The following is a 114,887-nucleotide window of genomic DNA, read 5'->3' as shown; positions in this document are numbered from 1 at the left end:
GCGCGCCAAGGTCGGAGTCCTTCAGTATCTTTCCACCGGCTGTCCCACCAGCCGCACCGCCGATGATCTGGGCCAATATCGAAGCAAGATCCATGTCATCCTCCTCACCTGTTTTCCCGACCATTCGGAAAAACAAAGCCTCCTAATCACGTCTGTGCGGGCTGGATGGAGCCGGCATGGCCGACCTTCTCTTCCTCACCGAAAATTTTCCAGATTACAGCGCCAATCGCCCCACCGACGATCGGGGCAAGCCAGAACAGCCATAGCTGCTGCAGAGCCCATCCACCGACAAACAGGGCCTGCCCCGTGGAGCGGGCCGGGTTGACCGACGTGTTGGTGACCGGAATGGAGATCAGATGAATGAGAGTAAGCGCAAGACCGATGGCGATCGGCGCGAAACCCACCGGCACCCTGCCATGCGTTGACCCCAGAATGATGATCAGGAAAAACGCCGTCAGAATAACCTCGATCAGCAACGCCGACAGGAGCGAATATCCCCCCGGCGAATGCTCCCCATAGCCATTGGCAGCAAAACCGCCAATGTCCGCCCCCGCCTTGCCGGTGACGATCACGTAAAGAGCCGCCGCGGCAACGACCGCCCCCAAGACCTGCGCAACGATATAGGGCAGTAGGTTTGCTGCCGGAAATTTACCGGCAACGGACAGGCCGACCGAAACAGCTGGATTGAAATGCCCACCGGAAACACCGCCAACCGCGTAGGCCATGGTCAGAACCGTCAGACCGAAGGCGAACGCGACACCCAGGAAGCCAATGCCGAGTTCAGGAAAAGCGACAGCAAAAACCGCGCTGCCACAGCCACCAAAGACCAGCCAGAAGGTTCCCAAAAATTCAGAAAGAAGTTTTCGACTCATAACACTTCCCCATCATGTTACGACCTGATCAACTATTACGTGCAATTTAATCGTAGTCAAGCAAAATTACATAGTCCCGCGGCCACCGACGTAGCAGCAGACAGGGGCCGATATTTTTTGGCGAGGAGATCAAGGGGAGACTGGAGCGGGTGAAGGGAATCGAACCCTCGTATTCAGCTTGGGAAGCTGCTGCTCTACCATTGAGCTACACCCGCACCCACAAACAAGACATCGGATAGTTCGCGGCGGGTGTCAAGCGCCCGCCGGGGTTCATTATGCGGCGCGAAAGTGCTTGGAGAGTTTAAGCCCCTGCGCCTGATAGTTGGAGCCGAGACCGGTGCCATAAAGGCCTTCCGGTTTCTGCAGCATGTGCTCATAAACCAAGCGGCCGACGATCTGGCCATGCTCGAGAATAAAGGGCACCTCATGGCTGCGCACTTCCAGCACGGCGCGGCTGCCGGTGCCCCCCGCCTGCGCGTGGCCGAAGCCGGGGTCAAAGAAACCGGCATAGTGGACACGGAATTCGCCCACCAGCGGATCGAAGGGCGTCATTTCGGCCGCATAAAGCGGCGGCACGTGGACGGCTTCGCGCGAAACGAGAATATAGAATTCGTCCGGGTCGAGGATCAGTTCGGCGCGGCCGCGCGCATAGAGCGGTTCCCAGAAATCGAGAACATCGTGCTGGGCCTTCTTGTCGACATCCACCACCGCCGTATGGTGTTTGCCGCGATAACCGATCAGCCCGTTTTCGCCAAATCCCTTAAGGTCGATCGAGAGTGCGATACCACCGCCCGTCACGTTCGGGCTTTCGCTGGCGACCAGCGTTTCCGTCTCGTGCAGTTTCAGAAGCTCGCTTTCATTCAGCAGCGAATGGCCAATGCGGAAACGGATCTGCGACAGGCGCGAGCCACGGCGAACCACCACGGGGAAGGTGCGCGGGCTGATTTCCAGATAGAGCGGACCTGTGTATCCCGCCGGTATCTTGTCGAATTCCTGCGCATTGTCGGTCATGACGCGGGTGAAGATATCGAGGCGACCGGTCGAACTCTTAGGATTGGCCGAGGCCGACATGTCCGCCGGCAGCGCAAGGCTTTCCATCAGCGGAACGATATAGACACAGCCGGTTTCCAGCACCGCGCCCTGACTGAGATCCACCTCGTGCAGGCTGAGACGATTGAGCTTGTCGATGACCTTGGTTCCGGGGCCGGGCATAAAACTTGCACGAACACGATAGGCCCTGGAGCCAAGCCTGAGGTCGAGGCTGGCGGGCTGCACCTGATCGACATCGAGATCGGCCTCGCTTTTCAGCTTGCCGCCTGCAAACAGCGCGCGGATTGCGCCATCCGCCAAAATGCCCGTGGTTCTCATCATGGTCGTCATTCCTTTTTACGGCGACAAAACCAAAAGGAAAGCATTGACGCAAGCCGGTAACGGCAGTATGGCAAGCTTATCCCGTGGTGATTTGGCCGGTCGGCTTGCAGCCACGTTAAACAAGTGGCTAAAAAGACCGGGTGCTAGGAACCGGTCTGCTTTTGCGGCCGGTTTTTTTGTTTTGAAGGTGATCACATGAGCAATAAATGGCGCCCGGCAACCCAGCTCGTTCACGGCGGTACGCTACGCTCCCCTTACGGTGAAACGTCGGAAGCGATTTATCTGACCCAGGGTTTCGTCTACGAAAACTCTGAAGCAGCCGAAGCGCGCTTCAAGGGTGAAACCGACGGCTTTATTTACGCCCGCTACGCCAGCCCGACCAATGACATGTTCGAAAAGCGCATGTGCCTGCTGGAAGGCGCTGAAGACGCCCGCGCACTTGCTTCGGGCATGGCCGCCGTCACCGCCGCCATCATGTGTCAGCTGCGCGCCGGCGACCATATCGTTGCCGCCCGTGCGCTCTTCGGCTCCTGCCGCTGGGTGGTTGAAACGCTCGCGCCGAAATATGGCATCGAATGCACGCTGATCGACGGACGTGATCTCGGCAACTGGGAAAAGGCAATCCAGCCAAACACCAAGCTGTTTTTCCTCGAAAGCCCGACCAATCCGACACTCGAAGTGGTGGATATCGCCGGCGTGGCGAAGCTTGCCAACCAGATCGGTGCGAAAGTGGTCGTTGACAATGTCTTCGCCACACCGCTTTTCCAGAAACCGCTCGAACTCGGCGCCCATATCGTCGTTTATTCGGCCACCAAACATATTGACGGCCAGGGTCGCTGCCTCGGCGGCGTGATCCTTTCCGACAAGAAATGGATTGAGGAAGAGCTGCAGGATTATTTCCGCCACACCGGCCCGGCCATGTCGCCGTTCAATGCCTGGACGCTTCTGAAGGGCATCGAGACGCTGCCGCTGCGCGTGAAGCAGCAGACGGCCAATGCCTCGAAGATCGCGGACTTCCTTGCCGATAGCGCTAAGGTCGCCAAGGTCATCTATCCCGGCCGCGCCGATCACCCGCAGGCCGACATCATTGCACGGCAGATGTCCGGTGGTTCGACGCTGGTGGCTTTCGAATTGAAGGGCGGCAAGGAAGCGGCCTTCAAGCTGCAGAACGCGCTTGAGATCGTGAAGATTTCCAACAATCTGGGCGACGCCAAGAGCCTCATCACCCATCCCGGCACCACGACGCACAAGAACCTCACAGACGAGGCACGGGCGGAACTCGGTATCTCCGGCGGCACTTTGCGCCTTTCCTGCGGCATCGAGGATACGGACGATCTGCTGGAAGATCTGGCAAAGGGTCTGGCAGCCGTTTCGGCCTGACATTCGTTCAATAATCGACATGGCCCGGCCGGAACGCCGGGCCATGTCGCGTTTGATGGCCTCGAAAGCCAGTATCAGGCAACCATTATTTACCTTTTCCGTTATCCCTAACGGTAAAAAACAGCGCAACGGGAGACAGCTCCTGCCCCTCAAGTCATTCATTTTCTTGACGATAGCCAGAGCCTATAGTGTAGGATAAGCGGGCAGGGAAAATATCGAGGTGTGGCGCGTATGTATCGTGCTCTGACAAGGGATATCGAGGTGACGGTTGATCCGTATTATCTCGAAGAACAATCCGACCCGGATGACGACCGCTACGTCTGGGGCTACAAGGTCGTGATCGCGAATAACTCGGATGTTCCCGTTACTCTCGTCAATCGCTATTGGCATATCACTGACCAGAACGGTCAGGTGGACGAAGTCTACGGACCGGGTGTCGTGGGAGAACAACCGCATCTCAAGCCCGGCGACACCTACGAATATTCCTCCGGCTGCCCGTTGGACACGCCGTCCGGCCTTATGTTCGGACATTACGAGATGGAAACGGAAAGCGGAGAAGTGTTCAACGTCACCATACCCGCTTTTTCGCTGGATTCTCCGGGGCTGATGCGGGTCTTGAACTGACCCGCAGGCCATGAAAAACCGCGCCTTTACAGGCGCGGCCCTTATTCAGGCGTTTTCAAATTCGCTGACATCGTAGCGATAAGTGGTCGAGCAGAACTCACAGGTCACGGCAATCGCGCCGTCTTCCTCGCTTGCCTTGATCTCTTCGGCGGTAAAGCCCGAGAGCACGCCCTTGATCTTATCCCGCGAGCAGCTGCAGCGATCGAAAATGGACTGCGGATCATAGATGCGCACGCCGCTTTCATGGAACAGCCTGAAGAGGAGTCGTTCCACCGGCACCTGCGGATCCGTCAGTTCGTCCGTATCCACGGTGTTCAAAAGCGTCACGGCTTCCGTCCAGGCATCGTCCTCCTGCACATCGTGACCGCCTTCATCGCCATCGCCGCCGTGCAGGTCACGCATACGCAGCCGCTCCGGCGCCTGCGGCAGGAACTGGGCGATAACGCCGCCCGCACGCCAGCCATGACGCGGCTTGCCTTCCCCGTCGCGATCGAAGAATTCGGCCACACCGAGGCGCACACGGGTTGGAAGCTGCTCCGACTGACGGAAATAAACCCCGGCAATGTCTTCCAGCGACGAGCCATCGAGTGGCACGATGCCCTGATAGGGCTGCATGCCCGCGCCCTGATCGATCGTGAAGGCCAGAATACCGTTGCCCAACAATTGTTCCGGCGAAGTCGCCCCTGCCGCAAGCGCCTCTGCCAGCCGCTCCTCATCAAAACGGGCATAAGCGCGCATGCTTTCCGGCGCGGTGAAATCCGCCACCAGCAGGTCCACCGGACCGTCGCCCTTGGTCTGTACCGTCAGCTTGCCGGAAAACTTGAGCGATGTGCCGATCAACGCCGTCAGAACGGTCGCTTCCGCCAGCAGGCGAGCGACCGCAGCCGGGTAATCGTGGCGCTCGAGAATGGCATTCAGCAGCGGACCCACCTGCAAGGCGCGGCCGCGCACATCCAGACCTTCGACCTGAAAGGGCACGACCTTGTCGTCGCCAGCAAAATCGAGATCGTCCAGTTCAACCGTTACATCTGCCATGTCATACTCCCTGGCGCAGCCGTGGCGCCGCTACCGTCCAAAAGTCCGGCTTTCGAAATGTGCTTTTTCCGCTTGTCGCACAGAGACCCGGGAAGAGAAACCGCTTCCGGGGAAAAACGTGCAAATCGTGACGAGGGCCCGCCAGAAAACCGACGAGCCTCTTCGAAGTCCAACAGATGGTAATCGCTGCCGAGAAGTTCAAGCACCCGCCCGACGTTGATCAAACGGGTGATATTTTCAGATGACGCCCATGCACCAGGCGATGATGGATTTCTGCGCGTGGAGGCGGTTTTCCGCCTCGTCGAAGACCACCGATTGCGGGCCGTCGATCACCGCATCCGTCACCTCTTCGCCGCGGTGAGCCGGGAGGCAATGCATGAACAGCGCGTCTTTTTCCGCCTTGGCCATCAGGGCTTCATTGACCTGATAGGGCTGGAAGATGTTGTGGCCGCGCGCCTTGTGTTCCTGATTCATGGAGACCCAGGTATCGGTGACGACGCAATCGGCGCCCGCCACCGCCTTGTCGGCATCGTGGCACAACATTATCTCGCCGCCATTGTTGCGGGCCCAGTTCAGGAACTTGTCATGCGGTTCGGAACCCATCGGCACTGCCATCGTCATGCGGTAGCCGAAACGGGCCGAGCCCTCCACGAAAGAATGCAGGACATTATTGCCGTCCCCTGTCCACGCAATCGTCTTGCCTTTGACCGGACCGCGATGTTCTTCGAAAGTCATGATGTCAGCCATGATCTGGCATGGATGCGTGTCATCCGTCAGGGCGTTGATGACAGGCACTGTCGCATGTTCGGCAAGCTCGAGCAGGCGAGAATGATCTGTCGTGCGGATCATGATGGCGTCAACGTAACGCGACAGCACCTTTGCCGTATCACCGATCGTTTCTGCGCGGCCGAGCTGCATTTCCGTACCAGAGAGGAAAAGCGTCTCGCCGCCAAGCTGACGCATCCCCACATCGAAGGAGACGCGGGTTCGCGTGGATGGCTTTTCGAAGATCATGGCCAGCATCTTGCCGGCAAGCGGTTTTTCCGCCGTTCCGGCCTTGGTGGCCGCCTTGCGTTCGCGGGCATCGTCGAGAATTACCCGCAGGTCCTGCGAGCTGACGGCCGACAGGTCGAGAAAATGTTTAGGTGAAGCCATTTCAAACTGTCCCATGCTTGCGAGCCCCAGGAAAAAGGCCCGCCCTTCAGTGTTTCCTCAGGCGATTTTTGCCTGTTTCGCTGTGAGAGAAGCGGCGGCCGCTTCCACGCGTGCCAGCCCCTCCCGGGCTTCTTCCGCCGTGGTGACGAGCGGCGGCAGGAGACGAATGACATTATCGCCCGCTGGTACGCCCAGCAGATGCTCGGCGCGCATGGCCTGCAAGAGCTCGCCCGACGGCACCTTGGCCTTGATGCCGAGAAGCAGGCCTTCGCCACGGATTTCCTCGATAACGTCAGGATAACGGTCCTTCAGCGAAGCAAGGCCCTGGCGGAAAACCAGCGCGACATCACGAACCTTTTCCAGAAAGCCGTCAGAGAGGACGACATCAAGCACGGCATTACCGACTGCCATGGCCAGCGGATTGCCGCCATAGGTGGTGCCATGCACGCCCGCCGTCATGCCGGAAGCGGCATCAGCCGTCGCGAGGCATGCGCCCAGCGGAAAACCACCGCCAATGCCCTTGGCAACCGCCATGATATCGGGGGCGACACCAGTGTGTTCATAGGCAAAGAGCTTACACGTGCGGCCAACGCCCGTCTGCACCTCATCGAAAATCAGCAGCAGACCGTGTTCGTCGCAAAGCGACCGCAGTAACTGCAGGAATTCCTTGCTGGGTGCGCGAATACCGCCCTCACCCTGAATGGGCTCGATCAGAAGCGCTGCCGTCTCGGCCGTGATGGCGGCTTTCAGCGCATCGACATCACCGAAAGGTACCTGGTCAAAGCCTTCGACCTTGGGACCGAAACCTTCGAGATATTTCTGCTGGCCGCCGGCTGCGATCGTTGCAAGCGTACGACCATGGAAGGCGCCTTCGAAGGTGATAATCCGGAACTTTTCCGGGTGGCCCTTGGAATAATGATAACGACGCGCGGTCTTGATTGCACATTCCAGTGCTTCCGCGCCGGAGTTGGTGAAGAAGACCTTGTCTGCGAACGTTTCTTCCGTCAGGCGCTTGGCAAGCTTTTCCTGGCCCGGAACTTCATAAAGGTTCGAGACATGCCAGACCTTTTCGGCCTGCGTCTTGATCGCGTCGACAAGATGCGGGTGGGCATGGCCCAGCGAATTGACGGCAACGCCGGCCGCAAAATCGAGATATCGCTCGCCGCTTTCCGTGTACAGCCAGACGCCCTCGCCTCGCTCGAAGCGGAGGGGGGCTCTTGCAAATGTATCGAACAATGGCGCGGCGGCTTCGGCCATGGCTGTATCACTCCTTGCGCGGATGCGCTGTCAGACGGTTGTCAATAGGCTTCGAGGGTTATCCCTCGCCTGAAAATCAAAAATGCCGCCTCGCGGCGGCAGGGGCACTATTGTCACTTCGCTTGCCGATGTCAACAAAAGTCCGTATTTCCTAGGCTTCTCAAGCCCTAGTAGGTGGCAGGTCGCAAGGCCCAAGGTGTTGCCTTTCTGACTCAACTCGCCAGCAAGTTGGGGAAAACCGGAAAATCGATTCGAGATGATTCCCGCGACTCTTGCCACGGAGTCTGCGTGGCACTAGGTTAATCGCTAATTACTAGACTGCATTGCGGCGGAACTAGTCACCAAAAATCAGGCAGAAACCACGCTCGCGGCATGCCCGCGAGACGGAGAAGGATTCTGTCGAAATACACGCGAAAAGCGGAGAAGCGGCATGAACTGGACAGACGAGCGGGTCGAGAAACTCAAGAAATTGTGGGCCGAAGGACTGAGCGCCAGCCAGATAGCAGCTCAGCTGGGCGGCGTCAGCCGCAATGCCGTGATCGGCAAGGTCCATCGTCTTAATCTGCCCGGACGCGTCAAGGCTGGCGGCCCGGTGACGTCGGCGCGTTCTGCGCCCAAGCGGACTGCTGCACCTGCCCCGCGCACGGCGAATTTCGCTGGCCGCGTCAACGCTGCACCTGCTCGGATCCTGACCCGCTCCAACGCGGCGACCGCTCTTCAGGAAGAGGTCGGCATCGAAACTGCGGAAATTCTCGATTACGTTCCTTCCAGAAACGTCGTTACTCCGATCTCCCGCCGGCTGACGCTGACGGAACTGACGGAGCGCACCTGCAAGTGGCCGGTCGGCGACCCCCTGAAAGATGATTTCCATTTCTGCGGCTGTGAAGCGCTGGAATCTTCGCCTTATTGCAAATTCCATGCGAAACTCGCCTACCAACCGGTCAGCGAGCGCCGCAAGGCTTGAGTGTTGCGGCACACATTTGACACTCAAAAACTACGGGCCTTCGGGCCCGTTTTTTTGTGACAAAATACCGCGCTTCCCGGACAGCGACAGCAGAACACCAAGGCTTATTCATCGTCGTCGGGTTTCGCCCTTCAATCCGAATTTCGGTAGACCTTCAACCGCTCGTCAAAGAGATGAAAGTATCGTGCTTGCGGAAGGTTCAAAATGAAAAGGCCCGACACCATTCCGGTTTCGGGCCTTTCGATTCTGGCGGAACGTCATGCTGAGGGGAACCCTCAGTTCGGTTTCGATCAGGCTTCCATCGAATATCCGGCACCGCGCACGGTGCGGATGACATCCTGCATATGGGAAAAGTTGAGCGCCTTGCGCAGACGTCCGACATGCACGTCAACCGTCCGCTCATCCACATAGATATCGTGACCCCAGACGCCGTCCAGCAATTGCGAACGGGAGAACACGCGGCCCGGAGAGGTCATCAGGAATTCCAGCAGGCGGAACTCCGTCGGACCGAGACGCACCTCGCGGCTTTTGCGGTGAACGCGATGCGTCTCGCGATCCAGCTCGATATCGCCGCACTTCAGCACCGAAGACAGAACCTCCGGACGGGCCCGGCGCAGCATGGCCTTGACGCGGGCCATCAGTTCCGGCGTTGAAAACGGCTTGACCACATAATCGTCCGCGCCGGTGGCGAGGCCGCGAACCCGTTCGCTTTCCTCGCCGCGCGCCGTCAGCATGATGATAGGAAGGCGCTCGGTTTCCGGCCGCATCCTGAGCCTACGGCACAGTTCGATACCGGAAACGCCGGGAAGCATCCAATCCAGGATGAGCAGATCCGGAATACGTTCCTGCAGCCTGATCTCTGCCTCGTCTCCACGGGGTATGGTGTCGACGTCATATCCCTCAGCCTCGAGATTGTAACGAAGCAGGACGCTCAGCGCTTCCTCATCTTCCACAACTGCAATCTTGGGCACCATATGCTAACTCCGCAAGCCGCTGCTTGTCTGTTACTCGGTCACCGAACCGAGCGTGTTGGAACTGTCGTCCTTCGGACGCTCGCCCTCCGGCTGGCTGCCGGTGGTCATGTAATAGATCGTCTCGGCGATGTTGGTGGCATGGTCACCGATGCGCTCGATATTCTTGGCGCAGAACAGAAGATGCGTGCAGGTGGTGATGTTACGCGGATCTTCCATCATGTAGGTCAGAAGCTCGCGGAAGAGCGAGGTATACATGGCGTCGATTTCCTCGTCGCGCTCGCGAATGGCATTGGCCTTTTCGGCGGAACGTGTCGAATAGACGTCAAGAACTTCCTTGAGCTGTACCAGCGCCAGCTCCGACAGGTGCTCTATGCCGCGGGCGAGTTTGCGCGGCACGCCCGTTCCGGCGACCGCGATGACGCGTTTTGCGGTGTTCTTGCCGAGGTCGCCAACGCGTTCGAGGTCGGCGGCGATCCGCAGGGTGCCGATGATTTCGCGAAGGTCTGCCGCCATCGGCTGGCGCTTGGCGATGGTGACGATGGCCTTGTCGCCGATCTCTCGCTCGGAATGATCGAGGATAGCGTCATCGGAAATGACCTTCTGGGCAAGCGCGGCGTCGGAATTGACGAGCGCACGCACGGCGTCGGCACACATCTGCTCGGCGAGACCGCCCATCTCGGCGATGCGTCGCGTCAGGAACTTCAGTTCGTCATCATAAGCAGACAGAATATGCGAATGGGTCGTTGTCTGGTTCACGGTCTATTCCTCCGGCTTGGCCTTGCATGCGACCGCCCGAAGCGGGCCGCAGCGGCACCAGTCTTGTTGGGTTGCGATAAAGCGCCGGCCGCGATCAGCCGAAGCGGCCCATGATGTAATCCTGCGTGCGCTGGTCATCCGGATTGGTGAACATCTTGTCGGTTTCATTTTCCTCGACAAGGTGACCGAGATGGAACATGGCCGTACGCTGGGAAACACGTGCCGCCTGCTGCATGGAGTGCGTGACGATAACAATCGTGTAATTGGTGCGCAGTTCGTGGATCAGTTCCTCGACCTTGGCAGTGGCGATCGGATCCAGCGCCGAGCAGGGTTCGTCCATCAGGATCACTTCCGGGCTGACGGCAACGGCGCGTGCAATGCACAGGCGCTGCTGCTGACCGCCGGAAAGACCGGTGCCGGATTCGTGCAGGCGATCCTTAACCTCGTTCCAGAGACCCGCCTTCTGAAGGCTCTGCTCAACGATCTGGTCCATATCCGCCTTGTTGCGGGCGAGACCGTGAATGCGTGGACCGTAGGAAATGTTTTCGTAGATCGACTTCGGAAAAGGGTTTGGCTTCTGGAACACCATGCCGACGCGGGCGCGCAACTCCACGACGTCAATCGCCTGATCATAGATATCGTCGGTGTCGAGCGTGATCTTGCCCGTGACCCGGCAACCGTCGATCGTGTCGTTCATACGGTTCAGGGTACGCAGGAAGGTGGATTTACCGCAGCCGGACGGGCCGATAAGCGCGGTCACCGTATTTTCGCGAACGTTGAGGTTCACGTCGTAAAGCGCGCGCTTTTCGCCGTAATAAACCGAAACGTCCTTGCCGATCATCTTGTATGAGACTTCATTCATTTTCTTGTCCAGCGCCTTTTCAACTGCTGCTTCCGACAACATGTTCATTGCTCAATCTCCCTTTACCAGCGCCGTTCGAAGCGGCGACGCAACAGGATTGCGCCAACATTCATGACGATGAGGAACAAAAGCAGGATGATGATAGCGCCTGAAGTCCTTTCGACAAAGGCGCGCTCCGCTTCATTCGCCCACATGTAAATCTGCACCGGCAGGGCCGTGGACGGGTCCATCGGCGTTGTCGGGTAATTTGCTACGAATGCCACCATGCCGATCAGCAGCAGCGGCGCAGTTTCGCCCAGCGCGTGGGCGAGGCCGATGATGGTGCCGGTGAGGATGCCGGGCATGGCGAGCGGCAGCACGTGGTGGAAGATCGTCTGCATCTTGGAAGCGCCGAGGCCCAGGGCGGCGGCGCGGATTGACGGCGGCACGGCTTTCAGGGCAGCGCGGGTCGCGATGATGATCGTCGGCAGGGTCATCAGCGTCAGGACGAGGCCGCCGACCAGCGAGGCCGAGCGCGGAAAGCCCATGAAGTTGATGAAGACGGAGAGGCCGAGCAGACCATAAACGATCGAGGGAACAGCCGCGAGATTGTTGATGTTCACCTCAATCAGATCAGTCAGACGGTTCTTCGGAGCAAACTCCTCAAGGTAGATCGAAGCTGCAACACCGATCGGCAGCGACAGCACCAGCACGATCAGCATCATGTAGAAGGAGCCGATCAGCGCCACGCCGACACCTGCCGCCTCCGGACGGCTCGAGGCGCCGTTGATGAAGATGCCGGTATTGAAATGCTTGCCAAGCTGCCCGCTTTCGGCGAGCTGGTTCATCCAGCCGAGCTGCTGGTTCGAGATACGGCGATTGGCTTCATCCGCCGTCAGATCGACCTGGCCCTTGAAGGCGCTGTCGACGTCACCCGAGGCCAGAAGCGTCACCGTGCGGGTGGTGCCGATAACGGCGGGGTCGGCAACGACGATATCGCGAAGCTGCGTACGCACGCTATCGGAGATCAGAAGGTTGACGGCGCGAAGACCGGCGCGGTCCGTTGGCGCGACACCCAGAACCTTGGCAACCGCATCACGGGCAAGAACGGGATAATTGGCCGTCATAAGCTTGGCCGGATTGGTGGCACGCTCGTTCTTGGGATCGATGATCTGTTCGGAGAACTCAACCGGAACGGTAATCATCGTCTGCTGGAACGCGGTGTAACCCTTGGAGACAACCGAGAAAAGCAGAAGGAAGAGAAAGATGAGGCCGAAGGAAATCGCTGCCATGCCATAAGCACGGAAACGGCGTTCGGCGGCATAACGGCGCTTGATGCCGATATCACGACGCGTCGCCTTGACGGCGTTCGCACCAGCTGCGGGAGAGGCGATGTCGGTCATTCATATTGCTCCCGGTATTTGCGCACGATGTAAAGCGCGTAGATATTCAGGCAAAGCGTGATGGCGAAAAGCGTGATGCCAAGCGCAAAGGCAACCAGCGTCTGCGGCGAGGTGAATTCAAGGTCGCCCGTCAACTGGCTGACGATCTTGACCGTCACCGTGGTCATGGGCTCGAAGGGATTAAGCTGCAGTCGGGCAGCGACACCTGCCGCCAGAACCACGATCATGGTTTCGCCGATGGCGCGCGAGGCCGTCATCAGCACGGCGCCGACGATGCCGGGAAGAGCAGCCGGAAGAATGACCCTCTTGATGGTTTCGGAGCGCGTGGCGCCAAGTCCGAGCGAACCATCGCGCAGCGAACGCGGCACGGCGGTAATGATGTCATCCGACAGCGACGACACATAGGGGATCAGCATGATACCCATGACGAAGCCGGCGGTGATGACACTCTGCGCCTGGATGAAGTTCGCATAGTTACCCGTCGCCAGCCCGTTGATCTGCGCAGAAATGTCTCTGAGGAAAGGACCGACCGTCGTCAGCGCGAAAAAGCCGTAGACGATGGTTGGGATGCCGGCGAGCACCTCGAGCAGCGGTTTTGCCACCGAGCGCAGGCGGGGTGAAGCATATTCCGACATATAGATCGCCGAAAACAGTCCGACGGGCACGGCAACCAGCATGGCGACGAAGCCGATATAAAGTGTGCCGGCAAGCAGCGGGATCAGGCCGAACTGTCCCGATGAATCGGTCGCACCGGCAGCCGCAAAACGCGGATCCCACACCGTGCCGAAGAAGAACTGGTGAGCCGGAACCATGTTGAAGAACTGGATCGCTTCCGTCAGCATCGACAGAACGATGCCGATCGTTGTCAGGATAGCGATGGAAGACGCGACAAGAAGAGCGCCGAGAATGACCTTTTCGACCTTGTTGCGTGCCCGGAAGCGCGGTGCAATCGCCCGCAGCGCATAGGTGGCGCCGCCAAGCGCGGCCAGCAGCACGACAGCGATCATCGCAAGACGGCTCGTGGCGGTCATGGTGTTCAGCGTTTGGGCGGCGTCAACCATGAAGCGTTCCGGATCACCGGCAATCGCCACGCCTTTGGATGCAAGCAGCGGCCTCACCGCGCTTGTGTCCGCATCGACCTGCGCCGTTTCTTCCGGTGTCAGCCGCTGAAGGCCGCGGGCGATGGAGGTTACCATGCCGTAGGTCAGGCTCTGCTGCGCCTCGGATTGCGCCCGGATGTCTTCCGGGAAATCGCCGCGGACCGCTGACGTCACGATGAGCGGGCTGATAATCAGCCAGACGCTGAGAATAAACGCCGCGGGCAGTACCGCCCAGACGACCGCGTATGAACCGTGATAACCGGCTCGGGAATGCATGCTGGAAGGACGCCCGCCAGACAGGGCAACGGCACGGCGGCTGCCGAGCAGATAACTGCCGATGCCGATCAGCGCCAGTATCAGCAAAAGGATCGATGTGTTCATTAGAGTTCCCTCGGCGTGCCGCAGGAGCACGGTGCGATATAGGGCAAATCAAAAAGTCATCAAAACGAGACCGCTGGACCATCCCGGAATGCCTGCCAAGTGACTGTATCAAAGTCCGGCAAGCGTCAAGGTTGATACATCCTATCCATCTGTAATCCATAGACAATCATGTGGACGACGATGAATAGGAACTGTCAACCGGAGACATTCGCCCAAGCGGAGAGGCACCGGATGGTATGAGGGGCGCGGGAAGCCGCACCCCTCCTTCTTCATTACATCGTGGAACCGGCCGAGAACTTGGCACGGATTTCTTCGCGCTCTGCGTCCGGAGCGGCAACCAGGCCGTAATTTGCGAGCGGGGAATCCGGGCCGATCATTTCGTCGGAAACGAAGAACTCGACATATTCCTTAAGGCCCGGGATAACGCCCAGGTGAGCCTTCTTCACGTAGAAGAACAGCGGGCGGGAAACCGGGTACTTGCCGCTGGCAACGGTTTCAGTGGACGGAACGACGCCCGAAACGGTTGCGACCTTCAGGCGGTCGGCGTTGTTTTCATAGAAAGCGAGGCCGAAGACGCCGAGGCCGGTCTTGTTGGCGTCGATGCGAGCGAGCGTCTCGGTGTAGTCGCCGTCGATGTCGACTGCAGCGCCGTCCTTACGGACTGCTACGCACTTGGCAGCAGCCTGCTTGGCGTCGGTGATCAGCGTCTTGATGACGTCGGTCGCTTTGGCTTCCTTGCAGCCGTCAGCCATGATCTTCTCTTCGAAGACTTCGCGGGTGCCGTGCTTGGAACCCGGGATGTAAGCGGCGATCGCTACATCCGGCAGTTCCTTGTTGATTTCCGACCACTTCTTATAGGGGTTGGCAACGAGCTTGCCGTCCTTGACGATTTCAGCGGCGAGAGCGAGGTAAAGGTCCTTCGGCTCAAGCTTGATGTCCTTGTTGGAAGAATCCATTGCGAAGACGATACCGTCGTAACCGATCTTCACTTCCTGAACGTCGGTAACGCCAGCAGCCTTACAGGCGGCCAGTTCGTCGCTCTTGATCTTGCGCGATGCGTTGGCGACGTCGATGGTGCCTTCGCCCACGCCCGAGCAGAACGCCTTCAGACCACCACCCGTGCCGCCCGACTCGACGACCGGAGCCTTGAAGTTCGGGAAGGTTTCGGCAAAAGTCTCGGCAACGATCTTGGCATAAGGCAGAACCGTGGAGGAACCGGCAACCTGGATCTGGTCGCGAGCAGCGGCGGCGCCAGCGAAGGCGACAGAAGCCACCAGAGCTGCTGCGGAAAATTTAACGAAGTTCATTTGTCTCTCCCGTCGTGGGCTTGTTTGTGGACGCAGCCGATAGCGGCACTCGCTCTTAGCATGCGCTCGGCGACCTCTTCTTAACCACCGTAGCCCCATCCTTTTATGTCACTTCAATGAAAGATTTGTGACAAGCTAAATAATTGATTTAAAATGCAAATTTACGTGATATTTTGTATGTACGGGTATTTATGTCAGAATCTGACGGTAAAATCCGTGCCGCTGCCCAGTTCAGATTTAATGATGAGCCGAGCGCGGTGGCGGGTGAGAATGTGCTTGACGATGGCAAGACCAAGCCCCGTTCCCTTTTTGGAGCGGCTGTCGGCGACGCTGACGCGATAAAACCGTTCCGTCAGCCGCGGCACATGTTCGGCCGGTATGCCCGGCCCCCGGTCGACGACGCTCACCTCTACCGGCTTGCCGGGCTCAGCCCGCAGCCAGACATCAACAATCTTGCCTTCCTGGCCGTATTTGCATGCATTTTCCACGAGGTTCTGGAATACCTGCACCAGTTCGTCGCGATCTCCCTGCACCTCCGCAGGACCATCCGGCAGATGCAGGGTGATATCGACATCGAGTTCGTTGGCAAGCGGCAGAAGCGTATCGCGCACATGACCTATGACGGGAACGAGATCGACCTTCTGATCCGGCGCGATATTGGCGCGCAGCTCCAGCCTCGAAAGGGACATGAGGTCATCCACGAGCCTGCTCATGCGGGTTGCCTGATCGAGCATGATGGCGAGGAAACGCTCCTGCGCCTTGGGATCGTTGCGTGCCGGCCCCTGCATGGTTTCGATGAAACCGCGCAGGGAAGCCAGCGGAGTGCGCAGTTCATGGCTGGCATTGGCGACGAAATCGCTGCGCATGCGGTCGATGCGGCGAAGTTCCGAGACATCGCGGAATGACAGGATGTAGAAATGCGGGCCCGCCCCCTTGCCCATATCCGCACGGGCGATACGGACGATGAAGACCCGTTCCGAGGGGAAACGCTCGGAATGTTCGACCTGATTGGGCTCACCGGTGGTTATGGTTTCGCGAATGACATCCAGCAGGCCCGGCGAGCGCAGCCTTGCGGAAATATGCGCCCCGGCGGGAAGCTGACCAAACGCCCGTTCGGCCGCGCCGTTCTGAAACAGCACGCTGGCATTCTTATCGAGAATGAAAACGGGCGTATCCAGCACGGCAAGGCCCGCCCTGACGCCGGAAATGACACTTTCAGCCGGAACATCAGGCTCATCCACCTGTCCGGCCGCATTTTTGGCCTTTTCGGAAAAGGCCGGTTTTTCGCGAACGGCCAGAATGGCGATGACCGCGCAGAGCCAGAGGACGGCCGGCATATAGGGCGTGTGCAACTCGGAAACTGCCACGATGGCGAGCATGCTGACGACGAGCACAGGCAGCCAGTTCCGGCCAAGCTTCTTTGCCAAAAGCCTTAATCCACTATCGCCTTCCATGACTGCCATTTCAGCCTGCTTTCCACTCTCGCTCGACAGCGCATCGAAATCTCATAGGCCAGCTTCATGACAGAGATTCATCACCGCATATTTTCCACAGCGTATATGTGCAAATTCCACGCTGCAATCGTCACACCGCCACAGCTTCCTCAAGCAATCCTCTTTCGCTTGAATTCTGCCGGGCGATGTGAACTCATTGGCGGCGAGTTGCCTTTACACAACAACAGCCGGAGGAAACCATGGCCGATGAAACGAAGAAGCGGACAGTCGAGATCACCGTTGGCGGAAAGCTGCGCAGCTTTGACATCGACGATCCGGTTCTTCCCGACTGGGTGGAGGAAAACAAGCTCTCGGCCGGCAATTTTCCCTATGACAAGAAAATGAAGCGCGAGGAATACGACGCCGCGCTGGAGGCGCTGCAGATCGAGCTCGTGAAGGTCCAGTTTTGGCTCCAGGCCACAGGCAAGCGGGTCATGGCAGTTTTCGAGGGCCGCGATGCGGCCGGCAAGGGCGGCGCCATCTTCGCGATCCGCTCTTATCTCAACCCACGCTATGCCCGCGTCGTGGCGCTGACCAAGCCGACGGAAACCGAGCGTGGGCAATGGTATTTCCAGCGCTATATCTCGCATTTTCCCACGGCAGGCGAACTGGTTCTGTTCGATCGCTCCTGGTACAATCGGGCCGGAGTGGAACCGGTGATGGGTTTCTGCACCCCCGAGGAACATAAACGCTTCCTCAAGGAAACGCCGCGCCTGGAAAAGATGCTCGCCCATGAGGACATCCACTTTTTCAAGTTCTGGCTCGATATCGGACGGGAAACGCAGATCGACCGTTTCCACGATCGCCGCCATAGCCCGCTGAAGTGCTGGAAACTTTCGGACATGGACATAGCCGCGCTGACGAAGTGGGACGACTACACGCAAAAGCGCGACGAGATGCTGGAAAAGACCCATACCGATGTCGCGCCCTGGACGGTGGTACGCGCCAATGACAAGCGCCGGGCCCGGGTCAATCTCATCCGCCACATACTCAATTCGCTGGACTATGAAGGCAAGGACAGGAAGGCGATCGGCGAGATCGACAATAAGATATTGGGGGCGGGCCCGAATTTTCTCGGAAAAGCCGAAGAGAAATAAGGAGAGCCGCCTTTGGCGGCTGCTCGTACCCTTTTACTGACCCGGCAGGATGCGCACGGAATAAAGGTTGACCGGGCGGCCGCTGCCATCGATATCGCTGTTGATGAAAATCCTGCCCGGCGCGTTGGGGGCCAGCGAACGCTCGAATGTCGCGTTCAGCAGCATGTCGGCGCGCTCGGCCGTGGCCGTAAAGCGGTGGCGCGAACAATCGCCCAAGGTAGCGAAATCGCATGCGACGGACACCTGTGTCTGCCGGTCACTGGAAGATTGCAGGGTAATGGATATGGTCGAGGATTTACCGGCCATGTCCCGCATCACTTCGACTGGAACCTCGATGCTGACGGCGCCATCCTGCGCCACGCTTCTCGACGTCACCCGAATTGCCTTGCCGGCGGGCGTTGCGATGTTTTCGACATTGGCGCGTGGGCCTGCCGAAACTCCGGAATTACCGCGCTCGGCATTAAAAACCTCGACCCAGTCGTCGGAAAAGCCACGTCCGGCCGATAGGCTCGGGGCGGGCTCGGTGCCATTAAAGTCCTCCGCCTGCACCTGCGCCGGCGGATTGGGCACGCTGGTATCCCGCTGTTCCGGGGAGAGCAGGACGCCCGAGGAATAGGCCCACCAGGCGCCGAAACCGACAAAGGCCAGAAGCGTGACATAGATGAAAAGCCGGGCAAAAAGCCCGCGGCGCTTGCGGCGACCAACAGCACCTTCGGGGCGGAAGGCAAGCGATGCGTCAGCCGCGCTGGAACCTCTCCTCGATGGTTTTCCGCCGCGCCGGCCTGGCCGAGGGGATTCCGGAGCCGTGGCGGCGCCGGGTCGCGCATCGCGCGTTTCACCGCGCAGTTCCGGCTCGACGGCCACTTCATCCCGATGGGGCGGCTGCGAAACGGGATCGACGGAATCATCATCCTGCGCCGCGCTTTCCTGCACGGGCGGCCGCAATTGCTGCTCCACCCTGTCCAGAAGCCGGTTGCGTTCCTCGTTCTCGATGAGGTGGATCAGGCTTTCAAGCCGCTGGCGCTGCTGGGCAACAATCTGCGGGTCGTCGATGCCCTGCTTGCGCAGGCCCGCTTCCAGCGCCTGACGGGACGATTGATAAATACGTGCACGAACTTCGGCGTTCGATCTGTCCGATTTTTCCAGAGCATTTCTGATTGCCGTTTCCAGTCCGCTCACGACCGATCCTTGTTCTAATGCGCTTTGCAAAATATGCGGCGCTGCGCCATGGGTTCACGATTCGGTAACGGCTATGCCGCCCCTCCGCAAGCATCGTTTGTGATAAAGACTGGATTGTCTTGGGGAAAATCGATCTATTGTGGCGCTACGAACGCAGGTTCGGCGACGCCTCGCGGTACTGTTTTCGCTTCCAATCCAACACCGAACACGATAATGACTTACGTGCGCGTAAACGTAATCTGGGGGAGGAGCCATGCTACCGTCCGTGCTGAAAGACAATCTGCGTCTTCCGGTCATAGCGTCACCATTATTTATCATTTCGCACCCGCAACTGACGCTGGCGCAATGCAAGGCGGGCGTCATCGGCGCTTTCCCGGCGCTGAATGCGCGGCCGGAAAGCCAGCTCGATGAGTGGCTGTCGATGATCACCGAAGAGCTTGACGCGCACAACCGCGCCAACCCGGATCGTCCGGCCGCGCCTTTCGCGGTCAATCAGATCGTGCATATGTCCAACCGGCGACTGGAACATGATCTCGGCCTTTGCGTGAAATATAAGGTCCCGGTGGTTATTTCCTCGCTCGGTGCCGTGCCGGAAGTCAATGCGGCCGTGCATTCCTATGGCGGCATCGTCCTGCACGATGTCATCAACGATCGCCATGCAAGGTCGGCCATCCGCAAGGGCGCGGATGGGCTGATCGCCGTCGCGACGGGCGCCGGCGGCCATGCGGGCACACTTTCTCCCTTCGCCCTCGTGCAGGAAATCCGCGAGTGGTTCGATGGCCCGCTGCTGCTTGCGGGCGCCATTGCCAATGGCGGCTCCATCCTCGCGGCACAGGCGATGGGCGCGGACATGGCCTATATCGGCTCCCCCTTCATCGCCACTCAGGAGGCCCGCGCCTCAGAAGCCTACAAGCAGGCAATCGTCGATGCGCATGCCAAAGACATCGTCTATTCGAACTATTTCACCGGTGTTCACGGCAATTATCTGAAAAGTTCGATCGTCGCCTCCGGCCTCGACCCCGACAAGCTGCCGGAAGCGGATCCCTCAAAGATGGATTTCGAATCGGCTTCCGGCGGCGCAAAAGCCTGGAAGGACATATGGGGCGCGGGCCAGGGTATTGGCGCGGTCAAGGCGGTGGAGCCGGTAGCGGCTCTGGTTGATCGGCTGGTCCAGGAATACGAGGTTGCGAGGGGCCGCATCTGCGCCTTAGCCTGATACGCCCCTTAAACATTGGGCAGGCAAAGCTTTTTGCGGAAATTTCAAAAGCCACGCATTCAAGGCTTGAAATCCGTCAGCATTGCCTGTATCAGCCCGCCATGAAGCTGATCCGTGACAGACGGATCACAACCGGGCCGCTTTAGCTCAGTCGGTAGAGCACATCATTCGTAATGATGGGGTCACGTGTTCGAGTCACGTAAGCGGCACCATTTTCAAACAAAAATCCATCTCAAAAAGCACGTCCGTGCTTAAGTGAAACCAAACCGCCCCACACGCGTTCTCCGGCTGGTCAACAGTCAACCGGAAGGCCTGTCATCGTGGACGTCATTCGTATTCTCATCGCCATCATCCTGCCGCCGGTTGGTGTATTTCTCCAGGTCGGACTGGGGCTGCACTTCTGGCTCAACATTCTTCTGACACTGTGCGGTTATGTGCCCGGCATCATCCACGCGATCTGGGTGATCGTGCGGAGGTGACGTTCCGCATCGCGTGACGATGGAATGTCCGCAATTTTTTAGCACGTGATTAAATTATCATGTGCTTCTGGAACCGCATCTTCTCCTTCACGTTATGGTGATGACATAGACAAGGAGAAAATCATGAACCAGATCATCTACATCGTCGGCCTCGTCGTTATCGTCCTGGCGATCCTTTCGTTTTTCGGCTTCCGCTGATCACCGTTGTCAATTCCATTGCTTGCGCTTATCCTAGGCGGCAGTGACACAGGACAGCGTTCATGGGTTGCTCCGCTGTCGGGTTTGTTTCGGGATCGCGTTGCTCTGGGAGGTGCACGATGAAGAACGAGAGATGGACAGAGCCTGTTGAGGTCAATCTGGATGCGAACGGCAAGAGTGTCGTCGCCGGCCCATTCGAAGCACTGACATTGTTGACCGAAGGCTGGCCAAATCGGCGCGGATTGAGTTTCGTGAGAGCCAGAAGTGCCTGCCGCGCTGCACTTGACGGGCGAAAATCGCCGGAGGAAGCGCGTAAGTGCTTCACAGATGCGGTTTCCGACATGCAGAAGAACCCACATTAATGCAGAAAAAACGGCTCCTTCAGGAGCCGTTTTTGTCAGGCGTTTCCGGCTGAAAATCAGCTGAAAACGCCACAATGCCCGTTGGCAAGATTATTCGCCTTACATCCAGTAAGGGGCGACGCCGTAATAGTCGTAGACCTTACGATCCCTTGCGTTGAGCAATTCGTCATCGTCGAGATTGGCGAAATGCGGGGCATTTTCGATCTGTTCCTTTGTCAGGTCGATGCGGTAGCCGTCGAGCTCTTCGTCGTAATGCAGTTTTTCCCACGGCAATGGATAATAATCGTCGCCAATGCCGAGAAAACCGCCGAAGCTCAACACCGCATAGGCCACACGGCCGCCGCGCTTCTCAAGAATGATGCGCTGGATCGAGCCGATATGCTTGCCGTCGGCGCCGTAAACGCGGGTGCCTTCCACCTTGTCGCTGGCGATGAGGCTGGGCGTGTCCTTCACATAGGGGTCCTGGCCGGCGCGGGGTTCCTGATGCAACATGATAGTTTCCTCCTTGATTTCCTCAATGGGTCACGTCTGTAAACCCGTCGCCGGAGAAATCGTTCCGGTGCGTTTCGGATGCCGTCAGGGAATTTTTTGGAGAAAGAACGGAACAAAAGGCAGCTACTGGCGGCTCTTCTGCCAGACCGAGGGGGACACCCCGACCATCTTTCGAAAGACGCGGGAGAAGTGCGCCTGATCGGAAAATCCGGCTGCGATGGCAATGTCGGTAAGCGCCATCTCGGTTCGCATCATCAGATCCTTGACCCGATCAATACGCGCCTGCATCTGCCACTGGTGCGGCGGGACGCCGGTGGAGGCCTTGAAGGCATGGCTGAAATGGGATTGCGACAGATTTGTAAGTTCCGCAAGTTCCTCAAGCCGGATCGACCGAAGGCAATGTTCGCGAATATAATCCGTCGCCGCCCTCAATTGCCAGGCGGCGAGCTTGCTGCGCTTTTTGACCGGCTCCCGCCTCACTTTCAGAAAATCCGTCAGCAGCGCCAGCACGAGGCTCTCGCCATAGAGATCGTGCAGCGGATCGGGATTGTCGCATTCGGCTGCGATCAACCGCGCCAGCGCCAGCAGGCGCTCATCCTCGAACATCAGATGCGGGTCGAGCAAACCGTGCGGATCGAAACCCTGCACCAACCGAGCCCCCAGCAGTCCAGCGTCGAAGTGCAGATCGAGGTGGCGGAGGAAGGAAACGTTGCTCAACTCCGCATGCACATCCAGATCGGCAGGCACGAAGGAAATACGGTTCACCTCGGAGGCGGTATACTTGTCGCGGTGGCAGCCGTTCATTACGAACCTGCCATCATCCTTTCCATCCATCTCCAGCAGAAAAACAAACCGCGGGTCCTTGCCGACATAACGTCCACCTGCTTTCGGTGCACAACGCACGTCCCAGAGATCGGCAACGATGCCGTTCCAGACCCTTGAGCGCGGGCCGCCTATAACGGCAAAACCGTCGATCTCATTTTCCATCCGCACGCGGAAAGCCATGGCTTCTCGATCCCGCATGGCGCGCCATGGCGCCACTATAACATGATAAGTTTATTCATGTTTATAGTGGCAAACCAATTTTCCCGCAACTGCGGCCTTTGACCAGGCCTTACCACTTCTTGGAAAGCTTGAAGGTGATGGTGCGGCTGTCGCCCCAGCCGCAGACGGAGATACCGGCGCAGCCCTTGACGTATTCCTTGTCAAAGACATTGGCGACGTTGATGGATGCGGTCCAGTCGTCCTTCTGGTAACGGACCGCGGCATCGAAAACAGCGGCGTCAGGAACGCGCAATGTATTCGCCGCATCCGCCCAGGACTTGCCCTGATAGCGCACACCGCCGCCGATGCTCAGTCCGTCAAGTGTATCCGGGGTGAAAGCATAGTCCAGCCACAGCGAAGCGGTATGGGCGGGCACGATCCATGGCGATTTGCCAATGAGATTTGGATTGGCATCGCGGGTAATGTCGATATCGGTGTAGGAATAGGAGGCAAGTGCCTTCCAGTTTTCATTGAGATTGGCTTTGGCCTCCAGCTCGAAGCCGGTGGATTCGACCTGTCCGAACTGGCCGCTGGTGGTCACCCCACCCGCCGTATAGGACACGATAGCATTATCCTTGACCAGCTTGAAGACCGAGGCGGTGATGCTGCCATCGAAGAACGTCGGCTCGTATTTGATGCCGGCTTCGAACTGGTGGCCTTCTTCCGGCACGGCGGGTGTGCCGTCTGCAAGCGTATCGATAAGCGGATTAAAGAAGGTGGCGGCGGAGACGTAGGGCGTCAGGCCATTGTCGAATTCGTAGGCAAGGCCGGCGCGGCCGCTCAGCGCGTCGTCACTGGAGCGGCGGGACAGGCCCGTCGGCAATCTGTTGTTCAGCTCCGTATCGACATAGTCGTAACGGCCATTCAGCGTCACAAGCCAGCCATCTCCGAACCGCAGCTGGTCCTGCGCATAAATGCCGATCTGCTGTTGGGTCACGATGTTATCGGCATAAACGAAATTCGTTCCCTGCGCCGAACCGTAAACCGGATTGAGCGCGCCGATCGCATTCGACCCGCAGCAGGCCTGCACCTGATCCAGCCGGTAATATTTATAGTCCAGACCAAAGAGCAGTGAATGGCTGACAGCGCCGGTATCGAACTGGCCTTCCACTCGGTTATCCACACCGAAGCTATCGCCCTTCGACACGCCGTCGTAACCGAAGCGGGTCAGCATATAGTCCCTGGTGATCGGATCGAGTCTCGGCTGGCCGTTGGCATCGGCATTTGCCCAGCCGCCGGGATAGGGCCCGGTCTCGTGCTTGTACAGATGCCCATAGCGGGCGTTCTGACTGATCTTCCAGCCATTGTCGAATTCATGGCTGACCTCGTAGCCCACCATCGATTGATAGACGCGGCCGTTATCAAGGTCCGGCTCACCATAAAAGGCTTCACGGTTGAGCTTGCCGAAGGGCGCGTCGGCCACGGTGCCGACATAAGGCAGGAAACCGTTGCCCACATGCACCTGGTCAAGCGCCGAAAAATACCCATAGAGCGTGGCGCTTGTCTGCGCATCCGGCTCGAAAGTGACTTGCGGCATGATGAAGCCGCGCAAATCCTCGGAGTAATTCGTATAGTTGTCGCCGCCCGAGACCTTGCCGGTGACGCGGTATTTCCATACGCCCTCATCATCCACCTTGTCGCCGAGATCGAAACCGAAGAAAGCGTTGCCGAAATTATTGATGCCGATTTCCGTTTCGCGAACGGGTTCCTCCTGGGTGCGCTTGCGGATCATCTCAACGATGCCACCGGGATTGGCGCCGCCGTAGAGCACCGACGCAGGCCCCTTCAGGACTTCAACCCGCTCCAGACCATAGGCATCCATCTGGAAACCGCCGAAACCGTAACTGAACAGGTTCAGCCCATCCAAAAACACCCCAGTCTGGGTGGCCTGAAAACCGCGAATGTAAAACCAGTCCGTATCCGGATCCGTGCCAAAGGGCTCCGCCGTCACGCCTGGAGTATACCGCAGCACCTCGTCGATCTTCGTCACCGCACCGCGATCGTTCATTTCCTGGCGGCCGACGACCGATACGGATTGCGGAATATCTCTGGTTTCCGTGTCGGTTTTTGAACCCGTCGCGCTTTTCTTCGCGACGTAGCCCCGGACGGGACCGGTTGCGTTTTCTGCGCCCTGCCCGTCAACGGTAATCTGCTGAAGGACGGTTGTGTCCTGCGCATGCACCATCGCGGGCGCCAGCAAAACTACGGCAGCCGTTCCCAAAGCCAGATGGCGCAAAAACATCCCATGCAAATTTTTCAAGATATGCCCCGAAAACATCGCGACCGTATTGATATCCCAAGGGTCGCAGCACCTCAATTAAGCTGAGTATTTACATCAGGATTAAGGCCCGATGCTTGTCGTTTTCTGGGTGGATTTGAAGCTTATTGGCCTCTCGCACAATTTTGCGCCCGCAATTTATCCGGCGGAGCTTCGATGTCAGCTCTTGCGCCGGCCGATCCTTGCAAGTTGCATGACCGGAAGCATGCCGATGACGACGATTGCCAGCGCTGCGATGGCCGCCTCCTCGTAGGTGCCACGCGCCGCTTCGCCATAAAGATGGGTAGCAAAGGTTTCGAAATTGAGCGGCCGCAACAGGAGCGTAGCGGGAAGCTCCTTGACGCAATCCACGAAGATCAGCAGTGCCGCAGCCGCAAGTGAGGCCTTGGAAAGCGGAAGATGGACGTGTCGGAATGTCTGCGTCGCGGATCGCCCGAGCGTTCGCGAGGCGTGATCGAAGGACTGCGGGATGCGGCTGAGGCCAGCATCCACCCCACCAGCGGCAATGGTAAGGAAACGTGCGGAATAGGCGTAGATCAGCGCGGCGCCACTGCCGATGAAGATGAGGCCTGTCGATAGGCCGAACCAGTCGCGCATGGTCTCGTCGACAAAGCGGTCAAAGCCGCCGAGCGCGATCAGGACGCCGATGGCGATGACCGTTCCGGGGGCAGCATATCCCACCGTCGAAAGACGATAGGACCAGAGCGACAGGCGGCCCGGCGCAAGGCGCATGGCGTAAGCGACGACAAGGCCGAGGATGAGGGTGATCACCGTCGCCACCCCGGCAAAGACGATGGTGTTCAGGGCCTCATCGGCAAAACGGGGGGACAAACCGTTGAAACGAAACCGTTTCCATGCCTCGGTGACGAGATAGCTGGCTGGCGCCATAAAACCGATCAGGACCGGCAAGCTGCCCAACAAGAAAGCGGCCCAACCCTTCAGGCCATTGAGCCGCAGCGGCTCCAGTTGCCTGCTTTTCTGCGCAGAGACCGCGTAGCGCTGCTTGCGTCGCGCCCAGCGCTCAAGCGCCACGAGGGCGACAACGATGAACAGCATGGAAAGCGCAATCTGCGCCGCACCCGGCAGGTCGGATTTCGTGACCCAGGTGGTGTAGACGGAGACGGTGAGTGTGCGGACGCCAAGAAATTCGGACGCGCCGATATCGTTCAGCGCTTCCATCAAGGCAAGGCTGACGCCGACCGCAATCGCCGGGCGCGCCAGCGGCACCGCTACCTTGAAGAAAGCCGCACGTCTGGAGACTCCGAGCGTGCGCGCCGCTTCCAGCAGGTTGCCTGCCTGCGTGAGGAACATGGCGCGCACGGGAATATAGACATAGGGAAACAGCACGAAGCCGAGAAGGACGATGCATCCGGTCATGGACCTTATGTCCGGAAGACGGAATTCACGCGGGCTGGAATAGCCGAGCAGCCAGCGGATCGCGCCCTGCACAGGCCCGATGGGATGCAGAATATCCAGATAGGCGTAAGCGACGATATAGGTGGGCATGGCCAGCGGCAGCAGCAGCGCCCATTCCAATATTTTGCGGCCGGGAAAATCATAGGCGGTGACCAGCCAGGCGGCACAGGTTCCGACGATACCTGCCAGCAGCCCGACACCGGCAAGAAGGATCGCCGTATCCGGAAGCGCCGTCCAGAGCACGGTTGAGCCCAGATGCGACCAAAGGCCATCAGAACCCTGCAACGCCTGCGAGACAAGCGCCATAACCGGAACCATGGCGCTGCAAACCGCCAGCACTGAAAGGCACAGCCACCAGAAGGAGGATGAAAATCTGGCTCGGGCACGAGGTGACAATGGCTGGGTGGCGTCTGGGTTCATGTGCTTCTGGAAAATACGCGGAAAGGCGCCCGCAATTGCGAACGCCTTTCACATGTTATCGCTGATTGGCCTTTACTTGTCGAAACCGACCTTGTCGACCAGCTCGCTCGCCTGCTTGCGATGCGATACGATTTCCGTCAGCGGCTTGTTATCGATCTTCAGCGTGCCGAACGAAGCGACGATCTCGTTGAGAGCCGCGCCCTGCTTGACCGGATATTCGTAGTTGGCCTCGGCATAGATCTTCTGAGCTTCGTCGGAAACGAGATATTCCAGAAGCTTGACGGCTTCCGCCTTGTTCGGCGCATTCTTCGCCACGGCTGCGCCGCTGATATTGACCTGCGTGCCGCCATTCTTGAAGGTCGGCAGAACCACCTTGATGGCGTCGCCCCACTTCACCTGCTCCTCGCCGCCCTTGCCCGAGCGCATCAGGCCGACATAATAGGAGTTGGCGATACCGATATCGCAAATGCCGCCGAGGATGTCCTTGGCGACATCGCGGTCACCGCCGCCTGCCTTGCGGGCGAGGTTTTCCTTGACGCCGGCAAGCCACTTCTCGGTGTCTTCAGCGCCATAATGGGCGATGTAGTCGGCAAACAGCGCCGTATTATAGGGATGCTGGCCGGCGCGAATGCAGACCTTGCCCTTCCACTTCGCATCAGCGAGATCTTCATAATTGAAGGAAGCGAGATCGAGGTCCTTGGCTGCATACAGAACGCGGGCTCGCATGGAAAGCGCGAACCAGTGACCCTTGGCATCGCGCAGTTCAGCGGGGATGGCCTTGCTCAGGGTCTCGGATTCGACCGCCTGCGTTACGCCCTTTTCAGCGAGATCGACAAGATTGCCGGCGTCCACCGTCATCAGAACGTCAGCCGGCGAACTCGCGCCTTCGCTCAGCACACGCTCCGCAAGGCCGTCCTTCAAAAACACGGTATTGACCTTCACGCCGCTCGAAGCGGTGAAGGAGTCCAGGAGGGGCTGAATGAGGCCGGGCTCGCGGGTGGTATAGATATTGAGTTCAGCAGCATTGGCTGCGCCGGCTGCAAAGGCAACCGTGCTGGCAAGCAGGGCGAACCCGGTAAATTTCTTCATGTTTTGTCTCCCTCTCCGATAACGGCAATAGGGGGAGCAGACATCATACATGATGATACAAATCAAGTTTTATTTCGCCATTTTCCGCCGCCTTTTGATCACCAACAGTTGAAAACGGGGAGAAAATGAACATGCAAATGAGCTCATTCAACTTCAGGTAAATATCAGCACGCCCTTCGGATCAATTCCGAAGCGTATCGCCCGCGTCTTGGCGGCTGTACGCTGCATTGTTCTGACGCGAAGATCAGCTGGTAATCCGGGCACGGCGATGCCGAGCTGTTCGATCTCCCCCAGGAAGACCCGGCTCGATATTTCGCCAGCGATACCTTCTTTCGCGGTGTCTTCGATAATCGAAATCGCATTGGGCCGAACATAGGCAACCGCCGCGAGGCCATCGGGCAGATCGGAGGCATCCCCCAGCAGGCCAAGCGGCGTTTCCACACGACCCTGCCTTACCCGTCCTTCAATCTTGTTGAAGGCGCAGAAAAAATCAGCGGCATAGCGGGTCTTGGGATGGTCGTGGATTTCGTAACCCGTGCCGCTTTGCACGATCCGTCCGCGCTGCATCAGAACCACGCGATCGCCCGCCGAAAGCGCTTCTTCGGGATCGTGAGTAACCATGATTGCCGTCGTACCCAGCTGGCGTAGAAGACCGAGCGTCTCTTCGCGCACATCGTCACGCAATCCCCTGTCCAGATTGGAAAAAGGCTCGTCCATCAGCAGAAGGCCAGGCTGCGGGGCGAGTGCACGGGCAAGCGCGACGCGCTGCTGCTCACCGCCCGACAGCGTATGCGGATAACGTTTCGCAAGTTCCTTGAGATGCACATGTTCGATCATCTCCGCAGTGCGCGCCCGGGCCTGCGCTTTCGGCAGCGAGCGGAGGCCGAACATGACGTTCTGCTCGACGGTAAGGTGCGGGAAGAGCGCATAATCCTGAAATACGAAACCGATATTGCGCTTTTCGGGCTCGATGAAAGCTCCAGACCCGGCCACCACAGCGCCGTTCAGGGAAACGCTGCCCTTATCGGGTGTCTCCACGCCCGCGATGATACGCAGCAAGGTTGATTTTCCGCAGCCGGAGCGCCCTACAAGACAAATGATCTCACCGCTTTCGACGGACAGATCGATGTCGGACAATACATCCGTATCACCGAATTTCTTGCCCACCGATTTCAGTTCTAGCGCTGCGCTGCCTGCCATTTCCAATCCTGCCCTGCTTTGCGAATTATGTTGATCGCTCAAATCAGGATTAAAGTCAAAAAAGACCGGGAAAATGCATTTTCCATCACGAGTTGGCGAGATGTGCGGCAGCAATATTGACGTTTACGTTAGAGTTAAATAGGTTTCGCCGATAAGATGGACGTCAAGGGATTACGCGTCTATCATTCGTCACCGGGGAGCGGGAGGAGCAGTCGATCCGGTGACGTCACAAGTGGTTCCCTCACGCCGGCAGATGCCGGCAGGTGCGGGAGCCTCGTGAACATCAGGCAGCTGAAAGCGCTGTTCACGCGTTCCACAGAATGCGCGGCGCGAAGAGACTCTGGGAGGAGCAGCATGAGTGAATTGTCCCTGGGACACCCGCAGAACGCCGTCATTGGGAAGCGCTGGCTGTCTTCCTATCCGCCGGGCGTTCCTTCCGAAATTCCCGTATCGACCAATGCCTCCCTCGTCGATCTTCTCCAAAAGAGCTGTGTGCAGTTTGCCGACCGGAAGGCCTTTTCCAGCATGGGAAAGTCGCTGACCTACCGGGAACTGGACGCTGAAACCCGAGCCGTCGCCGCCTGGCTGCAGTCCAGAGGACTGGAAAAGGGCGACCGGGTTGCCGTGATGATGCCGAACATCCTCCAAAATCCGGTTGCGGTTTATGGAATCCTGCGGGCAGGCATGGTGGTGGTCAATGTCAATCCGCTTTACACACCGCGCGAGCTGGAACATCAGCTGAAGGATTCCGGCGCGAAGGCGCTTTTCGTGCTGGAGAACTTTGCACATGTGGCGCAGCAGGCGGTGCCGAAAACCGCGGTGCGGCACGTGGTCGTCGCGGCGATGGGCGATCTTCTCGGCCTCAAGGGACATATCGTCAACCTGGTGGTCCGCAAGGTCAAGAAACTGGTGCCCGCCTATACCATTCCCGGCTCCATCAGCTTCAAGGCGATGCTGAAGGAAGGTCAGGGATTTTCGCTGAAGCCGGTCAGCCTCACGGCGCAGGACATTGCTTTCCTGCAATATACCGGGGGCACGACTGGTGTATCCAAGGGTGCGGTTCTCACGCATGCCAACCTTCTGGCCAACAAGCTTCAGATCAGCCTGTGGCTGGACGCCGCCTTCAACGGCCAAAAGGATCGCCCGGAAGTCCTCAACTTCATCTGCGCGCTGCCGCTCTGCCACATCTTCGCCTTGACGGTGAATTCGCTGATGGGCATTGCGCTTGGCGGCCACAATCTGCTGATTGCCAATCCGCGCGATATTCCCGGTTTTGTGAAAGAATTGTCGCATTATCAGCCGCATATCTTCCCCGGCATCAATACGCTTTTCAACGCGCTGATGAACAACGAGGATTTCCGCAAGCTCGATCTGTCGTCGCTCATTCTGGTTCTCGGCGGCGGCATGGCGGTGCAAAGGCCTGTCGCGGAACGCTGGCTTTCCATCGTCGGCTGCCCCATTGCGGAGGGTTACGGCCTCTCCGAGACATCGCCGGTTGCCACCGTCAACCGCCTCGATTCCACGGAGTTCAGCGGAACCATCGGCCTGCCGATCTCTTCCACCGAAATCGATATTCGCGACGAGGACGGCAACAGCCTCCCCACCGGAGAGGTCGGAGAAATCTGCATCCGTGGGCCGCAGGTGATGGCGGGTTATTGGCAGCGGCCGGACGAGACGGCAAAGGCGATGACATCAGACGGCTTCTTCCGTTCCGGCGACATGGGCTTCATGGATGAACGCGGTTATACCAAAATCGTCGACCGCAAGAAGGACATGATCCTCGTCTCCGGTTTCAACGTCTATCCGAACGAGGTGGAGGAAGTGGCCGCCAGCCATCCAGGCGTCCTGGAATGCGCCGCCATCGGCGTTCCGGACGAGCACTCCGGCGAAACCGTCAAGCTTTTTGTGGTCAAGAAGGACCAGTCGCTCACGGAAGCGGAACTCAAGGCTTTCTGCGCCAAGAACCTGACAAACTACAAGCGGCCGAAGATCATCGAGTTCCGTACCGAGCTGCCGAAATCGAATGTCGGCAAGATCCTGCGGCGCGAATTGCGCAATCTGAACTGAACGAAATCGAGCCGGGTGACCGGCTCTTTTCTTTTATCGAAGCCGCCTTGATTTGGCCGCCTGAAAAAGAATAGTTTCCTCATCCTTCCACGGAAGCCGAGGAGCACGAGATGCAGGCCACCATCGAAAAACTGAAAGCAACGGCGAGCAGCACAGCCGCAACCGATCTTCGCGCCGCCTTTGCGGCCGATGACAAGAGATTCAGCCGTTTCAGCGCCAAGTTCGATGACCTGCTGATGGATTATTCCAAGTGCGCCGTGAATGAAGAGATCGTCACGCTTCTCGAACAGCTTGCACAAGAAGGCGGCGTCGAGGCCAAGCGCGAGGAGATGTTCTCCGGCAAGGCGATCAATTTCACCGAAGACCGTGCCGTCCTGCATACCGCGTTGCGCAATCGCGCCAACACGCCGGTTCTCGTTGACGGCAAGGACGTGATGCCCGATGTGAACGCGGTTCTGTCTGCCATGGGCAAGTTTGCCGATGCCATCCGTTCCGGTTCGCTGAAGGGCGCGACCGGTAAAAAGATTACCGATGTCATCAATATCGGCATTGGCGGTTCCGACCTCGGCCCGGTCATGGCAACGCTGGCGCTGGCACCTTTCCATGACGGCCCGCGGGCGCATTTCGTCTCGAACATTGATGGCGCGCATATCGCCGATACGCTGAAGCTCATCGACCCCGAGACGTCGCTCTTCATCGTGGCGTCGAAGACCTTCACCACCATCGAGACGATGACGAACGCCGCCACGGCGCGCCGCTTCATCGCCGAAAAGCTGGGCGAAGACGCCGTCAAGCATCACTTTGCCGCGGTTTCCACAGCGCTGGACAAGGTTACCGCCTTCGGCATCGAAAGCGACCGCATCTTCGGTTTCTGGGACTGGGTTGGCGGCCGTTACTCGATCTGGTCTGCCATCGGGCTGCCGCTGATGATCGCCATCGGTCCGGATAATTTCGGCAAGTTCCTGGATGGCGCCCACGCCATGGATCGCCACTTCCGCGAGGCGCCGGTCCGTGAAAATCTGCCGATGTTGCTCGGCCTGCTCGGTTTTTATCACCGCAACGTGCTGAATTACCCGACGCGGGCGATCCTGCCCTATGACCAGCGGTTGTCGCGTTTCCCGGCTTATCTGCAGCAGCTGGACATGGAATCGAACGGCAAGGGTGTGACCATCGACGGCACGCCGGTCGAAGGCCAGTCCGGCCCGGTTGTCTGGGGCGAGCCCGGCACGAATGGTCAGCACGCCTTCTATCAGCTGATCCACCAGGGCACGAGCGTCATCCCGGCGGAATTCATGATCGCAGCCAACGGTTTCGAGCCCGAACTGCGCCACCAGCACCAGCTTCTCATCGCCAATTGCCTGGCGCAGTCGGAAGCGCTGATGAAGGGACGGACGCTGGCTGAGGCAAAAGCCCAGCTCACCTCCAAGGGCGTGGATGACAGACATGCGGATTTCATTGCGCCGCACCGTGTCTTCACCGGCAATCGTCCGTCCATCACCTTCGTCTACGACAAGCTGACGCCATTCGCGCTTGGCCGCCTGATCGCGCTTTACGAACATCGCGTCTTCGTCGAAGGCGTGCTGTTCCGCATCAACTCCTTCGACCAATGGGGCGTGGAGCTTGGCAAGGAACTGGCGACCGGCCTGCTTCCGGTCGTCGAAGGCAAGGAAAGCGCCGCTGGCCATGACAGCTCTACGCAGGGCCTGGTGAAGGCGCTGGCGGGTCTGGCGGGGTAAATCCAGGCACTGCAATTTACGAAAGCCGGAGGGCGACTTCCGGCTTTTTTCAATGCAGCGTTGATCGAATGTCACTTGGAGGTGCATATGTCGTTCCGGCCGGGCAGAGACTTTCTGGAGTTTCACAACCTGAGTGCGGACGCGATCTTCTCGATCATCGACCGCGCGTGCGCTCTGGCCGAGGACTGGTTACAGGGCACGATGCCACAGACGCTCAAGGGAAAACGTGTCGGGCTGATCGTTGACGACACTGGCTGGCGCAATACCGCCGCCTTTGATCTCGGTATCCAGGCGATGGGCGGCACCTGCGTTACCGTTCCGATCAACTTTAACGGCCGAGAAGAGATTGCCGATCTGGCTGGTTATCTCGACAATTGGTTCGATCTTTTGATTATCCGCACGAAGGAACTCTCGACACTCCGGGCACTTGCAGCCGACATGCGCGCACCTGTCATCAACGCGCGGACAAAATTCAATCATCCATGTGAAACGCTTGGTGATTTAGCCTATGTGAAAAGCCTGAGGGGCCAGAAAGCCGGCCTCAAAATCGTCGGTGTAGCACCGGACGCCAATATTTTACGCTCTTGGGTCGAAGCCTCGATTTCCCTGCCCATTCAGGTCACGCAGGTTTACCCGGATCAATGGCACGTCACAGATGCCGCGCTCATCAATCCGAACTTCCGGGCAAGCACGGACATGGACGAGCTACTGGATGCGGATGTGGTCATTACCGATTCCTGGCCGTCCGACGCCAATCATCATCTGGCCGATTATCGCATATCCGCCTCCCTTCTCGACAGGATGCGGCCTGATGTGATTTTTTTGCCCTGTCCGCCAGTCTCGCGTGGCCAAGAGGTGACCGCGGACGCAATGGCCCATCCGGCCTGTCAGAGCCGGTCGGCAAAAGCTTTTCTTCTACATGCCCAGAATGCCCTGATGGAATTTCTTCTCGCCTGAGGCACGGGCTCCAGCCTCAAATATAAAGCGCCGCCATCTTGCGCCACGCACCCGCCCGATGCGCGCGGCCTTCCCAGACATGCATCTGGTGCCCCACCTGCTTGCCTGAAAGCACGCGGCTTAAGTGGTGATTGTTGTCCAGAAAGGGGTCAGCGTCGCCAATGGTGAAGACCATGTCGATGCGGCGCAGGTGATCGAGCCGCCATGGGCAGTTTAACCCGGGAAGAAAGTGGCTCGGCATGTGGAAATAGACGTCATCGTCATAATAGCCGTCGAATAGATCACCGAAAGACTCCACCTCCATCGTCAGGTCATAGCGGCCGGAAAAGGCGACGAGCTTGGTGAAGAGATGCGGGTGACGGAACACGAGGCTGGCGGCCTGAAAGGCACCGAGGCTGCAGCCCTGCACGATGGTGCTGCCGTGCGGATTTTTCTCTGACATCAGCGGCAGCACTTCGCCCAGAATATAGGCCTCGAGTGCGGCGTGACGTCGGAGACGGTCAGCGGGGTGGTTGTGGCCCGCGTAGAAACTTTCCCGTGCCAGACCCTCGATACAATAAAGCTGGAGGTGGCCGGCCTCCAGCTTGTGGGAAAGACTTTCGACGACGCCCAACTCCTCATATTCGAAGAAGCGCCCGTCGCGTGTCGGGAACATCAGCACCTTCGCGCCGGCATGACCGAATATCAGGAGCTCCATGTCGCGATGGAGCCTGTGACTATACCAGCGGAGATATTCGCGTTTCATGGCACCTTGAAAAACCGTCTGACCTTGTCCTTATGGACCGCATCTTGCGATGCGCTGTCAGGGTAATCGAAATGCCCGGCGTCGAGGATGAAGATTTCATTAAATTTTGACGGCGGCAAAGCGTTGGCCACCGCGAACTGGCAGGGCGGCGCCACGGCTGGATCAAAAAGCGCAGGCGCAATCAGCATGGGCACGCTTATGCGGGCGGCCGCGCAGGCCGCATCGAAGAGGCGCAACGTTTCAAGCACATGGGCGTGCGTCTTCGCATAGGTCTGGACGGCGTCCGCGCTGCCGACCGTTGGCAGCGTCAGCCAGAACGGTCGGTGGCCGAAGGTCGGCACGACGAGATGGCCGCGGTCGATACGCTTATCATAAGGGATAGCAAGAGCGCCGATACCACCCCCAAAGCTGATGCCGCTATAACCCACCTGCCCTTCCAGCCAGGGATAAAGGCTGAGAAGCGTCGAGACCGCGATCCAGAGGTCATCGACACAGCCGCCGATAATATAATCGTCTTTCCGCTCGATATTATAGAGAACGTGAAGGGCCGGATCGGATGAAATCGGCGGACAGGCACTCAGCGACAGTCCACGAAAGCAGGGAAACAGCACGGCTGTCTCTTCCACCGGCACATCGAAATCAGGCTCGCCGCGCCCGCCATAACCGTGGCCGACGACCAGGCCGCGGCGGACCTGTCCTTCGCGCGGCAACAGCAGCCATCCACCGATACGGAAACCGTCGGTGGAGGTGTAGGTCAGATCGAGGACCTGCCAACGGGGATCGCTCAGCTTGCTCCGGCGCAGCACCGGGCGCGGATCAGTGGCGAGCGCGCGGCGATAGCGCTTCTCCCAGAAGTCATCGAAACCGGGTGGCGCTTCCGGGGGCGTGATGGCAAGCAACTGCTCGCGTTGCATGCCGTAGGTCGGGTCGAAATCAAAGGGATGGGCTGTTGAAACACTCATGCGACGCTTGTTTCTCGAAAAAACAGCAGACACAAGCTTGATAATACCGAAATAACGGTTTTTCACGATTTTGGCGGCGTGATGCGTGTTGAACCATCTTTTCAAAATGGTTCAACCCTAACCCATCACAAGCCGATTTCGCGCGCAAAAGGCGGATTGGCGCCAGCGCGCGAAACGGTGACTGCCGCCGCCTTTGCACCGAGCGCAAGCGCCTTTCTGATCTGCTCTTCCGTCAGTGACGCCACCTGCGCCTTGGTCAGCAGGCCCTGCATTTTCAGCGACGCAAGAATGCCGGCATCAAAGGTGTCGCCCGCACCGACGGTGTCCACCACCTCCACGCGTTCAGAAGCAACTTCGACCTTCAGGCCGGTCGTATAGCCAACGGCACCTTTCGCACCGCGGGTGACGACGACCAGCTTTGCGCCATGGTGGAGCCAGTGGCGGGCAAGCGTGTCCTCATCCCCTTCAAGACCGAACCAGGCAAGGTCCTCATCCGAGAACTTGACGATATCGGACATGGCGGCCATGCGGCGGATGCGGGCCATATGCGACTGCTTGTCCTTGATGAAGCCGGGGCGGATATTGGGATCGAGCGAGATGACACGGCTTTCTTGCTCACGCGTCATCAGCGCTTCATAGGTGCTGCCGCAGGGTTCGGGGATGAGGCTGATGGCTCCGAAATGCAGCGCTTCGCAATCGGCGCCCAGCGCCGGAAGCTCGGCTTCGGTAATCATCCGGCCGGCGGTGTTCTCGTCATAGAAGGCATAGGTCGCGTGGCCGTCGACCAGCTTTACGAAGGCGATGGTGGTGGGGCGCGAAAGAGTGGCGCAATAGCTGAAATCCACGTTGCTGGCGCGCAGGGTTTCCCGCAGGATATCGCCCATCATGTCATCTGAAAGACCAGTGAAAAAGGCGGAGGGAACGCCGAGACGTCCCAGCGCGATGGCCGTGTTGAAGACCGCACCGCCTGCATAAGGGGCAAAACCCGCCTCTCCCAGCGTTGTCTGCCGGGGCAGCATGTCGATCAGGGCTTCACCACAACACAGGATCATTACGGTCCTCCTCAAAACAGCAAATCAAATGGACTTAAATCGATTTAGACGAAGATGGATCGGAAGGCCAGCCACAAGCTGGCCACCCGCATCCGAAATCAAGATTGCGGCAATTCGCTGACACCGCCGCGCTTTGCCGACCAGGGCAGCGGGTTATCGAGGAAGGCTTCAACCTCGGAGAGGGTCTTTTCATCAAACAGTTTTTCAGCCCGGGCAACGGACAGAACATCGCGCCAGGTCGTCAGGTAATGCAGCTTAACATTGCCGTTGGCAAAGCGTGCTTCCGCCTCCTGGAAGATGCCGTAATAGAAGAGTGCGATGCCGTGATCGACGATGCCGCCCGCCGCACGAATGGCGTCGATAAAGGTAAACATCGAGCCACCTGCGGTCGTCAGATCCTCGATGACGAGAACGCGGGCACCCTCGGGCATATGTCCTTCGATCTGGGCATTGCGGCCATGGCCTTTCGGCTTCTTTCGGCAATAGATCATCGGCAGGCCGAGGCGCTCGGCAAGGAAAGCGGCGAAGGGAATGCCCGCAGTTTCGCCGCCGGCCACACAGTCAAACTTCTCGAAACCGGCCTCGCGCAGGACAGCCGCCGCCGCAAAATCCATGGCTGCGGAGCGAATGCGCGGGAAGGAGATGAGCTTGCGCATGTCGATATAGACAGGGCTCTTCATGCCTGACGCGAAGGTGTATGGGCTTTCGGAATTAAAATGGACCGCCTTGATTTCCCACAACATTTTCGCAACCAGTTCGGCAACGACGGCGCGATCGGTGAATGTGAAGTGGTTCATAGGCGTTCTCCTTTTAGGCCTTGGTTTCTCGCTCCGAAAACCCGGATCGGTGTTCGGAAAGCACGCGTCTTTGTTCGGTATTTCGTGCGCCAGCCGAGGTGCCGGCGGACCATAACAAAACCGCCGGCAGTGCCGGCGGTCATAAAATCAATTTACATCCCAATGAAGCGGGAACATCGGATCGAATACGGTCACCGGCCCGGCGCCCGTTTCGATCTTGGCGGGGAATGACACTGGCTCGTCGCGCTTGACCAGCGTGATCGTCTCCTCATTCGGCGCCAGACCATACCAGGCCGGGCCGTTGAGCGAAGCGAAAGCTTCCAGCTTGTCGAGAGCGTTTTCGTCCTCGAAGACATGGGCAAGGCAGCTCATCGTATTGATGGACGTGTAAATGCCCGCGCAACCGCAGGCGCATTCCTTCAGCGGGTCCACGTGCGGAGCGGAATCCGTGCCAAGGAAAAAGCGCGCATCGCCAGAGGTCGCGGCAGCCCGCAGCGCCAGCCTGTGCTCCTCGCGCTTGGCGACGGGCAGACAGTAATAATGTGGCTTGATGCCGCCAACCAGAATGGCGTTGCGGTTGATGATGAGATGATGCGTGGTGATCGAGCCGGCCAGATTGGCCTTGGAAGACTTGATATAGTCAACGCCATCGCGGGTGGTGATGTGCTCCATCGTCACCTTCAGCTCCGGCAGGCGCTGGCGCAGCGGTTCCAGAACCGTCCCGATGAAGACCTTCTCGCGGTCAAAAATATCAACTTCCAGCGTTGTTACTTCTCCATGCACGCAGAGGGGCAGGCCGATCTTCGCCATGCGCTCCAGAACAGGCATGGCCTTGTTAAAATCGCGCACACCGCCGTGGGAATTGGTTGTGGCACCGGCGGGATAAAGCTTTACGGCGGTAATCAGGCCGCTTTTCTTGCCCTCTTCCACGTCGTCGGCCTGCGTGTCCTCGGTCAGATAGAGCGTCATCAAGGGCTCAAAGCTGTCGCCCGCGGGAATGGCCTTGACGATGCGATCGCGATAGGCGCGGGCATCTGCGGTGGTGACAACCGGCGGCACCAGGTTCGGCATGATGATGGCGCGGGCGAAATGCCGACTCGTATCCCCGATCACCCCTTCCAGCATGGCGCCATCACGAAGATGCAGGTGCCAGTCATCAGGGCGGCGCAGGGTGAGCGACTTCATCGGGATACCTCGGAGCATGATGGAATTGCGCCCGCTTAGCATCTTTTGTCGCGGGAAAACAGCCGCCCGACACGATCAGGCAGCCGTAAATGTCATTTTTTTGAAGCGCGCTTCAGATGTTGCCCGCTTCCGGACCCCAAACGTCGGTCATGGCAAAACCATCGGCCAATGGGTCGAAAGGATCGAGGCCGACCTGATGCAGACCGAAGGTAAAGCCGCGCCCGGCAATCGTGGGAATGACAGCCGGACGGCCCGCAACTTCGGTGACGGCGGAAAGGCCGACATCAAATTCCGAACCGATGATCGAGCGGGATTTATACTCGTCGCCCACCTTCACCTTGCCGCGCGCATAAAGCGTGGCGAGATTGGCGGAATTGCCCGTGCCGCAGGGCGAACGATCCGCCCGGCCGGGCCACATGGTGGTGCAGGTGCGGATGGAGCCATCGGAGTCCACATCGCGGAACATCACATAGGCCACGCCCGATATGGCGGGGATTTCGGGATGCACAACGGTCATTTCGCGGTTGACCAGATCCTTAAGGATCATGCCCGCAGAGACCAGCTTCGCGGCATTGGCTTTTTCGATCGTTAGACCAATCTGACGCACATCCACCAGCGCATAAAAAATGCCGCCATAGGAGATGTCCATCGTCACCTTGCCCCATTGGGGTGTGTCGATGCTGACATCAAGCGCATGCACGAAAGACGGCACCATGGTCAGCTTGACCTTTTCACAGCGCCCGTCACGGCAGGTGGCCGTTGCCTTCACCAGACCAGCCGCCGTTTCCAGAATGATGACGGTTTCCGGTTCGTGCATCTCCACCATGCCGCTTTCCAGAAGTGCAGTCGTCGCGCATATGGAATTCGATCCGGAGCTGGCATGCGCCTGGTCCGGCTGAAGGATGACGAAGGCGGCGTGCGCATCCGGATGCTTCGGCGGCAGAAGCAGATTGACCGAGCCCATGGGCGTGCCGCGCGGCTCCAGCGTCAGGAAGCGACGAAGCGCCTGTCCCTTTGGGTCGGTATTCATCCAGTGAAGCTGTTCAGCCACCGTATTGCCGGGGATTTTCGGCGCGCCGCCGGTGACGACACGGCCGATTTCGCCTTCGCAATGAACATCGAGAAGCTGAAGGGTGCGTTTCCAACGCATGGGGTCTTACTCCGAAAAGGGTTGTCGACCGACCATACAGATAAAAATACAAGCTGTATACAAATCTGCGACGCTCTGTGACAAAAAGCGCCTAGCGCTCCCGCTGCCCCTAACGCATCGCAGTTTAGCGATTGCGGCATTCCGCCCGGTTTCGATTGGCAGCGGCATCGCAGTTGATCCTTGACGACTGAAGCGCCTGATCGTCCACCACGGAGCCGGCCGTATCACCCACCGATCCGACGGTATTTTCCACCGAGCGGCCAAGCCGCTCCACCTGCCTGCCGTAGTTTTCCCGCGTGCGGGGATCGAACACAGCAATTGGCGCGCTGACCACAACGCTCGCTGCTGTTCCAACCGTCTGCGCGGCACCGATGCTGACGGCGCCCAAGGCTTCGCCCAGGCCGACATCAGAATCCGTCACGGTCTGGCCCGCGATGAGGCGGTCGCCGATCAGACGCACGACCTCCGGGCTTTCGGCAAACTTGCCGTGGTTCAGGCGGTCACCCGATTGCAGCTTCGTCAAATCGAGAACCGTGATACCGGCCTTTTCCAGCTGGCTGCTGTAGGGCTCAACGGAAGGATCGATCTGGCCAAGACGGTCAACATTGCCGGAAATGCGGCGCGACAGGCTGAGCGCGCGGTCATCCTGCGAAACGAAGAGCGTGAATTTCGGTGGTGTCTTGCCGAGGCTTGCGAACTGGCGGCTGAAGACATCCACGTCGAGATCAGGTGCTGCCAGAATAACGTTGCCGATCTTCGGATCGACGCGGCCATTGCGGATAGCCATCTGCCGCAACGCCTCCACCGCAAGCCAGGTGCCCATGGAGTGCGCCATGACCGTGACTTCACGGATGGATTTGTCTTTCGCCAGCCGCGTCAGCATCTCTTCCAGCGCGTCACGGGAATAGTTGGTGCTTTCCTTGTCGTAATTATAGTCGAAGATGCTGGCGCGTGACGGCCAGGTGAAGACGACGGGCACGACATCAGTTCTGGAATCATGGACGATCTGGGCAAATCGATAGACGGATTCCTCGTAGCGGTTGTTGAAACCATGCACGAAGACCAGCACGCGGCGGTCCTTTTCAATATGCCGGCCGATCCAGCTTCGCGTCTCGGCTTCGGAGCGGATGGGCTCGACCGCAACGGTAGTGAAATCCTTCAGCGGATTGGGCGGCAGCTTCTTCGGCCACTGCACCTGCCCGACCTTGCGGTTGGCATCCGGGGGTATCGAGACGGTGACCGCATCGACCTTCAGCCCCGTTCCCCGCTCGCCGCCGAAAAGAACCGCGGGATTGTCAGACGGCGCGCGTGTCGTCGCGACAAGGAGGTTCACCGGCGTCGTACCGGCCACTGTTTGTCCCGTTGGCGTCATCACTCCGATCGGCCGCCCACCGCAACCGGCAAGCACGGCAACAATCGCGATCAAGGCGACGAAGCGAATGGGCATCACATCACTCTCCTGCAACCCTGAGGCAGCCGGGTCGCTGCCGAGAGAGAGGATTTTCTACCGGAGGCGGAACTGACGCGCCAGCAACCACAGCGAAGTGGCGGATGATTTCCATCCCGGTGTGTCCAAACGGACCCAATTTCGCGTGGGCGCGTCCGATGCCTCAGGCTGGTTTCCTGGTCCGCCGCTATTTCTGCGGCAGCATGGTGCCCCTTTCGCGCAGGGCGCCATGCCACGACAGCGCTTCTTCGATGAGATGCGGCGTGTGCCCTCCCCGCGAGACTGCCCGCTGGAAATAGTCCGTTAGCGCATCACGATAGGCCGGATGCACGCAGTTCTCGATGACGACCGCCGCGCGCTCACGAGGCGCAAGGCCACGAAGGTCGGCAAGGCCCGTCTCGGTCACGAGGATATCGACATCATGTTCAGTGTGATCGACATGGCTGACCATGGGAACGACGCTCGATATGGCGCCGCCTTTGGCGATAGACTTGGTGACAAAGATGGACATATAGGCATTCCGGGCAAAATCCCCCGAGCCGCCGATGCCGTTCATCATATGCGTTCCCCCGACATGGGTCGAATTGACGTTTCCGTAAATATCGAATTCCAACGCCGTGTTGATGCCGATGATACCGAGGCGACGGATAACTTCGGGATGGTTGCTGACCTCCTGCGGGCGCAGAATGAGCCTGCTTTTATATTCGGCCAGACGCGGCATGACCCGCTCGTTCATGGCGGAGGATAAGGTGATCGACGAACCCGACGCGAAAGTCAGCTTGCCCGCATCGAAAAGTTCGAATGTGGAGTCCTGCAGGACCTCCGAATACATTTTGAGATCGTGAAACGGCGTATCAATGAAACCGTGCATCACAGCATTGGCGATCGTGCCGATGCCGGCCTGAAGCGGCTGAAGTTCGTGGGTCATGCGGCCATGACGCACCTCGTTCAACAGGAATTCAGTGAGGTGGCCGGCAATGGCCTTCGTCTCGTCATCCGGCGGCAGCACTGTCGAGAAGCTGTCGCTCTTGTCACTCAGGACAATAGCGGCGATTTTTTCCGGCGGCACCGGAATGAAGGGCAGTCCGACACGGCTATCCGTCGCCACCACCGGGATGGGCATGCGGGTCGGACGTTTTGCGGGAATGAAGATGTCGTGCAGCCCCTCCAGCACCTCGGGCTGGGACAGGTTGATCTCGACGATCACCTTATCGGCCAGGATGGCGAAGCTCGCGGAATTGCCAACGGAGGTGGTGGGCACGATACCACCGTCAGCCGTGATCGCCACGGCTTCAACGATGGCGATATCGACGCCGTGAATCTGACCGCCGCGCAATTGCTCGACGGTCTCGGAGAGATGCTGGTCAATGAACATGACCTTGCCGTCATTGATCGCCTTGCGCAAAGCCGGATCGGACTGGAACGGCATGCGACGCGCCAGCATGCCCGCCTCGACCATGGTCTTGTCGAGATCATTGCCCAGCGATGCCCCCGTCATCAGGGTAATTTTCATGGGATGCAGCTTGGCACGCTCCGCCAGCGCCAGCGGCACCGCCTTGGCCTCGCCGGCACGCGTGAAGCCGCTCATGCCCACAGTCATGCCATCCTGAATGAGACTGGCGGCCTCTTCGGCACTGACGATCCGGTTCAAAAGGGACGCGTTGCGAATACGCTTTTCAAGCATGCACTTCTCCATGATCTGCAATCACGATGGCACGGCATTCGGTCGCCCATCTCGCAGCGACTATGGCGTGCAGTTTCATCGATGAAACTGACATAGATCAAGGGCAAGAAGGGAACCATCACTTCTGCGTATCAAATCCCGTTCAGCGACAGTAAGTGACGCATCGGCGCGACAGGCTGGCAGGCCCTCACACCATGCCGGCCCTGCGATCGGCAGGAGACTTCCGTTACGCCGTGATCGGCGAGGAGTGACGAGCCCCACTTCGCGTCATCGCAGTGCGGAAAAAGCAACTCGTCAGGGGCCTTCGCAGACAGGCGCCCGCCCAAGCACGACCTGCCCCACTTCCACATCATAGGCACGCAGGCCGAACGCGCCGAGGCTTATGACCCGGTAACAGGGATTGCCGCCCGTCCACAGGGGATCGACAACGTCGATATCGGTGATGAAGCGGTGCGCGCAGGCCTGACCGGAACTATAAGCGATGCCTTCGGCCGTCGTGCCTGCCATCGGCACATGGATATGGCCAAAAATGATGTGACGCACGCCGGCCGGGTGAGCGGCGAGCCTGCGCATGACAGCCCCGTCATCATGCATGCCGATATGTTCAAAATGGCGGATGCCACAATCCATCGGCGGGTGGTGAATGAAAACCGTCACGGGCAACTCGCCCGCGCTTTCCAGCGCGCTCTCCAGCCATGCCAGACGATCCTCACCATACATGCCGCCTATGACATCGGCTTCATGGCTGTCCAGAAACAGCAAACGACCAAAATCGGTGTCGATGAAGGACTGGATGTAACCGTTATCGTCGCGCGGCTGTTCGGGAAAGGCGGCAACGAATTCCGGGCGGCGATCGTGATTGCCGAGCATCAGCCGCACCGGCATGGAGACCGGCGCAAGGATATCCCGCAGCAGCTCATAGGCCTCGGGCTCACCGTAATTACAAAGATCGCCCGTCATGACGAGAAGATCGGCGTCGGCGTGTTTTTCAATGATATCGGCGATTGCCGCGCGCAGCTGCTTTTCCGGGTCGACGCCATTTATGGCGACGCCGGGCAGCAGAAGATGGGTATCGGTGATCTGGATAATCTTCATTTGGGGCTTCCTGCGCAAAATGGCTGCGGGAAGGGATTTCCCGCAGCCTCTCGATGGTGCTGATTATTTCAGCAGGGCGTTGGTCTGCTCGACGATCTGCTTGAGGCCGGCTTCCGGCGTCACCTCACCGCGCATGACGGTGCCGATGATATCGCGCTGGGTGCGCCAGATGCGGACGGAATCGCCGCCGGGGTAACCGGCCCAGGGCAGAGAACGGTCAGCCTGAAGCGAAGCGGTTTTCACATTCGGGTTCTCGACGTAATAAGGAGCGAGGAAGTCCGGGCCGGTTGCCAGCTTGTTGGTCGGCAGGTAACCGGTGATGCGAACGATGGTGTTCTGCGCTTCCGGACCGGTGATCCACTTCAGGTATTTCCAGGCAGCATCCTGCTTGGCCTTGTCCTGCGTCAGGATAACGGCAGAGTTACCGCCGGTCGGAACGCCGCCCTTTTCCTTGTTGTCCAGCGGGAAGGTCGCCGTCTTCAGCTTGAAGCGATCGCCAACCAGGCCCTGGATCGTCTGAACGTGAGCGGGCGTCGAGAAGATGAAGCCGGTGAGGCCTGCACCGAACTGCTGGCGGGACTGGTCCCAATCGAGCAGGTTCTGGCCACCTTCGGTGACGAACTGGCGGGTCATCTTCAGGGCGTTGAGGCCGATCTCGTTGTCGAAGGCAACGGTCTTGGTCTTCTCGTCAACGAGCTTGCCGCCCTGTTCGACGATGAGCGCCTGCCACAGCCAGTCATCCGGCCAGCCGTTGATATCGTAGCTCATGCCAGCAAACTTGGGGTCGAGAGCCTTGATCTTCTTGGCAAGAGCGATGAGCTCCGCAAAGGTCGTCGGCATCTTGTCCGGGTCGCCGCCGGCCTTGGTGACGAGGTCCGAGTTGATGTAGATGATCGGCGAGGAAGCGTTGACCGGCAGACCATACTGCTTGCCGTCGATCTGGCCGAGTGCCGCCATCTTCGGGCTGTAGTTCTTGTCGAGGAAAGCCTGACCGCCTTCAGCCTGAATGAACGGGCCGAGATCGGTGATCTGGTTGCGCGGTGCGAGCGTGTGCACCAGTTCCGCCGTCAGGTTGTAGCCCGAGAAATAAACGTCGGGCAGATTACCGGTAACGGCAGAGCGCAGAACCTGCTGCTGGCCTTCGTTATAACCGGCGGCCGGAGCGAGGAAGTTTATCTTCACGTCCGGGTTCTTCTTCATGAATTCATCGGCCAGCGGCTGATGGAATTTCGTGAAGCCCGGCAGGTTGTAGAGAACATTGAGCGTGATTTCGTTGGCGAAAACCGGCTGAGCGAGGCCCGCAAAAGCCATGCCAAGGGCCAGACCGCCCATCACAGCGCGTCGGTTTAGTTTCATGTCAGTCTCCAGAGAGGTTGGGAGGAGGAAGTCTGAACGGCGTCACTTGACGCCGGTCATGGTAATACCGGCGATGAAATGCCGCCGTGCCAGGAGGAAGCACAGCACCATCGGCGCGGTAATCAGTGTCGCGCCCGCCATCAGCGCGCCGTAATTTGCGCCGGATTCAACATCGGCGAAAAACATCATGCCAAGCGGCGGTGGCGCGAGATTGGTGTCAGAGATAACGATCATCGGCCAATAAAGGTCGTTCCAGTGGGCGACGAGCGAAAAGACCGAGAAGGCGGCGAGTGAAGGCAGCGAACCACGCAGCACAAGCCCCCAGCAGATCTCCATTTCAGAGAGGCCGTCCATGCGTGCCGCTTCGATGATTTCATCCGGATAGCTGCGGAAGGACTGATTGAACAGGAAGATGGCGAAGACGGAGAGAAAGAAGGGCATCATCATCGCGAAATAGGTGTTCAGCAGCTCCGTCTTTGCCAGACCGACGAAAAGCGGCAGGGCAAGGGCCTGGATGGGAACGCAGAGCGCGGCGACGACCAGGCCAAGAAGCAGCTTGCGGCCCGGGAACCGCAGTTTCGCCAGAGCGTAGGCCGCCGGCACAGATGTCAGTATCTGGACGACGAGAATACCGACGCAGACGATGACGCCATTGAGCATGAAGCGTGCCATGGGCACTTGCCCGGCTGCACGGGTGTAATTATCGGCCGCGTCGAATTTCTCAGGGATCGGCCAGAGCGAAACGTTGAATATTTCCGCCGGCGAACGGATTGACGTCAGCACCATCCAGTAGAACGGCAGGAGCATCAGGAAAGCGCCGAGCGCCAACACAAGATGCGGAAGATATTTGCGGAGTGCGGCCATCAATAATGCACCTTCCGGTCCATATGCAGCGTCTGGCCGATCGAAAGCACCAGTACGATTGCGAGGAAGATCACCGTCAGCGCGGCGGCATAACCGGTGTTGGAATACTCAAAACCTTCGAGATAGAGATCGAACAGCAACGTCTCTGATCCGAAACGGCCCTTGGTCAGCACTGCCACCGTCTCGAACACCTTGAAGGCAGAGATGGAGGTGGTGACCACAACGAACATGGTCGTCGGTCCGAGCATCGGCCATGTCACCGTCAGGAAGCGGTCCACCGGGTTCTTCGCGCCATCGAGACGCGCCGCCTCGTGCAAATCCTTCGAAATGGCGGTGAGACCGGCAAGGAACAGCACCATGTTGAAGCCGAGTATCTGCCAGACGCCCATCAGCGCCATGGTAGGGATAAGGAGAACGGGGTTGGAGAGGAAAGCGACGGGTTCGAAGCCCATCCACTTGATCGCCGCATTCACCGGGCCGAGCGATGGATGGAGCAGGAATTGCCAAACGGTCGCCATGGCCACCAGCGTTGCGGTGACCGGAAGGAAGTAAGCTACTTCCCAGAAGGCGCGGCTGCGCTTGCGATTATAGACAAGCAAGGCTACGCCGAGCGCCAGAAACACGCCGAAGGGAATGACGATGGCAGCGTAGATGGCCGTATTCGTCAAGGCACGCAGGAAAACCGGATCCTGAAACGCCTTGACGAAATTTCCCAGTCCCACAAAGCGCGTGGACAGCGCGCCAAGCTGATAATCCGTGACGGAAAAACCGGCGAGAACGAGCATCGGCACGATATAGATCGCCAGAAGCAGCAAGCTTGCGGGTGCCGCAAAGATCAGGCCGCGCCGGATCATCCGCCGGTCGGCCTTTGAAAGTCGCGGGCGAGCGCTGGCACGCGCCGCGCCAGAAAAATCAACCGCCGTCATGCCGGCACCTGCTCGCGAACGGTCACCTTGCGGCGGAGACCGTCGGCGGCGAAAAGATGCGCGCGCTCCGGCACAAAACCGAGGGTGATGACGCCATTCGCATCAGCGCCAAGCGTTTCGCCGGCACCCTGTCGCAGGGTTATGGCCACCGTCTCATCACTTAAAAGACGGCAACTCACGAAGCGGTCTGCGCCATGGGTTTCGCTGCGAACCACGCGCACGGCCAAACCTTCCGCGCCGGGACGCAGATCCTCTGCGCGAAGACCAAGCGTTGCGGGACCGGCGTCGCGGCCCGCGGCTTCGAGACCAAGATCCCGGGCGAAAGCCGTCACCTTGCCGCTGGCGGCGATTTCGACCGGCAGCAGATTGATGGAGGGCGTGCCGATGAAGCGCGCGACGGTGAGCGTGGCGGGCTTGCGGTAGAGTTCATCCGGCGTGCCAAGCTGCTCGATACGACCTTCAGACATCAACGCGATACGGTCGGACATCGTCATGGCTTCGATCTGGTCATGGGTGACATAGATGAAAGTCGCGCCGAGCCGCCGGTGCAGGCCTGCCAGCTCTTCGCGCATGTGGGCGCGAAGCTTCGCATCAAGATTGGAGAGCGGTTCGTCCATGAGGAAGGCGGCCGGCGAACGCACCAGTGCCCGGGCAAGCGCAACACGCTGACGCTGGCCGCCGGAAAGCTGCGCCGGCTTGCGATCCAGCAGATGCGCGATCTGCAGCGTCTCGGCCGCCTGCTCGACGGCTGCTTCGATCTCTCTCACCGTTTCGGCCGGGGCCGCAAACCGCCCGATCAGCGGTAGCCGCGCGGCAAAGGGCAAACGCCGCATCCTAAGCGGCGTCGCGATGTTCTGGCGCACGCTCATATGCGGATAAAGGGCGTAGGACTGGAACACCATCGCGAGATTACGGTCGCTCGGATCGATCTCGGTCACATCCTGTCCGCCGATGGACACCGAACCGCGATCCGGCGTTTCGAGCCCCCCTATGATGCGCAGCAGCGTGGACTTGCCACAGCCCGACATGCCCACCAGGGACAAAAACTCTCCGGGGCGGATGGAAAGATCGATCTCTTTCAGAACATCGTCGGCGCCGAAGCCTTTGCCGATGCCCGAAAGTTCAAGTGATTGTGGCGTCATTCTGCGCTCCTTTTCTGAAGCGCATATGCTTATATTGTATGACAATATGACGAAGGTTTGAGGAAAGTTCGATGACACGCGAAAGCCCGGAAATCTCGGACAATCGAAAACCGCGATGAATGGGCTTTTACTCGAAACCACTAAAATTGATGGGTATTTCCGCGCTTGTCCGTGAACCGAAAATCGCTGGGGGCGCAGACTTATAATGCGGCGAGAATCACATGCGCCTGAATTTTGCCGGTAACCTCACCGCTGCCATGGCGGGCTTCAATGGCTGCGGTGACGTAATCTGTCGCAGCATCCAGTGTTCCGGGGTCCCTTGCCTCGATTTCCGTGCGCAGAACCGTTCCCTGGCAATAAGCGACCGCCGGAACACGGGGCGAAGCGGCCCGACTTTGCGCCGCCACCGTCTCGATCGTCACCCGGGAAAACCCCGCATCCTCCAGTTCGCGGCGGATCGCGGCCACATCATGATAACCATGCGGGGTGCGTGCCAGGAAGCAGGGTGGATCATCGGGAAACAGGCGCGCCAACGCGTTTGTCACTTCATCTGCGAAGTGGTTTTCCCCAATGCGATCCCAGACATTGAATAAATAATGCCCGCCGGGCTTCAGTACCCGCTTTGCCTCGCGATAGGCCGACGGCCGATCACCAAAAAACATTGCGCCGAACTGACAGAAGACAAGATCAAAAACAGCGCTTGCAAAAGGCAGGAGCTGGGCATCGGCCTGTTGCCATTTTATGCGGTGATCCGGTGCCTGCTGCGACGCGGCAAAGTCGAGCATAGGCTGATTGAGATCGGTCACCACATAGCTGGCGGCAGGCAATAGTCGGGACGTGAGTTCGCGCGTGACGGCGCCGGTTCCTGCAGCGACCTCCAGAATATCAACCGGCATCAAGGCCGCCGCCCGCCGCGCCAGATCAGTGGCGAAAGGTGCGAAAATCAACGGCACCATATAGCGGTCGTAATTTTCCGGGATCGACCCCGCAAATACCTTATCCGCTTCCAACATGGCTTTCACCCCGAGCCATCTGACGATCGGATGATTTTAACATATATTCGGGATGTGTGGAATTCGTTCGTCCTGCCGCGTGCCAGAGGGGCGGAGGAATCTGGCGGAACGGACTTGCTCATCCAAGCCGCATACGAGGCTAGAAATATCGCGTGTTTCAATGCTTGTTTTTAAGAAAGGAAATGGCGCACCCGAAGAGATTCGAACTCCTGACCCCCAGATTCGTAGTCTGGTGCTCTATCCAGCTGAGCTACGGGTGCGTGCCGTTCCGGTCGTTTCCGGTGGCGTGGCGATCCTCTAAAACGTCCTCATTCCGATTGCAAGCGATTTTGCTTCGAAATTGTCATTTTTCCGCAGCAATTCAATTATCGCATTGAAAATAAACGACATTCCTAAACGTGCGTTTTCGAGAGCGCGTGAGCCGCATATCATCCAGCGGGTATGAAGGCTGCGCTGGACTATCCGGCTGGGGGTCTTTCAGGCGGTTCTGGCCGCCTGCACCGTCGTGGCGCGATCGGCGATTTCGATGCGGAACTGCGTGCCGGGGCCCGGCTTCTCGACAAGCGCGATGGTGCCGCCGTGGGCCAGCACCAGTTCGCGGGCGATGACCAGGCCGAGCCCGGTGCCGCCGGAACGGGCCGAGCCCCTGAAGGCGGAAAACAGGTTCTCCTTGGCCTTCCGCGGCATACCCGGACCGTTATCGTCGATCACGATGCTGACAACGCTGCTGGCCCTCTGACCCGAGATTGAAAGATACCTCGGCGCGGCATTGACGGCATCGGATTGCAGGGCCTGGACGGCATTGCGACACAGATTGTGGATTACCCGGAATAGCTGCTCCGAATCCGCATCCACCGTCAACTCCGCGGGCACGCTGTCGCGGAATTCAATACCGCTGTCCGGCTCCAGCGCCAGGATATCGCGCACGTCCCGCACCAGAAGGCTCAACTGCACCATCTTGCGTTTCGGCGCACCTTCCGTCGCCTGGCCATAGGCCAGAACTTCGCCGGTGTAGGCAACGGCACGGTCGATGGTACGCAGCAGTTTCGGCGCGAAGCTTCGCACCATCGGGTCCTTTGCGTCCACCAGACGGTCAGACATCAACTGCGCGGATGAGAGGATGTTGCGCATGTCGTGGTTTATCTTCGAGACGGCGAGGCCGAGATCCACGAGGTTTTTCTGTTGCCGCAGCGTTTTCTGGAGTTCCGTCTGCATATCGGCGAGATGACGCCCGGCGACGGCCAGCTCGTCCGTTCCCTCCTCCGGCACGAAAATCCGCTCCGGGTTGCCGGGATCTTCCGAAAAATTCTGCATGCCGAGCGTCAGCCGGCGTATCGGCCGTATCATGATGCGGTTGATGGAGATGAAAATGAGGCCGGCGGTGATCAGCGACAGAACGATGGAAATGAGGAACACATTGCGGGCATAGGCCAGCATGGCAGCCCTGAGCTTGTTCTCGCCCAGCACCAGTTCGATGATGGTGTCGCTGTCGCCAACGACATCGAAAACGCGAATGACGCGGTTACCGCCGAACAGCAGGGTGGAAAAGGCATCCCGGACTGCGGCCACCTGCGACACATCGGAAAGATCATATTGCTCATCGACGCCGGGCGGCGTTTCCGCAGCCGCCAGCAGCCGCGACGTACCGTCCTTGCGCAGGGCTATCAGTTTTGCCCCTGTCGCCATCAGGGTATCGTTCTGCACACTTCGCGGCAATTCGGCCTGCAGTCCGTCAATCACCGCGCCGGCCGCGGCAGCCGTATTCAGACGATCCCTCAACCAGGACAGGCGCATATTGGCGACGGAAGGCACGAAGATGAGCACTTCCGCGATCATGACAAAAATGACCGTGAGCAACAGCAGCCGCCCGGAAAGACCGGCAGTCAATCCCGGCATGCCGTGCGCCGGATTATCTTCCGTGCGGTCCAAGCTGTCTACGCCTTTAGAAAACACCGGGCCCTGATCCTGTATGCGCGCCGCCGCTTCGGTTGAACGGCTCGGTTTATATGCACCAACGATAATAGGACCTAACGGATTTTTTTCCAATGCGCTGCGACGCAAGGTTTTCATCGCAATAAAACAAACGCCGCCACAAGGCGGCGTCTGAAGCAAAAAGGCGGCTTAGTTATCAGGCAACCCCGTCAGAATTCCTGCCAGTCCCCCTGCGCCGGCGCTGCGGCTGGCTGAACGCTAAGTGCCCGGCTGACGCTGTTCATCAATTTGCGCGCCGGAGAAGCCACCGCCGTCGTTCTGTCTGACACTGCAACGGGCCGCATGGGCTGCGCGGCGCGGGCCGGACGCGACACGGTCTCGGCGCGAAGGTTCCGCTGAACACCATCCGCGCCGACATTGAAGCGGGTCACCAGCGTGACAAGATGGTCCGCCTCGCTGCTGAGCTTATGGGTTGCGGCCGAGGTTTCCTCCACCATGGCGGCATTACGCTGTGTAACCTGATCCATCTGGTTAATGGCCGTATTCACCTCGTGCAGGCCTGTGGACTGCTCCTTCGCCGCGGTAGCTATGGAGTGGATATGCTCGTTGATCGCCAGGACGCGCGTTTCGATCTCACTCAAAGCGCTGCCGGTTCTCTGGACCAGCGATACCCCGCGCCCGACTTCCTCACCGGACTTGGTGATCAGCGCCTTGATGTCCTTGGCCGCCGTTGCCGAGCGCTGTGCGAGCTCACGCACTTCTTGAGCGACGACTGCAAAACCCTTGCCTGCCTCGCCGGCCCTGGCCGCTTCCACGCCCGCATTCAGGGCAAGGAGATTGGTCTGGAAGGCGATTTCATCAATAACATTGATGATCTGGCTGATTTCCCGCGACGCATGCTCTATACGGTCCATCGCCGAAACGGCATCGCGTACGACATTGGCGGATTCTTCGGTCTTCTGCTTGGTTTCAGCCACCATGGCGCTGGCTTCCTGGGCGCGGTCGGTGGAATTTCGGACGACGGCAGTGATCTCGTCCAGAGCGGCGGATGTTTCCTCGAGCGCCGCGGCCTGCTGTTCCGTTCGCCTGGAAAGATCATCGGCGGCCGAGCGCAATTCGCCGGCATTACCGCTGATACCCTCCGTGCTGCTGCGCACTTCGCGCATTGTTTCCCGCAGCTTGGCCAGCGTCTGGTTGACGTTCGACTGGAGTTCGGCGAACACGCCGCGGAACTCGCCATCCATCTTCTCCGTCAGATCGCCCCGCGCAAGACCTTCGATGACGCGGCTGGTCTCGGAGACACCATTGTCCACGCCGATGAGCAGGGCGTTGATCGTGGCTGCGAAACGGTTGAGGTTGTCGTCGCCATAATCCTTGTTGATACGGCGGCTGAAATCCCCTGCGGCGGCGGCATCGACGACAACGGCCATGCCGGCCTGCAGGTCGTCACTCTTGGCCCGCATGTCGGATTCCTGAGCGTTCATGCGGCGCACTTCGCGGCCATTGGTCTTGAAGACCTCGACGGCCGCGGCCATTTCGCCGATCTCGTCCTTGCGCCCAAGGTAGGGAACTGCCGCATCCAGATTTCCGTCGGCCACCTCGCTCATGACTTGGGATACCCGGCGGATCGGCGCACTCAGTTGACGCGTTCCGATATAGAGGCCGAAAGCAGCCCCCGCCCCCACGCCGGCGACAGTCACCGCGACAATTACCCAGAATATGGCAGTGCTGAAAGCGTCGACCCCCGCCTTGACGACTTCAAGCTCGGCAATGTCGTTTTTCACGATACTGTCGATCTCCGCCTGATAGGCCTTGCGATTGGCGCGGTTTGCTTCGTTGTTGCCCTGCTGGCTCGCCGCCTGCGGCCCGCTTTCCTTAGCCAGCCGGACGGTCTCCAGGCGGAAAGTCCGGAATTCCTTCGAGCGGCCGGCAAGCTTGTCGAAACCAGCCTTCTGTTCCGCCGGCACGAGCGGTGCCCAGCTGGTAATGAGCTTGTCCATGGCGTCGAGGTTCTTGACCATGCCGTCGGCAAAGGGTGCGGCCGCAGCAATGTCCGCCGCTGCATAGATGCCACGCGCCTCCATGACGACTGCCGTTACCAGACGGTTGAGCGCCTCGCCCTTGTAAGCCCGTTCGGCCGCTTGCTCGAAATGGTGCGACCGAACCCAGAATTCGTTGATCGCATAGATGGACAGCCCGCCGATGGTACAGGCAACAAGGCTCATCAGCCCGACAAGTAGATTGATACGACCGCGAATTCTCAATTTCGTTCCCCCAACAAAAACCAGCTGCGCTATGAAAATGGGAAGCTGGCATAACTTTTCGCGTCACAAGATTTATCAATGCGGCCTTAAGAAAGAATTTCAGATTTTATCGATTGCGGATGGGAATCGGCCCTCATCTGTCGTCGACAAGAGAAATCGCGGTGCGTTTTCCGCAAAAGGTGAAGGGCGAAAACCCCTTCGGCAATTGACTTTGCTTGGCCTATGCCCTTATAAGCCGCGCACGCTCGGCCATTGAAAGCTCGCCCAGGCGGGTTTAGCCGTGCAAAAAACGAAACGCTCTTGCAAATAATTGCAAATTCAAGAAGGGCCGCACACCGCGGTATTAAATAAATGTCGAAGCGTACCTACCAACCGTCCAAGCTTGTTCGCAAGCGTCGTCATGGTTTCCGTGCCCGCATGGCTACTGCCGGCGGCCGCAAGGTTCTCGCAGCCCGCCGTGCGCGCGGCCGCGCTCGTCTGTCGGCTTAATTGCCGATCTGTGGCCCGATGAAAGTCGTGGGCACATGAGCGAGACTAAGAAAAGCCCCGGCCGGCTTAAAAACCGGTCGGAGTTTCTTGCCGTTCAGGCAGGTGAAAAACGGCGGGGAAGCACCTTTCTTCTGGAAGTGCTTGATCGGAAATCCCCGGAAACCGAGCCTCGCGTCGGTTTCACCGTAACAAAAAGACAAGGCAACGCGGTCGAGCGAAATCGCATGCGCCGCCGTCTGAAGGAAGCCGTCAGGCTTTCTGCCGGGGTCGCAATGAAGCCCGGTCATGACTATGTGATTGTCGCCCGCAGGGATGTGCTTGATACGGCCTTCCCGAAACTTCAGTCTCTCCTTGCCGAGCGCATTGAAGGAACGGCGAAACCGAAACGGTCCCAGGAGACCCGCTCCAGGAAAGAATGATGGAAAAGAACCGCAATTACTTCATCGCGATAGCCCTTTCGGTTGTCATCGTCCTCGCCTGGCAATTCCTTTACATGAATCCGCGTATCGAGCAGCAGCGCCGCGCCGAAGAGGCCCGCCAGGCGCAGCAGCAGACCACGCAGCAACAGCAGCCGGCGCCGGGCGCCGCACCAGGTGCTGCCGTTGAAGGCGCACCGCCCGCCTCCTCACCGCAGACTGCCGCAACGGCGACCCGCGAAGAGTCGATTGCAAGAACCCAGCGTGTGGCCATCGACACCAACGCCATCGCCGGCTCGATCAATCTCACCGGCGCCCGCTTCGACGACATCCGGCTCAAGGACTACCATGAGACCGTCGATGACTCGAGCCCGATCATCACGCTGTTCTCGCCCGCTGACACCAAGGACGGTTACTTCACCGAGCTCGGTTACGTTGCAGCGCAGGAAGTCGGCGGCGTTCCCGGTCCGACCACTGTCTGGACGCTCGCAAGCGGCGACAAGCTGACGGAAAACACGCCCGTCACCCTCACCTACACCAATGCCAAGGGTGTGATTTTCTCCCGTACGGTTTCGATCGACGAGCATTACATGATCTCGGTCGCCGACAAGGTTGAGAACCCCGGCCAGGCGGCCATCTCCTTCGCCACCTATGGCCGCGTGACGCGTAACAACAAGCCCGCAGTTCCCCCGGTCTTCGTCATCCATGAAGGTTTTCTCGGCGTTTCGGGCAAAGACGGCAGCCTGACGGAAGAAAAGTACAAGGACGTCGAAGAAGCACCGGTAACGGTTGCCAAGGCGACCGGCGGCTGGCTCGGCATCACTGACAAGTATTGGGCTGCGGCCATCGTTCCGCCCCAGACGACGCCATTCGAAACCCGTTATTCGCACATCACCGGCAATCAGCCGAGCTATCAGGCAGATTTCAAGAGCGACCCGATGACGGTCGAGCCCGGCCAGTCGATCGAGCTGAAGAGCCTTGTTTTCGCTGGCGCCAAGGAAGTGCCGCTGGTTGACCGTTACGAGACGACCTACGCAATTCCGAAGTTCGACCTTCTGATCGACTGGGGCTGGTTCTACTTCATCACCAAGCCGATGTTCAAAATGATGGATTTCTTCTTCCGTTATTTTGGTAACTTCGGCGTAGCGATCCTGCTCACCACCATCGTCGTCAAGGCCCTCTTCTTCCCGCTCGCCAGCAAGCAATATGCTTCCATGGCGAACATGAAGCGCGTGCAGCCGAAGATGGAAGAGCTGAAGGCCAAGCACGGCGATGACCGCATGGCCATGCAGCAGGCGATGATGCAGCTCTACAAGGAAGAAAAGATCAATCCTGTTGCCGGCTGCTGGCCGATGCTGCTGCAGATCCCGGTCTTCTTCGCGCTCTACAAGGTCATCTACGTCACCATCGAAATGCGGCACGCGCCGTTCTTCGGCTGGATCCACGACCTTTCCGCGCCGGACCCGACATCGCTGTTCAACCTCTTCGGCCTTCTGCCTTACGATGTGCCGCACTTCCTGATGATCGGTGTCTGGCCGCTTGTCATGGGCATCACCATGTTCCTGCAGATGCGCATGAACCCGACGCCGCCCGATCCGACGCAAGCGATGATCTTCAACTGGATGCCGCTGATCTTCACCTTCATGCTGGCGTCCTTCCCGGCGGGTCTGGTCATCTACTGGGCATGGAACAATACGCTCTCCATCACCCAGCAGGCGGTCATCATGAAGCGCCAGGGCGCCAAGATCGAGCTGTTCGATAACATCAAAGGGCTGTTCAAGCGAAAGCCGGTGCAATCGAAATGAGTGAAACCGGCGCGGCAACCGAAAAGCCACTATTCGGACGACCCTGGATTTTCATTCGCGGCGTCCCCGCGATGAAATTCCTGCCGCCTGAAGGGCCGCCGGAAATTGCCTTCGCCGGTCGTTCGAATGTCGGCAAGTCCTCGCTCATCAATGCGCTGGTGGGCCACAAAGGGCTTGCCCGCACCTCCAACACGCCGGGACGCACCCAGGAACTGAATTATTTCGTTCCCGATGGTTACTCCGGTGCAGAGGGCGATCTTCCGCCGATGGCGTTGGTCGACATGCCGGGTTATGGTTATGCGCAGGCCCCCAAGGATCAGGTCGATGCCTGGACGAAGCTCGTCTTCGATTACCTCCGCGGCCGTGCGACGCTGAAGCGCGTCTACGTGCTGATCGATTCCCGCCACGGCGTGAAAAAGAATGACGAGGAGGTTCTGACCCTCCTCGACAAGGCGGCTGTGTCCTACCAGATCGTGCTGACGAAGACGGACAAGATCAAGGATGCCGGCGTGCCGCGGCTGATTGGCGAAACGCTTGAGAAAATCCGCAAGCGCCCTGCCGCCTATCCGGAAGTTCTCGCCACATCCTCGGAAAAATCAGTCGGGCTGGATAACCTGCGGGCCGAGATCATCAGAACGATCTCTCTTTGAGAGGCGTGCCTCTCAGGCGACGGTGAAAAGCAGAACGGCGGTCCAGAGCATCGCCGTCAAAGCCAGAAGGCGCCAGAAGCGCACGGAATGCCATATCTCCGAGAGCATGGCTGCGAACATGCTGCCACTCCGCAACGGCTGGCTCCTGAATGGCAGACCGGATCGGCGGGGGTCCCGTTCCAGCAACGCAGCGACGGTCGCATTTTCGCGATATTCGGTTTCCGCCAGATTGTCACGCCAGCGCCTGACCATGGCCGCGAACTGCCTGTCGCGTTTTACGCGCTTGGCAAGCTCCGCCATGCTTTCCGGCGGCAGGGCACCCAGCACATATTCGCCCGCGAGCACTTCGTCCCGCAAACCGCTTTGCTTGTCTCGATCGGGTGCCGTCATGTGTTCAATCACTCCTCGGTCGTTCAGGTGCACCATTTCCACGGCGCGAGACATCTTCATCACCCTGAATTAACCCCTCCCCTTCATCAGCAAGGCTGGTCCCATTGGCCCTTTATGTCAATCTCATTACAGGGCCGGAACAGGCAAAAAAAAGAAATTTGACCGCAGCCGACACAATAAGGCCCGCAGGTTATTTCATCCGTCAAAGACTTGCTTTAGAGCGGTGACAGGCTTCAACGGCCGCAACCACAGACCGAGGTTTTTAGATGACGTCTTCCGAAAGCGAAACTCAGGCGCGGCTGCTCGCACAGGCTCTGCCTTTCATGCAGAAATACGAGAACAAGACCATCGTGGTGAAATATGGCGGCCACGCCATGGGCGATTCCACGCTTGGCAAGGCATTCGCGGAAGACATCGCCTTGTTGAAGCAGTCGGGAATCAACCCCATCGTTGTGCATGGCGGCGGCCCGCAGATCGGCGCCATGCTGAGCAAGATGGGCATTGAGTCAAAATTCGAGGGCGGCCTGCGCGTCACCGACGCCAAGACGGTCGAGATCGTTGAAATGGTTCTGGCCGGCTCGATCAACAAGGAAATCGTCGCCCTCATAAACCAGACGGGCGAATGGGCCATCGGCCTGTGCGGCAAGGATGGCAACATGGTCTTCGCCGAGAAGGCGAAAAAGACCGTGATCGACCCCGACAGCAACATCGAGCGCGTGCTCGACCTCGGCTTCGTCGGCGAAGTCGTGGAAGTCGACCGCACACTGCTCGACCTGCTCGCAAAATCGGAAATGATTCCAGTCATCGCACCGGTCGCCCCTGGCCGCGATGGCGCGACATACAACATCAATGCCGATACCTTCGCCGGCGCGATTGCGGGTGCACTTCACGCTTCGCGTCTGCTGTTCCTCACCGACGTTCCCGGCGTTCTCGACAAGAACAAGGAACTCATCAAGGAGCTCACCGTCTCGCAGGCACGCGCCCTCATCAAGGACGGCACGATTTCCGGCGGCATGATCCCGAAGGTCGAGACCTGCATCGACGCCATCAAGGCTGGTGTTCAGGGTGTGGTGATCCTCAATGGCAAGACGCCGCACTCCGTCCTTCTGGAAATCTTTACCGAAGGCGCCGGCACGCTCATCGTGCCCTGATGTGCTTCAGGGTGGCGGACGGCAAACCTGTCCGCCAGATCAGGCATTAGCCGAATGCCAGGAGCGACAGCACACCGACCACAATCAGCAGACAGCCGGACAGTTCAAGCCGGTTGATCTTCTCCTTGAAGAAAAGCACCGTCGAGGCGAAGGCGAACAGCATCTCCACCTGCGCCAGTGCCTTCACCACGGCGGCCTGCTGCAGGGTCATTGCCGTGAACCAGCCGAACGAGGCCGTGGCGCCCACGAAACCGACGGCAAGTGATGGTTTCCACACCCTGGCGATGCGCCGCAGTTCTTCCCTCTCCCGCCAGATGATCCACAGGAACATCGATACCGTCTGCATGACGATGACGATGACGAGGGTGAAGCCCGCCTGCATCATCGCATCCGGGGCAGGCAGGCTTGGTGCTAGCGCCAGCGATGCCGACCGATAGGCAACAGACGACAGTCCGAAGAACGCACCCGAGGCGAGGCCGATACCCGCCGTTCGGCTGAAGATCGAGGTCAGGAAGGAAGCGGGCGTTACTTCCGTGCGCGCCACGGAAATCAGCATGACGCCGGCGACCGAAATCGCTATCGCCGCCAATGTACCGGCCGTGACGCTCTCGCCTATGAAAATGAGGGCAAACAGCGCCGCCTGTGCCGGCTCCGTGCGGGAATAGGCCGTGCCGACAGCGAAATTGCGGAAAGAGAACAGGTGCACCAGCAGGAATGTGGCGGCGATCTGCGCCATGGCCCCGACCGTTGCCCACACGGCGAAGGCCATGTTCGGCACCGGCAGCGGACGGCCAAGCCCGAGATGCAGGAATGCAAGATAAGCGAGAGCGAAGGGCATGCCGAACACGAAGCGCACAAACGTTGCACCCGTGGTGCCCATCATGCCCTTGAGGTGTTTTTGCAAAGTCGAGCGCAGGTTCTGCAAAAACGCGCTTGCGAAAGTAATGCCTATCCAGAGTTCCATGGCTTTGGCGGTATCATGCGCGCGAGGCCGCAGCCAAGCCCGAATTTCTGATCAATCGTCCTCTTTTCGATTTTCTTCCGCATTCGAAACAGGCATAAAGCTGCCCATGGACACAAAGCCGAAAAACCTGCCAGACGCCGCCGATTTCGCCCATGTCAGCGAATGGGTTTTCGATCTCGACAACACGCTCTATCCGCATCACGTCAATCTGTTTTCCCAGATCGACCGCAACATGACGGCCTATGTGGCGGAGCTTCTGAAGCTCGACCCCGACGAAGCGCGCGCCTTGCAGAAGCGTTATTATCACGACCACGGCACGACACTGCAGGGCCTGATGATCCATTACGGCATCAGCCCGGACGAGTTTCTGGAACGCGCCCATGCAATCGACTACTCGGCGCTGAAACCGCATCCGGAACTGGGTGAGGCCATCAAGGCTTTGCCGGGTCGGAAGTTCATCCTCACCAATGGCAGCGTCAAGCATGCGCAGGCTGCCGCCGGAGCGCTCGGCATTCTCGATCAGTTCGAGGATATTTTCGATATCGTCGCCGCGGGTTATTTGCCGAAACCGGCCAGCGCAACCTACGAGAAGTTTGCAGCACTTGCGAAACTCGATACGAAAAAGGCTGCGATGTTCGAGGACTTGCCACGCAATCTGGCGGCCCCGAAAGCGTTGGGCATGAAAACCGTGCTGCTTGTGCCTTCAAATCTTGAGGGCGTCATCATGGAACGATGGGAAATCCCTGATGTGACGGATGAGCATATCGACTACGTTACCGACGATCTGACCGGGTTCCTGACAAAAACCATCGCCCGCTGAGTAGCGAACATTACCGAAGCTTCATGCACCTTACGGATGTTTAAGTGGTGGGGCTTGCTGGACGTCACTATCTTTTCTTCAGGGACACCAAAGAAAGGTAATGACGATGACCACACGCAAAATCGCCCTGTCTGCTCTTGGCGCAGCCCTTGTGCTCAGCACGGCCGCAACGGCCAGTTTCGCCGCACCCGGTAAAGGCCATAAGGACCGAATGCCGATCCGCCAGGAGGCTGCCTTCGTTCACCTGCTGAAGGTGGCCGACACGAACAAGGATGGCAAGATTTCCAAGGAGGAATTCACCGCCCGTCAGGATGCCCTGTTCGCTGAGATCGACAAGGACAAGGACGGCTCGATCACGCCAAAGGAAATGCGCGAATATCGTCAGGCAAAGATGGAGGCCTTCCGTGCCGCTCACCCGCGCCCCGAGCGGGAAGAGGCCAAGGCGGATGAAGCCAAAGCCCCTGAGGGCAAGCGTGCCGAGCGTGACCATGGTGGTCGTTTCGGCCATCAGGGCTGGGGCAAGCACGGCGGTAAAGGTGGCGGCTTCGCGCTGATCCGCTGGGCCGATACTGACGAGAACGGCCAGGTCAGCAAGGCCGAATTCGCCGCCGCCGGAGAAAAGATGTTCGAACGACTGGACAAGAACAAGGACGGCGTCATCTCCATCGACGACATGCCGGACCGGCCGTTCCTCTAAGCCAAAAAAGCAGAAAGCCCGCTCAACAGGCGGGCTTTTTATCAATGCAGACTGACGGTTTTGAGATCGTCTTCCGCCGCCTTGAAAAAGGTGCTCGAGCGATTGTCTGTGAGGAGAATGGGCGTCCCATCCGCGCCGAACAGGGCCCAGAGATCCAGCTGCGGATCGAGATCGGGCGCTTCCGGGAAACAGCGGCTGACGTCTTCCGCTCGGATCTTGCGGATATATCCCACTTCTCCTTCGCCGATATGGGCGAGCTGGGATTGGGTTAGACGCGCATGCGCTTCTTTCAAAAGCATATTTCAGCCTCCTTCTTCACGCCGAGCGAGTCATGTCCGATTCCGGCGTTCATGGTCTACTCTGAGACGGAAATATTAATTTTCTTTACCACGTTTGAAATTTCGGGCCGGACCAGATCGATGGAAAGAAGGCCGTTGCGCAGACGCGCCTCCCTGACCTGCATGCCATCGGCAAGCACGAACACCCGCTGGAACTGGCGTGCCGCGATGCCTCGATAGAGAAAATCGCGCTTCTCCTGTTCCTGCTGGCGTCCGCGAATGACGAGCTGATTATCAGCCGTCGTCACGTCGAGATCATCCTCGGAGAACCCCGCCACGGCAATGGTGATGCGCAGGCGTTCCGGTACGTCATCGCTGCCGGGCAGGCGCTCAATATTGTAGGGAGGATAGCCGTCATTGGCCTTCGCCATGCGCTCCAGCGTCTTTTCCATGGCATCGAAACCCAGCAAAAGCGGGTGGGTGAATGGCGTCATGCGGCTCATATCTGTTCTGTCCTTGCAACCAAGCGACGTTTAGCGGCCCCGCTTCCGGCAACCTCGCCGGTCAATCGCACCGGCCCCTGCAATATGGGAAGCCGAACCGCGATGCGCAAGTCAAAGTGACCGGTGAGCGGCGGCAGGAATGAGGCTTGACAAGTGAGCACCCGCCGCTTGAAAAAAGCGCTCATCTCAACGGCGGGCAAGACATGGCAGAACGCAGAAAAATCATTATCGACACCGATCCGGGACAGGACGACGCAGCGGCGATCATGCTGGCCTTCGGCAGCCCGGAAGACATCGAAATTCTGGGGTTGTGCGCGGTTGCCGGCAATGTTCCCCTGAAGCTGACAAGCCGTAACATTCGCATCATCTGCGAATTGTGCGGTCGCACCGACATTCCCGTTTACGAGGGCGCCGAAAAGCCGCTGGTGCGCAGGCCCATCACCGCCGAACATGTTCACGGCAGCACAGGTCTCAACGGCCCGGTTCTCGACGAACCGACCATGGAGGCGCAGAAGCAGCACGCGGTCGATTTCATCATTGAGACGGTGATGCGGGAGCCTGAGGGCACCGTTACCCTCTGCACCCTCGGGGCCTTGACCAACGTGGCGCTAGCGCTTCTGAAGGCGCCGGAGATCGCCGATCGCGTCAAGGAACTGGTGATGATGGGCGGCGGCTTCTTCGAGGGCGGCAACATTACGCCCGCGGCGGAATTCAATATCTATGTAGATCCGCAGGCTGCCGATATCGTCTTCCGCTCCGGCATGCCCATCGTCATGATGCCGCTCGATGTCACGCATCAATTGCTGACGACCAAGGCACGCGTCAATCGCATTCGGGAGATCGGCACGAGGCCGGCGATCGCCATGGCGGAAATGCTGGAATTCTTCGAGCGGTTCGACATCGAGAAGTACGGTTCGGATGGCGGTCCGCTGCATGACCCAAGCGTTATTGCCTATCTCATCAAGCCCGAACTGTTTGAGGGCCGCGAATGCAATGTCGAGATCGAGGTCCATTCCGAACTGACAATGGGCATGACCGTGGTGGACTGGTGGCGCGTGACGGATCGCCCCGCCAATGCCCGCGTGATGCGGAAGGTGGATGCAGATGGTTTCTTCGAGTTACTGACGGAGCGTTTCGCGCGTCTTTGACGGACGCAGATAATAAAAAAGGCCGCTGGCGATACCAGCGGCCCTTTCTATTTCAAAAGGAAAACCGCATCAGAATTCCGTCCAGTCATCCTGAGCCAGCGCATTTGCGCCGCTGGTTCTAGGACGCGCGCGGGGCGCAGCTGGACGGGCGGACGTCGGGGCGGCAGCAGCGGGAGCGCGCATGGCCGCAGCGGCGGCACGCAATTGCTGGCTGGGCTGACCGCCGGAAACTACGAAACCGGCGACAAGCGATTTGAGCGTTTCGGCCTCGCTGTTGAGCGTCACGCTGGCCGCAGTGGTTTCCTCCACCATCGCCGCATTTTGCTGGGTGACCTGATCCATCTGCGTAACGGCGGAGTTGATTTCCTTCAGGCCCACCGCCTGCTCACTGGCTGAGGCCGAAATCTGCCGTATAAGCTGGTTGATCTGCAGAACCTGATCGGCGATCTTTTTCATCGTGTCGCCGGCCTTGCCGACCAGCTGAACACCCTCGCCCACCTGCGTGGCCGAGGTATTGATCAGACCCTTGATCTCCTTGGCAGCAGTTGCAGAGCGCTGCGCGAGTTCGCGCACTTCCTGTGCGACAACGGCAAAGCCCTTGCCGGCATCACCCGCGCGGGCCGCTTCCACCCCCGCATTCAGCGCCAGAAGATTGGTCTGGAAAGCGATCTCGTCGATGACGCCGATGATGCGAGAGATTTCCGCCGAAGATTGTGCAATGCCCTGCATGGAGTTCACGGCCTGCTGCACGACCTCGCCAGACTTGCCGGCGTCTTCACAGGCATGGCTGACGGCACCGGCCGCCTCTGCGGCGTTTTCGGCGCTGGAATTGACCTGGGCGGTCAGCTCGTTAAGCGCAGCGGCAGTTTCTTCAAGGCTGGCGGCCTGCTGTTCCGTGCGATGCGAGAGATCGCTGGCGGCGCGGGTGATCTCACCGGTGCCATTGCCGATGCTGACGACGGTTGCGTTGACGGTGGAAACCGTTTCCTCGAGGCTGGCAAGCGCCGAGTTGAAGTCCTCGCGCAGCTTTGCATACTCACCCGGGAACTCGTCCTGAATGCGGTAGGTCAGATTGCCCTGCGACAGGGCATTCAGGCCGGAACCGAGAACGCTGACAATGTGCTGCTGCATACGGCTGTTTTCATTGCGCTCGAATTCAGAGCGCTGGCGCTCCGTCTCGGCGTGACCACGCTGGGCGTCGGCTTCGGCCTCCATCTCCCGGATGCCGGCAAGCTTGGCGCGGAAACCTTCAAGCGCTGTCGCAACCGAACCGGTCTCATCCTGCCGGTCTTGACCGGAGACGGGCACATCGTAGCGACCGTCGCTCAGCGTCCTGACGTCGGTAACCAGCGATGCAAGCGGGTTGCGGACGAAATAACGGACTGCAAAATAAAGCGCTGCAATGACGGCGGCAAGAATGACGATCGCACCGATGATCATCAGATAGGTCTGCTCCTGAACCGGAGCGTTCAAGGCCTGATGGGGAATATCAACAAGGACGACCCAGGTTGCGTTGAGACCCGGAACGGCGAAGGGATAAACGAGACGATTATACGGCGCGTCGGTATCAAGGCCGAGGTCTTCGATGAGGCCCTGCTTGCCCGAAGCGATCGCGGTCTGGACAGTGGCTGCGCCCTCTCCGTCATAGGCTTTCATGTTCTGCTCGGGCGTCGGCGGCACCAGCCACTGGCCACCCTGGGAGACGAGCGTCACACGGCCGGTCTCGAAAGGATGCAGAGCCTGCAGCTTCTGGGTGAGAGACGCGAGCGAAATATCGACACCCGCCACGCCGATCATCTTGCCATCCGACATGACGGGATAGGCAAGCGAGGTCATGGTGGTCGGCACTTCCGTGCCTTCGGCGAGATAAGGTTGGGTAATCGCTCCCTTGCCGGTCTTGGCGGCCAGCGCATACCACTCCGCTGCGTAATCGTTCTTGAAGGTCGAGAACTGGATATCGCCCTTCTGGGTCTTGGACCAGTAAGGTGCGAAGGCGCCGGTCGCGTTGGTGCCGAGATCGAGCCTGTTGGCGATCTCTGTCGTCTGACCATCGAAAAGACCGAGCTGTTCGCAGAACCAGCTGCCGAATGCAAAAGTATTCTGCTCCACATTGGCCTTGAGGATGTTGACGATGCCAGGGCGATCCATCGACTTCGCCTGATGCGCCCGACCGATGACGCCAGCCATCGAGCGGGCAGCGCTGCCGAGTTCACCGACATCGGCGGCGATGACGTTGGCGATGGCGCGGGCTTCCGTATTGGCCTGATCCATGGTCAACGCGTGCACGCGCTCACTGGTCTGGGAGATGAGGAAAGAATTGGATGCAACGAGAACCGTGGTGATGGCACAGCCGGTTACGAGGATCAGCTTGGTCGCAAGCGACTTCACTTTGAGATTGAACATTTAGGCCCCAATGGAAATCGTCAACCCGAAGGAGCTGACGTCAACGGATGACAATCTCCGTCATGGAGGCCCGTCCGCATGGGACAGTGCGCTGCAGCGCGACAGGGCGAAGTTAGAATATGATTGCTAATTAAGCCCTAATATTACTTCGCCGCGCCGCGCATCTTCAGTGTTCGTAGTAGTCGGAGATGATCCTCCAGGCATCGTCCGCCGTTTCGGCAAAGTGCAGGAGATTCATATCCTCGGGAGCGATGGTGCCGAAATCCGCCAAAAACTCAAAATTGACGACGGATCGCCAAAACTTTTCTCCAAAAAGAATAAGAGGGATCGGGGCCATGCGCTTGGTCTGGATCAGCGTCAAGGCTTCAAAAAGCTCGTCCAGCGTACCGAAACCGCCGGGGAAAACCACCACGGCCTTTGCCCGCATCAGGAAGTGCATTTTCCGGATCGCGAAGTAGTGGAAATTGAAGCTCAGTTCCGGCGTTACATAAGGGTTAGGCGCCTGCTCGTGCGGCAGGACGATATTGAGGCCGATGGAAGGGCCGCCGGCATCCATGGCGCCCCGGTTACCCGCCTCCATGACGCCGGGACCGCCGCCGGTGACCACCACATATTCCAGGTGACCGGATTTCGCGCCGTAGTCGGTGCAAAGGCGGGCGAACTTGCGCGCTTCGTCGTAATAAACCGAGGACTGCTCGAGATTGCGCTTCTGCGTTTCATTGCGCGCCGCCCAGGCCTCTCCTCCCGGTTCGGGAATGCGGGCGCCGCCAAACATGACGACGGTGGAATTGATCCCGCGTTCGGTGAGCGCCATTTCCGTCTTCAGAAGTTCCAGCTGCAGCCTTACGGGTCGCAATTCCTCGCGGCAGAGAAAGTCCGTATCCACATAGGCCAGCCGGTAGGACGGGGAGTCCGACTGCGGCGTCTTGACAACGACCTCGGCCTGCTGCTTGTCCACAGCGCTGCGCTTCAACGGGTCCCATACCCCGTCCTTGCGCCGCAATTTGCCGTTTTTCAGTCGTGTCATTTCCATGCCTTTCGTCTGCGGCGCCAAATCACCCAAATCGCATTGACGCCTTTCCAACACTCCCTTAGATCAAATGGCCAAAGCCTTCCAGCGGCACGGAACCCGCCGTGACCACGAACACACGCGACTTTAAGGAATTTTCCATGAGCCTCACGGATCTCTCTTCCCTCGAAACGATCATCGAAACCGCCTTCGACAACCGCGACAGCGTGAATGTATCGACGAAGGGCGAGGTTCGCGACGCCGTGGACACATCTCTTCAACTTCTCGACAGCGGCGAGGCACGCGTTGCTGAAAAGCAGGCGGATGGAAACTGGAAGGTGAACCAGTGGCTGAAAAAGGCCGTGCTTCTCTCCTTCCGTCTCAATGACATGGAAATCGTGACAGGTGGTCCGGGCGAAGCCACCTGGTGGGACAAGGTTCCGTCGAAGTTTGAAAACTGGGGTGAAAACCAGTTCCGCGCCGCTGGTTTCCGCGCGGTGCCAAACGCCGTCGTGCGCCGCTCGGCTTACGTGGCCAAGAACGTCGTGCTGATGCCTTCCTTCGTCAATCTCGGCGCCTATGTCGATGAAGGCACGATGGTCGATACCTGGGCAACGGTCGGCTCCTGCGCGCAGATCGGCAAGAACGTGCATCTCTCCGGCGGCGTCGGTATCGGCGGCGTTCTGGAGCCGCTGCAGGCCGGCCCCACCATCATCGAGGATAATTGCTTCATCGGCGCCCGTTCGGAAGTCGTTGAAGGCTGCATCGTGCGCGAGGGTGCTGTTCTCGGCATGGGCGTCTTCATCGGCAAATCGACCAAGATCGTTGATCGCGCCACCGGCGAGATCACCTACGGCGAAGTCCCGCCCTATTCCGTCGTCGTTGCCGGCACCATGCCGGGCAAACCGTTCCCGAATGGCGAGCCGGGCCCCAGCCTCTATTGCGCCGTGATCGTCAAGCGCGTCGATGAAAAGACCCGCTCCAAGACCGGCATCAACGAGCTTCTGCGCGACTGATATAAAGCTGATACCATGACCACGACCGATCCCGTTGCCAATCTCGCCGCCCTTATCCGTTGCCCCTCGGTGACGCCTGCGGAAGGCGGTGCGCTTTCCCTGCTCGACAGCCTGCTTTCGCCGCTCGGTTTTGCGGTGGAACGGGTGATGGCAACGGAGGCGGGAACGCCTGACGTGGAAAACCTCTATGCCCGGCTCGGTACCGAAGGTCCGCATCTGATGTTTGCGGGCCATACGGATGTCGTGCCTGTGGGTGACGAGGCCGCATGGAGCCATCCGCCTTTCTCGGCAGAGATTGACGGCGGCGAAATGTTCGGCCGTGGTGCGGTGGACATGAAGGGCGGTATTGCCTGTTTTGTTGCCGCCATTGCCCGCCATATTGAAAAACACGGCAAGCCGCAGGGCTCCGTCTCCTTCCTGATCACCGGTGACGAGGAAGGCCCATCAATCAACGGCACTTCCAAGCTGCTGGAATGGGCTGCTGCAAAGGGCGAGACGTGGGACGCGTGTGTCGTCGGGGAACCGACCAATCCCGACCAGCTGGGCGACATGATCAAGATCGGCCGCCGGGGATCGCTCTCCGGTCGCATCACGGTCCATGGCGTGCAAGGCCACGCTGCCTATCCGCATCTCGCCGACAACCCAATTCGCGGTCTGCTGCAGTTGACGCATGCGCTGATGCATCCGCCCTTTGATCACGGCACGGATAATTTCCAGCCTTCCAATCTCGAAGTAACGACCGTCGACACCGGCAACGCCGCCACCAATGTGATCCCGGCGCGGGCGACTGCCTCCTTCAACATCCGTTTCAACGACACATGGACAGCGGAGAGCCTTCGGGCGGAAATCATCCGCCGCCTCGATGCCGCTGCGGCAGACGGCGAGCTTCGCCCCGACCGCACACCGGTAAAGTACGAGATCGTCTGGGCGGACCGACCGGCCCATGTCTTTTTGACCCGGAACAATGCCCTCATTTCGTCGCTGTCAGGCGCGGTGGAGGCCGTCACCGGCAAGGAGCCGAAGCTTTCAACCACCGGCGGCACGTCGGATGCGCGCTTCATCAAGGACTATTGCCCTGTCGTGGAGTTCGGCCTTGTCGGGCAGACCATGCACATGGTCGATGAGCGGGTAGCCATTGCCGATCTTGAGACGCTGACGCGCATTTACGAAACCTTTATCGAGCGCTGGTTCGCCCATGCCGACGGCAAGTGAAGTAAGGCTCTATCTGACGGGCCTGTGGCTGTTGCTGCTCGGCGACCATAATGGCGCACGTTACCTGGACCTGACCGAACGCGGCATGTGGCGGTCCTTCTATTCCGTCCTTTGGTGCCTGCCCGCCATGCTGGTTTCCTGGCTGTGGCTGCGGGCAGCGTTTCTCGCCAGCTATCCGCCGGGAACAGGAACGGGGTTCATCTTCTTCTTTCGCCTGGCGATGGTGGAGGCCATTTGCTGGATCGTGCCGCTGCTTTTGATCGGCATGTTGCTCTTTGCCTTTGGCGCACGTGAAAAATTCACGCCTCTCGTCACCACCATGAACTGGCTGTCGCTGCCCTTCTCATACGCCTACGCCGTTCTGATCCTGATTGCGTTCTTCCTGCCACCGTTGCAGGGGCTGATCGCGATTTTGTGGCTGGCGCTGCTTCTGTCGCTGGTCTTTGCCTTTTCACGGATCGTGCGGTTTTTTATCCGCGACCAGTCGCTGCTCGTCTCCGCCATTGTCATGACGCTACTGGTGCCCGGCATGCTTCTGTCGGAAGCGTTGCAGCGCTTTCTCGGTGTCTATCCGGCCTGAGAGAATTAGACGTCAATCCGCATCCTGCATCACCTCGGCTTCGGGGTGGCGGCGCGGCGGAATGACGTCGGGATAATCGACCTGCATGAAATAAAGACCGTCCGGTGGCGCGACCGGGCCACAGGCCTTTCGATCGCGTGCCTCCAGTGCGGCACGCACGTCCTCTGGCGTCATCGTGCCCTCGCCTGCCAGTTTCAGCGTGCCGGCGAAAGAGCGGATCTGGTTATGAAGGAAGCTCTGCGCCGTCGCGCGTATCTCGATGAGATCGCCATTGCGCGTCACATCCAGCCGGTCGAGCGTGCGCACGGGGCTGTTCGCCTGGCAGTGCACGGAGCGGAAGGTGGTGAAATCATGCCGGCCGACGAGCATCTGGGCGGCTTCATGCATGCACTCGTGATCGAGGCCCTTCGACACCCACCACGCCCGCTTGTGCTCCAGCGCCAGCCGGGCTTTGCGGCAGATGATGCGGTAGAGATAGTGCCGACGAAGGGCAGAAAAACGGGCGTCGAAATCCTCAGTCACGGAAGCGGCATCGAGCACGGCCACCGCTTCACCCGCCATGGCGAGATGCGCATTGAGGGCATTGCGAAGCTTGTAGGGCTCCCAGTCTCGCGAGAGATCGACGTGAACGACCTGGCCGACGGCATGCACGCCGGAATCGGTGCGGCCAGCGCCGCGAATGGAAACGCTCTCGCCGGTCAGCGACCGAACCGCAGCCTCCAGCGCACCCTGAACCGAGGGGCCGTTTTCCTGTCTCTGCCAGCCATAATAGGGCGTACCGTCATATTCGACGGTCATGCGGAAGCGTGGCATCAGCCGAGCCTCGTAGTGACCGGAACCGGGGTACCGCGCACGAAATCGGCCGCCGACATCGGCTTGCCGCCCGCCTTCTGCAAACGGGTGAGCCGTACGGCGCCGCTGCCGCAGGCAATGGTGAGAACATCATCCAGTGCGCTGCCTGCCTCGCCCATTCCGCTGGCGAGCTCGGACGCCAGTACCTTGACGCGCTCGGGCTTGCCGCCGATCTCCATCTCCAGCCATGCGCCGGGAAACGGCGAAAGGCCGCGAATATGATTATGCACATCCTGCGCCGGCCTTGAAAAATCGATACGGGTTTCACCCTTGTCGATCTTTGCGGCGTATAGAACGCCCTCTTCCGCTTGCGGGACGAGGGGCAGGTCATCTGCTTCCAGCTTGTCCATCGCCTGACGCATCAACCGAGCACCTACCAGCATCAGGCTGTCATGCAGCTCGCCGGCCGTCATGTTCTCGCCGATCGTGACCTTTGCCGTAAGTGCAACAGGGCCGGTATCGAGACCCTTTTCCATTTTCATGACCATCATGCCGGTTTCGGTGTCACCCGCCATGATCGCCCGCTGGATGGGAGCCGCGCCGCGCCAGCGCGGCAGCAGCGAAGCGTGACCATTATAACAGCCAAGCCGCGTGCCCGAGAGAATGGCCTCCGGCAAAAGCAGCCCGTAAGCCACGACAACAGCCACATCGGCGTTGAAGTCCCGGAATTCCTGGCGATCTTCCTCCGCCTTGAAATTCAAGGGTGTCAGTACCGGTAAACCCAGCAGTTCCGCAGCCTGATGCACCGGCGATTTCTGCAGATCAAGGCCGCGACGGCCGCCTGGACGCGGTGGCTGGGTATAGACGGCAGCAATCTCGTGGCCCGCTTCCACCAGTGCACGCAACGTCGGAACGGAAAAATCCGGCGTGCCCATGAATATGATGCGAAGAGCCATGATCGCCCCCTGCCCTGTCTTCCGCTCCGTCAGCTGTGCGACGGATCAGACTTTTGCGCGGGCTGCTTTCGTAAATTTCTTGATGACCATGTCCCGCTTCAACCGCGAGATATGGTCGATGAACAGAACACCATTCAGGTGATCGATCTCATGCTGCAGGCAGGTTGCCAACAGACCATCCGCCTCGACCGTCTGCTGCTTGCCGTCACGACCGACATATTGCACCGTGAGCGACGCAGGGCGCTCCACCTCGGCATAATAATCGGGAATCGAGAGACAGCCTTCCTCATAGGTGGAAATATCATCCGAAACCTTGAGGATTTCCGGATTGATGAAGACGATCGGGGTCTTTTCTTCGCCTTCACGCGCAACATCGATCACCAGCAACCGGCGCGGCACACCTATCTGGATGGCGGCAAGGCCGATGCCGGGGGCATCATACATCGTTTCCAGCATGTCGTCCGCCAAACGCAGCACCTCGGCATCCACCTTTTCGATGGGCTTCGATTGCTGGCGCAGCACGGGATCGGGCAAAATGATAAGCGGTTTGATGGTCATGGCTTCCCATAACGTATCTCTCGCGCGGAGGAAATAAAAAACACGACGATGAAAACGGCTCGCGGCATCCGTTCTGCCGGACTCATTTCCGCCGCAGGAATGTTCTTGTTTTGATCTTCCGAATCGATCGAAATCTGCTAGATTTAGTCATGAACACAGACTTCTCCGTTCTCCTTCAACCCGCGCTGCGGGCCGGCTCAGTCGATATCAGCTTCGGCGCGCTTCTCGCTGCCGCGATTTTCGGCCTTGTCGTTACATGGCTTGTGACGGCAAACCGGTCGAAGAAAGCTGGGGCCGATGGCGAGATCTCCGACCTGCTCAAAACCCAGTCTGAACTGCATGGCCGGATCGCGGCCATGGCGGAAACGCTTGGCACGCGTCAGACGGAGATGAGCCAGACGCTGAATCAGCGTCTTGATGGCATGTCGCAGCGGCTGGGCGAAACGCTGACGGAGCAGACCCGGTCTACCCATGAAAATCTGAGCCGCCTTCAGGAGCGCCTGGCGGTCATCGATGCCGCACAGGGCAATATTCAGGATCTGGCCAAGGACGTGGTCGGGCTTCAGGCGATACTTTCCAACAAGCAGACACGCGGCGCCTTCGGACAGGCGCGCATGGAGACGTTGATCGCCGACGCCCTGCCGCCGGGTTCCTTCCAGCTGCAGCCGACACTTTCCAACGGTTACCGGCCGGACTGCACGATCAAGATGCCGAACAATGCGCCGCCGCTCGTCATCGATGCCAAGTTTCCGCTGGAAGCCTGGAACGCCATCAAGGCGGACGAGACGCCGGAAACCAAACGCGCGGCCGTGCAGCAGTTCCGCCGGGACATGGAAGTGCATATTCGCGATGTCGCCGAGAAATATCTCATTCGCGGCGAGACACAGGATACCGCCTTCATCTTCGTGCCGTCGGAATCGATTTTCGCCGATATCCACCAGCATTTCGAATATCTAGTGCAGCGCGCCCATCGCGCCCGGGTGGTCATCGTTTCGCCATCGCTGCTGATGCTGTCGGTACAGGTCATCCAGTCCGTGCTCAAAGACCAGCGCATGCGCGAACAGGCGCATCTCATTCAGGGTGAAGTGGCGCTGCTCATGGACGATGTGCGGCGGCTGGACGATCGGACGCGGAAGCTGCAGGCCCATTTCGGGCTGGCGCAGAAGGACGTCGACATGATGCTCATCTCCTCCGACAAGGTACTGGCGCGCGGACAGAAAATCGAGGGGCTCGATTTCTCACCAACGGAAAAAGACGCGCCGCACGGAGAAATCGAGCAGGCCCGGCGCTTTGCCGAAAACCGAGCCGGTGCGGCCAAATTGCGGGTGGTTGACGACGAGTGATCGTCTCGGGCAAAGTCGCCGCCTTGCTTAAATTTCATACGGACCCAGCGCCCCATGATTACTGTTTTCGGCTCCATCAACATGGACCTCGTCGCGACCGCCAAACGTCTGCCCAAGCCCGGTGAAACCGTAACGGGAGAGACATTCTCCACGGCCGCCGGCGGCAAGGGAGCCAATCAGGCGCTGGCCGCACGGCGTGCGGGCGCCACGGTCAAGATGGCGGGCGCTGCGGGTGATGACACCTTTGCCGCTCCAGCACTGACCTTGCTGCGGGACGCGGGAACCGATCTGTCATTGGTCAAAACCGCGCCCGGCCCGACTGGAACGGCGGTTATCCTGATCGGTGAAGGCGGAGAGAACATGATCTCGGTCATTCCCGCTGCGAATGGTGAGGTCTCGGCATCCGACGCGGCAAAGACCATATCCGAAATGGCTGCAAGCGATATTCTCATGCTGCAGTTCGAGATACCGGCACCCGCCATCGAAGCTGCACTGACGGCCGCAAAGGCGAAACGCGTCACCACCGTCATCAACACAGCACCGCTGACCGCGGACGGACCGCGTCTCGCCGGCCTTGCCGATATCGTCATCGCCAATGAAACCGAGTTCGAGCTCCTGATCGGCAAGAATGGCCTCTCCAGCGACCAGCGGGAAAACGAACTCAAGGCCCTTCACGAGAGGACCGGCCAGACTTTGATCGTCACGCTTGGTGCGGATGGCGTGATCGCCATTCGTAATGGCAAGCTCTACAGGGCTTCCGGCCTGAAGATCGAGCCGGTCGATACGGTTGGTGCGGGCGATACCTTCTGCGGATATCTCGCCGCGAGCCTCGATCAGGGAATGGATTTCGAAAGGGCTCTGAAGCGCGCCGCGGTTGCGGGCTCGCTCGCCTGCACGCGTGCCGGCGCGCAGCCTTCCATTCCGCAGGCAGCGGAAGTTGACGCGGCCCTTTAAGGGGTCTTGCCGTTAGCGCATTTTCCAGACGTGAAACCGCTGCGCACTTTTACTGGAAATGCTTTAGCGACGGATGAAGGTGAGATAGGCCGAGCTGCGGCCTTCTCTTTTCGCCTTGTTCTCGTAACGCGTGCCCGGCCAGTTGGCATAGGGCGTGCGCCAGTCATCAGCGCTTGTCGCCGTCCATTCAAAGCCGCCATGCCGGGCGCAATGCTGCAGCGTCCAGTTGACGTAAGTGTCGATGTCAGACGCAAAGCAGAACTTGCCGCCGGGTTTCAACACACGATGGAAACGGGCGAGATTGACGTCTGACACGAAACGCCGCTTCCAGTGCTTCTTTTTCGGCCATGGATCGGGATAAAGCAGATCGATGTGATCGATCGATGCCTCAGGCAGCCAGTCGAGCAGCTGCGTCGCATCATCGTCGTAAAGGCGGATATTCATCAGTTCACGTTCGCGAACCGTGGCGAGCAGCTTGGCCATGGAATTGACGAAGGGCTCGACACCGATGAAACCCGTCTCGGGATTTTCGACCGCGCGGTGGGCGAGATGTTCGCCACCGCCGAAACCGATCTCAAGACGGATCGATCGCACATCTGCCGGAAAGAGCGCGGCGAGATTTTGCGGTGGCACGCTTTCCAGATCGATTTTCAGCAAAGGCAGCAGATTTTCGATCGTATCGACCTGCTGATTGCGCAGGGGCTTGCCCTTGCGCCTGCCAAAAAACGCTTCCGTCGCGCGCGAACGCCGTTCTTCCGTCATCTCATACTCTCAAGACCAAATAGACTTAACCCGCACAGCACCCCGTGAGGCACTGTGCGGGTTACAAAACTCGGTGACGGTATCTCTCAATCGCCGCCAAATAACAAGCGCGATATCCAGTTGACGCATTTTCCGGACGTAAAACCGCTACGCACTTTTACTGGAAATGCTTAAGCGCTCAAAGCTTCCTTGAGCGGCTTCACCAGATCGAGCTTCTCCCAGGAGAAGGAGCCGTCGCGGCCAGCCTTGCGGCCGAAGTGGCCGTAGGAAGACGTCTTGGCGTAGATCGGCTTGTTGAGATCGAGATGACGGCGAATGCCCGATGGCGAAAGGTCCATGACCTTGCGGATCGCGGCCTCGACCTGATCTTCGCTGACCTTGCCGGTGCCATGCAGATCGACATAGATCGACAGCGGCTGCGCAATGCCGATTGCATAGGAAATCTGAATGGTGCAGCGCTCGGCGAGGCCGGCAGCCACGACGTTCTTCGCAAGGTAGCGGGCGGCATAGGCGGCGGAACGGTCGACCTTGGTCGTGTCCTTGCCCGAGAATGCGCCACCACCGTGCGGGGCAGCACCGCCATAGGTGTCAACGATGATCTTGCGGCCGGTCAGGCCGGCATCACCATCGGGACCGCCGATGACGAACTTGCCGGTCGGGTTGATATACCACTGGCAATCGTCGGCGATCTTCAGGTCGCCAAGCGCTTCGCGGATATAGGGTTCGACAACAGCACGAACCTTCTTCGAATCCCAGCTTGCATCGAGATGCTGCGTGGACAGCACGATGGAGACGGCTTCGGAAGCCTTGCCGTCGACGTAACGAACCGTCACCTGGCTCTTGGCGTCGGGGCCGAGCTTGGCCGCCTCGCCTTCGCCGCTTTTACGGGCGGTGGCGAGCAGCTGCAGGATACGGTGGGAATAATAGATCGGCGCCGGCATGAGGTCAGGCGTTTCCTTGCAGGCGTAACCGAACATGATGCCCTGGTCGCCGGCACCCTCGTCGCCCTGCTTGTCGGAAGCGTTGTCCACACCCTGCGCGATATCAGCCGACTGCGGATGCAGGAGAACGTCGATCTTGGCGGTCTTCCAGTGGAAACCATCCTGCTCGTAGCCAATATCGCGGATAGCCTTGCGGGCGGCGGATTTGAACTTCGAGGGATTGATAACCGGATGGCCGGCTGCGTCCTTGAGGACCTTGCCGTCCTTGTCCTTCTTCAGCAGCGTATCGGGAACCCGAACCTCACCCGCAATCACGACGCGGTTGGTCGTTGCAAGCGTTTCGCAGGCGATGCGCACGGTCCACGGGTCCACGCCCGTCTTGGCCGCTTCACGGTAAATGAGATCCACGATTTCATCGGAAATACGATCACAAACCTTGTCCGGATGACCCTCGGCCACGGACTCGCTGGTGAACAGATAATTGGCACGCATGCGGGATTCCCCTCAAAGAACGGTCTTCGAGTTTGTTAGTCATTTCGGCCGCGAAAAACAAGGACACAACCACATAAATATATCTTTATGTGAGAATTCCTTTCTAATCTGGCACAAAAAAACGGTCCCTGCGGACCGTTGAGTGCCCGGCATCCCGTGCCGGAAATTTTCTGCGCTGCAGGGGCCAGGCCCTACTCGGCATCGCCCTCGGCGGCGAGCGCCTTGACGAGATCGACCAGACGGCGACGGACCTTCGGGTCGGCGATCTTCACGAAGGCGCGGTTCAACTGCAAACCTTCCGCCGAAGACAGGAAGTCGACGACGTAATTGGAGCTCGAGGCTTCCGCCATGCCGGATGTACCGCCAGCCTGATCGCCGGGTGCATCTTCGAAAAAAAAGGAAACCGGTACATTGAGGATCGCCGAGATATTCTGCAGGCGGCTGGCGCCAACACGGTTCGTGCCCTTTTCGTACTTCTGAATTTGCTGAAAGGTAATTCCGAGACTTTCACCCAGTTTTTCCTGGCTCATGCCGAGCATGGTTCTGCGAAGACGAATTCGGCTTCCGACATGAATGTCGATGGGGTTAGGCTTTTTCTTATTTTCGGTCATCATGCGGTCCTGACACTCGGATGGGTTGATATCTCGCTTCATTACTATTCGAAGAAATGAGCCGGTATTTCGACAGCAGCTAAACTTGTTTTACGACTGACGTATTCACTATGCAATTGCAGGAGTTCCCGGTCAATTCTGGCGCCGGGCAAAACTCCAGGCAGGAAATACCGCAGCGATCATCATCACGGAAAAAATCAACCAGAAATACGTCCGATGTGTGTCGTAAGTAAATGCGTCGTTTGACCCACCACTCAAAGTGGCGTCAACAATGCCCACCCGACCGTAATCCAATCCGGCAATAATGCGGCCATAAGGGTCTATAACCGCCGAGATACCCGTATTGGCACCGCGAATCACCGGCACACCCGTCTCAATCGCCCGCACTCTGGCCTGAAGAAAGTGCTGATACGGCCCAGGCGTATCACCAAACCAGCCGTCATTCGTCACATTGAGGATCGCCGCCGAGCCAGCGAGAGCCGGCGTCATCTCACCGGGAAAAATGATCTCGTAACAGATCAGCGGATAAAAGGTCTTTCCGGATGGAAGCGTCAGGGGCGTGCGCGAAGAGGCTGCTGAAAAGCCCCCGGGCAGGGCGATGACATTATCAATGCCAAACTCCCGCAGGATACCCTCGAAGGGAACATATTCTCCAAAGGGGGTCAGATGGACCTTGTCCGTCGCGCCGATGATTTCTCCCTGACTGTCGATGGCGTAGACCGAGTTATAATAACGCGGCGGCCTGCCAGCACCCGCATCTTCCATCCTGACGGCTCCGGTGAAGAGCACCTGCCCGTCTTGCAGCGTCTTTGCGATCTCGGCCAGCGCGTCAGGATTTTGCGTCAGGATGAACGGCACCGAGGTTTCGGGCCAGACAATGATGTCGGGGCGCTTTTTGCCTTCGCCAGGAGGCAGGGCTGTCAGCCGCAGATGCTCGCCGAAAATCTCGGCGCGGTCATCATTCAGCATCTTGCGAGACTGATCGATGGACGGTTGGACAATTCTGACTGTCACCGCATCTGCCGGTGTCTCCGCGGGTGTCTGGAGGCGGTAGAAGCCATAACCCACATGGCTGGCCAACAGCAGCGCCGCCAGGGAAAGGCCGGGCCACATGCCTTTTCTCGTGGCGATGAGCGCGGGGGAGGCGAAGGTGAAAACGGCAAGCGTGGTCACACCAAAAAGACCGATCAGATGCGCCGACTGCATCATGACCGGGATCGGCATGATGCCGTAACCTATGGCGTTCCACGGAAAGCCCGTCGCCAGGAAACTGCGCAGCCATTCCGTAAATCCGAATGCGGCGGCAAGGGCGGCGATCCGGCCTAGACCGTTCGACCACACAAGATTGGCCGCAGCAACCGCGAAACCGTAAAACAGCGCCAGAAAGGCCGGAAGCCCAAGGATGGCAAGCGGCAGCGCCCAGGCAAATTCATCCGCTTCAAGCAGAAGCGCGTTGCCCAGCCACCACAGGCCAGCCACGAAATAACCGAGACCGAAACACCAGCCTATACCAAAAGCGGGAAGGATGCGGCTGAAGAGGCCGCCGCCCGGCTTGCCGGTGCAGCCATCCACCAGCCAGACCAACAGGGTGAAAGACAGGAAAAGCGCTGCGAAGAAACCGAATGGAGGCAGGGCGAGCGCTCCGACCGCGCCTGCAGCAATCGCCATCACTGCGCGGCTCATGCCGCCGGCCAGCATCACCCTGCCTGCAAGACGCTCCATGCCATCTCCGTATCATGCGCATCCGGAAACCCGCTCCAGGCAAGCCATTCCGCGAAATTTCCCTTTCTTTCGACGTAAAGGAAAAAAGATTCGCCGTCCACATCAGGCAGGGCAGATGGAGCGGGATCTCATACCCGGGTAGTCGAACCCGCAGAATCCGGAAGATCAAACGGCGGGATCGACGGGGGCTACCCGTCTATCCTTTCAGTCCACGTTCTGCTGATGGGCGATCAACCGCGTCTCCGGCGGCGGCAATGCAATCACCTCACCGGCATCGCCGGGGGCGCGGTCGTCTTCTCCTTCGGAGCCGTGATCGCGTACGATACGGACACCCTTGATACGCCTCGTATCCGCATCGAGGATCTGAAACTCGAAACCGGGCACGGCGCGAACGACCTCGCCCTTGGCGGGAATACGGCCCAGCGCGAAGAAGATGAGTCCACCGAGCGTATCGATTTCTTCCAGATGTTCGCGCACGTCGAATTCCGGACCGATAGCCTCGGCAAGTTCGGTGAGTTCCGCGCGGGCATCCGCCACGAGCACATCGGCAGAAAGACGCGAGAACATCGCCTCGTCCTTGTCGTGCTCGTCGTCGATGTCCCCAACCACCATCTCGACGATGTCTTCATGGCTGACAAGACCGTCGGTACCGCCATATTCATCGATCACCACGGCGAGCTGGGTTCTCTGGGCCTGCATGGTCTTCAGAAGATCGGAGGCCAACATGGACGGCGGCGCGAAAAGAATCTTGCGCACCAGCCCGGCGTCGGCAACCGTCTTTTCCAGATCGACCCGCGCCAGATCGAAATTCGGCCGCGGCGACCGCGGCGCCTTCACTTCACCGTAAGCGACGCCACGCGATCCCACCCGGCGCTTGTTGCGAGCCTGTTTGGCAACATAGGCAAGCAGATCGCGGATATGGATCATCCCCTTGGGGTCGTCCAGCGTCTCTTCATAAACCGGCATGCGGGAACGTCCGGTTTCCTCAAACAGGATCAGCGCGTCACCGATCGTCATATTCTGATCGAGACCGTCAATATCCACCCGAGGGATCATGATATCTTCGACCCTGATCTCACGGAAACGGAGGATGTTGTGTAGCATCGCCCGTTCTTCGGGCGTAAAAGCGGCGCCTATTTCAGTGTCGTCCATCAGCGCATCGGTCAGATCCTCGCGCAGGCGCTCACCCTGAGACGGTTTCAGCAACCGCGCGATGCGCGACCAGATGGTCGATCTCGGTTTGGCATTGTAGTCCTGACGTAAGTGACTACTGCCCTCCTCCGAAGAGGACTGCTCGCCGTTTTCTCTGCCCTCATTGGCAGGTCGTGCAGAATGTTCGTTCATGGCTCCAGACAATATTTAAAGCGGTTCTTGACCCGCATAGGGATCAGATAGGCCAAGCACCGCCAAAATGCGAGTCTCAAGCGACTCCATTTCTTCCGCTTCTTCCTCGTCCATGTGGTCATAACCAAACAAATGCAGGAACCCATGAACGAGAAGATGGGTCAGATGATCCTCGAAACTCTTCTCAAGTTCAAGGGCCTCTCGCTCTACCGTTTCTCTCGCGACGACGATATCGCCCAGCATAGGGCCGGGCATTCCGCCCGGCTCCAGCGGAAAAGCAGGGAAAGACAAGACGTTGGTCGCCTTGTCCTTGTCACGCCACTCGGCATTGATTTCCCGGATATTTTCATCGTCGGTGAAGACCAGCGAGAGCTCGACCGGCATTTTCGGGAAGGGTTGATCCTCTTCCCGCTTCAGAAAATCGACCGCCGCATCCATCACCTTTGACGCAAAGGCAGACAGGTCCTCTTCCGAGGACCAGCCTTCGGCCTCGACGCTGATTTGAATATCCAGAGCTGTCATTATCTTTTCGTCAGTCGCCCTTCAGCAGGCTCTCATCCGGCACAGCCGTATGGGATTCATAGGCCCGGACAATGCGCGCCACCATCGGGTGACGGACAACGTCCACATCCTTGAACCGCACAACGGACACGCCTTCCACATCCGTGAGGATCTGCAGGGCTTCCACGAGGCCAGACTTCACGCCGCGCGGCAAGTCCACCTGGCTTGGGTCGCCGGTCACAATCATGCGACCGTTTTCGCCAAGGCGCGTCAGGAACATCTTCATCTGCATGGTGGTAGTATTCTGAGCTTCGTCCAGAATGACGGCGGCATTGGCAAGCGTGCGGCCGCGCATGAAAGCCAGAGGTGCAATTTCGATGACGCCCGCCTGAATGGCGCGCTCCACCTTGTCGCCGGGCATCATGTCATACAGCGCGTCATAAAGCGGGCGGAGATACGGATCGACCTTTTCCTTCATGTCGCCGGGCAGGAAGCCCAGACGCTCACCCGCTTCAACGGCGGGACGCGAAAGGATGATGCGATCGACCGCGCCACGCTCCAGAAGCTGCGCGGCATGCGCCACGGCCAGATAGGTCTTGCCCGTGCCGGCGGGGCCAACACCAAAAACGAGCTCGGATTGTTCCAAGGCACGCATATAGACGTCCTGCGTGGGCGTCCGCGCCGAAATGGTTTTCTTGCGCGTTGAAATCTGCGCCATGGAAATCTTCGCCTTGCGCTCCATGGTCGGCAGCGTCAGCTGGTCGTCCGCTGCAACGGCCATGCGGATCGCCCCCTCGACGTCAGAAAGCTCGACGGCGCCACCCTTCAGCAAACGCCCGTAAAGGAAATCAAGCGCGCGGCGGGCCTGATTGGTGGAGACCACATCGCCGGTGATGGCGACTGAATTTCCACGGGGACGAGCGTCGATATTGAGGCGCTGCTCCAGAAGCTTCAGGTTCTGATCGAACTGACCGAATAGCTCTCCTGCTATCCTGTTATTCTCGAACGTGAGGACGAAGTGATTGGCGTCGGTCGCGGCTTGGCGTGGCTGGCGCGATGAATTTGATACCAATTCGTGTGCGTTCAAGCGGTCAGGCTCCTGTCCCAATCAGTGTCGGCTCCCCACTCTAACTCTCTGCCACCTCGGCAAACAAGCTGTTTGGACCCGTTGCGGTGATTCGTACATTAACAATGTCACCGATTTTCAAAGTCTTTGCATCAAGATTCACGGATTGCAGCCACGGAGAACGACCTATCAACTGCTCAGTCATGCGGCCGGGCTTTTCCAGCAGCACATCCATGGTCTTTCCGACCAGCGATTCGGCAAATTCCTTCTGTTGCCGCAGCAAGAGAGCCTGCAATCTTTCCAGCCGCTCGGCCTTCACGTCTTCCGCAACCTGGTCCGTGAGGTCGGCCCCCGGCGTGCCGGGACGGGTGGAGTATTTGAACGAGAAGGCCTGCGCGTACTTCACCGTTTCGACCATCGCCATCGTATCTTCGAAATCGCGATCCGTCTCGCCGGGGAAACCGACAATAAAGTCTCCAGACATGGCAATATCAGGGCGGGCGGCGCGGATTTTTTCAATAAGCTGGATATATTCCTCGCCCGTATGGCGACGGTTCATCGCTTTCAGAATTCGGTCCGAACCGGACTGAACCGGCAGATGCAGATAAGGCATCAGGATGCGCAGGTCGCGATGGGCGCCGATCAGGCGATCGTCCATGTCGCGCGGATGGCTGGTAGTGTAGCGAAGCCTCGCAAGGCCCGGAATTTCCGCCAGCCGGTAAAGCAGTTCGGCAAGGCCCCATTTTTCGCCCTTCGGGCCTTCGCCCTGCCAGGCGTTGACGTTCTGGCCGAGCAGCGTGATCTCACGCACGCCGGCATCGACAAGCTTCATCGCCTCATCAACAATCTGGCGCACGGGACGGGAAACCTCCGAACCGCGCGTATAGGGGACGACACAGAAGGTACAGAACTTGTCGCAACCTTCCTGCACGGTCAAAAAAGCCGTAACACCACGCGTTCGCAGCGTGGATTTCTCGGCAACCGGCAGGTGTTCGAACTTGTCCTCCACCGCGTATTCGGTCTCGATGACGCGCTCGCCTCCACGTACCCGTTTCAGTGCTTCCGGCAGGCGGTGATAGGTCTGCGGGCCGATGACGACATCCACGGCGGGCGCCCGGCGAAGGATTTCCTCGCCTTCCGCCTGCGCCACGCAGCCGGCAACGCCGATCATGAATTCCCGACCCTGCTCTTCGCGCGACTTTTTCATGTCCCGCAGGCGGCCAAGCGCGGAGTAGACCTTTTCCGCCGCCTTTTCGCGAATGTGACAGGTATTCAGCAGAACCAGGTCTGCCTCGCCCATATCCTCCGTCTGGACATAACCGTCCTTCGCCAGCGCATCGCTCATGCGGACGGAATCGTAGACGTTCATCTGACAGCCATAAGTCTTGATGAAGACCTTTCTGCTGTTTGCCCCATCGCGCGCGATGGATGCGGGCTGGCTGTTCGAACCCTCGCGGGCGATCATGGGTGGGGCGTCAAGGCCAAGCGTTTCCTGGGTCATGGCGGCTATCTAGTGTTTTTCACGGCCAGATTAAACAGAAAAATGCCGGAAAAGCTACGATCTCACGAATTCCGCCAGCCGCCGCGCAGGCTGAAGGCCAGCATTGAGCGGATGGAGGCGGCGATATCGGTCGCCAGTCGCTTGCGGTTGTCGGTGCTGTGGAACGGGACGCTGTCACCAAATGTCACGTCGACATCGATGGCGCCCGCTTTGATGATGCCGAGCAGGTGCGGCACGAGCGTGATGCTGCCCGGCCAGGCGGCTATGACGCGATGGTAGCGCCCCATCGCCATGCCATGCAGCCGCGTATAGGCGATGGCGACCGGCTGGACATAAACAAGCTTGCCCGGCACCTGTTCCGCGGCGGTGGACGCCGCACCGAAGAGCGAGGATTTCACGGCCAGCATGCGGTTTCCGTCCGAGGTTGTTCCTTCGGGAAAGAGGACAACGATCTCGCCATCGGCCATGCGGCTGGCGATCTCGCTCACCTGCATGCCGGTGCTGCGTTTCTGCTCGCGTTGAACGAAGATGCTTTTCTGCAGCCGCGCGAGCCAGCCGAAAACCGGCCAGTCGCGCACCTCTGTCTTGGCGATGAACACCACGTCGGCAATGCTGCCCAAAACGAGGATGTCTTTCCATGAGGCGTGATTGACCGCGAGCATTAACGGCTTTGCCCGCTCCACTTCCCCGTGGACATGCACGCGTATGCCGAGAACATGGCAGGCGATACGATGCCAGACGCGGGGAATGCGGCGGCGGAGCCGCCAGTCGAAGGCAAGGCCCAGCAGTTGAAGCGGCAGCAAAACAAGCGTGACGATCAGGAGTACGACCGCAATATAGGCTGTCCGCAGCCACATCATGATGAGAACGCCCGCTTGTTCACCGGCGTCTCAGTGTTCGCCAGGCTTCAATGGCACGCCGTAAAGTTCCAGCCGGTGATCCACGAGCCTGAAGCCGTGTTCGCGGGCGATCTTCTCCTGCAGAGCTTCGATCTCGGCCGAGTGAAATTCAATGACGACGCCATTCTTCAGGTCGATCAGGTGATCGTGATGCTCTTCAGGCACGGTCTCGTAGCGTGAACGGCCGTCGCGAAAATCGTGACGCTCGATGATGCCGGCATCCTCGAACAGCTTCACCGTTCTATAGACGGTGGAAATCGAGATGCGCGGGTCCACGGCGGAGGAACGGCGGTAAAGCTCCTCGACATCGGGATGGTCGGCCGATTCCTGAAGGACGCGGGCGATGACACGGCGTTGGTCGGTCATCCGCATACCGCGTTCGGCACAAAGCTCCTCCAGCGTTTTCGAAAGGTCTGTCACGTCTTATGGCCTTTTGAGAATTCCGGTTTGCGGCTTTCGCCGAAAAAATGCCTGTCGCAGGGAACTAGCGAAGATCGCGGCGCATGACAAGCGCCGTCGACTTCGTTCCATCCTTGGCGGTATAATAGGCCTTGCGTTCCGCGACGGTTTTGAACCCGAGCTTCCTGTAAAGACCCAGAGCGGACGCGTTGTTATTATCAACTTCAAGGAACATGGTTTCTGCGCCGCGCATCATCGCCTCGCGGATGGCCGACTGCATCAAACGCCAGCCGAGACCCGCGCGTGCGAACTTGTCGGCAACGGCCACGGTCAGGATTTCAGCTTCGCCCGCCACTTCCCTCGCCAGCACGAATCCACCGAGCGGCTTGCTGAAAAAGGCGTTTGTCTGCCGGGCAACGGCACCGAAAACCGATCCCTGCGTCAACAGTCCCGAAAACTCCCCGTCGTTCCACGGGCGCGGGAAGCGCAGCGCATGCAATTCCGCAACCGCGGCGCAATCCTCATGCTGCATCGGCACAATCTCGAAATAGGGCTTCCAGCTTAGATATTCGTCAAACATAACAGGAATCGGGAATCAGAAACATGCACTCATGCATGCCGTATCAGGCAACGTCCTGACGTGCCAGCGCAAAACCGGTTTGTGGCCGGGCATCCGGCCCACGCAGATAAAGCGGTGCCGGTTTCGGCTGCCCTTCCGGCTTGCGCGCGCCAGCACGGGCAACGGAGGCAATCGGAAAGTGGTCCGGCCCGGACCCGCTTTCCTCTCCTGCAAACAACGGCGCGGCGGAGCCGATGACGGAACCATTAAAACCGGAAAGAACACTCTTGGCGTCATCCAGAGACAGAAGCGCCGCCTCGTTGAGTGGTGATCCGTCCATGCCGAATGTCTGGAGATAGGTTTCGCCACGTTTGGCATCCAGACCGACCGCCACTGGCCGGTCGGGGTTTTCCAGCAGATGATGCAGGGCAAGCGTTTCAAGCGTGGTGATGCCGACGGCCTCGACGCCGAGCGACAGGGCAAAACCACGCGCCGCGGCGACACCGACCCGGATGCCCGTGAAGGACCCGGGACCGATGGTCACGGCAATACGCCCGACATTCCGCAGCGACAGTTGCGCCTGCTCCAGAGCCCCATCGATCACGGCCATCAGCCTTTCGGCATGGCCCTTGCCAATTGTTTCGCAGACTTCTCCCAGCACCCTGTCTGAGCTGCTGTCATAGATACAGGCGGAACAATCCACACCTGCGGTGTCGAGTGCGAGAACAATCATGATCTGGCTTTACAGCATTATACCGCTTCGACTTCGCGCACTTCCGGCACGAAATGGCGAAGCAGCTTCTGAACACCATGCTTCAGCGTGGCGGTGGAGGATGGGCAGCCCGAGCACGCGCCCTTCATGTTCAGGAACACCGTGCCGTCGCGGAAGCCGCGGAAGGTGATGTCGCCGCCGTCCTGCGCCACGGCGGGACGGACGCGGGTTTCCAGCAGTTCCTTGATGGTGGCGACGATGGTTTCATCACCCTCTTCGAAGAACTCGCCTTCCTCATCCGATACTTCGGCCGCAATGGCAGTGCCCATGATCGGGCGTCCGGACATGAAGTGTTCCATGATCGCGCCCAGAATGGCGGGCTTCAGGTGCTGCCATTCCGCGCCGTCCTTGGTGACGGTGATGAAATCGAAACCGAAATAAACGCCGGTCACACCCGGTATCATGAAGAGGCGCTCTGCCAGCGGCGAAGCCTGGGCCTGCGACGGGTTGAGGAACTCCACCGTTCCGCTTTCGAGCACGACCTTGCCCGGCAAGAACTTCAGCGTTGTCGGGTTCGGCGTGGCTTCCGTCTGAATGAACATCGTCTGTCTCCTTCGAGGTCGCCGTTCACGCCCCGCAATTTAGAATTCTTCCAAAAAATACGCCCGGCGAAGCTACACTTCAAGCCCTGACATGATAATTACATTCAAGAAATCGTCAGACCCTGAATCTCGCCCGAAACCGGATCAGCAGAGAGCGTCGATTTCCTCATCGGACAAAGTATCCGGCAACACGGTGACGGGGATCGGGAAGGCTGCCCCTCGCCCGGCGATGGAGGAAACGAGCGGTCCCGGACCTTCCTTCGTCGATCCCGCCGCCAGAACGAGAATGGCGATATCGCGGTCTTCCTCGATCAGCCCGTGGATCTGCTCGGTGGCGCTGCCTTCGCGGATCACCGCTTCCGGCTCGATGCCGATCGTCTCGCGCACCTTCTGGGCGATCTTGGCAAGCGTGGCTTCCGCCTCCTCGCGCGCCTCGGCCCGCATGATCTGCTCGACGCCAAGCCACTGCTGGAAATCGCCTTCCGGGATCATGTAAAGCAGCACCAGCCCGCCATTGGAGTTCTTGGCGCGACGACCGGCATAGTGCACGGCCCTCTCGCATTCCGGCGTGTCATCGATAACTGCAAGAAACTTGCGACGATGCCCTTCCAGACGCGACAGCCGTTTTGAAACCATTCTGCACTCCCTAGGTCCGCCGTAATCCGTAAACCGCCCGACGGTTCGGGCGGAGATTATATCAAATCACGACAGGCGCAAACCGCCCGACGCATTCGAGCAGCAGCGACCTGTCAGCGCAGGAAGCCGATGATGTCGCGCACCTCGTTCATGGTCTTTTCGGCAATGGCGCCCGCCCGTTCGCCGCCCTGCTTGAGGATGGCGTCGATATGGGTCGGGTCATCGAGAAGGCGGCGCATCTCATTGTTGACGGGGGCCAGCACATTCACCGCGAGCTCGACCAGGGCCGGCTTGAAAGCCGAGAACTGTTGTCCGCCAAATTCGGAAAGAACGTCGGCCTTCGTCTTGTCGGAAAGCGCGGCATAGATGCCAACGAGGTTGTCGGCCTCGGGGCGACCTTTGAGGCCTTCCACTTCGCTCGGCAGCGCATCAGGATCGGTCTTTGCCTTCTTGATCTTCTTCGAGATGGCATCGACATCATCCATCAGGTTGATGCGCGACAGATCGGACGGGTCGGACTTCGACATCTTCTTGGTGCCGTCCTTCAACGACATCACGCGCGGGGCCGGACCGCCGATCAACGGCTCCACCATCGGGAAATAGGCGTGTACCGGCTCATCGCCGACCGTTATATCGAGCCCGAGGCCCGCCTTGCGGATATGGTCGCTGAAATCGATGTTGAATTTCTGGGCGATGTCGCGGGCGAGTTCCAGATGCTGTTTCTGGTCGTCACCAACAGGAACATGGGTGGCACGATAAACGAGAATGTCGGCAGCCATCAGGCTCGGATACGCAAGGAGGCCGAGCGACACCTGTTCGGCATTCTTGCCGGACTTGTCCTTGAACTGCGTCATGCGCTCCATCCAGCCGATGCGCGCCACGCAGTTGAACACCCAGGCCAGTTCCGCATGCTGCGGCACGGCCGACTGGTTGAAGACGATATGCTTCACCGGATCAATGCCCGAGGCGATGAAGGCGGCCGCGATAGAGCGGGTCTGCGCCTTCAGGTCCGAGTGAACGAGCTGGGCGGTGATGGCGTGCATGTCGACGACGCAATAGATGCAATCATTATCTTCCTGCAGCGCCACGAATTTGCGGATCGCGCCGAGATAATTGCCGAGATGCAGATTGCCGGTCGGCTGGACGCCCGAGAAAACCAGCGGCTTGAATGCGTTCATTGTCGTCCTCGAAAAGGCTTGTGGAGGGCCCCGCCCCGTGATTGGAATTGCACGCGCGCTTATGCACCCGCAGCCCCTCGCAATCAAGCGCTTTCAGGGCCTGTCAGCCGCGCGGCTCCAGAAGATCCCAACGATTCCCATAGGGATCGACAAAGACCGCAACGGAACCGTAAACCTCATGGCGAGGCTGTTCCACAAAGCGCACGCCGCGGGCAAGCATCGTCTCATAATCGCGATGGAAATTGTCGGTATGCAGGAAAAATCCGACACGGCCGCCGGTCTGGTTGCCGATGGCAAGGCGCTGCTCTTCACCATCGGCCTCGGCGAGCAGAAGGGCGCCACCGTCAGCGCCCCGCGGCTTGACCACCAGCCACCTCTTGCCGTCGTCCAGTGGCTGATCGGAGAGGCACTCGAAGCCGAGAACATCGCAATAAAACGCTTTCGCCCGATCGTAATTATCAACCACGAGGGTAACGAGGGCGATGCGGCGGTTTTCAGCAAAGGACATCAGCCAGCCTCCGTCTCGACGTTCTTTTTTCCGCGCTTGCGGACGGCCCGCTTCACCATGCCGATGTCGGCACCTCCAGACACGAAAGCCAGGACGAAATAAACCAGCATGGCGGCAAAGACGAGGCCCATGATCGTGCCGGCCCGCACGAAAATGGACGAGGCGGAAGACAGCTCGAAGGTCAGCCACGTCAGCGCATAATGCACAAATACGGCCATCAGTGCCGCGGCCAGGAGCAGGCGCGGGATACGGGTGAGTAGCGGAATATCCAGGTGCCAGTGACCGCGCCACAAAAGCATGCCGAACAGCAGGGCGGCATTCACCCAGCCGGCGGTGATTTCGGCAATGGCGATGCCGGGACCGCCGAGGCGCGGGAAGAGCGTCAGTGCCAGCGAGACATTCACGACAACCGAAATCGCCGCGAAAATCATTGGCGTGCGGGTATCCTCGCGCGCGAAGAAGCCCGGAATAAAGGCCTTGATGAGCACGAAAGCCGGCAGGCCCAGACCGTAGATGCCAAGAATTTGCGCAACGGTGAAGGTGGCCGAGGGCGAGAAATTGCCGCGCTCGTAAAGGAAACGAACGATGGGTTCGGCCATGACGAGAAGTGCCGCGGCAGCGGGCAGGGTTAGGAACAGCACGAACTCGACCGAGCGGTTCTGCAGGCTTCCGGCCTCCACCATATGGCCGCCGCGCAGCGCCCGCGCCAGTTCCGGCAGGAGCACCGTGGCAACAGCAATGCCGACGACGCCGAGCGGCAGTTGATAGATTCGGTCCGCATAGGCAAGCGAGGATATGACGCCTTCGCCGCCGGAAGCGATGTTGGTGTTGATAAGCAGATTGATCTGGGTAATGCCGCCGGTGATGGCTGCCGGCAGGGCAAGGACCAGAAGACGCTGCACGTTCTTGGTCAGCCGTGGTCTGCGTAAACCAATGCGCATTCCGGCATTGCGCACCGCAATCCAGACGATGGCGAGCTGCACAAGACCTGCCGCCATCACGCCCCATGAGAGCGCGTAACCGACCTGAAGCGGATCGTAATTTTTCCACCATGCCAGCGCGAGCACGCCGATGAGAATGATGTTGAGGAAAACGGGAGCAATCGCAGCCGCAAAATAACGGTGCAGAGAGTTCAGCATGCCGCCCATCATCGCCGCCAGCGACATGCAGGCGAGATAGGGGAACATGATGGTGGCAAGGTGGATGGTGTTTTCGAACTTCACCGGGTCATCGACGAAACCGGGAGCAATCACCGTGCGCACGATGAAAGGCATCGACAGTTCCATCAGGATCGTCAAGGCCAGCAGCACCGTGAACAGGACGCCGAAGACCTCTTCCGAAAAGCGCCTTGCGCCTTCCATGCCATTCGCTTCGATTTCCTTGGCGAAAAGCGGCACGAAGGCAGAGTTGAATGCACCCTCGGCGAAAAGCCGCCGGAAGGTATTGGGAAAGCGGAAAGCGGCATTGAAAGCATCCGCCACCGGCCCGGTGCCGACGGCGGCTGCCATCAGCGTTTCACGCAGGAAGCCGAAGATGCGGCTGCCGAGCGTGGCTGTGCCGACTGTGGCGAACTTGCCGATGAGACTCATGGGACTTTCAAGCCTTTGCCGTGCGCGCGGCCGGCAGCGCCGCCACGTCTGGATGGGCGATGATGCCGTTTGGCATGCGGTCGCGCAATTCGTCTTCCTGCTCGCTCATGACCGCCTTCAAACGTTGCGCGATGCTGGCCTGCCGGTTGTCGTTCGTCACCTTCTGACCGAAGAGGTCAGTGACGTAGAAGGTATCGATGACTTTTTCACCAAATGTCGTGATGCGGGCGGAGTGAATGTCGAGTGACAGGTCGGCGATGACAGCCGTCATGTCAGCCAGAAGCCCCGGCCGGTCGAGGCACTCGACCTCGATGACGGTGAACTTGTTGGACAAGCCATTCGAGATCGTCACCGAAGGCGGAATGGTGAAGGCGCTCTTTTTCTTCCGGCTCTTGGTGCGGGTGGCGATCATTTCCGGCAGGCGCTGCTTGCCGGAGAGAACTTCCTCGATCAGTTTGCCGACATTGTTGCCACGCCGCGTCTCGTCCTCGTCGATCGGAAATTCGCGGTTGATGAGGATCGTATCGAGCGCCCGCCCGTCTGAGGTGGTGAAAATCTGCGCATCGGCAATGTTGGCGCCGGCCGCGGCGCAGGCGCCGGTTATGATCGAAAGCAGGCGCGGATGGTCGGGCGCCAGAACGGTGATTTCCGTGATGGCGTGGAAGGAATGGGTGCGCACCATGGTCGAGAGCGCCTTTTCCTGCTTGTCCGCCTCGCGGATGAAGCGGGTGTGTCGCACCTGATCTTCCAGCGCCACCGTCAGGAGATAAGGCTCGTAATGCAGCTTGGTGTATTTGCGCCGCGCCTTCTGGCCCCAGTCATCAAGGGCGTCGTAGAGCGCCTGCCGGGCAATCTGTGCGCGCTCCTTGCGCGAAACTTCCGAGAAACCGCCGGAGAGAAGCAGTTCCGTCTCATAATAGAGCGAACGTAGCAGCTGTCCCTTCCAGCCATTCCACACACCCGGACCGACAGCCCTGATATCGCAGACGGTCAGGATGAGCAGCATCTTCAGCCGCTCCATGGATTGCACCTTGTCAGCAAAATCGGTGATGGTCTTGCGGTCGTGCAGGTCGCGCGTCTGGGCAACCATGGACATCAGAAGATGCTGCTCGATAAGCCAAACGACGGTTTCGGTCTGCTTGCCGGTGAGACGGAAGCGCTGGCAGAGCTTGCGGGCGACGCGGGCACCGGCGATCGAATGATCTTCCTGCCGGCCCTTGGCGACATCGTGCAGTAGTACCGCCACATAAAGCGCCTCGCGTTCCTCGACGCCGGGCATCAACTGATTGGCGAGCGGATGGGCATCGACAGCCGTTCCCTTATCCACTTCCGACAGCACGCCGACCGAACGAATGAGATGCTCGTCCACCGTGTAATGATGATACATGTTGAACTGCATCATCGCGACGATCTTGCCGAATTCGGGGATGAATTTGCCGAGCACGCCGGCCTCGTTCATGCGCCGTAATGTCAGCGCCGGATCACGGCGCGAGGTCAGGATCGACAGGAAAAGCCGGTTTGCTTCCTCGTTTTCCCGAAGCTCGTCATTGATGAGCGAAAGCGAACGGGTGACCACGCGCAAGGCATCGGGGTGCAGTTCGAGATTGTTGATATCGGCGATATGGAAGAGCCGGATGAGATTGACCGGGTCGTTCTTGAAGACGTCGGGTTTCGCGAGCGCGATGCGCCCCCGGTCCTCGACGAATTCCACGGAACCCGGAATCTTGCGAACGCGGTGGGCGAAGCGGCTGAGCACGCCGGAAAGGCCCGGCACGTCCTTCGCCTGCCTGTCTTCCAGCCCGGCGCAGACGATGCGGGTCAGATCGCCGACATCCTTCGCCACGAGGAAATAGTGCTTCATGAAGCGCTCGACGGCGGAAAGGCCGGGGCGCGGCTGATAGTTCAGCGCATCGGCAATTTCGCGCTGAATATCGAAGGAAAGGCGTTCTTCCGCCTTGCCGGTGATGAAATGCATCTGGCAACGGACGGCCCAGAGAAAATCATCGGCCTTTTCGAACAGTTTCAGTTCTGACCGCGACAAAACGCCGAGCTTCACCAGATCGGCCGTGTCGCGAACGTGATAATAATATTTGGCAATCCAGAACAGCGTGTGCAGGTCACGCAAGCCGCCCTTGCCTTCCTTGACGTTCGGCTCCACCAGATAACGCGTATCGCCGGCCTTGCGGTGGCGCTGGTCACGCTCGGCGAGCTTGGCGGCAATGAATTCCGGGCCTGTGCCGGTGACGACTTCTGACTCGAAGCGTTTTTCGAGATCGTCGGTCAGGGACTTCTTGCCGCAGATCGCCCGCACTTCCAAAATAGCGGTGCGGATCGTCATGTCGGATTTGGAAAGCCGAATGCATTCATCCACGGTGCGGGTGGCGTGGCCGACCTTGAAGCCGAGATCCCAGAGGAGATAGAGCACGAACTCCACGGCCTTGTGCATGTCAGGCGTGTTCTTGGTGGGAAGCAGGAACAGGAGGTCGATATCCGATCCTGGCGCCAGCGTGCCGCGTCCATAACCGCCAACCGCGGCGACAGCGATCTGCGGCGCATCTTTCGGATAGACGTATTGGCAGGAGAGATCATAGAGCGTTTCGATCAGCCGATCCTGCAGCCAGGAGATGCGGCGGGCGCAATCAATACCGCTGCCATCGGCTTTGAGCAGTTCCCTGGCCTTTTCCCGTCCTTCCGTACTGGCCTTGCGGAAGATCGGCAGTAAATCGGACTTGATATCGGCTATGCGTTTGCCGTCTTCCCTGAAGATGACGTCGCAGTCTCGCTTCAGCGCCGATAAATCGAGAATGTCGGAAAAATCCAGGTCCTTGATGGCCATCTATGCCGTTATCCATGTCCTGTGGGAAACCCCACCGCTTGCGATGGGAGTGTCCTATAAAGAGTTTCAGAGGCTATGGACAGGCACTCTATGCCTTCAAGCCTTGCCAAGTTCTTTCTTCAACGCATAGAGCGCGTCCAATGCCTCACGCGGTGTCATTTCGTCCGGATTGAAGCTTTTCAGGGCTTCCTCCACCTTTGATGGTCCTGCCTTGCGCGTTTCCTCGCGGCGAACCGCGATCTGGAACAGCGGGAGATCATCAATCAGCTGGCTTGCCGGGTTCTTGCGGTCGGCATCCTCCAGTTTCGTAAGTACCTCGCGGGCCCGCTCCACAACCGATGCCGGTAAGCCCGCAAGCCGCGCCACCTGAATGCCATAAGAACGGTCCGCAGCGCCCGGTCCGACTTCATGCAGGAAGATGACGTCACCTTCCCATTCCTTCACCCGCATCGTGGCATTGGAAAGGCGGCCGAGTTTTTCCGACAGCACGGTCAACTCATGGAAATGTGTGGCGAAGAGGCCGCGGCAGCGATTGACCTCATGCAGGTGTTCCACCGCCGCCCAGGCGATGGAAAGCCCGTCGAAGGTTGCCGTGCCACGACCGATCTCATCCAGAATGACCAGCGATCGATCCGTCGCCTGGTTGAGAATGGCGGCGGTTTCCACCATCTCCACCATGAAGGTCGAGCGGCCACGCGCCAGATCGTCAGAGGCGCCGACGCGGGAAAACAGCCGGTCAACGACACCGATATGGGCGGCCTCCGCCGGAACGAAGGAGCCGATCTGCGCGAGAATGGCGATCAGCGCATTCTGGCGCAGGAAGGTCGATTTACCGCCCATGTTGGGGCCGGTCAGCAGCCAGATTGCACCGTTCTTGCCACCATCGACTGCCGATAGATCGCAATTATTGGCAATGAACGGTCCGGCGGACTGCCGCCGCAGCGCCTGTTCCACAACCGGGTGACGCCCGCCTGTGATCGCAAAGGTCATGGAGGCATCAACGATTGGGCGGCAATAGGCCTGTTCGGTCGCGAGATAAGCAAGGCTTGAGGCGACATCGATCACCGCAAGCGCCAGCGCACCCGCCTTGATCGCCTCCGCCTGCTGCACCACGGCCTCGACCATGCGCTCGAAGGCTTCCAGCTCCATGGTCAGAGCCTCAGCCGCGGCATTGGCGATGCGGCTTTCGAGATCGGCAAGTTCGGTGGTGGTGAAGCGCATGGCGCCGGCCATGGTCTGGCGGTGAATGAAGCGCGCCTTCGCCTCATCCGTCGCCATCATGACATCGGCATTGCCCGCCGTTACCTCGATGAAATAACCAAGCACGTTGTTATGCTTGATCTTGAGCGACTTGATGCCGGTCTCCTCGGCATATTGCAGTTGCAGCCCGGCGATCACCCGGCGCGACTGGTCACGCAACGCGCGCACCTGATCGAGTTCGGGATTGGCGCCCTCACGCAGGAAGCCGCCATCGCGCTTCAGAAGCGGCAGATCGTCGGCCAGCATCGAGCCGAGCATCGCTTCCAGCCCGCTCGGCAAGGCTTTCAGATCCGCAAGGGCTGAGGCAAGCTCCTCCGGCAACAGCCCCTGATCGAGAATGGCGGCAATTCTCTCGGCCGACGCCAAGCCCTGCCGGATCGCGCCGAGATCGCGCGGGCCGCCGCGCTCCAGCGCAAGGCGGGAAAGCGCGCGCGGCATATCGGCCACCTGCTTCAGCGCATCGCGCAGACCGTCGCAGAGGGAGACATCGTCAATCAGATAAGCAACCGCGTCGAGACGGGCATTGATCCTCTCCGGATCGGTCAAGGGTGACATCAGCCGCTCGGCGAGAAGCCGCGCACCGCCGCCGGTGACCGTGCGGTTCAGCGCATGCAGCAACGAGCCGTCCCTCTCACCCGAGAGCGTCTTCACCAGCTCCAGATTGGCACGGGTCGCGGGATCGATGAAGAGCGTGGAGGCAGCGCTTTCGCGTTCCGGCGCGCCGAGCGGCGGGCGCTCGGCGATCTGCGTTTTTTCGACATAGGCAACGGCGGCAGCGGCAGCGGCCATTTCCACGCGCGAAAACGTGCCGAAACCATCGAGCGTCGAGACGTTGAAGTAACGCGCGATCCGCCCTTCAGCCGTAGCGCTGTCGAACAGAATGGCCGGCTGCGGCACCGCCACGCGGCCCAGCATATCGAACACCGGCCGCAATTCCTCGTCGTGGAATAGGCTGTCGGCAACGATCAGCTCGCGCGGGTCGATACGCCAGATATCGGCAAGAAGCCGCGTCAGCGTCGTTTCCGCCAGACGGAAGACACCGGTGGAAATATCAATCCAGGCAAGCGCGAACTGTGCCTCCGCACTGCCGCGAATACGAGCAAGCGCCATCAGATAGTTGGATTCCGTTGGCGAAAGCAGTTTTTCTTCGGTGAGCGTGCCAGGCGTGACAAGCCGCACCACATCGCGTTTTACCACGGATTTCGATCCGCGCTTCTTCGCCTCGGCCGGGTCTTCAACCTGCTCGCAGACGGCAACGCGATAGCCGCGCATGATGAGCTTCTGGAGATAATCATCCGCAGCATGGACGGGAACGCCGCACATGGGAATATCGTGACCCATGTGTTGGCCACGTTTCGTCAGCGTGATACCGAGAGCGCGGGAAGCTTCCACCGCATCGTCAAAGAACAATTCGTAAAAATCGCCCATGCGGTAGAACAGCAGCGAACCGGGATTGTTCGCCTTGATTTCGATATATTGCTCCATCATCGGAGTGGCCGTCGCACGGCTCTCTTCCGAGATCAGGGAAGCGGTTGTCAGAACGTCCGTCAATGGCCTGCCGATGTCATATCGTGTTGCGGAAAAGGAGCGCTGACACTAACGGGAATGGCTACCCCAAGACAACACGCACGGCACCGCTGCCCACAGGAACATCCCCTCCGGCTACGCAGAACCCGCTCAGCCGTTGATACGTTCGGTCTCGCCGCCATAATAGCTGATGTATCGGCCGGCGATCGACGAAACCGGCAGGACCACCAGCACGTCGGTCGTGTTGAAGGCGTGGTCTACCACTGCGCCGGAGCCGAACATGGCGCCGAGGCGCATATAACCCTTGATGAGCGGCGGCATGGCGTTCAGCGCCTTGCGGGCGTTCAGGGCTTCTGCCGGAACGAGGTCCATTTCATGGTAGAGCTCAGGAAGAGCAACCGCCTCCCACTCCCCCTTCGCAAGGCAGTTATGGTGCAGGAAAGACAAGGCGAGCGCATGTGCTTCCGGCTGCACACCCGGGAAGGAGGCGCAGCCGATCATGGCGTCCATCCGGTGTTTAACGGCGTAGGACCAGTTGCCCTGCCACAGAAGCTCGACGGTGCGCTTGGTGCGATATTCCGGCAGCACGCAGGAGCGGCCAAGCTCCATGAAGCGCTTGCCTGGGTGGCGCGCAACGAGACCGGCGATGTCGAATTCGCTGGCGGAATAAAAGCCATTATTGGCGAGCGCGACTTCCTGACGCAGCAGGCGATAGGTGCCGACGATCTGATCTTCGCTGTCACCCTCGATCGACTTATCGAGCACGAGCAGATGGTCACACACACTGTCCCAGGCGTCGAAGTCGCGCTGGCGCCGCATCGCTTCTGCCGGAAGCCTTGCCTTCATCTCCTCGACGAACACCCGGTACCGCACGGACTGCGCAGCATCAATCTCGCGTTCATTTCTGGCAAGCCGGGTTTCCAGCCTGCCGATGCGACCGAAAAGGCCCTCATTGTCCTGAGCTGTCTCCGGACGAGGAGTAATGACAACATTGTTTTCACAAATGTCGTGATTGAGGATTTCGGCAACCATGGGGAATCGCTCCGCCACCAAAGAATTTTCCTGTCATAAATCACTATTTAACGACAGAATAGTGACAAAATGCAGCCAGAGCGAGTCTGTCAATTTACGATAGCGACAGGCGTTTCGCCTCCAGCAGACGACGGATTTCCTCAACCAGCCGTCGCGGGTCGGCAGGTTTCGTCAAAATCGCGCCAACACCAGCCTTCAGCAGGATTTCGGCGGTCGCGTCACTGGTATCGCCGCTGAGCACGATGACAGGAATATTTCTTTCGCCCTGCAGCATATGGAGGAGGTCAGGGAGCGCTTGGAGCCCGTCGCCGCCCGGCATGTTGAGGTCGGAGACTATGAGGTCAGGCAAACGGGATACGCCCTGCTCCAGAGATTGCCGCAACGCCGCAAAATCCCCTACGGCGCGGACGATATAGCCGCTTTTTTCCAGAACGGCGCGGATGATGCGCTGATTAACAGCATCGTCTTCCGCCACGAGTATCTCGATACCGCTCGCTCCCTCCACCACCCGCGAGGAAAATCCCACATCCGGGTGGTTGTCGTTGATGGCGTCCCGTCGCTCTATGCCGCGCAGACGACCGCACAATACGTCGATCAGGGATTTTTCCCGCAGCGGCCGGATCAACCACGCGTCGAAGGCCACATGCATTGTCGACGGCCGCTCTTCGGGGCTGACGAGCAGCGTGCGGCGGACGTTGCCGTCCGGCCAATCCTTCAGTGCATCTTTGAACAACGGCGAAATGCGCCGGTCGACGATGACATCGGTAAGGGGGGCGGTCCCGATGGCGGAACTCTTCCTCAGCTTTTCCAGATCTTCAGGCTGATGGATAAGTGTGCATTGCCCGCCGAAGGCCTCGATCGCCTCCATCGTGACCGCTGCCGCCACACCCCTTGGTGCGACGAGCAGGACATTTGTATGTCGCAGGCAATGGCGCCGCGCCGGATCCGCCATTTCGGCAGGCGCGCCTCCCGGGCGAAACGCCAGCTTGAAAGTGCTACCCTTGCCTTTGCGGCTGGAAACCGTGAGACGGCCGCCGAATTCCCGCACGATACGGGCGGAGATCGCAAGTCCAAGGCCCGTGCCTGCGCTTCGCTGCGACAACGGGCCAGCCTGTTCGAATTCCCCAAAAATACGGGCCTGTTCCGCCCGGCTCATGCCCGGGCCGGTGTCTTCGACGGCGATGTGCAATTCGTCACCGATCATGCGCGCCCGGATGACGACGCCGCCTTCCCGCGTGAATTTGACGGCATTGCCGAGGAGATTGAAGAGGACCTGACGCAGCCTCGCCGGATCGAAATCGAGATGATCGGGTACTTCAGGCGCAACGAAGGATGTAATCTCTATACCTTTTTCATGGGCGCGATGGGCGAGCATCTCAACGATGCTCTCAATCAGCCGCCGCAGGTTCTCCGCGCGCGGATTGAGCCTGAAGCGGCCAGCCTCCATGGTCGAATAATCCAGCAGATCCTCGACCAGCTGCACCAGCGACTGGCCGGATTGTCGCATGCCATCGAGATAGTTGCGCTGCTCGTCGCTGAGTTTCGTCTGAGACAGAAGATGGTTCATGCCGAGCATGCCGGAAAGCGGCAGGCGGATTTCATGACTTACCGTGGCAAGCAGCCTCGCCTTTTCCGCCTCGGCCTTTTCGGCGCGCAGGCGGGCATCTTCCCTTTCGGCAAGTGCAAGCCGCTCCTCAGTCACATCTCTGGCGATGCTGCTGATGTGAAGACGGCTGCTTGCCAGATCGCGGGTCACGACATCATGCCAGGAAAAGATGCGCTGACCGAACGGGGTCGCGATCTCCACATCATAAGCGTGGACCTTTTCGCCCGGGCGGAAAGCGATGCCGATTTCCTCGCAGCTCAACCCTTCCGGGGCCGTGCAGCCGGTCATTTCGCGAAACACTCTATTCGCCTCGACAATACGCCGGTTCATGTCGCGGATCACGACTATATCGCCCATGAACTCCTGCATTTCGGCAATCAGAGACCGGTTTTGCGTCTGGCGCAGCCGGAGATCTGCTTCTGCAACCAGGGCATCGGGCCGATGCAAAGACTCATCAAAGAGCGCATGGAAAAGGACACCGACGAGCACTGCGCCGAAGAAGATCGCCATCGCAACAGTGACAGCATAAGGCACTGCAAGCGCGATAAGGGCAGCGGAAAAAGCCCCCACCGATAACGACACGGCGACATAGAGCGCAATCGACCCGGTACCGGTCGCATGTTCTTCATCTGCAGGGCGTGCCGTCGTATCGAGACGATCCGCAGGCTGCACCGCCGTGGCAGCCAGGCCAAGGCCATCCGAGACTTTTTGCCGAAGTTTTGCCAGTTCGCTCATAGGCAACCGCTACCACGGCAGCGGTTTTGATATGTTTGGCCGAAACGGTAAAATTTTACTTTTTAGCCGCCCGGGCGTGCAAAAACTCGTCGAGAATGACGCAGCCTGCACCGATGGTTATGAAACTGTCAGCAAGGTTGAAAACAGCGAAGGACCATGTCTGGGTGTGGAACAGGATATAGTCGATGACGTGCCCGTAAAAGAAGCGGTCGAGAAGATTACCCGCTGCTCCGGCGATGATGAAGGCAAAACCGAGATGGGCGAAGGTGCGGTCGGCAGCCGTCTTGCGCCATAGCCACAGAACGAAGACAACGATGACGAGCCGCATGCTGACGATGAACCACCCGTGCATGTCTTCGAGCATGGAAAAGGCGACACCAAGATTGTAGGTGCGGTAAAGCGCCAGAAACGGCGCGACAGGCACCATCTCCTGCAGCGGCAGATAGGCTTCGACCAGCTGCTTGACGATTTGATCCAGCACCAGCGCGGCGACGATCAGGGCAAAGGCCGGGCCGAATTTCGAGAACAATGCCGCCTTGGCCATTACGTCACCGGTGCGAGTTCGAGGAGATGTCGCCGTGCTTCGAACAGCATGACGGCGGTTGCGATGGCGAGATTAAGGCTGTCTGCGCGACCCTGCTGGGGAATGCGCGCCAGCTGGTCGGCCTTGCCGGCAAGCTCCGGCGGAAGGCCGGATTGTTCATTGCCCATCAGGATCACGACCGGCTTGCCGGCATAATCGATCTTTCGATAATCCACAGAACCGGCAAGATGGGTGGCGACGACGCTGACATGTGCCGATTTTTTCCAGGACAGGAATTCCTCGACCGAGGCGCGCGCAACGGGCGTGGCGAAGACCGAACCCATGGTGGCGCGTACCGTTTCCAGCGAAAATGGGTCCGTGCAGTCCCCGACCAGAATGACCCCCGAGGCACCAGCCGCGTCCGCTGTGCGGATGATGGTGCCGAGATTGCCGGGATCACGAACCCGGTCGAGTGCGATATAGGTCTCGCCCTTTTCCGGCCGGATATCCTTCAGCGGCTTCCATTTCTGCTCGAAAATGCCGACGACCATTTGCGGATTGTCGCGGCGGGTGATCGAGGCGATGACCTTTTCGCTGACTTCGAGCACCAGCCCGCCGGATGCGACCGTCTTCACCGCCGCCTGCTCCACCAGCGGCTTGCCCTTGGCGGCTTTGGCGTAAACCAGCGTCTTTATCGTCCAGCCGAGTTCGAGGGCATCGATGACCAGCTTCAGGCCTTCCGCCATAAAAGTGCCGGTCTCCTCCCTGCCCTTTTTCTGGGTGAGCGCCTTAATGTCCTTGATGATGGGATTGGCGAGGCTGGTCACTTCCTTGACCTGACCAACCCGGCGCGTTGTATTTTCGCGCATATCCTTCATTTCGGCTCCCAGCGGCTGAACAGCGATGTGGAAAGCACGCGGCCCGGCGTCTTGCCGTCCAGCCCGGCTTCACGGATGACAAGTTCGCCGGACGTGACGACGCCACCGGCGCCGCGCATGGTTTCACGCATCAGCTCATGCATTGAATAGAAGCTCGCCCTGATCGAATAGGCTGTCAGCACCAGGCCGAGCGCCTTGGGCGACAGGATTTCCCGGCAGATGTCCAGCATCAGAGGCAGATGGTCGAACAATTGCCAGACCTCGCCGTGGGTCCCGCGGCCGAACTTCGGCGGGTCGGTGAGGATGATATCGTAGCTGTTGCCGCGGCGTTCCTCACGCTGGATGAACTTCATGGCGTCTTCGCAGATCCAGCGGATCGGCGCCTGCTCGAGCCGGGCAAGGGCCTGATTTTCCTTGGCCCAGCCGATCGCCTTTTTGGAGGCATCGACGTGGGTGACTTCAGCGCCCGCAGCCGCCGCAACCAGCGAGGCGACGCCTGTATAACCGAACAGATTGAGCACCTTCAGCGGCCGGTCAGCCGTCTCGATGGAATGTTTCAGCCACTCCCAATGAACGATCTGCTCGGGAAAGACGCCAACATGCCGGAAAGCCGTGAAGCGGCCGAGAAAATCGACGCCCAAGAGCGACAGGGGCCAGGTTTCTCCGAGCGCTTCCTTGGGAAACCGCCAGCGGCCCATGCCGTCCTCGTCCGTATCGCCGGTAAAGACGGCATCGGCATTCTGCCATACGCGGTCGGGGATCGAAGGTCTCCAGAGCGCCTGCGCCTCGGGACGGACGATGCGATAGTCGCCATATTGCTCGAGCTTCAGGCCGTTGCCGCTATCGATGAGGTGAAAATCACCGGCGCCGCTCGATTCCAGAATGACGGGAACCTGTTCCGCAGGCAGTGCGCCGGTGCGCTGCATCAGTGCGCGCGCAGGAACCTGTTCGATGGCGGCGGCTACAACGGTTTTTTCCTTCGGTGCGGCCTTCTGCACGCTGCGCACCGCATCCGGCTCGCGCTTTTTCGGCGCGGCATCCGCGCGGCGCGCCGGCTTTGCGGCATGAACCTGTTTTTTCTCGTTTCCGGCTCGCGCGCGATTGCCCGGCCGGCTGTCTTTTTTCTTCAATGGAAATCTTTCCGCTTTTGCCCGCGTCTTATCGCGCCAGCAAATAACATTCCGTAGGCCGCTCGACTAGAGCCGGGACCAATGCTGGCGCCATCACTTTGCCGGGAGTTGTCCCGCCTGTGGAAGCTGGCCGGCCGCGGCAGCCTTTTGACGGTTGGCCTCGTCGTGCCAGCGAACGGCTTCCTTCGCCTCGATACGGGCGCGTTTGCGATGTTTGCCCTGAGCGAACCAGGTGGCCGCAGACCCCAGCAGTACACCAAAAATGACCGCCAGAAACAGGAAAACGAAAAATGGCGCGGTGAAGGACAGAACGCCGTCTTCCGGTCGGAAGGGGTTGAGCGCCAACGTCACAGACTGACGATTGGCGACACACAGGATGACGAGGATGATCGCCAGCGGAAGCAGGATGATGAGGTTGATGATTTTTTTTGACATCCGAAAATACTCCATCGCCGCGAGGAAGGCCGGCTCCGTTTCAGTCGCCGGCGTCAAGAACGATCAATCGTCCTCTTCGTCACCCATTCCGGGGTTCAGGCGTTCACGCAGTTCCTTACCCGTCTTGAAGAAGGGCACCCATTTTTCCTCGACGAAAACCGATTCACCCGTGCGCGGGTTCCGGCCCGAGCGCGACGGACGGTTTTTCACCGAAAACGCGCCAAAACCGCGGAGCTCAACACGATTGCCTGCCGCCAGAGCGTCGGTGATTTCATCCAGCACCGCATTGACGATGTTTTCCACGTCACGGTGATAAAGGTGCGGGTTACGCGCAGCAACGATCTGCACCAGTTCAGATTTGATCACGGTTGCCCCCTGAAAGAATTGGATTTTTAACGCGGCTCAACCTGCCAAACGGAAACAAGACCGTCAAGAAACAACTTGTCCGTACCGAGCTGGCCAGGCCCTGCGAAGGGAATTAAATCGTCATATCCCAGAAACTTCGCTATTTGCGCAACACTGAAAAGCGCGAAAGGCGAATTGGAGGATGGCGCACGCCATTCGACAATCGGCAAATCCTTTGCCACACCGCGGGTTTCGAAATAGGTGCGAATTTCCTTTTCGCCGCCGAGCGTGTCAACCAGCCTGTTGGCAAGAGCCTGACGGCCGGTATAGATCGATCCATCAGCCAGTTTCAGCACATCCTCGCGTGGCAGTTTGCGGCGATCTGCCACAAGGTCCACAAACCAGCCATAGCTGTCCATCACCATGGCGCGGATCATCGTCTTTGCTTCTTCCGGCGCCTCGTGGAACGGTGAAGGCTCCGCCTTCATCGGCGACGACTTGATTTCCTGCAACGAGACGCCGAGCTTGTCCATCAACTGGCCAAGTTGGGGATATTGGAAGATCACGCCGATCGAACCGGTGATCGAGGTTTCGCCAGCAACGATGACATCGCCCGCCGATGCGATCATGTAACCTGCGGAGGCAGCGAGCGTGCGCACATCCGAAACGACCGGCTTCTTTTCTGCGACCCCTCGAATGGCCTTAAAGATGCGCTCACCGCCATAGGTGGTGCCGCCTGGCGAAGAAATCGACACGATCAGTCCTTTGACATTGTCGCTCTTGGCGATCCTGTCGAGCCGCTCGAGAAGTTCGGTATTGTCGGTGATCAGGCCAGAGACCTCGACGCGGGCAATATGGGGCTTCGCACTCTGCTGCGGTCCATCCCAGAAAAGACGGTAGAGGCCGAAGAAACCGGCAACGAGCAGAAGAACGGCGGCAATCCGCCAGAAAGTCAGCTTGCGGCGCAACCGCCTGCGATCCGCTATCGCCATATTGTCCATAAAAACCTCTGTCATCCGCTCTTGCGCTTCAGGCCATATGGTTCTTCTAACGCGAAGCCGCAAGGAAACAATAAGGAAACCAGAATTACGATAAAATTCGCATTTCCCTTGCACCTTTCCAGACAAAAACCATATTGGCAGGACAAAGCACTCGTGCCAAAGACATTTAGATTGAGACACAAGCTTCAATTGTGCGCCTGAAAGGCGCCGGAGAAGCATTCCGGACCCGCTCTTATGCTCGAAAGACTCCGCGAACCCGCGCCAGCATTTCCGCTGCCCAATGACCAGAACGGCGCTTACGGGCGTGCGCTCCGGCATTCAGCGCGTGTGAAACGGCTGAAAATCATTCTGCCGCTCGGGGCGGCAATCGTTTCGCTTGCCTTCATCGCTGTCTCGGTTATCCGAACCTGGGCGCCTGAAGAAGTCTCCCTCGAAAGCGCGAGGATAGAAGACGGCAAGATCGTGATGGAAAAACCTGCCGTTGCGGGCCGCAACGAGAAGGGAATCGATTACTCCATGAACGCCGACCGCGCGTTGCAGGACATCGCCAATCCCAATCTGATGACGCTCGAAAAGGTTCTGGCGGCGGTTCCGGTAAACGACAGTGTCGCGCAGGTGATCGCCCAGGAAGGCATTTTCGACCGCGCTACGAACAAACTAAAGATGACCGCCCCTTTTGACATCAATCTCAGCAATGGCATACAAGCGAAATTCCAGTCTGCGGAAGTCGATCTGAAGGCCGGGAAAATGAGCAGCCAGCAGCCGGTTTCAATCAAAACAAACGACGGCTCGATTGTTGCGCAATCGATTGACATCGCCGATAATGGCAAGACAATTACATTTTCGGGGCAGGTACGGGCACGTATCGCTGCATCCAATATCAAAAATGAAGGCAAGTGAGAGCCCGGTCCAGATGATGCAAATTTCCCGTCCCGTTTTCCTTGGCAAATCCGCAGGCTTAACAGCCGCAGGTCTTGTTTTTTCGTGTCTTGCAACTGTGGCTTTCGCCCAGAACACCACCAGCAACATGCAGGGTGTCAAGCTTTCCGGCGATCAGCCGATTGCGATTGAAAGTGACCAGCTCGAGATTCGCGATCAGGAGCGTAAGGCATATTTTACCGGCAACGTGAAGGTTGTGCAGGGAACGACAACCCTGCAGGCCGGCAAGATGACGGTGAATTACAAGGGCGAGGGTTCCTCGCTCACCAGTGGCGACGCCAACATCGAAAAAATCTTCGTGGACAATAATGTCTATCTGACGTCCGAGACCCAGAAGGCGACGGCCGATCACGGCGAATTCGACATGGCGGCGCAGACCTTCATTCTGACGGGAAAGCAGGTCGTGCTGTCCGAAGGCACCAATGTCTTCACCGGCTGCAAGCTGACTGTTCTGATGAATACGGGACAGGCCAAGCTCGAAAGCTGCGGCGGTCCTGTCCGGATCATGCTCGATCCGAAATCGCAGAAGAAACAGTAGTCTTTCCTCGTGAAGATACCCTCGATCTCAAAAATATTCGGCGGCGGGCGCCACCGATCCGCGGACGCCGCCTCACCGGCGGACAAGACCCCCTATCAGGGCACGCTGATCGCGCATGGTTTGACCAAGACCTATAATACGCGTCGCGTGGTCAACGGCGTTTCGCTGGTCGTTCGTCGCGGCGAGGCTGTGGGCCTGCTCGGGCCGAACGGCGCCGGCAAAACCACCTGTTTTTATATGATCACGGGCCTGGTTCCGGTCGATACCGGCAAGATCGCCATCAACGGAAACGATGTCACCACCATGCCGATGTATCGGCGCGCCCGTCTCGGCGTCGGTTACCTGCCGCAGGAAGCCTCGATCTTCCGCGGATTGACCGTGGAGGAGAACATCCGCGCCGTGCTGGAAGTGCACGAGCCGGACGCAGCCAAGCGCAACCGCAAGCTCGATGAGCTGCTGGAAGAATTCCATATCGCGCAGCTGCGCAAGTCGCCCGCCGTGGCGCTTTCGGGTGGCGAGCGCCGCCGTCTGGAAATCGCACGCGCGCTTGCGACAGATCCGACCTTCATGCTGCTCGACGAGCCTTTCGCGGGCGTCGACCCGATTTCGGTCAGCGACATCCAGAATCTGGTAAGGCATCTGACAGCACGCGGCATCGGCGTTCTCGTCACTGATCATAATGTCCGTGAAACGCTTGGTCTCATTGACCGCGCTTACATCATCCATGCAGGCGAGGTGCTGACGCATGGACGTCCTGACGATATCGTCAACAATCCGGATGTGCGTCGCCTCTATCTCGGCAATAATTTCAGCCTTTAAGCTGTAGGGCGCGAAAGATTCTTTATCGCGCCCTGCCCTGACGCTTGACCAAACAAAATAAAAAAGCAATTTTTGGGCCAAGTTCTGTCGTCTCGGTAAAATTTCTGGAAAATCTGGCGACGGAGAAGCTGTAAAGGGAGTTTCGCGTTCGCCATGGCATTGTCTGCCAGCCTTTTGCTGCGTCAAAACCAGTCTCTCGTGATGACACCGCAACTGATGCAGTCCATCCAGCTGCTTCAGATGACGCATTTCGAGTTGACGCAGTTTATCGCGCAGGAGGTGGAACGTAATCCGCTGCTGGAAATTGCGGCAAACGATGGCGATTTGAGCAATGATATACCGGCGGAAGCCGACAATTTCGGCGACAGCGATGGTGACGGCGCGGGAAAATCCCCCAGCGTGACCGCAGATAGTGACGACTGGTACGGGGATCGCGCCGCCAATCTTGGCGAGCAACTCGACACGAGCTTCGAAAACGTCTTTCCCGACGATGGCGAGCCGAGAAAGGCCGATGCGCCCGAACTGGCGGGCCAGTGGAAATCGATGCCGGGCCAGGAATCCGGCGAAAGTTACGATCTCGATGACTTCGTCGCTGCAAAACAGAGCCTGGGCGACCATCTCAGTCAGCAATTGCCGCTCTCCATCTCTTCCCCCGAAGACAGGATGATCGCCGATGTGCTTATCGGCCAACTCGATGAGACCGGCTATATCGCCGCAGACGCTGTCGACGAGGTCGCCGAGCGGCTGGGAGCGGCCCCCTCGACTGTCGAGCGGGTCTTGAAGACACTCCAGGGCTTCGATCCTCCCGGCGTATTTTCACGTTCACTGAGCGAGTGTCTGGCGATCCAGCTCGCGCAGAAGGACCGGCTCGACCCGGCCATGCGGGCTTTCATCGACAATCTCGAGCTTCTGGCGAAGCGGGATTTCGCCTCCTTAAAGAAACTCTGCGGGGTCGATGAGGAAGACCTGCTCGACATGCTGGCGGAAATCCGCACGCTCAATCCACGCCCCGGTGCAGGCTACGATTCAGCGGTTTCGGAGACTATCGTTCCCGACATCATCGTTCGTCCCTCCTCTTCCGGCGGCTGGCTGGTGGAAATCAATCCCGAGACCCTGCCACGCGTGCTCATCAACCAGAGCTATTTCGCCGAAGTCTCGAAACACAAGGCTCGCGCAGGAGAGGACCAGGACTTTCTGGCTGAATGCATGCAGACCGCCCATTGGCTGACCCGCAGCCTCGACCAGCGCGCCCGGACGATCATGAAGGTTGCGACGGAGATCGTGCGTCAGCAGGATGCCTTTCTCCTCAATGGCGTGGATCACCTGCGGCCGCTGAACCTGAAGACGGTTGCGGACGCCATCAAGATGCACGAATCCACCGTCAGCCGCGTGACATCAAAGAAATACATGCTGACGCCACGCGGGCTGTTCGAGCTGAAATATTTCTTCAGCGTATCAATCAGCGCTGTGGAAGGCGGTGACAGCCATTCAGCGGAAGCAGTCCGTCACCGCATCAAGGCCATGATTGCGCAGGAAGCAGCTGATGCGGTGCTTTCCGACGACGATATCGTAGACAATCTAAAGAAGAACGGTATCGATCTCGCCCGCCGCACCGTCGCCAAATATCGGGAGGCGATGAACATCCCCTCCTCCGTGCAGAGACGCCGGGAAAAGAAGGCTCTTGCCAGGTTGTCCGCCTTCTGAGCGATGAACCCGATCACGTTTATGGCGGTTTTTTGCCGCACCATTGACTCTTGTCGCGGCAAGGGCTAGAAGCCCGCCGCACACGTAAGCAAGGTCATTTGTAACGGATTCATCTCCACCGTCCATGGGCGTAAAATTCGAATGAGGGCTTTTTAAGGTCTTCGAAACGCTTGGATGCGCGCGCGGCTTGACGTAAGCTGGTACTCGCAAATCACTACAAAAAGGAAAATTTCCATGAGTGTGCGTGTATCTGGTAAACATATGGAGATCGGTGAATCTTTCCGTCAGCGGATTGAGGACAATATAGGTCTGGCGGTTACCAAATACTTCGATGGGGGGTATTCAGGCCAAGTGACCGTAGAGAAGTCCGGATCGCGTTTTGCGGCCGATTGCAAGCTGCATCTCGATACGGGCGTTGTATTGCATGCGGCGGGTCAGGCGAATGATCCGCAAGCGAGCTTCGATGCCGCCGCCGAGCGGATCGAAAAGCGCCTGCGTCGCTACAAACGCAAGCTCAAGGACCATCACAATGGTGCGAACGGCGTGTCGCAGGAAATCGCCTATACGGTGATGGATGCTATTCCCGATGAGGACCACGAGGTCCCCGAAGATTACGCACCCACCATTGTGGCCGAGAGTTCGAAACAGATTAAGACCATGTCTGTTGCCAGTGCCGTAATGGCGCTCGACATGACCGACGAACCGGTTCTGCTGTTCCGCAGCCCGGGCAAGGAATATCTCAACATCGTCTACCGGCGTCACGACGGCAATATTGGCTGGATCGACGCGGAAACGATCAAGAGCTGAACAGTCTGACAAGACGTGGAAGGCAGGACGCGAAAGTGCATCTGCCTTCCGCCTCGTCTCGATGGCATGAAGGAAAAAGAGAATGGCGTTGGCAGATTTGCTGCAACAAGATGCGATTATTCCCGCCCTCAAGGTGAATTCCAAAAAGCAGCTGCTTCAGGAGCTGGCCGCAAAGGCAGCCAGAATTACCGGAGTCTCGGAACGGGAAGTGTTCGACGTCATCCTCCAGCGTGAAAAGCTCGGCTCCACCGGTGTGGGCCACGGCATTGCCATTCCCCATGGCAAGCTCAACAGCATTCAGCAGATCACCGGTGTTTTCGCACGTCTTGAAACGCCGGTCGATTTCGAAGCGCTGGACGACCAGCCTGTTGATCTGGTTTTCCTGCTGCTGGCGCCAGAAGGTGCCGGCGCCGACCATCTGAAGGCACTTTCACGCATTGCGCGTGCCCTGCGCGACCCTGAACTGGTGGCCAAGCTGCGTGCTACAGATTCCGATACGGCGATCTACGCCTTCCTTAATCAGGAACAGGCAACGGCTGCCTGACGACAGGCCTTCTTTTCCCAGTGAATGGCAATAAAAAACGCGCCCTGAAGGCGCGTTTTTCGTTACGTCGGCACAGATGGCCTCAAGCGTCTTTTTCGTTGACGGACGCGGTGCCCGGTTCGGCCGAGGCAGCGGTTTCCGCCTTCGGGCCGCCCTTGGAGACACCGACCATGGCGGGGCGCAGAACGCGGTCGCCAATGGTGAACCCGGCCTGAATTACCTGCAATACGGTATTGTTGGGAACCGTCGTGTTGGGAATTTCAAACATGGCCTGGTGGAAATTCGGGTCGAACTTCTGGCCTTCGGCATCGATCTTCTTCACGCCATGGCGTTCCAGCGTCGACAGCATCGAGCGCTCGGTCATTTCGACACCTTCAATCAAGCCATTCAGACCGGCTTCGCCATTGGTCTTGAGCTCAGCGGGAATGGCCTCGAGAGCGCGGCGAAGATTGTCTGAAACCGCCAGCATGTCGCGGGCAAAAGCGGCCATGGAATAGGTCTTGGCATCCTTCACGTCGCGTTCTGTGCGACGACGAAGATTGTCCATTTCCGCGGCAAGGCGCAGGAACTTGTCGCGCAGGTCGGCATTTTCCGCCTTGAGCGCTTCGACCGGATCGGGCTCCGCCGTTTCAGCCTGTTCTTCGCCTGCCTGCACAGGTTCGACAAACTCTTCCGCGACGTCCGCGTCAGGTCCGGGCTTTTTTGTATCGTCGGTCATGACGTTCTCCAGATTAGACTGTTAGTGGTTGCGCCCGATATCGAGCTTTGGCGGGCAAAAATCAAGGCTTGCGGCGAAAAGCTTGCCGCATTCTCCTTCTTGCCGGCTTGTCTATCTCTGTTTGCGGGAAAGGCGGGCCATGATCTGCGCGGTGTAATCCACCATGGGCACGATACGGGCATAATTCAGCCTGGTGGGCCCGATGACGCCGACCGCACCAACGACACGATTGTCCTCGTCACGATACGGCGCGACGATGAGCGAGGAACCCGACAGCGAAAAGAGCTTGTTTTCCGAACCGATAAAAATCCTCACTCCCGACCCACTTTCCGCGAGGTTGAGGATTTCAATGAGGTTTTCCTTACGCTCCAGATCGTCAAAGAGCAGGCGAACACGATCGATGTCTTCCTCGCCGGCCAGTCCCTCCAGCAGGTTGGACCGTCCGCGAACGATGAGACGACCAAGCTTGCCGTCCTCGCTATCGCCCGCCCAGACAGCCAGACCGCGTTCGATGAGATCCTGTGCCAGCGTGCCGAGTTCGGATTGCAGCTCCGCCTGCTGCTTCTGGAACTGGCCGCGCAATTCCTGCAGCGTCTGGCCGGACAGATGGGCATTGATGAAATTCGCAGCCTCGGTCAATTGTGACGAAGAAATGCCAGTCGGTAACTCTATGATGCGATTTTCGACCTGATTATGATCACCCACCAGCACGGCGAGCGCCTTGGTCGGTTCGAGCCTGATGAATTCGACATGCTTGAGCACCACATCATTCTTGGCCGTCAGCACCAGGCCTGCGCCCCGCGACATCCCGGACAACATGCGGCTCGCTTCCGTCAGCAGCCCTTCCAGCGATTGCTCGTGACCGGCGACCGGCCCGATCTGGCGATCGATGCTTGCGCGTTCCTCCGCGGGCAGATCGCCTACCTGCATGAAGGCATCAACGAAAAAGCGCAACCCGGTCTGAGTGGGAAGGCGCCCAGCGCTGATGTGAGGGGAATAGATGAGGCCCAGTTCCTCCAGATCGCTCATGACGTTCCGGACGGAGGCCGGTGAAAGCGACATCGGCAGCAGCCGCGACAGGCTGCGTGAGCCCAACGGTTCGCCGGTATCGAGATAACCTTCGACGATGCGCCGGAAAATTTCCCGCGACCGTTCATCGAGAAGCGATGCCTGATCTTTTGAAAGCGGTGCAGAAAAGCCCATTCGTCCGTTCTTTGTCGTCCATATCCTGTCTGCCATCAATATAATGCGTCGCGCGGCCGCGGCAAAATGGAAATTGGCTTTGCAAAAGCCAGGACCTCGCCTTAGAAGGCAGGGACCAACATGGAGAGTGGATCATATGCGGCCTTCAGGCAGAAAAACCGACCAGATGCGCAAGGTTTCCTTCGAGCGCAATTTCTCGAAACATGCCGAAGGCTCCTGTCTCGTGAAATTCGGCGACACGCATGTGCTCGTCACCGCAAGCCTCGAAGAAAAGACGCCGCCGTGGCTGCGCAACAGCGGCAAGGGCTGGGTTACCGCAGAATATGGCATGCTGCCGCGCTCCACCCATGAACGCATGAAGCGCGAAGCTGCTTCCGGCAAGCAGGGCGGCCGTACGCAGGAAATCCAGCGCCTCATCGGCCGCTCGCTGCGCGCGGTGGTTGACCTTCAGGCGCTCGGCGAACGCCAGATCAGTATCGATTGCGACGTCATCCAGGCCGATGGCGGTACCCGCACCGCCTCCATTACCGGCGCGTGGATCGCGCTGCACGATTGCCTGAAGTGGATGGAAACCCGCAACATGATCAAGGTCGAGAAAGTCCTGAAGGATCATATCGCGGCGATCTCCTGCGGTATCTTCGCCAACCAGCCGGTTATCGATCTCGACTATCTCGAAGACTCCTCCGCCGAGACCGACGCGAATTTCGTCATCACCGGCTCGGGCGGCATCGTCGAGGTTCAGGGTACTGCTGAAGGCGCGCCCTTCTCCGAAGAAGAATTCCTGACGCTGCTCGGCCTGGCCAAAGCCGGCTGCAGCGAATTGGTCGCCCTTCAGAAACAGGCCATCGCCTGAGCCGACAGGAAAGCGTGATGCGCAAGCTCGATACCAGAACCATCGTCGTCGCCAGCCACAACAAAGGCAAGATTGCCGAAATTGCCGATCTGATCGGCCCTTTCGGCTTTTCCGCCAAGTCAGCGGCTGAGCTCAACTTCGAAGAGCCGGACGAGACAGGTACGACCTTCGAAGAAAATGCCGCCATCAAGGCGCTTGCCTCTGCGAAGGCATCCGGTCTTCCGGCTTTGTCCGACGATTCCGGTCTGGTTATCGACGCGCTTGACGGTGCGCCCGGTGTCTACACCGCCAATTGGGCGGAGACGGCGGACGGCACACGCGACTTCGTCATGGCGATGCGGAAAGTTGAAGATGCGCTGGCCGAGCACGGCGCATCGAAACCGGAAGATCGCAAGGCCCGCTTTGTCAGCGTGCTGTGCCTGGCCTGGCCCGATGGTCATGTCGAGTATTTCCGTGGCGAGGTGGAAGGCACTGTCGTCTGGCCACCGCGCGGAACGAGCGGATTTGGCTATGATCCGATCTTCAAACCCGAGGGTTACGACACCACATTCGGTGAGATGACCGCGGACGAAAAACACGGCTGGAAACATGGCGACAGCTTTGCGCTATCGCACCGTGCCCGTGCGTTTAAAAAATTCGTAGAAACCTGCCTGGAGGCATGAACCCGATGGTCGGGGAGCACCAACTTTCTGCCCCCGGCGCATCGCTTCTGCCGGATACGGGCGATCCCGGTTTCGGGATTTATCTGCATTGGCCCTTCTGCGCGGCCAAATGCCCCTATTGCGATTTCAACAGCCATGTCCGCCACCGGCCGGTAGATCAGGAGCGGTTTACGGCTGCGTTCCTGCTTGAAATGGAACATATGCGGTCGCTGAGCGGCCCGCGCGTCGTCACCAGCATCTTCATGGGCGGCGGCACGCCATCGCTGATGGACCCGCAGACAGTCACAGCACTTCTTGATGGCGTCTCGCGCTTCTGGCATGTGCCGGATGGTATCGAGATCACCATGGAAGCCAATCCTTCGAGCGTCGAGGCAGAGCGGTTTCGCGGTTACCGGGCGGCGGGCGTCAACCGCGTCTCTCTCGGTGTGCAGGCGCTGAATGACCGCGACCTGAAATTCCTCGGACGGCTGCATGATGTCGCTGACGCCCTGAAAGCCATCAGGCTGGCGCGTGAGATTTTCCCGCGTATGTCCTTCGACCTCATCTATGCCCGCCCGAACCAGACGGTGGCCGAATGGGACGCCGAGCTGAAGGAGGCCGTCTCCTATGCCGTTGACCATCTGTCGCTCTATCAGCTGACAATCGAAGAGGGCACGCCCTTCTACGGCCTGCACAAGGCCGGCAAACTCATCGTGCCAGATGGCGAGCATTCGGCCGTACTTTATGAAGCCACTCAGGAAATCACCGAGCGTTACGGCATGCCGGCCTACGAGGTTTCCAACCATGCCCGGCCCGGTGCTGAAAGTCGCCACAACCTCACCTACTGGCGTTATGGCGATTACGCGGGCATCGGTCCTGGCGCGCATGGGCGCCTGACGCGCGGCTCCTCCAAGCTCGCAACGGCGACCGAACGCCACCCCGAGACCTGGCTGGAAACCGTTGAGCGGGAAGGCCACGGCATGATCGATCAGGAACTGCTCGGCGTCGATGAACAGGCCGACGAATTGCTGCTGATGGGGCTTCGCCTGCGAGAAGGCATCGATCTCGCCCGCTGGAGCGATCTTTCCGGACGCGACCTCGACCCGGAAAAGGAGGAATTCCTCCTCCAGCACGGTTTCGTGGAGAGGCTCGGTAATTCCCGCCTGCGCTGCACGCCGTCCGGCATGCTCATTCTGGACGCGGTGGTGGCCGATCTCGCCTGCTGACGCCGGCCTCCACCCCAGATTTAGCCCAATAAACAAGAACAGAATAAAAAAGCGGCCCGGAGGCCGCTTTTTTCATGCGTTGTTTTCGTTGATCAGGCGCTTCAGCAGTTCGACCTCATGACCGAGCTTGGTATCGCCGGAGATCAGCTCCTCGATCTTGCGCACCGCATGCAGAACCGTGGTATGGTCACGTCCGCCAAAACGGCGGCCGATCTCCGGGAAAGACCGCGGCGTCAGCATCTTCGCCAGATACATGGCGATCTGGCGTGGCTTGACGATGACTCGGGTGCGGCGGTTGGACACCAGTTCCTGCCGCGACACGTTGTAATGCTTGGCGACGATCCGCTGAATATCCTCAATACGCACGCGCTTGGCCTCGCCCGTGCCGACGAGATGCGACAGTAGTTCATCGACCCGGTCGACCGACAGATTCGGTTCGAAAGAGCGCCGGAACATCAGCTGGTTGAACGCACCCTCAAGTTCGCGACCGCTCGCCGTAACGCTTTTGGCGACATGGGTCAGGATTTCGTCCGAAATATCAAAGGAAGGATCTTCCTGACGGGCCGAACCGAGGCGGCGGTTGAGCATTTCATAACGCATGTCGTAATCGGGCCCTTCGATCTCGATGGCCATGCCGCCCTGAAGGCGGGAGCGCACGCGCGGATCGAGCGATTCCAGTTCCCATGGAGCGCGGTCAGCCGCAACCACGACCTGCTTGGCGCTGTCGAGCAGCATGTTCAGCAGGTGGCAGAATTCGTGCTGGATCATCTTGCCCTGCAGAAACTGCATGTCATCGATGACGAGCAGATCGATATTGCGTAGCGTATCCTTCAGCGTCAGAGCGTCATTGTCACGGATCGCGGTTGCGAAACGCCACATGAAATATTCGGCCGTCAGATAAACCACGCGCGGATTGCGCGGGCTGTCGATGGCCGCATTCGCGATAGCCTGCAGAAGATGTGTCTTGCCGAGGCCCACACCCGCATGGATGAACAGCGGATTAAAACGCACAGCGCCGGCGCCGGCTTCTGCGATCGTCTTTGCGGCTGCAAGCGCAACACGGTTGGAGGAACCTTCTACAAACGTCTCGAAGGTGAAACGGGTATCTAGCGGTGACCCGAACAGCGGACCGGAGCCGCCCTGACGCAGCGTTGCCTGCGCGGCCACGGGCTGCGCAGAAGGCGCCGCCGCGGGCTGCTGCGGGACAAAAGGCTTGTTGCGCTGAACCGCCCCGATTTCCTGAGCGGGCTGTGTCCGCTCCTCAGCCTGGGCCGGGCGCACCGGGCGGCTGGCCGAGCGGACCAGAATCTCCACCTTCAGCACATCCGGATCCTCGCTCTGCACGAGGCTGGTGATCAGGTCCATATAACGGTTATTGATCCAGGACTTCAGAAAGGTCGTCGGAACGGTAAAACGAACGACGCTTTTTGAAACGGAATGGAGTTTCAGCCGTGCAAACCAGCTCGCATAGACTTCCGGACCAACCTGTGCCTTGAGCCGCGCGCTAAAACGTTCAAACAGCGCATCATGCTTCATTGCCGATTTGTCCCCTGCCGCCTCTGAGCAAGCTGCATCACATGCCTTTGGTGCGCGGTCCCCATCAGCCACCGCACCCATCGCCAAATTCAATTGCATATTGCCGCCTTTCAAATTGCCAATCATAGCCTGACGACC

General features: G+C 59.1%; 107 protein-coding genes, 3 tRNA genes and 1 riboswitch (1 of these 111 running past the window's edge). Of the genes, 33 read left to right on the top strand and 77 right to left on the bottom strand.

The window, feature by feature from the left end; genetic code table 11:
* From BTN45_RS00550 to BTN45_RS00535, 4 genes are all read right to left on the bottom strand, one after another.
* Positions 1-94, bottom strand: partial view of a hypothetical protein gene (locus tag BTN45_RS00550; protein WP_006698952.1) — the 5' portion only. Its footprint begins 200 nt before the window's first position; the window shows 94 of its 294 coding nt (coding positions 1-94); its start codon is at positions 92-94; its stop codon lies beyond the left edge, outside the window.
* A 52-nt stretch (positions 95-146) separates the two neighbouring features.
* Entirely contained in the window at positions 147-872 is a 726-nt protein-coding gene (gene aqpZ / locus BTN45_RS00545) for an aquaporin Z (protein WP_207588536.1), read from the bottom strand.
* Positions 873-1,013: 141 nt separating this feature from the next.
* Positions 1,014-1,087: transfer RNA gene (locus BTN45_RS00540), tRNA-Gly, on the bottom strand.
* 58 nt (positions 1,088-1,145) lie between these two features.
* Positions 1,146-2,243 carry a 2'-deoxycytidine 5'-triphosphate deaminase gene (locus BTN45_RS00535; protein WP_045533194.1) on the bottom strand — a complete coding sequence of 366 codons (1,098 nt, stop codon included), beginning with the start codon at positions 2,241-2,243 and terminating at the stop codon, positions 1,146-1,148.
* Positions 2,244-2,316: 73 nt separating this feature from the next.
* Positions 2,317-2,395: riboswitch (SAM riboswitch) on the top strand.
* A gap of 43 nt (positions 2,396-2,438) precedes the next feature.
* Here BTN45_RS00535 and BTN45_RS00530 point away from each other — a divergent pair.
* Together BTN45_RS00530 and apaG are read left to right on the top strand one after the other, a co-directional pair.
* A complete protein-coding gene (locus BTN45_RS00530) occupies positions 2,439-3,623 on the top strand; it encodes an O-succinylhomoserine sulfhydrylase (protein ID WP_107339983.1) in 1,185 nt (394 codons plus the stop codon).
* Between the two features lie 231 nt (positions 3,624-3,854).
* Positions 3,855-4,247: a Co2+/Mg2+ efflux protein ApaG gene (gene apaG, locus BTN45_RS00525; RefSeq protein WP_006698948.1), complete on the top strand. Its 393-nt coding sequence runs from the start codon at positions 3,855-3,857 to the stop codon at positions 4,245-4,247.
* 45 nt (positions 4,248-4,292) lie between these two features.
* Here apaG and BTN45_RS00520 read toward each other — a convergent pair whose 3' ends face one another.
* From BTN45_RS00520 to BTN45_RS00510, 3 genes are all read right to left on the bottom strand, one after another.
* Positions 4,293-5,282 carry an Hsp33 family molecular chaperone gene (locus BTN45_RS00520; protein WP_207588534.1) on the bottom strand — a complete coding sequence of 330 codons (990 nt, stop codon included), beginning with the start codon at positions 5,280-5,282 and terminating at the stop codon, positions 4,293-4,295.
* 237 nt (positions 5,283-5,519) lie between these two features.
* Positions 5,520-6,437 carry an ornithine carbamoyltransferase gene (gene argF, locus BTN45_RS00515; protein ID WP_004439776.1) on the bottom strand — a complete coding sequence of 306 codons (918 nt, stop codon included), beginning with the start codon at positions 6,435-6,437 and terminating at the stop codon, positions 5,520-5,522.
* A gap of 57 nt (positions 6,438-6,494) precedes the next feature.
* Positions 6,495-7,694: an aspartate aminotransferase family protein gene (locus BTN45_RS00510; protein WP_207588533.1), complete on the bottom strand. Its 1,200-nt coding sequence runs from the start codon at positions 7,692-7,694 to the stop codon at positions 6,495-6,497.
* A gap of 430 nt (positions 7,695-8,124) precedes the next feature.
* Between BTN45_RS00510 and BTN45_RS00505 the strand changes: the two genes are divergently transcribed.
* Positions 8,125-8,658 (top strand): GcrA family cell cycle regulator, encoded by a 534-nt coding sequence (locus BTN45_RS00505; protein ID WP_004439774.1) that lies wholly within the window; start codon positions 8,125-8,127, stop codon positions 8,656-8,658.
* Positions 8,659-8,948: 290 nt separating this feature from the next.
* Here the strand turns inward: BTN45_RS00505 and phoB are convergent, their stop codons facing one another.
* The 7 genes from phoB to phoR all read right to left on the bottom strand — a co-directional run bounded on the left by phoB (position 8,949) and on the right by phoR (position 16,883).
* Positions 8,949-9,632 (bottom strand): phosphate regulon transcriptional regulator PhoB, encoded by a 684-nt coding sequence (gene phoB, locus BTN45_RS00500; RefSeq protein WP_003493692.1) that lies wholly within the window; start codon positions 9,630-9,632, stop codon positions 8,949-8,951.
* A gap of 30 nt (positions 9,633-9,662) precedes the next feature.
* Complete coding sequence (gene phoU / locus BTN45_RS00495; RefSeq protein WP_004439770.1) at positions 9,663-10,388, bottom strand: phosphate signaling complex protein PhoU; 726 nt, start codon at positions 10,386-10,388, stop codon at positions 9,663-9,665.
* Between the two features lie 94 nt (positions 10,389-10,482).
* Positions 10,483-11,298 carry a phosphate ABC transporter ATP-binding protein PstB gene (gene pstB / locus BTN45_RS00490; RefSeq protein WP_003519986.1) on the bottom strand — a complete coding sequence of 272 codons (816 nt, stop codon included), beginning with the start codon at positions 11,296-11,298 and terminating at the stop codon, positions 10,483-10,485.
* A gap of 14 nt (positions 11,299-11,312) precedes the next feature.
* Entirely contained in the window at positions 11,313-12,632 is a 1,320-nt protein-coding gene (gene pstA, locus BTN45_RS00485; protein ID WP_022555564.1) for a phosphate ABC transporter permease PstA, read from the bottom strand.
* On the bottom strand, positions 12,629-14,113 hold the full coding sequence (pstC, locus tag BTN45_RS00480; RefSeq protein WP_004439765.1) for a phosphate ABC transporter permease subunit PstC: 1,485 nt from the start codon (positions 14,111-14,113) through the stop codon (positions 12,629-12,631). Before pstC ends, pstA begins: the two co-directional genes overlap by 4 nt.
* Positions 14,114-14,385: 272 nt before the next feature.
* Positions 14,386-15,420, bottom strand: coding sequence for a substrate-binding domain-containing protein (locus BTN45_RS00475; protein WP_004439763.1), 1,035 nt, complete (start codon positions 15,418-15,420; stop codon positions 14,386-14,388).
* Between the two features lie 194 nt (positions 15,421-15,614).
* Positions 15,615-16,883: a phosphate regulon sensor histidine kinase PhoR gene (gene phoR / locus BTN45_RS00470; RefSeq protein ID WP_207588532.1), complete on the bottom strand. Its 1,269-nt coding sequence runs from the start codon at positions 16,881-16,883 to the stop codon at positions 15,615-15,617.
* 230 nt (positions 16,884-17,113) lie between these two features.
* Between phoR and ppk2 the strand changes: the two genes are divergently transcribed.
* Complete coding sequence (gene ppk2, locus BTN45_RS00465; protein ID WP_035206749.1) at positions 17,114-18,010, top strand: polyphosphate kinase 2; 897 nt, start codon at positions 17,114-17,116, stop codon at positions 18,008-18,010.
* A gap of 33 nt (positions 18,011-18,043) precedes the next feature.
* Here ppk2 and BTN45_RS00460 read toward each other — a convergent pair whose 3' ends face one another.
* Positions 18,044-19,189: a hypothetical protein gene (locus BTN45_RS00460; protein ID WP_207588531.1), complete on the bottom strand. Its 1,146-nt coding sequence runs from the start codon at positions 19,187-19,189 to the stop codon at positions 18,044-18,046.
* A gap of 253 nt (positions 19,190-19,442) precedes the next feature.
* Between BTN45_RS00460 and BTN45_RS00455 the strand changes: the two genes are divergently transcribed.
* The 4 genes from BTN45_RS00455 (at position 19,443) to BTN45_RS00440 (ending at position 21,444) form a co-directional block, all read left to right on the top strand.
* On the top strand, positions 19,443-20,405 hold the full coding sequence (locus BTN45_RS00455; RefSeq protein WP_207588530.1) for a nitronate monooxygenase family protein: 963 nt from the start codon (positions 19,443-19,445) through the stop codon (positions 20,403-20,405).
* Between the two features lie 136 nt (positions 20,406-20,541).
* A tRNA-Thr gene (locus tag BTN45_RS00450) sits at positions 20,542-20,617 on the top strand.
* Positions 20,618-20,725: 108 nt separating this feature from the next.
* Positions 20,726-20,884: a YqaE/Pmp3 family membrane protein gene (locus tag BTN45_RS00445; RefSeq protein WP_004439740.1), complete on the top strand. Its 159-nt coding sequence runs from the start codon at positions 20,726-20,728 to the stop codon at positions 20,882-20,884.
* A 317-nt stretch (positions 20,885-21,201) separates the two neighbouring features.
* Positions 21,202-21,444 (top strand): DUF982 domain-containing protein, encoded by a 243-nt coding sequence (locus BTN45_RS00440; protein WP_006698942.1) that lies wholly within the window; start codon positions 21,202-21,204, stop codon positions 21,442-21,444.
* A gap of 99 nt (positions 21,445-21,543) precedes the next feature.
* Here the strand turns inward: BTN45_RS00440 and BTN45_RS00435 are convergent, their stop codons facing one another.
* The 6 genes from BTN45_RS00435 to BTN45_RS00410 form a co-directional block, all read right to left on the bottom strand.
* Entirely contained in the window at positions 21,544-21,936 is a 393-nt protein-coding gene (locus tag BTN45_RS00435; protein ID WP_004439734.1) for a PRC-barrel domain-containing protein, read from the bottom strand.
* 123 nt (positions 21,937-22,059) lie between these two features.
* Entirely contained in the window at positions 22,060-22,941 is an 882-nt protein-coding gene (locus BTN45_RS00430; protein WP_207588529.1) for an AraC family transcriptional regulator, read from the bottom strand.
* Between the two features lie 109 nt (positions 22,942-23,050).
* A complete protein-coding gene (locus BTN45_RS00425; protein WP_207588527.1) occupies positions 23,051-25,258 on the bottom strand; it encodes a TonB-dependent siderophore receptor in 2,208 nt (735 codons plus the stop codon).
* A 159-nt stretch (positions 25,259-25,417) separates the two neighbouring features.
* Entirely contained in the window at positions 25,418-27,094 is a 1,677-nt protein-coding gene (locus BTN45_RS00420) for an iron ABC transporter permease (RefSeq protein ID WP_113380911.1), read from the bottom strand.
* Positions 27,095-27,166: 72 nt separating this feature from the next.
* Complete coding sequence (locus BTN45_RS00415; protein ID WP_004439728.1) at positions 27,167-28,183, bottom strand: Fe(3+) ABC transporter substrate-binding protein; 1,017 nt, start codon at positions 28,181-28,183, stop codon at positions 27,167-27,169.
* Positions 28,184-28,336: 153 nt separating this feature from the next.
* On the bottom strand, positions 28,337-29,383 hold the full coding sequence (locus BTN45_RS00410; RefSeq protein ID WP_037089365.1) for an ABC transporter ATP-binding protein: 1,047 nt from the start codon (positions 29,381-29,383) through the stop codon (positions 28,337-28,339).
* A 354-nt stretch (positions 29,384-29,737) separates the two neighbouring features.
* On the opposite strand from BTN45_RS00410, the gene BTN45_RS00405 reads away from it, so the two are divergent.
* From BTN45_RS00405 to BTN45_RS00395, 3 genes are all read left to right on the top strand, one after another.
* Positions 29,738-31,450 (top strand): long-chain fatty acid--CoA ligase, encoded by a 1,713-nt coding sequence (locus BTN45_RS00405; RefSeq protein ID WP_207588525.1) that lies wholly within the window; start codon positions 29,738-29,740, stop codon positions 31,448-31,450.
* 110 nt (positions 31,451-31,560) lie between these two features.
* The gene (pgi, locus tag BTN45_RS00400; RefSeq protein WP_137068269.1) at positions 31,561-33,186 is read left to right on the top strand and encodes a glucose-6-phosphate isomerase; all 1,626 of its coding nucleotides are present in this window, start codon (positions 31,561-31,563) and stop codon (positions 33,184-33,186) included.
* An 87-nt stretch (positions 33,187-33,273) separates the two neighbouring features.
* Complete coding sequence (locus BTN45_RS00395) at positions 33,274-34,143, top strand: ornithine carbamoyltransferase (RefSeq protein ID WP_207588523.1); 870 nt, start codon at positions 33,274-33,276, stop codon at positions 34,141-34,143.
* Between the two features lie 16 nt (positions 34,144-34,159).
* Here BTN45_RS00395 and BTN45_RS00390 read toward each other — a convergent pair whose 3' ends face one another.
* The 17 genes from BTN45_RS00390 to BTN45_RS00310 all read right to left on the bottom strand — a co-directional run bounded on the left by BTN45_RS00390 (position 34,160) and on the right by BTN45_RS00310 (position 53,757).
* Complete coding sequence (locus tag BTN45_RS00390) at positions 34,160-34,888, bottom strand: alpha/beta hydrolase-fold protein (RefSeq protein ID WP_113380907.1); 729 nt, start codon at positions 34,886-34,888, stop codon at positions 34,160-34,162.
* Positions 34,885-35,850: an acetylxylan esterase gene (locus BTN45_RS00385; RefSeq protein ID WP_207588521.1), complete on the bottom strand. Its 966-nt coding sequence runs from the start codon at positions 35,848-35,850 to the stop codon at positions 34,885-34,887. Before BTN45_RS00385 ends, BTN45_RS00390 begins: the two co-directional genes overlap by 4 nt.
* A 125-nt stretch (positions 35,851-35,975) precedes the next feature.
* Positions 35,976-36,902 (bottom strand): carbohydrate kinase, encoded by a 927-nt coding sequence (locus tag BTN45_RS00380; protein WP_207588520.1) that lies wholly within the window; start codon positions 36,900-36,902, stop codon positions 35,976-35,978.
* 98 nt (positions 36,903-37,000) lie between these two features.
* Positions 37,001-37,699 carry an orotate phosphoribosyltransferase gene (locus BTN45_RS00375; RefSeq protein WP_207588519.1) on the bottom strand — a complete coding sequence of 233 codons (699 nt, stop codon included), beginning with the start codon at positions 37,697-37,699 and terminating at the stop codon, positions 37,001-37,003.
* Positions 37,700-37,846: 147 nt separating this feature from the next.
* Positions 37,847-38,884, bottom strand: coding sequence for a dihydroorotase (gene pyrC, locus BTN45_RS00370; RefSeq protein ID WP_022555549.1), 1,038 nt, complete (start codon positions 38,882-38,884; stop codon positions 37,847-37,849).
* 112 nt (positions 38,885-38,996) lie between these two features.
* Positions 38,997-40,034, bottom strand: a complete 1,038-nt coding sequence (locus tag BTN45_RS00365; RefSeq protein ID WP_207588518.1) for a proline racemase family protein — start codon at positions 40,032-40,034, stop codon at positions 38,997-38,999.
* Positions 40,035-40,158: 124 nt separating this feature from the next.
* Positions 40,159-41,481, bottom strand: a complete 1,323-nt coding sequence (locus BTN45_RS00360; protein ID WP_207588512.1) for an alpha/beta hydrolase — start codon at positions 41,479-41,481, stop codon at positions 40,159-40,161.
* Between the two features lie 187 nt (positions 41,482-41,668).
* Entirely contained in the window at positions 41,669-43,165 is a 1,497-nt protein-coding gene (locus BTN45_RS00355) for an acetyl-CoA hydrolase/transferase family protein (protein WP_207588510.1), read from the bottom strand.
* Positions 43,166-43,459: 294 nt separating this feature from the next.
* Positions 43,460-44,260, bottom strand: coding sequence for a phosphodiesterase (locus tag BTN45_RS00350; protein ID WP_207588508.1), 801 nt, complete (start codon positions 44,258-44,260; stop codon positions 43,460-43,462).
* A gap of 63 nt (positions 44,261-44,323) precedes the next feature.
* Positions 44,324-45,616, bottom strand: a complete 1,293-nt coding sequence (locus BTN45_RS00345) for an ABC transporter substrate-binding protein (protein ID WP_004439693.1) — start codon at positions 45,614-45,616, stop codon at positions 44,324-44,326.
* Positions 45,617-45,658: 42 nt separating this feature from the next.
* A complete protein-coding gene (locus tag BTN45_RS00340) occupies positions 45,659-46,480 on the bottom strand; it encodes a carbohydrate ABC transporter permease (RefSeq protein ID WP_207588506.1) in 822 nt (273 codons plus the stop codon).
* A complete protein-coding gene (locus tag BTN45_RS00335) occupies positions 46,480-47,406 on the bottom strand; it encodes a sugar ABC transporter permease (RefSeq protein WP_035206712.1) in 927 nt (308 codons plus the stop codon). Before BTN45_RS00335 ends, BTN45_RS00340 begins: the two co-directional genes overlap by 1 nt.
* Positions 47,403-48,548: an ABC transporter ATP-binding protein gene (locus BTN45_RS00330; RefSeq protein WP_207588503.1), complete on the bottom strand. Its 1,146-nt coding sequence runs from the start codon at positions 48,546-48,548 to the stop codon at positions 47,403-47,405. Before BTN45_RS00330 ends, BTN45_RS00335 begins: the two co-directional genes overlap by 4 nt.
* Before the next feature lie 200 nt (positions 48,549-48,748).
* Positions 48,749-49,561 carry a class I SAM-dependent methyltransferase gene (locus BTN45_RS00325; RefSeq protein WP_207588501.1) on the bottom strand — a complete coding sequence of 271 codons (813 nt, stop codon included), beginning with the start codon at positions 49,559-49,561 and terminating at the stop codon, positions 48,749-48,751.
* A gap of 183 nt (positions 49,562-49,744) precedes the next feature.
* Positions 49,745-49,821: transfer RNA gene (locus BTN45_RS00320), tRNA-Arg, on the bottom strand.
* A gap of 217 nt (positions 49,822-50,038) precedes the next feature.
* Entirely contained in the window at positions 50,039-51,457 is a 1,419-nt protein-coding gene (locus BTN45_RS00315) for a HAMP domain-containing sensor histidine kinase (RefSeq protein WP_207589595.1), read from the bottom strand.
* Positions 51,458-51,702: 245 nt separating this feature from the next.
* A complete protein-coding gene (locus BTN45_RS00310; protein ID WP_207588499.1) occupies positions 51,703-53,757 on the bottom strand; it encodes a methyl-accepting chemotaxis protein in 2,055 nt (684 codons plus the stop codon).
* Between the two features lie 351 nt (positions 53,758-54,108).
* Between BTN45_RS00310 and rpmH the strand changes: the two genes are divergently transcribed.
* The 4 genes from rpmH to yihA are packed head-to-tail and all read left to right on the top strand — an operon-like array spanning position 54,109 to position 57,117.
* Positions 54,109-54,246, top strand: a complete 138-nt coding sequence (gene rpmH, locus BTN45_RS00305) for a 50S ribosomal protein L34 (protein ID WP_003493611.1) — start codon at positions 54,109-54,111, stop codon at positions 54,244-54,246.
* 35 nt (positions 54,247-54,281) lie between these two features.
* Positions 54,282-54,665, top strand: coding sequence for a ribonuclease P protein component (gene rnpA, locus BTN45_RS00300; RefSeq protein ID WP_004439680.1), 384 nt, complete (start codon positions 54,282-54,284; stop codon positions 54,663-54,665).
* Complete coding sequence (yidC, locus tag BTN45_RS00295; protein ID WP_004439678.1) at positions 54,665-56,467, top strand: membrane protein insertase YidC; 1,803 nt, start codon at positions 54,665-54,667, stop codon at positions 56,465-56,467. The genes rnpA and yidC overlap by 1 nt, the downstream gene beginning before the upstream one ends.
* Entirely contained in the window at positions 56,464-57,117 is a 654-nt protein-coding gene (gene yihA, locus BTN45_RS00290) for a ribosome biogenesis GTP-binding protein YihA/YsxC (protein WP_004439676.1), read from the top strand. The genes yidC and yihA overlap by 4 nt, the downstream gene beginning before the upstream one ends.
* 12 nt (positions 57,118-57,129) lie before the next feature.
* Here the strand turns inward: yihA and BTN45_RS00285 are convergent, their stop codons facing one another.
* Positions 57,130-57,507, bottom strand: coding sequence for a hypothetical protein (locus BTN45_RS00285; protein ID WP_045533198.1), 378 nt, complete (start codon positions 57,505-57,507; stop codon positions 57,130-57,132).
* 266 nt (positions 57,508-57,773) lie between these two features.
* Here BTN45_RS00285 and argB point away from each other — a divergent pair, with 266 nt between their 5' ends.
* Positions 57,774-58,658 (top strand): acetylglutamate kinase, encoded by an 885-nt coding sequence (argB, locus tag BTN45_RS00280; protein ID WP_004439672.1) that lies wholly within the window; start codon positions 57,774-57,776, stop codon positions 58,656-58,658.
* 46 nt (positions 58,659-58,704) lie between these two features.
* Here argB and BTN45_RS00275 read toward each other — a convergent pair whose 3' ends face one another.
* Positions 58,705-59,622: a DMT family transporter gene (locus tag BTN45_RS00275; protein WP_107339966.1), complete on the bottom strand. Its 918-nt coding sequence runs from the start codon at positions 59,620-59,622 to the stop codon at positions 58,705-58,707.
* A gap of 106 nt (positions 59,623-59,728) precedes the next feature.
* Here BTN45_RS00275 and BTN45_RS00270 point away from each other — a divergent pair, with 106 nt between their 5' ends.
* Positions 59,729-60,442 (top strand): pyrimidine 5'-nucleotidase, encoded by a 714-nt coding sequence (locus BTN45_RS00270; RefSeq protein ID WP_004439667.1) that lies wholly within the window; start codon positions 59,729-59,731, stop codon positions 60,440-60,442.
* A 100-nt stretch (positions 60,443-60,542) separates the two neighbouring features.
* The gene (locus tag BTN45_RS00265; RefSeq protein WP_045532928.1) at positions 60,543-61,139 is read left to right on the top strand and encodes an EF-hand domain-containing protein; all 597 of its coding nucleotides are present in this window, start codon (positions 60,543-60,545) and stop codon (positions 61,137-61,139) included.
* Between the two features lie 41 nt (positions 61,140-61,180).
* Here the strand turns inward: BTN45_RS00265 and BTN45_RS00260 are convergent, their stop codons facing one another.
* Both BTN45_RS00260 and BTN45_RS00255 read right to left on the bottom strand, forming a co-directional pair.
* The gene (locus BTN45_RS00260) at positions 61,181-61,438 is read right to left on the bottom strand and encodes a DUF1150 family protein (RefSeq protein WP_003503706.1); all 258 of its coding nucleotides are present in this window, start codon (positions 61,436-61,438) and stop codon (positions 61,181-61,183) included.
* A gap of 56 nt (positions 61,439-61,494) precedes the next feature.
* Positions 61,495-61,920, bottom strand: coding sequence for an Hsp20 family protein (locus BTN45_RS00255; RefSeq protein WP_006698921.1), 426 nt, complete (start codon positions 61,918-61,920; stop codon positions 61,495-61,497).
* A 203-nt stretch (positions 61,921-62,123) separates the two neighbouring features.
* Here BTN45_RS00255 and BTN45_RS00250 point away from each other — a divergent pair, with 203 nt between their 5' ends.
* Positions 62,124-63,068: a nucleoside hydrolase gene (locus BTN45_RS00250; protein WP_207588497.1), complete on the top strand. Its 945-nt coding sequence runs from the start codon at positions 62,124-62,126 to the stop codon at positions 63,066-63,068.
* A gap of 69 nt (positions 63,069-63,137) precedes the next feature.
* On the opposite strand, the gene BTN45_RS00245 is transcribed toward BTN45_RS00250, so the two are convergent.
* Both BTN45_RS00245 and BTN45_RS00240 read right to left on the bottom strand, forming a co-directional pair.
* A complete protein-coding gene (locus BTN45_RS00245) occupies positions 63,138-65,471 on the bottom strand; it encodes a methyl-accepting chemotaxis protein (RefSeq protein WP_004439652.1) in 2,334 nt (777 codons plus the stop codon).
* Between the two features lie 166 nt (positions 65,472-65,637).
* Positions 65,638-66,498, bottom strand: coding sequence for a TIGR00730 family Rossman fold protein (locus tag BTN45_RS00240; RefSeq protein WP_207588494.1), 861 nt, complete (start codon positions 66,496-66,498; stop codon positions 65,638-65,640).
* A gap of 143 nt (positions 66,499-66,641) precedes the next feature.
* On the opposite strand from BTN45_RS00240, the gene dapD reads away from it, so the two are divergent.
* Genes dapD through BTN45_RS00225 form a run of 3 tightly spaced genes read left to right on the top strand, consistent with a single transcriptional unit; the run spans position 66,642 to position 69,288 of the window.
* Positions 66,642-67,496: a 2,3,4,5-tetrahydropyridine-2,6-dicarboxylate N-succinyltransferase gene (gene dapD / locus BTN45_RS00235; RefSeq protein ID WP_006698917.1), complete on the top strand. Its 855-nt coding sequence runs from the start codon at positions 66,642-66,644 to the stop codon at positions 67,494-67,496.
* A 15-nt stretch (positions 67,497-67,511) separates the two neighbouring features.
* The gene (dapE, locus tag BTN45_RS00230) at positions 67,512-68,708 is read left to right on the top strand and encodes a succinyl-diaminopimelate desuccinylase (protein ID WP_207588486.1); all 1,197 of its coding nucleotides are present in this window, start codon (positions 67,512-67,514) and stop codon (positions 68,706-68,708) included.
* Complete coding sequence (locus BTN45_RS00225) at positions 68,692-69,288, top strand: hypothetical protein (protein ID WP_004439642.1); 597 nt, start codon at positions 68,692-68,694, stop codon at positions 69,286-69,288. The genes dapE and BTN45_RS00225 overlap by 17 nt, the downstream gene beginning before the upstream one ends.
* 12 nt (positions 69,289-69,300) lie before the next feature.
* On the opposite strand, the gene truA is transcribed toward BTN45_RS00225, so the two are convergent.
* The 3 genes from truA to def are packed head-to-tail and all read right to left on the bottom strand — an operon-like array spanning position 69,301 to position 71,594.
* Positions 69,301-70,101, bottom strand: a complete 801-nt coding sequence (gene truA, locus BTN45_RS00220) for a tRNA pseudouridine(38-40) synthase TruA (protein WP_207588482.1) — start codon at positions 70,099-70,101, stop codon at positions 69,301-69,303.
* A complete protein-coding gene (gene fmt, locus BTN45_RS00215; protein WP_207588480.1) occupies positions 70,101-71,036 on the bottom strand; it encodes a methionyl-tRNA formyltransferase in 936 nt (311 codons plus the stop codon). Before fmt ends, truA begins: the two co-directional genes overlap by 1 nt.
* Positions 71,037-71,081: 45 nt before the next feature.
* Positions 71,082-71,594 carry a peptide deformylase gene (gene def, locus BTN45_RS00210; protein WP_004439632.1) on the bottom strand — a complete coding sequence of 171 codons (513 nt, stop codon included), beginning with the start codon at positions 71,592-71,594 and terminating at the stop codon, positions 71,082-71,084.
* A gap of 149 nt (positions 71,595-71,743) precedes the next feature.
* Here def and BTN45_RS00205 point away from each other — a divergent pair, with 149 nt between their 5' ends.
* Both BTN45_RS00205 and BTN45_RS00200 read left to right on the top strand, forming a co-directional pair.
* A complete protein-coding gene (locus BTN45_RS00205) occupies positions 71,744-72,937 on the top strand; it encodes a DNA recombination protein RmuC (protein WP_045532944.1) in 1,194 nt (397 codons plus the stop codon).
* A 54-nt stretch (positions 72,938-72,991) separates the two neighbouring features.
* A complete protein-coding gene (locus BTN45_RS00200) occupies positions 72,992-73,891 on the top strand; it encodes a ribokinase (protein WP_112766094.1) in 900 nt (299 codons plus the stop codon).
* Between the two features lie 63 nt (positions 73,892-73,954).
* On the opposite strand, the gene trmB is transcribed toward BTN45_RS00200, so the two are convergent.
* The 27 genes from trmB to sppA all read right to left on the bottom strand — a co-directional run bounded on the left by trmB (position 73,955) and on the right by sppA (position 103,221).
* A complete protein-coding gene (gene trmB / locus BTN45_RS00195) occupies positions 73,955-74,653 on the bottom strand; it encodes a tRNA (guanosine(46)-N7)-methyltransferase TrmB (RefSeq protein WP_112766093.1) in 699 nt (232 codons plus the stop codon).
* A gap of 170 nt (positions 74,654-74,823) precedes the next feature.
* Positions 74,824-76,086 (bottom strand): methionine adenosyltransferase, encoded by a 1,263-nt coding sequence (gene metK, locus BTN45_RS00190; protein WP_004439623.1) that lies wholly within the window; start codon positions 76,084-76,086, stop codon positions 74,824-74,826.
* A gap of 191 nt (positions 76,087-76,277) precedes the next feature.
* On the bottom strand, positions 76,278-76,697 hold the full coding sequence (locus BTN45_RS00185; protein ID WP_004439621.1) for a helix-turn-helix domain-containing protein: 420 nt from the start codon (positions 76,695-76,697) through the stop codon (positions 76,278-76,280).
* 132 nt (positions 76,698-76,829) lie between these two features.
* Positions 76,830-78,419, bottom strand: coding sequence for an apolipoprotein N-acyltransferase (gene lnt, locus BTN45_RS00180; RefSeq protein WP_207588477.1), 1,590 nt, complete (start codon positions 78,417-78,419; stop codon positions 76,830-76,832).
* A gap of 204 nt (positions 78,420-78,623) precedes the next feature.
* Positions 78,624-79,763 (bottom strand): hemolysin family protein, encoded by a 1,140-nt coding sequence (locus BTN45_RS00175; protein WP_004439615.1) that lies wholly within the window; start codon positions 79,761-79,763, stop codon positions 78,624-78,626.
* 15 nt (positions 79,764-79,778) lie between these two features.
* Positions 79,779-80,285, bottom strand: coding sequence for an rRNA maturation RNase YbeY (gene ybeY / locus BTN45_RS00170; protein ID WP_207588475.1), 507 nt, complete (start codon positions 80,283-80,285; stop codon positions 79,779-79,781).
* A 10-nt stretch (positions 80,286-80,295) separates the two neighbouring features.
* Complete coding sequence (locus BTN45_RS00165) at positions 80,296-81,351, bottom strand: PhoH family protein (RefSeq protein WP_207588464.1); 1,056 nt, start codon at positions 81,349-81,351, stop codon at positions 80,296-80,298.
* Between the two features lie 40 nt (positions 81,352-81,391).
* The gene (gene miaB, locus BTN45_RS00160) at positions 81,392-82,831 is read right to left on the bottom strand and encodes a tRNA (N6-isopentenyl adenosine(37)-C2)-methylthiotransferase MiaB (protein WP_022555517.1); all 1,440 of its coding nucleotides are present in this window, start codon (positions 82,829-82,831) and stop codon (positions 81,392-81,394) included.
* A 62-nt stretch (positions 82,832-82,893) separates the two neighbouring features.
* Positions 82,894-83,691 (bottom strand): 1-acyl-sn-glycerol-3-phosphate acyltransferase, encoded by a 798-nt coding sequence (locus tag BTN45_RS00155; RefSeq protein ID WP_045532949.1) that lies wholly within the window; start codon positions 83,689-83,691, stop codon positions 82,894-82,896.
* Between the two features lie 30 nt (positions 83,692-83,721).
* The gene (locus tag BTN45_RS00150) at positions 83,722-84,150 is read right to left on the bottom strand and encodes a Fur family transcriptional regulator (RefSeq protein WP_004439602.1); all 429 of its coding nucleotides are present in this window, start codon (positions 84,148-84,150) and stop codon (positions 83,722-83,724) included.
* A gap of 64 nt (positions 84,151-84,214) precedes the next feature.
* Positions 84,215-84,709 (bottom strand): N-acetyltransferase, encoded by a 495-nt coding sequence (locus BTN45_RS00145; protein WP_006698905.1) that lies wholly within the window; start codon positions 84,707-84,709, stop codon positions 84,215-84,217.
* A gap of 43 nt (positions 84,710-84,752) precedes the next feature.
* A complete protein-coding gene (gene tsaB, locus BTN45_RS00140; RefSeq protein WP_207588462.1) occupies positions 84,753-85,421 on the bottom strand; it encodes a tRNA (adenosine(37)-N6)-threonylcarbamoyltransferase complex dimerization subunit type 1 TsaB in 669 nt (222 codons plus the stop codon).
* 17 nt (positions 85,422-85,438) lie between these two features.
* Entirely contained in the window at positions 85,439-86,002 is a 564-nt protein-coding gene (locus BTN45_RS00135) for a NifU family protein (protein ID WP_207588450.1), read from the bottom strand.
* A gap of 144 nt (positions 86,003-86,146) precedes the next feature.
* The gene (locus BTN45_RS00130; RefSeq protein ID WP_003503758.1) at positions 86,147-86,638 is read right to left on the bottom strand and encodes a universal stress protein; all 492 of its coding nucleotides are present in this window, start codon (positions 86,636-86,638) and stop codon (positions 86,147-86,149) included.
* Positions 86,639-86,751: 113 nt separating this feature from the next.
* Positions 86,752-87,816 (bottom strand): tryptophan--tRNA ligase, encoded by a 1,065-nt coding sequence (gene trpS / locus BTN45_RS00125; RefSeq protein ID WP_004439588.1) that lies wholly within the window; start codon positions 87,814-87,816, stop codon positions 86,752-86,754.
* Positions 87,817-87,919: 103 nt separating this feature from the next.
* A complete protein-coding gene (locus BTN45_RS00120) occupies positions 87,920-88,324 on the bottom strand; it encodes a VOC family protein (protein ID WP_045532956.1) in 405 nt (134 codons plus the stop codon).
* The gene (gene murJ / locus BTN45_RS00115) at positions 88,324-89,913 is read right to left on the bottom strand and encodes a murein biosynthesis integral membrane protein MurJ (RefSeq protein ID WP_045532958.1); all 1,590 of its coding nucleotides are present in this window, start codon (positions 89,911-89,913) and stop codon (positions 88,324-88,326) included. The genes BTN45_RS00120 and murJ overlap by 1 nt, the downstream gene beginning before the upstream one ends.
* Before the next feature lie 7 nt (positions 89,914-89,920).
* Positions 89,921-92,749 (bottom strand): [protein-PII] uridylyltransferase, encoded by a 2,829-nt coding sequence (locus BTN45_RS00110; RefSeq protein ID WP_207588448.1) that lies wholly within the window; start codon positions 92,747-92,749, stop codon positions 89,921-89,923.
* Positions 92,750-92,845: 96 nt separating this feature from the next.
* Positions 92,846-95,560 (bottom strand): DNA mismatch repair protein MutS, encoded by a 2,715-nt coding sequence (mutS, locus tag BTN45_RS00105; protein ID WP_207588445.1) that lies wholly within the window; start codon positions 95,558-95,560, stop codon positions 92,846-92,848.
* A gap of 126 nt (positions 95,561-95,686) precedes the next feature.
* The gene (locus BTN45_RS00100) at positions 95,687-96,568 is read right to left on the bottom strand and encodes a GNAT family N-acetyltransferase (protein ID WP_207589593.1); all 882 of its coding nucleotides are present in this window, start codon (positions 96,566-96,568) and stop codon (positions 95,687-95,689) included.
* 94 nt (positions 96,569-96,662) lie between these two features.
* On the bottom strand, positions 96,663-98,909 hold the full coding sequence (locus BTN45_RS00095) for a PAS domain-containing hybrid sensor histidine kinase/response regulator (RefSeq protein WP_207588443.1): 2,247 nt from the start codon (positions 98,907-98,909) through the stop codon (positions 96,663-96,665).
* 55 nt (positions 98,910-98,964) lie between these two features.
* Positions 98,965-99,453 carry a signal peptidase II gene (gene lspA, locus BTN45_RS00090; RefSeq protein WP_004439571.1) on the bottom strand — a complete coding sequence of 163 codons (489 nt, stop codon included), beginning with the start codon at positions 99,451-99,453 and terminating at the stop codon, positions 98,965-98,967.
* Positions 99,453-100,310, bottom strand: a complete 858-nt coding sequence (locus BTN45_RS00085; RefSeq protein ID WP_004439569.1) for an RNA methyltransferase — start codon at positions 100,308-100,310, stop codon at positions 99,453-99,455. The genes lspA and BTN45_RS00085 overlap by 1 nt, the downstream gene beginning before the upstream one ends.
* Positions 100,307-101,440 carry a class I SAM-dependent methyltransferase gene (locus BTN45_RS00080; RefSeq protein ID WP_142181962.1) on the bottom strand — a complete coding sequence of 378 codons (1,134 nt, stop codon included), beginning with the start codon at positions 101,438-101,440 and terminating at the stop codon, positions 100,307-100,309. The genes BTN45_RS00085 and BTN45_RS00080 overlap by 4 nt, the downstream gene beginning before the upstream one ends.
* A 93-nt stretch (positions 101,441-101,533) precedes the next feature.
* Complete coding sequence (locus BTN45_RS00075; protein ID WP_004439562.1) at positions 101,534-101,875, bottom strand: LapA family protein; 342 nt, start codon at positions 101,873-101,875, stop codon at positions 101,534-101,536.
* A 63-nt stretch (positions 101,876-101,938) separates the two neighbouring features.
* A complete protein-coding gene (locus tag BTN45_RS00070) occupies positions 101,939-102,265 on the bottom strand; it encodes an integration host factor subunit beta (RefSeq protein ID WP_219256707.1) in 327 nt (108 codons plus the stop codon).
* Between the two features lie 2 nt (positions 102,266-102,267).
* Entirely contained in the window at positions 102,268-103,221 is a 954-nt protein-coding gene (gene sppA, locus BTN45_RS00065) for a signal peptide peptidase SppA (RefSeq protein WP_004439548.1), read from the bottom strand.
* A gap of 234 nt (positions 103,222-103,455) precedes the next feature.
* On the opposite strand from sppA, the gene lptC reads away from it, so the two are divergent.
* The 6 genes from lptC (at position 103,456) to ptsN (ending at position 108,572) form a co-directional block, all read left to right on the top strand.
* Positions 103,456-104,121, top strand: a complete 666-nt coding sequence (gene lptC, locus BTN45_RS00060; RefSeq protein WP_006698894.1) for an LPS export ABC transporter periplasmic protein LptC — start codon at positions 103,456-103,458, stop codon at positions 104,119-104,121.
* A 13-nt stretch (positions 104,122-104,134) separates the two neighbouring features.
* Complete coding sequence (locus tag BTN45_RS00055; RefSeq protein WP_004439544.1) at positions 104,135-104,698, top strand: LptA/OstA family protein; 564 nt, start codon at positions 104,135-104,137, stop codon at positions 104,696-104,698.
* Positions 104,699-104,731: 33 nt separating this feature from the next.
* Positions 104,732-105,517, top strand: a complete 786-nt coding sequence (lptB, locus tag BTN45_RS00050; RefSeq protein WP_034496329.1) for an LPS export ABC transporter ATP-binding protein — start codon at positions 104,732-104,734, stop codon at positions 105,515-105,517.
* 153 nt (positions 105,518-105,670) lie between these two features.
* Entirely contained in the window at positions 105,671-107,221 is a 1,551-nt protein-coding gene (gene rpoN, locus BTN45_RS00045) for an RNA polymerase factor sigma-54 (protein ID WP_207588441.1), read from the top strand.
* A gap of 234 nt (positions 107,222-107,455) precedes the next feature.
* Positions 107,456-108,028, top strand: coding sequence for a ribosome-associated translation inhibitor RaiA (gene raiA, locus BTN45_RS00040; protein WP_003520085.1), 573 nt, complete (start codon positions 107,456-107,458; stop codon positions 108,026-108,028).
* An 82-nt stretch (positions 108,029-108,110) separates the two neighbouring features.
* Complete coding sequence (gene ptsN, locus BTN45_RS00035) at positions 108,111-108,572, top strand: PTS IIA-like nitrogen regulatory protein PtsN (protein WP_004439537.1); 462 nt, start codon at positions 108,111-108,113, stop codon at positions 108,570-108,572.
* Between the two features lie 82 nt (positions 108,573-108,654).
* On the opposite strand, the gene grpE is transcribed toward ptsN, so the two are convergent.
* Positions 108,655-109,290: a nucleotide exchange factor GrpE gene (gene grpE, locus BTN45_RS00030; RefSeq protein WP_022555501.1), complete on the bottom strand. Its 636-nt coding sequence runs from the start codon at positions 109,288-109,290 to the stop codon at positions 108,655-108,657.
* 111 nt (positions 109,291-109,401) lie between these two features.
* Positions 109,402-110,493, bottom strand: coding sequence for a heat-inducible transcriptional repressor HrcA (hrcA, locus tag BTN45_RS00025; RefSeq protein WP_022555500.1), 1,092 nt, complete (start codon positions 110,491-110,493; stop codon positions 109,402-109,404).
* A gap of 136 nt (positions 110,494-110,629) precedes the next feature.
* Here hrcA and rph point away from each other — a divergent pair, with 136 nt between their 5' ends.
* The 3 genes from rph to hemW are packed head-to-tail and all read left to right on the top strand — an operon-like array spanning position 110,630 to position 113,213.
* Entirely contained in the window at positions 110,630-111,346 is a 717-nt protein-coding gene (gene rph, locus BTN45_RS00020; RefSeq protein WP_003503798.1) for a ribonuclease PH, read from the top strand.
* Positions 111,347-111,363: 17 nt separating this feature from the next.
* Positions 111,364-112,008, top strand: coding sequence for an RdgB/HAM1 family non-canonical purine NTP pyrophosphatase (rdgB, locus tag BTN45_RS00015; protein ID WP_112555973.1), 645 nt, complete (start codon positions 111,364-111,366; stop codon positions 112,006-112,008).
* Positions 112,009-112,013: 5 nt separating this feature from the next.
* Positions 112,014-113,213: a radical SAM family heme chaperone HemW gene (hemW, locus tag BTN45_RS00010; RefSeq protein WP_207589591.1), complete on the top strand. Its 1,200-nt coding sequence runs from the start codon at positions 112,014-112,016 to the stop codon at positions 113,211-113,213.
* A 72-nt stretch (positions 113,214-113,285) separates the two neighbouring features.
* On the opposite strand, the gene dnaA is transcribed toward hemW, so the two are convergent.
* Positions 113,286-114,749, bottom strand: coding sequence for a chromosomal replication initiator protein DnaA (dnaA, locus tag BTN45_RS00005; RefSeq protein WP_006699682.1), 1,464 nt, complete (start codon positions 114,747-114,749; stop codon positions 113,286-113,288).
* Positions 114,750-114,887: the final 138 nt, after the last annotated feature.

Origin of the sequence: Rhizobium sp. ZX09 (assembly GCF_017357485.1) — a bacterium.
Lineage (GTDB): Bacteria > Pseudomonadota > Alphaproteobacteria > Rhizobiales > Rhizobiaceae > Agrobacterium > Agrobacterium pusense.
Note: the sequence above shows the minus strand (reverse complement) of the source record. Positions and strands in the feature narration are given on the sequence as shown.

Bases quoted from the DNA above. Each gene is read 5' to 3' on its own strand.
- BTN45_RS00455 (WP_207588530.1), top strand. From the start codon at position 19,443: ATGCTACCGTCCGTGCTGAAAGACAATCTGCGTCTTCCGGTCATAGCG.
- phoR (WP_207588532.1), bottom strand. From the start codon at position 16,883: ATGGCAGTCATGGAAGGCGATAGTGGATTAAGGCTTTTGGCAAAGAAG.
- BTN45_RS00055 (WP_004439544.1), top strand. From the start codon at position 104,135: ATGATGCAAATTTCCCGTCCCGTTTTCCTTGGCAAATCCGCAGGCTTA.
- pstB (WP_003519986.1), bottom strand. From the start codon at position 11,298: ATGAACATGTTGTCGGAAGCAGCAGTTGAAAAGGCGCTGGACAAGAAA.
- BTN45_RS00510 (WP_207588533.1), bottom strand. From the start codon at position 7,694: ATGGCCGAAGCCGCCGCGCCATTGTTCGATACATTTGCAAGAGCCCCC.
- sppA (WP_004439548.1), bottom strand. From the start codon at position 103,221: ATGGACAATATGGCGATAGCGGATCGCAGGCGGTTGCGCCGCAAGCTG.
- rph (WP_003503798.1), top strand. From the start codon at position 110,630: ATGCGGCCTTCAGGCAGAAAAACCGACCAGATGCGCAAGGTTTCCTTC.
- lspA (WP_004439571.1), bottom strand. From the start codon at position 99,453: ATGGCCAAGGCGGCATTGTTCTCGAAATTCGGCCCGGCCTTTGCCCTG.
- phoB (WP_003493692.1), bottom strand. From the start codon at position 9,632: ATGGTGCCCAAGATTGCAGTTGTGGAAGATGAGGAAGCGCTGAGCGTC.
- def (WP_004439632.1), bottom strand. From the start codon at position 71,594: ATGACCATCAAACCGCTTATCATTTTGCCCGATCCCGTGCTGCGCCAG.
- BTN45_RS00200 (WP_112766094.1), top strand. From the start codon at position 72,992: ATGATTACTGTTTTCGGCTCCATCAACATGGACCTCGTCGCGACCGCC.
- BTN45_RS00225 (WP_004439642.1), top strand. From the start codon at position 68,692: ATGCCGACGGCAAGTGAAGTAAGGCTCTATCTGACGGGCCTGTGGCTG.
- BTN45_RS00095 (WP_207588443.1), bottom strand. From the start codon at position 98,909: ATGAGCGAACTGGCAAAACTTCGGCAAAAAGTCTCGGATGGCCTTGGC.
- metK (WP_004439623.1), bottom strand. From the start codon at position 76,086: ATGCGTGCCAATTATCTGTTCACCAGCGAGTCCGTGGCCGAGGGTCAT.
- BTN45_RS00340 (WP_207588506.1), bottom strand. From the start codon at position 46,480: ATGGCCGCACTCCGCAAATATCTTCCGCATCTTGTGTTGGCGCTCGGC.
- BTN45_RS00145 (WP_006698905.1), bottom strand. From the start codon at position 84,709: ATGTTTGACGAATATCTAAGCTGGAAGCCCTATTTCGAGATTGTGCCG.
- rpoN (WP_207588441.1), top strand. From the start codon at position 105,671: ATGGCATTGTCTGCCAGCCTTTTGCTGCGTCAAAACCAGTCTCTCGTG.
- BTN45_RS00405 (WP_207588525.1), top strand. From the start codon at position 29,738: ATGAGTGAATTGTCCCTGGGACACCCGCAGAACGCCGTCATTGGGAAG.
- BTN45_RS00100 (WP_207589593.1), bottom strand. From the start codon at position 96,568: ATGGTTGCCGAAATCCTCAATCACGACATTTGTGAAAACAATGTTGTC.
- BTN45_RS00535 (WP_045533194.1), bottom strand. From the start codon at position 2,243: ATGATGAGAACCACGGGCATTTTGGCGGATGGCGCAATCCGCGCGCTG.
- argF (WP_004439776.1), bottom strand. From the start codon at position 6,437: ATGGCTTCACCTAAACATTTTCTCGACCTGTCGGCCGTCAGCTCGCAG.
- grpE (WP_022555501.1), bottom strand. From the start codon at position 109,290: ATGACCGACGATACAAAAAAGCCCGGACCTGACGCGGACGTCGCGGAA.
- dapE (WP_207588486.1), top strand. From the start codon at position 67,512: ATGACCACGACCGATCCCGTTGCCAATCTCGCCGCCCTTATCCGTTGC.
- ybeY (WP_207588475.1), bottom strand. From the start codon at position 80,285: ATGACAGCTCTGGATATTCAAATCAGCGTCGAGGCCGAAGGCTGGTCC.
- BTN45_RS00110 (WP_207588448.1), bottom strand. From the start codon at position 92,749: ATGGCCATCAAGGACCTGGATTTTTCCGACATTCTCGATTTATCGGCG.
- BTN45_RS00440 (WP_006698942.1), top strand. From the start codon at position 21,202: ATGAAGAACGAGAGATGGACAGAGCCTGTTGAGGTCAATCTGGATGCG.
- pyrC (WP_022555549.1), bottom strand. From the start codon at position 38,884: ATGAAGTCGCTCACCCTGCGCCGCCCTGATGACTGGCACCTGCATCTT.
- BTN45_RS00355 (WP_207588510.1), bottom strand. From the start codon at position 43,165: ATGCTTGAAAAGCGTATTCGCAACGCGTCCCTTTTGAACCGGATCGTC.
- hrcA (WP_022555500.1), bottom strand. From the start codon at position 110,493: ATGGGCTTTTCTGCACCGCTTTCAAAAGATCAGGCATCGCTTCTCGAT.
- trpS (WP_004439588.1), bottom strand. From the start codon at position 87,816: ATGAACGCATTCAAGCCGCTGGTTTTCTCGGGCGTCCAGCCGACCGGC.
- apaG (WP_006698948.1), top strand. From the start codon at position 3,855: ATGTATCGTGCTCTGACAAGGGATATCGAGGTGACGGTTGATCCGTAT.
- pstA (WP_022555564.1), bottom strand. From the start codon at position 12,632: ATGACCGACATCGCCTCTCCCGCAGCTGGTGCGAACGCCGTCAAGGCG.
- BTN45_RS00315 (WP_207589595.1), bottom strand. From the start codon at position 51,457: ATGCCGGGATTGACTGCCGGTCTTTCCGGGCGGCTGCTGTTGCTCACG.
- trmB (WP_112766093.1), bottom strand. From the start codon at position 74,653: ATGACGGAAGAACGGCGTTCGCGCGCGACGGAAGCGTTTTTTGGCAGG.
- BTN45_RS00270 (WP_004439667.1), top strand. From the start codon at position 59,729: ATGGACACAAAGCCGAAAAACCTGCCAGACGCCGCCGATTTCGCCCAT.
- BTN45_RS00265 (WP_045532928.1), top strand. From the start codon at position 60,543: ATGACGATGACCACACGCAAAATCGCCCTGTCTGCTCTTGGCGCAGCC.
- BTN45_RS00275 (WP_107339966.1), bottom strand. From the start codon at position 59,622: ATGGAACTCTGGATAGGCATTACTTTCGCAAGCGCGTTTTTGCAGAAC.
- BTN45_RS00325 (WP_207588501.1), bottom strand. From the start codon at position 49,561: ATGTTGGAAGCGGATAAGGTATTTGCGGGGTCGATCCCGGAAAATTAC.
- pstC (WP_004439765.1), bottom strand. From the start codon at position 14,113: ATGAACACATCGATCCTTTTGCTGATACTGGCGCTGATCGGCATCGGC.
- BTN45_RS00250 (WP_207588497.1), top strand. From the start codon at position 62,124: ATGGCAGAACGCAGAAAAATCATTATCGACACCGATCCGGGACAGGAC.
- BTN45_RS00410 (WP_037089365.1), bottom strand. From the start codon at position 29,383: ATGGCAGGCAGCGCAGCGCTAGAACTGAAATCGGTGGGCAAGAAATTC.
- raiA (WP_003520085.1), top strand. From the start codon at position 107,456: ATGAGTGTGCGTGTATCTGGTAAACATATGGAGATCGGTGAATCTTTC.
- lptC (WP_006698894.1), top strand. From the start codon at position 103,456: ATGCTCGAAAGACTCCGCGAACCCGCGCCAGCATTTCCGCTGCCCAAT.
- BTN45_RS00335 (WP_035206712.1), bottom strand. From the start codon at position 47,406: ATGACGGCGGTTGATTTTTCTGGCGCGGCGCGTGCCAGCGCTCGCCCG.
- BTN45_RS00175 (WP_004439615.1), bottom strand. From the start codon at position 79,763: ATGAACGAACATTCTGCACGACCTGCCAATGAGGGCAGAGAAAACGGC.
- ppk2 (WP_035206749.1), top strand. From the start codon at position 17,114: ATGGCCGATGAAACGAAGAAGCGGACAGTCGAGATCACCGTTGGCGGA.
- BTN45_RS00380 (WP_207588520.1), bottom strand. From the start codon at position 36,902: ATGATCCTGTGTTGTGGTGAAGCCCTGATCGACATGCTGCCCCGGCAG.
- BTN45_RS00425 (WP_207588527.1), bottom strand. From the start codon at position 25,258: ATGTTTTCGGGGCATATCTTGAAAAATTTGCATGGGATGTTTTTGCGC.
- BTN45_RS00475 (WP_004439763.1), bottom strand. From the start codon at position 15,420: ATGAACTTCGTTAAATTTTCCGCAGCAGCTCTGGTGGCTTCTGTCGCC.
- tsaB (WP_207588462.1), bottom strand. From the start codon at position 85,421: ATGATTGTTCTCGCACTCGACACCGCAGGTGTGGATTGTTCCGCCTGT.
- argB (WP_004439672.1), top strand. From the start codon at position 57,774: ATGACGTCTTCCGAAAGCGAAACTCAGGCGCGGCTGCTCGCACAGGCT.
- BTN45_RS00135 (WP_207588450.1), bottom strand. From the start codon at position 86,002: ATGTTCATTCAGACGGAAGCCACGCCGAACCCGACAACGCTGAAGTTC.
- BTN45_RS00085 (WP_004439569.1), bottom strand. From the start codon at position 100,310: ATGAAGGATATGCGCGAAAATACAACGCGCCGGGTTGGTCAGGTCAAG.
- rnpA (WP_004439680.1), top strand. From the start codon at position 54,282: ATGAGCGAGACTAAGAAAAGCCCCGGCCGGCTTAAAAACCGGTCGGAG.
- dapD (WP_006698917.1), top strand. From the start codon at position 66,642: ATGAGCCTCACGGATCTCTCTTCCCTCGAAACGATCATCGAAACCGCC.
- BTN45_RS00240 (WP_207588494.1), bottom strand. From the start codon at position 66,498: ATGACACGACTGAAAAACGGCAAATTGCGGCGCAAGGACGGGGTATGG.
- miaB (WP_022555517.1), bottom strand. From the start codon at position 82,831: ATGACCCAGGAAACGCTTGGCCTTGACGCCCCACCCATGATCGCCCGC.
- BTN45_RS00205 (WP_045532944.1), top strand. From the start codon at position 71,744: ATGAACACAGACTTCTCCGTTCTCCTTCAACCCGCGCTGCGGGCCGGC.
- BTN45_RS00520 (WP_207588534.1), bottom strand. From the start codon at position 5,282: ATGGCAGATGTAACGGTTGAACTGGACGATCTCGATTTTGCTGGCGAC.
- BTN45_RS00530 (WP_107339983.1), top strand. From the start codon at position 2,439: ATGAGCAATAAATGGCGCCCGGCAACCCAGCTCGTTCACGGCGGTACG.
- BTN45_RS00075 (WP_004439562.1), bottom strand. From the start codon at position 101,875: ATGTCAAAAAAAATCATCAACCTCATCATCCTGCTTCCGCTGGCGATC.
- truA (WP_207588482.1), bottom strand. From the start codon at position 70,101: ATGCCACGCTTCCGCATGACCGTCGAATATGACGGTACGCCCTATTAT.
- BTN45_RS00385 (WP_207588521.1), bottom strand. From the start codon at position 35,850: ATGAGTGTTTCAACAGCCCATCCCTTTGATTTCGACCCGACCTACGGC.
- BTN45_RS00260 (WP_003503706.1), bottom strand. From the start codon at position 61,438: ATGCTTTTGAAAGAAGCGCATGCGCGTCTAACCCAATCCCAGCTCGCC.
- BTN45_RS00285 (WP_045533198.1), bottom strand. From the start codon at position 57,507: ATGACGGCACCCGATCGAGACAAGCAAAGCGGTTTGCGGGACGAAGTG.
- BTN45_RS00360 (WP_207588512.1), bottom strand. From the start codon at position 41,481: ATGCCCATTCGCTTCGTCGCCTTGATCGCGATTGTTGCCGTGCTTGCC.
- ptsN (WP_004439537.1), top strand. From the start codon at position 108,111: ATGGCGTTGGCAGATTTGCTGCAACAAGATGCGATTATTCCCGCCCTC.
- BTN45_RS00505 (WP_004439774.1), top strand. From the start codon at position 8,125: ATGAACTGGACAGACGAGCGGGTCGAGAAACTCAAGAAATTGTGGGCC.
- BTN45_RS00120 (WP_045532956.1), bottom strand. From the start codon at position 88,324: ATGTCCTTTGCTGAAAACCGCCGCATCGCCCTCGTTACCCTCGTGGTT.
- dnaA (WP_006699682.1), bottom strand. From the start codon at position 114,749: ATGAAGCATGATGCGCTGTTTGAACGTTTTAGCGCGCGGCTCAAGGCA.
- BTN45_RS00390 (WP_113380907.1), bottom strand. From the start codon at position 34,888: ATGAAACGCGAATATCTCCGCTGGTATAGTCACAGGCTCCATCGCGAC.
- BTN45_RS00185 (WP_004439621.1), bottom strand. From the start codon at position 76,697: ATGACCGAAAATAAGAAAAAGCCTAACCCCATCGACATTCATGTCGGA.
- pgi (WP_137068269.1), top strand. From the start codon at position 31,561: ATGCAGGCCACCATCGAAAAACTGAAAGCAACGGCGAGCAGCACAGCC.
- BTN45_RS00375 (WP_207588519.1), bottom strand. From the start codon at position 37,699: ATGAACCACTTCACATTCACCGATCGCGCCGTCGTTGCCGAACTGGTT.
- BTN45_RS00415 (WP_004439728.1), bottom strand. From the start codon at position 28,183: ATGAAGAAATTTACCGGGTTCGCCCTGCTTGCCAGCACGGTTGCCTTT.
- lnt (WP_207588477.1), bottom strand. From the start codon at position 78,419: ATGGAGCGTCTTGCAGGCAGGGTGATGCTGGCCGGCGGCATGAGCCGC.
- BTN45_RS00395 (WP_207588523.1), top strand. From the start codon at position 33,274: ATGTCGTTCCGGCCGGGCAGAGACTTTCTGGAGTTTCACAACCTGAGT.
- BTN45_RS00365 (WP_207588518.1), bottom strand. From the start codon at position 40,034: ATGCGTTGGAAACGCACCCTTCAGCTTCTCGATGTTCATTGCGAAGGC.
- BTN45_RS00420 (WP_113380911.1), bottom strand. From the start codon at position 27,094: ATGAACCCAGACGCCACCCAGCCATTGTCACCTCGTGCCCGAGCCAGA.
- BTN45_RS00350 (WP_207588508.1), bottom strand. From the start codon at position 44,260: ATGAAGATTATCCAGATCACCGATACCCATCTTCTGCTGCCCGGCGTC.
- hemW (WP_207589591.1), top strand. From the start codon at position 112,014: ATGGTCGGGGAGCACCAACTTTCTGCCCCCGGCGCATCGCTTCTGCCG.
- murJ (WP_045532958.1), bottom strand. From the start codon at position 89,913: ATGAGTCTCATCGGCAAGTTCGCCACAGTCGGCACAGCCACGCTCGGC.
- yihA (WP_004439676.1), top strand. From the start codon at position 56,464: ATGAGTGAAACCGGCGCGGCAACCGAAAAGCCACTATTCGGACGACCC.
- aqpZ (WP_207588536.1), bottom strand. From the start codon at position 872: ATGAGTCGAAAACTTCTTTCTGAATTTTTGGGAACCTTCTGGCTGGTC.
- BTN45_RS00435 (WP_004439734.1), bottom strand. From the start codon at position 21,936: ATGTTGCATCAGGAACCCCGCGCCGGCCAGGACCCCTATGTGAAGGAC.
- BTN45_RS00430 (WP_207588529.1), bottom strand. From the start codon at position 22,941: ATGGCTTTCCGCGTGCGGATGGAAAATGAGATCGACGGTTTTGCCGTT.
- BTN45_RS00155 (WP_045532949.1), bottom strand. From the start codon at position 83,691: ATGATGTGGCTGCGGACAGCCTATATTGCGGTCGTACTCCTGATCGTC.
- rpmH (WP_003493611.1), top strand. From the start codon at position 54,109: ATGTCGAAGCGTACCTACCAACCGTCCAAGCTTGTTCGCAAGCGTCGT.
- fmt (WP_207588480.1), bottom strand. From the start codon at position 71,036: ATGGCTCTTCGCATCATATTCATGGGCACGCCGGATTTTTCCGTTCCG.
- BTN45_RS00130 (WP_003503758.1), bottom strand. From the start codon at position 86,638: ATGGTTTCAAAACGGCTGTCGCGTCTGGAAGGGCATCGTCGCAAGTTT.
- BTN45_RS00345 (WP_004439693.1), bottom strand. From the start codon at position 45,616: ATGAAACTAAACCGACGCGCTGTGATGGGCGGTCTGGCCCTTGGCATG.
- BTN45_RS00245 (WP_004439652.1), bottom strand. From the start codon at position 65,471: ATGTTCAATCTCAAAGTGAAGTCGCTTGCGACCAAGCTGATCCTCGTA.
- rdgB (WP_112555973.1), top strand. From the start codon at position 111,364: ATGCGCAAGCTCGATACCAGAACCATCGTCGTCGCCAGCCACAACAAA.
- BTN45_RS00255 (WP_006698921.1), bottom strand. From the start codon at position 61,920: ATGAGCCGCATGACGCCATTCACCCACCCGCTTTTGCTGGGTTTCGAT.
- BTN45_RS00330 (WP_207588503.1), bottom strand. From the start codon at position 48,548: ATGACGCCACAATCACTTGAACTTTCGGGCATCGGCAAAGGCTTCGGC.
- yidC (WP_004439678.1), top strand. From the start codon at position 54,665: ATGGAAAAGAACCGCAATTACTTCATCGCGATAGCCCTTTCGGTTGTC.